The sequence below is a fragment of the Falsiroseomonas bella genome, from assembly GCF_003173615.1.
Lineage (GTDB): Bacteria > Pseudomonadota > Alphaproteobacteria > Acetobacterales > Acetobacteraceae > Falsiroseomonas > Falsiroseomonas bella.
Genome location: NZ_QGNA01000005.1, coordinates 1 through 112798, shown reverse-complemented (window position 1 = coordinate 112798; position 112798 = coordinate 1). Strand labels below are relative to the sequence as shown.

General features: G+C 71.9%; 104 protein-coding genes and 1 other RNA gene (1 of these 105 cut by a window edge). 49 read left to right on the top strand and 56 right to left on the bottom strand.

Translation table 11 applies throughout. From position 1 onward, the window contains the following. The 3 genes from DFH01_RS21235 to DFH01_RS28310 form a co-directional block, all read right to left on the bottom strand. A protein-coding gene (locus DFH01_RS21235) for a xanthine dehydrogenase family protein molybdopterin-binding subunit (protein ID WP_109872519.1) crosses the window boundary here: on the bottom strand, window positions 1–1272 show its 5' portion. Its footprint begins 1032 nt before the window's first position; the window shows 1272 of its 2304 coding nt (coding positions 1–1272); it begins with the start codon at window positions 1270–1272; the stop codon falls past the left edge of the window. 110 nt (window positions 1273–1382) lie between these two features. Continuing rightward, window positions 1383–2348 carry a radical SAM protein gene (locus DFH01_RS21230; protein ID WP_233256223.1) on the bottom strand — a complete coding sequence of 322 codons (966 nt, stop codon included), beginning with the start codon at window positions 2346–2348 and terminating at the stop codon, window positions 1383–1385. Between the two features lie 79 nt (window positions 2349–2427). Then, complete coding sequence (locus DFH01_RS28310; RefSeq protein WP_158287848.1) at window positions 2428–3534, bottom strand: AI-2E family transporter; 1107 nt, start codon at window positions 3532–3534, stop codon at window positions 2428–2430. 90 nt (window positions 3535–3624) lie between these two features. On the opposite strand from DFH01_RS28310, the gene DFH01_RS28305 reads away from it, so the two are divergent. From DFH01_RS28305 to DFH01_RS21210, 3 genes are read left to right on the top strand one after another with little or no spacing between them, the layout of a single operon-like run. Further along, entirely contained in the window at window positions 3625–4206 is a 582-nt protein-coding gene (locus DFH01_RS28305) for a hypothetical protein (RefSeq protein ID WP_158287847.1), read from the top strand. A gap of 16 nt (window positions 4207–4222) precedes the next feature. Further along, entirely contained in the window at window positions 4223–5161 is a 939-nt protein-coding gene (locus tag DFH01_RS21215) for a DMT family transporter (protein ID WP_109872910.1), read from the top strand. A 54-nt stretch (window positions 5162–5215) separates the two neighbouring features. Then, window positions 5216–6424, top strand: a complete 1209-nt coding sequence (locus DFH01_RS21210; RefSeq protein WP_109872515.1) for an MFS transporter — start codon at window positions 5216–5218, stop codon at window positions 6422–6424. A gap of 264 nt (window positions 6425–6688) precedes the next feature. Here DFH01_RS21210 and DFH01_RS21205 read toward each other — a convergent pair whose 3' ends face one another. Further along, window positions 6689–7264 (bottom strand): CarD family transcriptional regulator, encoded by a 576-nt coding sequence (locus DFH01_RS21205; protein ID WP_158287846.1) that lies wholly within the window; start codon window positions 7262–7264, stop codon window positions 6689–6691. A gap of 243 nt (window positions 7265–7507) precedes the next feature. Here DFH01_RS21205 and DFH01_RS21200 point away from each other — a divergent pair, with 243 nt between their 5' ends. The 16 genes from DFH01_RS21200 to DFH01_RS21125 all read left to right on the top strand — a co-directional run bounded on the left by DFH01_RS21200 (window position 7508) and on the right by DFH01_RS21125 (window position 24627). Continuing rightward, entirely contained in the window at window positions 7508–8347 is an 840-nt protein-coding gene (locus DFH01_RS21200) for a sulfurtransferase (RefSeq protein WP_109872513.1), read from the top strand. Further along, window positions 8344–9486, top strand: coding sequence for a MalY/PatB family protein (locus DFH01_RS21195; protein WP_109872512.1), 1143 nt, complete (start codon window positions 8344–8346; stop codon window positions 9484–9486). The genes DFH01_RS21200 and DFH01_RS21195 overlap by 4 nt, the downstream gene beginning before the upstream one ends. Before the next feature lie 157 nt (window positions 9487–9643). Continuing rightward, entirely contained in the window at window positions 9644–10435 is a 792-nt protein-coding gene (locus tag DFH01_RS21190) for an ABC transporter ATP-binding protein (protein WP_233256222.1), read from the top strand. Between the two features lie 43 nt (window positions 10436–10478). Next, a complete protein-coding gene (locus DFH01_RS21185; protein ID WP_199231366.1) occupies window positions 10479–11171 on the top strand; it encodes an ABC transporter ATP-binding protein in 693 nt (230 codons plus the stop codon). A 42-nt stretch (window positions 11172–11213) separates the two neighbouring features. Beyond that, the gene (locus DFH01_RS21180; RefSeq protein WP_109872509.1) at window positions 11214–12458 is read left to right on the top strand and encodes an ABC transporter substrate-binding protein; all 1245 of its coding nucleotides are present in this window, start codon (window positions 11214–11216) and stop codon (window positions 12456–12458) included. 62 nt (window positions 12459–12520) lie between these two features. Beyond that, window positions 12521–13405: a branched-chain amino acid ABC transporter permease gene (locus tag DFH01_RS21175; protein WP_109872508.1), complete on the top strand. Its 885-nt coding sequence runs from the start codon at window positions 12521–12523 to the stop codon at window positions 13403–13405. Between the two features lie 3 nt (window positions 13406–13408). Continuing rightward, window positions 13409–14401 (top strand): branched-chain amino acid ABC transporter permease, encoded by a 993-nt coding sequence (locus tag DFH01_RS21170; RefSeq protein WP_199231337.1) that lies wholly within the window; start codon window positions 13409–13411, stop codon window positions 14399–14401. Window positions 14402–14545: 144 nt separating this feature from the next. After that, entirely contained in the window at window positions 14546–15253 is a 708-nt protein-coding gene (locus DFH01_RS21165) for a DUF1028 domain-containing protein (protein WP_109872507.1), read from the top strand. Continuing rightward, complete coding sequence (locus DFH01_RS21160) at window positions 15250–16233, top strand: ABC transporter ATP-binding protein (protein WP_109872506.1); 984 nt, start codon at window positions 15250–15252, stop codon at window positions 16231–16233. The genes DFH01_RS21165 and DFH01_RS21160 overlap by 4 nt, the downstream gene beginning before the upstream one ends. Then, window positions 16230–17306 (top strand): ABC transporter ATP-binding protein, encoded by a 1077-nt coding sequence (locus tag DFH01_RS21155; protein WP_109872505.1) that lies wholly within the window; start codon window positions 16230–16232, stop codon window positions 17304–17306. The genes DFH01_RS21160 and DFH01_RS21155 overlap by 4 nt, the downstream gene beginning before the upstream one ends. Continuing rightward, the gene (locus DFH01_RS21150) at window positions 17303–18808 is read left to right on the top strand and encodes an ABC transporter substrate-binding protein (RefSeq protein ID WP_109872504.1); all 1506 of its coding nucleotides are present in this window, start codon (window positions 17303–17305) and stop codon (window positions 18806–18808) included. The genes DFH01_RS21155 and DFH01_RS21150 overlap by 4 nt, the downstream gene beginning before the upstream one ends. Window positions 18809–18995: 187 nt before the next feature. Further along, on the top strand, window positions 18996–19943 hold the full coding sequence (locus tag DFH01_RS21145) for an ABC transporter permease (RefSeq protein ID WP_109872503.1): 948 nt from the start codon (window positions 18996–18998) through the stop codon (window positions 19941–19943). Between the two features lie 175 nt (window positions 19944–20118). Further along, window positions 20119–21000, top strand: coding sequence for an ABC transporter permease (locus DFH01_RS21140; RefSeq protein ID WP_109872502.1), 882 nt, complete (start codon window positions 20119–20121; stop codon window positions 20998–21000). Between the two features lie 219 nt (window positions 21001–21219). After that, window positions 21220–22029: a hypothetical protein gene (locus tag DFH01_RS21135; protein WP_109872501.1), complete on the top strand. Its 810-nt coding sequence runs from the start codon at window positions 21220–21222 to the stop codon at window positions 22027–22029. After that, window positions 22026–23192, top strand: coding sequence for a toxic anion resistance protein (locus DFH01_RS21130; RefSeq protein WP_233256221.1), 1167 nt, complete (start codon window positions 22026–22028; stop codon window positions 23190–23192). The genes DFH01_RS21135 and DFH01_RS21130 overlap by 4 nt, the downstream gene beginning before the upstream one ends. Before the next feature lie 472 nt (window positions 23193–23664). Beyond that, on the top strand, window positions 23665–24627 hold the full coding sequence (locus DFH01_RS21125; RefSeq protein WP_199231336.1) for a tripartite tricarboxylate transporter substrate-binding protein: 963 nt from the start codon (window positions 23665–23667) through the stop codon (window positions 24625–24627). Between the two features lie 44 nt (window positions 24628–24671). Here DFH01_RS21125 and DFH01_RS29050 read toward each other — a convergent pair whose 3' ends face one another. Further along, entirely contained in the window at window positions 24672–25466 is a 795-nt protein-coding gene (locus DFH01_RS29050) for a YidB family protein (protein ID WP_199231335.1), read from the bottom strand. Between the two features lie 103 nt (window positions 25467–25569). Between DFH01_RS29050 and DFH01_RS21115 the strand changes: the two genes are divergently transcribed. The 4 genes from DFH01_RS21115 (at window position 25570) to DFH01_RS21100 (ending at window position 29664) form a co-directional block, all read left to right on the top strand. After that, window positions 25570–26637, top strand: a complete 1068-nt coding sequence (locus tag DFH01_RS21115) for an alcohol dehydrogenase (RefSeq protein ID WP_109872499.1) — start codon at window positions 25570–25572, stop codon at window positions 26635–26637. Between the two features lie 71 nt (window positions 26638–26708). Further along, window positions 26709–28094: a cytochrome P450 gene (locus DFH01_RS21110; RefSeq protein WP_233256220.1), complete on the top strand. Its 1386-nt coding sequence runs from the start codon at window positions 26709–26711 to the stop codon at window positions 28092–28094. Then, entirely contained in the window at window positions 28091–29038 is a 948-nt protein-coding gene (locus DFH01_RS21105) for a lysophospholipid acyltransferase family protein (RefSeq protein WP_109872498.1), read from the top strand. Before DFH01_RS21110 ends, DFH01_RS21105 begins: the two co-directional genes overlap by 4 nt. Window positions 29039–29220: 182 nt before the next feature. Further along, complete coding sequence (locus DFH01_RS21100; RefSeq protein WP_158287845.1) at window positions 29221–29664, top strand: hypothetical protein; 444 nt, start codon at window positions 29221–29223, stop codon at window positions 29662–29664. A 6-nt stretch (window positions 29665–29670) separates the two neighbouring features. On the opposite strand, the gene thiE is transcribed toward DFH01_RS21100, so the two are convergent. The 4 genes from thiE to DFH01_RS21080 all read right to left on the bottom strand — a co-directional run bounded on the left by thiE (window position 29671) and on the right by DFH01_RS21080 (window position 34924). After that, window positions 29671–30303 (bottom strand): thiamine phosphate synthase, encoded by a 633-nt coding sequence (gene thiE, locus DFH01_RS21095; RefSeq protein WP_109872496.1) that lies wholly within the window; start codon window positions 30301–30303, stop codon window positions 29671–29673. Window positions 30304–30322: 19 nt separating this feature from the next. Continuing rightward, entirely contained in the window at window positions 30323–31051 is a 729-nt protein-coding gene (locus DFH01_RS21090) for a sulfite exporter TauE/SafE family protein (RefSeq protein WP_199231334.1), read from the bottom strand. A gap of 204 nt (window positions 31052–31255) precedes the next feature. Then, window positions 31256–32641, bottom strand: coding sequence for a carotenoid oxygenase family protein (locus tag DFH01_RS21085; protein WP_109872494.1), 1386 nt, complete (start codon window positions 32639–32641; stop codon window positions 31256–31258). Window positions 32642–33157: 516 nt separating this feature from the next. Further along, window positions 33158–34924: a sulfatase family protein gene (locus tag DFH01_RS21080; protein WP_109872493.1), complete on the bottom strand. Its 1767-nt coding sequence runs from the start codon at window positions 34922–34924 to the stop codon at window positions 33158–33160. 156 nt (window positions 34925–35080) lie between these two features. On the opposite strand from DFH01_RS21080, the gene DFH01_RS21075 reads away from it, so the two are divergent. After that, window positions 35081–35728, top strand: coding sequence for a TetR/AcrR family transcriptional regulator (locus tag DFH01_RS21075; protein WP_158287844.1), 648 nt, complete (start codon window positions 35081–35083; stop codon window positions 35726–35728). 28 nt (window positions 35729–35756) lie between these two features. Here the strand turns inward: DFH01_RS21075 and DFH01_RS21070 are convergent, their stop codons facing one another. Both DFH01_RS21070 and DFH01_RS21065 read right to left on the bottom strand, forming a co-directional pair. Then, window positions 35757–36668 carry a class I fructose-bisphosphate aldolase gene (locus tag DFH01_RS21070; RefSeq protein ID WP_109872491.1) on the bottom strand — a complete coding sequence of 304 codons (912 nt, stop codon included), beginning with the start codon at window positions 36666–36668 and terminating at the stop codon, window positions 35757–35759. A 51-nt stretch (window positions 36669–36719) separates the two neighbouring features. After that, window positions 36720–37238 carry a hypothetical protein gene (locus DFH01_RS21065; protein WP_109872490.1) on the bottom strand — a complete coding sequence of 173 codons (519 nt, stop codon included), beginning with the start codon at window positions 37236–37238 and terminating at the stop codon, window positions 36720–36722. 65 nt (window positions 37239–37303) lie between these two features. On the opposite strand from DFH01_RS21065, the gene DFH01_RS21060 reads away from it, so the two are divergent. The 6 genes from DFH01_RS21060 (at window position 37304) to DFH01_RS21035 (ending at window position 40208) form a co-directional block, all read left to right on the top strand. Next, the gene (locus DFH01_RS21060) at window positions 37304–37540 is read left to right on the top strand and encodes a hypothetical protein (RefSeq protein WP_109872489.1); all 237 of its coding nucleotides are present in this window, start codon (window positions 37304–37306) and stop codon (window positions 37538–37540) included. Then, a complete protein-coding gene (gene zapA, locus DFH01_RS21055) occupies window positions 37540–37869 on the top strand; it encodes a cell division protein ZapA (RefSeq protein ID WP_109872488.1) in 330 nt (109 codons plus the stop codon). Before DFH01_RS21060 ends, zapA begins: the two co-directional genes overlap by 1 nt. Window positions 37870–37878: 9 nt before the next feature. Continuing rightward, window positions 37879–38033: non-coding RNA, 6S RNA (gene ssrS, locus DFH01_RS21050), on the top strand. Window positions 38034–38179: 146 nt separating this feature from the next. After that, window positions 38180–38752, top strand: a complete 573-nt coding sequence (locus DFH01_RS21045; protein ID WP_199231333.1) for a 5-formyltetrahydrofolate cyclo-ligase — start codon at window positions 38180–38182, stop codon at window positions 38750–38752. An 8-nt stretch (window positions 38753–38760) separates the two neighbouring features. Next, window positions 38761–39579, top strand: coding sequence for a TIGR00282 family metallophosphoesterase (locus tag DFH01_RS21040; RefSeq protein WP_109872487.1), 819 nt, complete (start codon window positions 38761–38763; stop codon window positions 39577–39579). A gap of 2 nt (window positions 39580–39581) precedes the next feature. Then, window positions 39582–40208 (top strand): HAD family hydrolase, encoded by a 627-nt coding sequence (locus DFH01_RS21035; protein ID WP_109872486.1) that lies wholly within the window; start codon window positions 39582–39584, stop codon window positions 40206–40208. 7 nt (window positions 40209–40215) lie between these two features. On the opposite strand, the gene hemN is transcribed toward DFH01_RS21035, so the two are convergent. From hemN to DFH01_RS20980, 11 genes are all read right to left on the bottom strand, one after another. Further along, a complete protein-coding gene (hemN, locus tag DFH01_RS21030) occupies window positions 40216–41562 on the bottom strand; it encodes an oxygen-independent coproporphyrinogen III oxidase (RefSeq protein ID WP_109872485.1) in 1347 nt (448 codons plus the stop codon). 62 nt (window positions 41563–41624) lie between these two features. Beyond that, window positions 41625–43763: a glycosyltransferase gene (locus DFH01_RS21025; protein WP_109872484.1), complete on the bottom strand. Its 2139-nt coding sequence runs from the start codon at window positions 43761–43763 to the stop codon at window positions 41625–41627. A gap of 26 nt (window positions 43764–43789) precedes the next feature. Further along, on the bottom strand, window positions 43790–44881 hold the full coding sequence (ugpC, locus tag DFH01_RS21020; protein WP_109872483.1) for a sn-glycerol-3-phosphate ABC transporter ATP-binding protein UgpC: 1092 nt from the start codon (window positions 44879–44881) through the stop codon (window positions 43790–43792). A 2-nt stretch (window positions 44882–44883) separates the two neighbouring features. Beyond that, a complete protein-coding gene (ugpE, locus tag DFH01_RS21015) occupies window positions 44884–45783 on the bottom strand; it encodes a sn-glycerol-3-phosphate ABC transporter permease UgpE (protein ID WP_109872905.1) in 900 nt (299 codons plus the stop codon). A gap of 160 nt (window positions 45784–45943) precedes the next feature. Beyond that, window positions 45944–46825 carry a sn-glycerol-3-phosphate ABC transporter permease UgpA gene (gene ugpA, locus DFH01_RS21010; protein ID WP_109872482.1) on the bottom strand — a complete coding sequence of 294 codons (882 nt, stop codon included), beginning with the start codon at window positions 46823–46825 and terminating at the stop codon, window positions 45944–45946. 72 nt (window positions 46826–46897) lie between these two features. Then, window positions 46898–48256 (bottom strand): sn-glycerol-3-phosphate ABC transporter substrate-binding protein UgpB, encoded by a 1359-nt coding sequence (ugpB, locus tag DFH01_RS21005; protein ID WP_109872481.1) that lies wholly within the window; start codon window positions 48254–48256, stop codon window positions 46898–46900. A 94-nt stretch (window positions 48257–48350) separates the two neighbouring features. Continuing rightward, window positions 48351–49553: an FAD-dependent oxidoreductase gene (locus DFH01_RS21000; protein ID WP_233256219.1), complete on the bottom strand. Its 1203-nt coding sequence runs from the start codon at window positions 49551–49553 to the stop codon at window positions 48351–48353. A gap of 5 nt (window positions 49554–49558) precedes the next feature. Further along, on the bottom strand, window positions 49559–50440 hold the full coding sequence (gene rfbA, locus DFH01_RS20995; RefSeq protein WP_199231332.1) for a glucose-1-phosphate thymidylyltransferase RfbA: 882 nt from the start codon (window positions 50438–50440) through the stop codon (window positions 49559–49561). Window positions 50441–50445: 5 nt separating this feature from the next. Continuing rightward, entirely contained in the window at window positions 50446–51339 is an 894-nt protein-coding gene (gene rfbD / locus DFH01_RS20990) for a dTDP-4-dehydrorhamnose reductase (protein ID WP_109872478.1), read from the bottom strand. Continuing rightward, window positions 51339–51929 (bottom strand): dTDP-4-dehydrorhamnose 3,5-epimerase, encoded by a 591-nt coding sequence (gene rfbC, locus DFH01_RS20985; RefSeq protein ID WP_109872477.1) that lies wholly within the window; start codon window positions 51927–51929, stop codon window positions 51339–51341. Before rfbC ends, rfbD begins: the two co-directional genes overlap by 1 nt. 159 nt (window positions 51930–52088) lie before the next feature. Continuing rightward, entirely contained in the window at window positions 52089–53396 is a 1308-nt protein-coding gene (locus tag DFH01_RS20980; protein WP_233256218.1) for a glycosyltransferase family 4 protein, read from the bottom strand. 148 nt (window positions 53397–53544) lie between these two features. On the opposite strand from DFH01_RS20980, the gene treS reads away from it, so the two are divergent. After that, on the top strand, window positions 53545–56829 hold the full coding sequence (treS, locus tag DFH01_RS20975) for a maltose alpha-D-glucosyltransferase (RefSeq protein WP_109872476.1): 3285 nt from the start codon (window positions 53545–53547) through the stop codon (window positions 56827–56829). Window positions 56830–56848: 19 nt separating this feature from the next. Here treS and DFH01_RS20970 read toward each other — a convergent pair whose 3' ends face one another. Then, window positions 56849–57130 (bottom strand): hypothetical protein, encoded by a 282-nt coding sequence (locus DFH01_RS20970; RefSeq protein WP_109872475.1) that lies wholly within the window; start codon window positions 57128–57130, stop codon window positions 56849–56851. A gap of 144 nt (window positions 57131–57274) precedes the next feature. Between DFH01_RS20970 and DFH01_RS20965 the strand changes: the two genes are divergently transcribed. Genes DFH01_RS20965 through DFH01_RS20930 form a run of 8 tightly spaced genes read left to right on the top strand, consistent with a single transcriptional unit; the run spans window position 57275 to window position 66515 of the window. Further along, window positions 57275–58681: a xanthine dehydrogenase small subunit gene (locus tag DFH01_RS20965; RefSeq protein ID WP_109872474.1), complete on the top strand. Its 1407-nt coding sequence runs from the start codon at window positions 57275–57277 to the stop codon at window positions 58679–58681. Next, window positions 58681–60972: a xanthine dehydrogenase molybdopterin binding subunit gene (xdhB, locus tag DFH01_RS20960; RefSeq protein ID WP_109872473.1), complete on the top strand. Its 2292-nt coding sequence runs from the start codon at window positions 58681–58683 to the stop codon at window positions 60970–60972. The genes DFH01_RS20965 and xdhB overlap by 1 nt, the downstream gene beginning before the upstream one ends. Before the next feature lie 53 nt (window positions 60973–61025). Then, the gene (locus DFH01_RS20955) at window positions 61026–61946 is read left to right on the top strand and encodes an MBL fold metallo-hydrolase (RefSeq protein WP_109872472.1); all 921 of its coding nucleotides are present in this window, start codon (window positions 61026–61028) and stop codon (window positions 61944–61946) included. A gap of 51 nt (window positions 61947–61997) precedes the next feature. Further along, window positions 61998–62948: a phosphogluconate dehydrogenase (NAD(+)-dependent, decarboxylating) gene (gene gnd, locus DFH01_RS20950; RefSeq protein ID WP_109872471.1), complete on the top strand. Its 951-nt coding sequence runs from the start codon at window positions 61998–62000 to the stop codon at window positions 62946–62948. Next, on the top strand, window positions 62945–63448 hold the full coding sequence (locus DFH01_RS20945) for a gluconokinase (RefSeq protein ID WP_109872470.1): 504 nt from the start codon (window positions 62945–62947) through the stop codon (window positions 63446–63448). Before gnd ends, DFH01_RS20945 begins: the two co-directional genes overlap by 4 nt. Continuing rightward, on the top strand, window positions 63445–64359 hold the full coding sequence (locus DFH01_RS20940) for a dihydrodipicolinate synthase family protein (RefSeq protein ID WP_109872469.1): 915 nt from the start codon (window positions 63445–63447) through the stop codon (window positions 64357–64359). Before DFH01_RS20945 ends, DFH01_RS20940 begins: the two co-directional genes overlap by 4 nt. A 3-nt stretch (window positions 64360–64362) precedes the next feature. Continuing rightward, the gene (locus tag DFH01_RS20935) at window positions 64363–65103 is read left to right on the top strand and encodes a metallophosphoesterase family protein (RefSeq protein WP_109872468.1); all 741 of its coding nucleotides are present in this window, start codon (window positions 64363–64365) and stop codon (window positions 65101–65103) included. Window positions 65104–65105: 2 nt separating this feature from the next. After that, window positions 65106–66515: a bifunctional serine/threonine-protein kinase/universal stress protein gene (locus DFH01_RS20930; protein ID WP_109872467.1), complete on the top strand. Its 1410-nt coding sequence runs from the start codon at window positions 65106–65108 to the stop codon at window positions 66513–66515. A gap of 7 nt (window positions 66516–66522) precedes the next feature. Here the strand turns inward: DFH01_RS20930 and DFH01_RS20925 are convergent, their stop codons facing one another. Genes DFH01_RS20925 through DFH01_RS20910 form a run of 4 tightly spaced genes read right to left on the bottom strand, consistent with a single transcriptional unit; the run spans window position 66523 to window position 71264 of the window. Further along, window positions 66523–67929 (bottom strand): M20/M25/M40 family metallo-hydrolase, encoded by a 1407-nt coding sequence (locus DFH01_RS20925; protein ID WP_109872466.1) that lies wholly within the window; start codon window positions 67927–67929, stop codon window positions 66523–66525. Further along, window positions 67926–68945 carry a ketopantoate reductase family protein gene (locus DFH01_RS20920; protein WP_109872465.1) on the bottom strand — a complete coding sequence of 340 codons (1020 nt, stop codon included), beginning with the start codon at window positions 68943–68945 and terminating at the stop codon, window positions 67926–67928. The genes DFH01_RS20925 and DFH01_RS20920 overlap by 4 nt, the downstream gene beginning before the upstream one ends. Beyond that, entirely contained in the window at window positions 68930–69637 is a 708-nt protein-coding gene (locus tag DFH01_RS20915) for a creatininase family protein (protein WP_109872464.1), read from the bottom strand. The genes DFH01_RS20920 and DFH01_RS20915 overlap by 16 nt, the downstream gene beginning before the upstream one ends. 46 nt (window positions 69638–69683) lie before the next feature. Beyond that, window positions 69684–71264 (bottom strand): ABC transporter substrate-binding protein, encoded by a 1581-nt coding sequence (locus tag DFH01_RS20910; RefSeq protein ID WP_109872463.1) that lies wholly within the window; start codon window positions 71262–71264, stop codon window positions 69684–69686. A gap of 83 nt (window positions 71265–71347) precedes the next feature. Here DFH01_RS20910 and DFH01_RS20905 point away from each other — a divergent pair, with 83 nt between their 5' ends. From DFH01_RS20905 to DFH01_RS20890, 4 genes are read left to right on the top strand one after another with little or no spacing between them, the layout of a single operon-like run. Then, on the top strand, window positions 71348–72325 hold the full coding sequence (locus DFH01_RS20905; protein ID WP_109872462.1) for an ABC transporter permease: 978 nt from the start codon (window positions 71348–71350) through the stop codon (window positions 72323–72325). Further along, on the top strand, window positions 72322–73194 hold the full coding sequence (locus DFH01_RS20900) for an ABC transporter permease (RefSeq protein WP_109872461.1): 873 nt from the start codon (window positions 72322–72324) through the stop codon (window positions 73192–73194). Before DFH01_RS20905 ends, DFH01_RS20900 begins: the two co-directional genes overlap by 4 nt. Next, on the top strand, window positions 73191–74162 hold the full coding sequence (locus tag DFH01_RS20895; protein ID WP_109872460.1) for an ABC transporter ATP-binding protein: 972 nt from the start codon (window positions 73191–73193) through the stop codon (window positions 74160–74162). Before DFH01_RS20900 ends, DFH01_RS20895 begins: the two co-directional genes overlap by 4 nt. Then, complete coding sequence (locus tag DFH01_RS20890; protein WP_109872459.1) at window positions 74159–75142, top strand: ABC transporter ATP-binding protein; 984 nt, start codon at window positions 74159–74161, stop codon at window positions 75140–75142. Before DFH01_RS20895 ends, DFH01_RS20890 begins: the two co-directional genes overlap by 4 nt. A 1-nt stretch (window position 75143) precedes the next feature. On the opposite strand, the gene DFH01_RS20885 is transcribed toward DFH01_RS20890, so the two are convergent. The 20 genes from DFH01_RS20885 to DFH01_RS20795 form a co-directional block, all read right to left on the bottom strand. Beyond that, window positions 75144–76754, bottom strand: coding sequence for an FAD-dependent oxidoreductase (locus DFH01_RS20885; protein WP_109872458.1), 1611 nt, complete (start codon window positions 76752–76754; stop codon window positions 75144–75146). 13 nt (window positions 76755–76767) lie between these two features. Next, window positions 76768–77703, bottom strand: a complete 936-nt coding sequence (kce, locus tag DFH01_RS20880) for a 3,5-dioxohexanoate:acetyl-CoA acetone transferase (protein ID WP_109872457.1) — start codon at window positions 77701–77703, stop codon at window positions 76768–76770. Window positions 77704–77750: 47 nt separating this feature from the next. Beyond that, window positions 77751–79103 (bottom strand): 8-oxoguanine deaminase, encoded by a 1353-nt coding sequence (locus DFH01_RS20875; protein ID WP_109872456.1) that lies wholly within the window; start codon window positions 79101–79103, stop codon window positions 77751–77753. Window positions 79104–79127: 24 nt separating this feature from the next. Next, on the bottom strand, window positions 79128–79838 hold the full coding sequence (locus DFH01_RS20870; RefSeq protein ID WP_233256217.1) for an ABC transporter permease: 711 nt from the start codon (window positions 79836–79838) through the stop codon (window positions 79128–79130). After that, window positions 79835–80755 (bottom strand): ATP-binding cassette domain-containing protein, encoded by a 921-nt coding sequence (locus tag DFH01_RS20865; protein ID WP_109872455.1) that lies wholly within the window; start codon window positions 80753–80755, stop codon window positions 79835–79837. The genes DFH01_RS20870 and DFH01_RS20865 overlap by 4 nt, the downstream gene beginning before the upstream one ends. Beyond that, window positions 80752–81873: an ABC transporter permease subunit gene (locus tag DFH01_RS20860; RefSeq protein WP_109872454.1), complete on the bottom strand. Its 1122-nt coding sequence runs from the start codon at window positions 81871–81873 to the stop codon at window positions 80752–80754. Before DFH01_RS20860 ends, DFH01_RS20865 begins: the two co-directional genes overlap by 4 nt. Continuing rightward, window positions 81870–82805 carry a glycine betaine ABC transporter substrate-binding protein OsmF gene (gene osmF, locus DFH01_RS20855; protein WP_199231331.1) on the bottom strand — a complete coding sequence of 312 codons (936 nt, stop codon included), beginning with the start codon at window positions 82803–82805 and terminating at the stop codon, window positions 81870–81872. Before osmF ends, DFH01_RS20860 begins: the two co-directional genes overlap by 4 nt. A 102-nt stretch (window positions 82806–82907) precedes the next feature. After that, window positions 82908–83120, bottom strand: a complete 213-nt coding sequence (locus DFH01_RS27895) for a hypothetical protein (protein WP_146217111.1) — start codon at window positions 83118–83120, stop codon at window positions 82908–82910. Between the two features lie 81 nt (window positions 83121–83201). Continuing rightward, a complete protein-coding gene (locus tag DFH01_RS20850) occupies window positions 83202–85487 on the bottom strand; it encodes a DUF3141 domain-containing protein (RefSeq protein WP_109872453.1) in 2286 nt (761 codons plus the stop codon). A gap of 128 nt (window positions 85488–85615) precedes the next feature. Then, window positions 85616–85966 carry a P-II family nitrogen regulator gene (locus tag DFH01_RS20845; protein WP_109872452.1) on the bottom strand — a complete coding sequence of 117 codons (351 nt, stop codon included), beginning with the start codon at window positions 85964–85966 and terminating at the stop codon, window positions 85616–85618. A 13-nt stretch (window positions 85967–85979) separates the two neighbouring features. Continuing rightward, window positions 85980–88337: a DUF2309 domain-containing protein gene (locus DFH01_RS20840; protein ID WP_158287843.1), complete on the bottom strand. Its 2358-nt coding sequence runs from the start codon at window positions 88335–88337 to the stop codon at window positions 85980–85982. Next, a complete protein-coding gene (locus DFH01_RS20835) occupies window positions 88330–89724 on the bottom strand; it encodes a proton-conducting transporter transmembrane domain-containing protein (RefSeq protein WP_109872450.1) in 1395 nt (464 codons plus the stop codon). The genes DFH01_RS20840 and DFH01_RS20835 overlap by 8 nt, the downstream gene beginning before the upstream one ends. 79 nt (window positions 89725–89803) lie before the next feature. Beyond that, window positions 89804–90676, bottom strand: coding sequence for a LysR family transcriptional regulator (locus tag DFH01_RS20830; RefSeq protein ID WP_109872449.1), 873 nt, complete (start codon window positions 90674–90676; stop codon window positions 89804–89806). After that, window positions 90669–92378, bottom strand: a complete 1710-nt coding sequence (locus DFH01_RS20825) for a DUF8808 domain-containing protein (protein ID WP_109872448.1) — start codon at window positions 92376–92378, stop codon at window positions 90669–90671. The genes DFH01_RS20830 and DFH01_RS20825 overlap by 8 nt, the downstream gene beginning before the upstream one ends. Then, entirely contained in the window at window positions 92378–94144 is a 1767-nt protein-coding gene (locus DFH01_RS20820) for an ABC transporter transmembrane domain-containing protein (protein WP_233256216.1), read from the bottom strand. Before DFH01_RS20820 ends, DFH01_RS20825 begins: the two co-directional genes overlap by 1 nt. A 40-nt stretch (window positions 94145–94184) precedes the next feature. After that, window positions 94185–95504, bottom strand: a complete 1320-nt coding sequence (locus tag DFH01_RS20815; RefSeq protein WP_109872447.1) for a TRAP transporter large permease — start codon at window positions 95502–95504, stop codon at window positions 94185–94187. Further along, on the bottom strand, window positions 95504–96019 hold the full coding sequence (locus tag DFH01_RS20810) for a TRAP transporter small permease (protein WP_109872446.1): 516 nt from the start codon (window positions 96017–96019) through the stop codon (window positions 95504–95506). Before DFH01_RS20810 ends, DFH01_RS20815 begins: the two co-directional genes overlap by 1 nt. Before the next feature lie 72 nt (window positions 96020–96091). After that, window positions 96092–97090 (bottom strand): TRAP transporter substrate-binding protein, encoded by a 999-nt coding sequence (locus DFH01_RS20805; RefSeq protein ID WP_109872445.1) that lies wholly within the window; start codon window positions 97088–97090, stop codon window positions 96092–96094. Between the two features lie 87 nt (window positions 97091–97177). Continuing rightward, window positions 97178–97615 (bottom strand): MaoC family dehydratase, encoded by a 438-nt coding sequence (locus DFH01_RS20800; RefSeq protein WP_109872444.1) that lies wholly within the window; start codon window positions 97613–97615, stop codon window positions 97178–97180. Beyond that, window positions 97612–99153 carry an acyl CoA:acetate/3-ketoacid CoA transferase gene (locus DFH01_RS20795; RefSeq protein ID WP_109872443.1) on the bottom strand — a complete coding sequence of 514 codons (1542 nt, stop codon included), beginning with the start codon at window positions 99151–99153 and terminating at the stop codon, window positions 97612–97614. The genes DFH01_RS20800 and DFH01_RS20795 overlap by 4 nt, the downstream gene beginning before the upstream one ends. A gap of 64 nt (window positions 99154–99217) precedes the next feature. Here DFH01_RS20795 and DFH01_RS20790 point away from each other — a divergent pair, with 64 nt between their 5' ends. Both DFH01_RS20790 and DFH01_RS20785 read left to right on the top strand, forming a co-directional pair. Continuing rightward, a complete protein-coding gene (locus tag DFH01_RS20790) occupies window positions 99218–99943 on the top strand; it encodes an enoyl-CoA hydratase/isomerase family protein (RefSeq protein ID WP_109872442.1) in 726 nt (241 codons plus the stop codon). Further along, window positions 99940–100956 carry a Gfo/Idh/MocA family protein gene (locus DFH01_RS20785; protein ID WP_109872441.1) on the top strand — a complete coding sequence of 339 codons (1017 nt, stop codon included), beginning with the start codon at window positions 99940–99942 and terminating at the stop codon, window positions 100954–100956. The genes DFH01_RS20790 and DFH01_RS20785 overlap by 4 nt, the downstream gene beginning before the upstream one ends. Window positions 100957–100960: 4 nt before the next feature. Here DFH01_RS20785 and DFH01_RS20780 read toward each other — a convergent pair whose 3' ends face one another. From DFH01_RS20780 to DFH01_RS20765, 4 genes are read right to left on the bottom strand one after another with little or no spacing between them, the layout of a single operon-like run. After that, complete coding sequence (locus DFH01_RS20780; protein WP_109872440.1) at window positions 100961–101425, bottom strand: MaoC family dehydratase; 465 nt, start codon at window positions 101423–101425, stop codon at window positions 100961–100963. Beyond that, window positions 101425–102189: a 3-ketoacyl-ACP reductase gene (locus DFH01_RS20775; RefSeq protein WP_109872439.1), complete on the bottom strand. Its 765-nt coding sequence runs from the start codon at window positions 102187–102189 to the stop codon at window positions 101425–101427. Before DFH01_RS20775 ends, DFH01_RS20780 begins: the two co-directional genes overlap by 1 nt. Then, complete coding sequence (locus tag DFH01_RS20770; protein WP_233256215.1) at window positions 102186–103319, bottom strand: acyl-CoA dehydrogenase family protein; 1134 nt, start codon at window positions 103317–103319, stop codon at window positions 102186–102188. The genes DFH01_RS20775 and DFH01_RS20770 overlap by 4 nt, the downstream gene beginning before the upstream one ends. Window positions 103320–103362: 43 nt before the next feature. Then, on the bottom strand, window positions 103363–104655 hold the full coding sequence (locus DFH01_RS20765; protein ID WP_109872437.1) for an MATE family efflux transporter: 1293 nt from the start codon (window positions 104653–104655) through the stop codon (window positions 103363–103365). Window positions 104656–104774: 119 nt separating this feature from the next. Between DFH01_RS20765 and DFH01_RS20760 the strand changes: the two genes are divergently transcribed. Further along, complete coding sequence (locus DFH01_RS20760; protein ID WP_109872436.1) at window positions 104775–106058, top strand: ArgE/DapE family deacylase; 1284 nt, start codon at window positions 104775–104777, stop codon at window positions 106056–106058. Here DFH01_RS20760 and DFH01_RS20755 read toward each other — a convergent pair. Genes DFH01_RS20755 through DFH01_RS20740 form a run of 4 tightly spaced genes read right to left on the bottom strand, consistent with a single transcriptional unit; the run spans window position 106055 to window position 109080 of the window. Next, window positions 106055–107032, bottom strand: a complete 978-nt coding sequence (locus DFH01_RS20755; protein WP_109872435.1) for a Bug family tripartite tricarboxylate transporter substrate binding protein — start codon at window positions 107030–107032, stop codon at window positions 106055–106057. The two genes, DFH01_RS20760 and DFH01_RS20755, sit on opposite strands and share 4 nt — an antisense overlap. 45 nt (window positions 107033–107077) lie before the next feature. Next, on the bottom strand, window positions 107078–107806 hold the full coding sequence (locus tag DFH01_RS20750) for an aspartate/glutamate racemase family protein (protein ID WP_109872434.1): 729 nt from the start codon (window positions 107804–107806) through the stop codon (window positions 107078–107080). Next, on the bottom strand, window positions 107807–108706 hold the full coding sequence (locus DFH01_RS20745) for a polysaccharide deacetylase family protein (RefSeq protein WP_109872433.1): 900 nt from the start codon (window positions 108704–108706) through the stop codon (window positions 107807–107809). 14 nt (window positions 108707–108720) lie between these two features. Continuing rightward, window positions 108721–109080: a hydroxyisourate hydrolase gene (locus DFH01_RS20740; protein WP_109872432.1), complete on the bottom strand. Its 360-nt coding sequence runs from the start codon at window positions 109078–109080 to the stop codon at window positions 108721–108723. Window positions 109081–109178: 98 nt separating this feature from the next. Between DFH01_RS20740 and DFH01_RS20735 the strand changes: the two genes are divergently transcribed. Next, window positions 109179–110162 carry a Bug family tripartite tricarboxylate transporter substrate binding protein gene (locus DFH01_RS20735; protein WP_109872431.1) on the top strand — a complete coding sequence of 328 codons (984 nt, stop codon included), beginning with the start codon at window positions 109179–109181 and terminating at the stop codon, window positions 110160–110162. Continuing rightward, on the top strand, window positions 110159–111064 hold the full coding sequence (locus DFH01_RS20730; RefSeq protein ID WP_109872430.1) for a BMP family ABC transporter substrate-binding protein: 906 nt from the start codon (window positions 110159–110161) through the stop codon (window positions 111062–111064). The genes DFH01_RS20735 and DFH01_RS20730 overlap by 4 nt, the downstream gene beginning before the upstream one ends. Before the next feature lie 7 nt (window positions 111065–111071). On the opposite strand, the gene DFH01_RS20725 is transcribed toward DFH01_RS20730, so the two are convergent. Further along, window positions 111072–111749: a Fe2+-dependent dioxygenase gene (locus tag DFH01_RS20725; RefSeq protein ID WP_233256214.1), complete on the bottom strand. Its 678-nt coding sequence runs from the start codon at window positions 111747–111749 to the stop codon at window positions 111072–111074. A 26-nt stretch (window positions 111750–111775) separates the two neighbouring features. Here DFH01_RS20725 and DFH01_RS20720 point away from each other — a divergent pair, with 26 nt between their 5' ends. Next, on the top strand, window positions 111776–112624 hold the full coding sequence (locus tag DFH01_RS20720; RefSeq protein WP_109872429.1) for a hypothetical protein: 849 nt from the start codon (window positions 111776–111778) through the stop codon (window positions 112622–112624). The last annotated feature ends 174 nt before the right edge of the window (window positions 112625–112798 follow it).

Below are 112798 nucleotides of genomic sequence, written 5' to 3'. Positions count from 1 at the left end.
TTCGTAGGAAAAGCCGAGTGCGGTGCGGTAGGGGAAGGCGTCGCGCGGCACCAGGTTCAGCCGGCGCAGCGCCACGGGATCGCGCCCCGTCTCCCGCGCCGCCTGGTCCACCGCGCGTTCCAGCAGCACCAGGGCCTCCGGCTTGCCGGCGCCGCGCACCGCGTCCACGGGCGCGGTGTTGGTAAAGGCGCAGCGCATGCGGATGTGGGCGGCGGGAATGTCGTAGAGGCCGGTGATGACCTTCGCCAGGCCGCCGGTCGGGATGCTCGGCGTGACCAGCGAGACATAGGCGCCGAAATTGGCGATGGCCTCGACGCGCAGCGCGGTGAAGCGGCCCTCGGCGTCCAGCGCCAAGGAGAGCTCCGCGACCAGGTCGCGCGCATGGGTGTCCGCCAGGTGGTGTTCCGTGCGGTCCTGCACCCAGCGCACGGCGTGGCGCAGCCGGTCGGCGGCGAAGCAGACCAGCGACTGCTCGGGATAGAGCGGCAGCTTTGGCCCGAAGCCGCCGCCGACATCGGGCGTCACCACCCGCAGCCTCTCGCGCGGCCAGCGCAGCACGCTGTCGCAGAGCAGGCGATGCAGCACATGCACCCCCTGCGAGGGCGTGGTCAGCGTCACGACCCCGTCCTGCCATTCCGCCAGCGCCGCGCGCGTCTCGATGTAGCCCGCGACGATGCGGGGCGAGCGCAGCGCGACGCGCGTGACATGCGCGGCGCGGGCGAAGGCGGCCTGCACCGCGGCGGCGTCGCCCTTGTGCCAGTCGCAGACGAGGTTGCCGGGGGCTTCCTCGTGGATCGCCGGCGCGCCCTCGGCCAGCGCGTCTTCCGGCAGGACCAGGGCGGGGAGGGGATCGTAGTCCACCTCTATCGCCTCGGCCGCGTCGCGCGCCTGGGCGAGCGTGTCCGCGACGACCATCGCGACGATCTCGCCCACATGGCGCACGCGCCCCGGCGCGATGGGCAGGCGCGGCGGTTCGGCATGGCGCCGGCCGTCGGGGTCGAAGATCTCGGTCAGCGCCGGCGTGTGGCCGAGCGCCGCGGTGTCCTCCGCGGAGAACACCGCCGCGACGCCCGGCATCGCCCGCGCCGCTGCGCCGTCCACGCGCAGCACGCGCGCATGGGCGTGCGGGGAGCGGACGAAGACCGCATGCAGCGCGCCACCCGCCGGAAGATCCGCGGTGAAACGCCCGCCGCCCGTCAGCAGGCGCGGATCCTCAAGCCGGCGGAGGGGCTGGCCGAGGCCAGGAAGCGCATCGAAGGCCATGATGGCCATCTATATCGGGAGTGGCCCGTGCGGCGAAGGAGGCGTCAACGCCGTGGATCAGGTTGCGCCGCCCCCACCCCGACCCTCCCCCGCATGCGGGGGAGGGTGTGACAGGGCGCTCAGCGCGAGCAGGCGGCGCCGCCGAGCACACAGAAGCGGGCGCAATGCGGGTGGTTCAGCGCCACCGGTCGCATCGCCTCGGACAGGCTCGCGCCGAGCTCGAATTGCGGGTCGTAGGGCAGCAGCGTGCAGGCGACCACGGCAGGCCGCGCCGCGCCCTTGCGCTTCACCACCATGCGGGAGGAGGCGCACATCACGCTCTCCGGCGACTTGTGCAGGATGCCCCAGCACGCTTCCGTGATCTCCGGCACGTCGGCCGCGGCGTCCATCTCGGGGAACAGCATCAGGGCCACGGGGTCGGCTGCGTCCACCGGGATGCCGTGCTCGGCGAAGAGTCGTGCGAAGCCCGCGCGCATCGTCGCCTCGTCCTCGCCGCCGAAGGTCGCGCGGCCAGCGACATGCAGTCCGAAGCCCTCGCGCGCCAGCCAGGCCAGGCCTTCCAGCGTCTTGGCGAAGCTGCCCTCGCCGCGCTCGACATCGTGATGCGCGGCCTCGTGGTGGTCGAGGCTGACGCGCAGGGTCAGCCGGTCGGTGCCGAAGCGGTCGCGCAGCGCCAGCAGGCCCTTCGCGTAGCGCCGCATCGGCTGCATCGCGTTGGTCAGCACGATCGCGGTCAGGCCCGGCCGCGACAGCACCTCGGCGAGCATCGGCAGCAGGTCCGGGTTCATGAAGGGCTCGCCGCCGGTGAAGCCCACTTCGCGCAGCGGCTCGCCGCGCGCCTCGGCCTCATCGAGATAGGCCTTCACCTCGGCGGCGGAGATGTAGGTCAGCGCGTCGTTGCGCGGGCTGCTCTCGATGTAGCAGTTGGCGCAGGTGATGTTGCAGAGCGTGCCGGTGTTCACCCAAAGGGTGTCGAGGCCGGTCGGCGCCACGGTCGCACGGCGCTCGCCCTTGGCGGTGATGTTCGGGTCGCGAAACTTGCCGGCCGCAAGGCGGGGCGGCGTGGCCGGGGTGCGGACGGACACGGAGGCTCCTCGGACTGTTCGACGGGGCTTCGCCGCCGGCCGGGGAAAGGTTACGCGGCATCGGGCGGCCGCGGAACGGCTATTCCTCTTCCCCCGGGACCTCGACGCGCTGTCCCAGCGTCTCCCGCACATAGAGCTTGCCGACAAGAACCACCACCACCACGGTCAGCGGCGCCGCCAGCAGCACGCCGCCCAGGCCCAGCGCCGCCCCCGCCGCAACGACGGCAAAGAGCAGGAGGGCGGAGGGGATCGAGACCATCCGCTCGCCGAGCAGCGGCGTCAGGATGTTGCCCTCGATCTGCTGCACCAGGATGTAGAGAGCGGCCGTCCAGGCCAGCATCTCCCAGCCCATGTTGAAGGCCAGCAGGACGCCGGGCAGCGCGCCGATGAACGGCCCGATCAGCGGCACGATGTCCACGAGGCCGGCGAACAGCCCGAGCGCCAGCGGCGCGGGTAGCCCGATCGCCCAGGCGCCGAGGCCCGTCAGCGTCCCGACCGCCGTCATCGCCGCGAGCTGCGCCAGCAGCCACAGCCGCAGCGCCCGGCCCGTGGCGTCCAGCGCGTCCCGCGCGCGCGCCTGCTGCGCACGGGGAAGCAGCCGGGCGATGCCGCGGCGGTAAAGGCCGGGATCGGCCGCGAAGTAGATGCCTCCCACCACCACGATCACCAGCGCCGCCAGCGCATCCACCGCCAGCAGCGCCGCCGAGGCCGCCTGGCGGGCGACCGCGCCCACGGTGGAGGCGTCGGTCGAGCCCGACGGCCCGTCTCCGCCGGGCAGCGGGATGCGGATGCCGAATTCGCGCTCGATCGCCGCGGCCGCCTCCGGCAGGTTCTCGAGCAGCAGCATGACCTGCGCCTGCATCTCGGACCCGACGAGGACGGCCGCGAGCACGAGCGGCGTCCCCACCAGCAGGCAGGCGGCCAGCACCGCGATGCGCGGCGGCAGGCGCAGGCGGTCGTGCAACGGGTCGGCCACGGCGCGGACCAGCACCGCGACCAGCATGGCCGCGAAGGCCAGCAGCAGCGCCCCCCGCACGGTCCAGAGGAGCAGCAGCAGGATGACCACGCCGGCGACGATCAGGGTGCGTCGCAGGAACGCCACCTCGCCGCGCCAGCCGCCGCCCGACCATGCCCCCGCCGCCGGCCTGCCCTCGTCCCGCCGGATGCGCGCTGCGTCCTCGTCCACCGGCTGCCTGTTCCCTTCCGCTGCTGGCTGTTCCAACGTCGTGGCGCACCGGGCGTTCGGCGCCACGTCCGGGAGAAGGGGGCCGCAGCCATGACAACACCATCCGAGCAACGCCTGTTCGACGCCCTTGCCACGCTGTGCCAGGCCTGTGCCGCGGGCGAGGTGCCGCCGCCTCCCGGCGAATCGGTCGAGGCGCCGCATCCGGGCGATCCCGAGACGCGCGCCGTGCTGGGGGAGGCGGCGCTGGCGGTCGCCTTCGGGGCCTTCGCGGAACGGGGCGATCCGGGCGGGCCGATGCAGACGCTGCTGGCCGCGCTCGGGCTGCTCGCGGTGCAGGCCGGCGAGGAGCCCGACCCGCCGGCCGAGATCCTGGGCATCGCCGCCGAGGACGACCGGGTCGAGGCCGAGATCGACCGTGCCGGGGAAGCGCTGGATTCCGAGTTCGGCCGCGATGCCGATGCGAACACGCTTACCGGCGCGCTGGAGGCGCGGATCCTCGGCAGCGCGATCACGCTTGCCGGCTGCACCCTGCCGGAGGGCGTGGAGGGCCAGGCGGCGGTGCGGCTGCGGGCCGCGCGCAGCCTGGTGCGGCTCGCAGCCGGGCTGGTCGCGCTGAACGCGGTCGGTGCTGGTGCTGGCGCCGGCGCCGCCGGGGGCGAGCCGGGCGCCTGACCCCGAAGCTCCGGCGATGACGCCGAAGCCAGAGGATGCGCCGCGCGACGAGCCGATGCGCGGCATCCCGCTGCTGCTCTCGGCGATCGCGCTGTTCTCCATTTCCGACGCGCTGGCCAAGCATCTCGGCGAGACGCTGCCGCCGGTGGAGATCGCCTGGCTGCGCTACCTGGCCTTCTTCACGCTGGCCGCGATCCCTCTGCTGCGGCCGGGCGGGGCTGCGCTGCTGGTCTCGCGCGCGCCCGGCCTGCAGGTGTTGCGCGGTCTCGGCGTGGTGGGATCCGCGGTCGTGTTCATCGTCGCGTTGCGCTTCCTGCCGCTGGCGGAGGCGACGGCGATCAACTTCGTCTCGCCGGCCTTCGTCACGGTGCTGAGCGTGATCTTCCTCGGCGAGCGGGTCGGCTGGCGGCGCTGGTCGGCGATCGCGGTCGGGATGGTCGGCATGCTCATCATCGTCCGCCCGGGCGCCGAGGCCTTCCGGCCGGAGGCGCTGCTGCCCATGCTTTCCTCCGCCGCCTGGGCCTCCGCGGTCATCGTGACGCGGCGCATGGGCACGCTCGATCACCCGGCAACGACGCTGTTCTGGACCGCGGCGACGGGCTTCCTCGTGCTGACCCTGGTGCTGCCCTTCGGCGTCACAGTGCCGGATGCGCGGCAGGTGGCGATCGGGCTGTTGATCGGGGTGGTGTCCTCCGCCGCGCAATGGCTGGTGGTGCTGGCCTATCGCGCCGCGCCGGCCTCGGTGCTCGCGCCCTTCTCCTATGTGCAGCTGGTCTTCTCGGGCCTGCTCGGCCTGCTGGTCTTCGGCACGGTGCCGGACCGCTGGACGCTGATGGGCGCGGCGGTGATCGCGGCGAGCGGCCTCTACATGGCGCATCGCGAGCGGGTGCGGTCGCGCGCGGCGCGGATGACCGCGGCTGCCGATCCACTCCCCGGCGCGCAAGGAAAGCGTTAGCGTCGCGGCCGTGGCAGCTTTCCCAATATTCCTCCGACCGCGCGGCGCGACGCCTTGAGCGCCGGTCCTGCCGCACCGCCGGGCGCGCGGCGCGTGGTCCTCGCGCTCGGCACGGCGCAGACGCTGGCCTGGGCGAGCAGCTACTACCTGCCCGCGATCCTGGCGGCGCCGATGGCGCGCGACCTCGGCCTGCCGTCCTCCTGGGTGTTCGGTGCCTTCTCCGCGGCGCTGGTGCTGTCGGCGCTGCTCGGCCCGGCGGTCGGGCGCGCGATAGACCGGCGCGGCGGGCGCGGCGTGCTGGTGATGTCCAACCTCGTGCTCGCGGCCGGCCTCGTGCTGCTGGCGCTGGCGCAAGGGCCTGCGACGCTCGGCTTCGCCTGGCTGGTGATGGGGGTGGGCATCGCGCTCGGCCTCTATGACTCGGCCTTCGCGACGCTGGCGGGGCTCTATGGGCGCGCGGCGCGGGGGCCGATCACCGGCATCACGCTGATCGCGGGCTTCGCCAGCACCGTGGGCTGGCCGGTCTCGGCGCTGATGGCGGAGGCCTTCGGCTGGCGCGGCGCCTGCCTCGGCTGGGCGGCGCTGCATCTGCTGATCGGGCTGCCGCTGAACCGCTTCCTGCTGCCGCAAGCGCCGCCGCCCACGAAGCAGGCCGCCGCGACTGAGGGCGAGGAGGCGCCCGCGCCCCGCTTCGCCATGCCGCTGCTCGCCTTCGTCTTCGCCGCGACCTGGGCGGTGGCGGGCGCGCTGGCGGCGCATCTGCCCGCGATGCTGCAGGCCACGGGCGCGAGCCCCGCCGCGGCCATCGCCGCCGCTGCGCTGATCGGACCGGCGCAGGTCGCGGCGCGGCTGTTGGAGTTCGGGCTGCTCAGCCGCTTCCATCCGCTGGCTTCCGGGCGGCTGGCGACGATCGCCCATCCGCTCGGGGCTGCGGCGCTGCTGCTGTTCGGCCCGGTGGCGGCGCCGGTCTTCACGGTGCTGCACGGAATGGGCAACGGCATCATGACGATCGTGAAGGGCACGCTCCCGCTCGCGATCTTCGGGCCGGTCGGCTACGGCGCGCGGCAGGGCCTGCTCTCCGCGCCGTCGCGCTTCCTGCAGGCGCTGGCGCCGCTCGGCTTCGGGCTGGTCCTGGAGCGCGCCTCGGTGGAGGCCGCGCTGGCGCTGACCTCGGGGCTCTATCTCGCCGCCTTCATCGCGATGCTGCTGCTGCGCACGCCGCAACGGCGACCGGGCGGGGCGTCCCCGGCCCGGGGGGCGTGAGCGGCGGTATCTCGGGTGTCGGCGTTGCCGGCGGCGGCGCTTCCGCCGGCGGCGAGCCGGGGTTCACCGGCGGCAGGCCCGGCAATTCGGGCTCTGGCCCGGGCGGTGGCGTCACGGGGGGTGTCTCGACGGGCGGTTCCGGCGGCGGCGCCGGAACCTCCGGCTTCGGATCGGAGGCGTTCATCCCGCGCCAACGCGGCGCGCGCCGATCCGTTTCGGGCGGCGCGACATGCGCGCCGCCAGGGCCGCTTAAGGCAGCCGCCGTCAGGCCGCGGCGGCGACCGGGGTCGGCGCCACGGGGACGCGCTGCGCGATCTTCGCCACCGCCTCGTCGCGCGTGATGTTCTCGACCGCGGCGATCTCCACGGCCAGGCGCTCCAGCGCGGCCTCGAAGATCTGGCGCTCGGAGAAGCTGCGCTCGGGGTTGTTCACGTTGCGGCCGAGGTCGCGCAGCACCTCCGCGACCTTGCGCGGATCGCCGCTGTTCAGCTTCGCCTGCAGCTCGGCGGCGCGCCGCGCCCAGGTGATGCCGCGCACCGCGCCGCGCGGCGTGGTGGTGAGCACGTCGAGCGCCTCGTTGATCAGCGCGCCGCCGGCGAGGCGGCGGATGCCGTTCACGGTGACTTTCGCGCGCGGCACGCGCAGCAGCAGCCGGCCCTCGCCGAAGGCGAAGTGGACGAGCTCGAGCGTCTCGCCGCCGACGGTGGCGGTCGATTCGCCGGTCACGCGGCCCACGCCGTGGGCGGGATGCATCACCGCGTCGCCCACGACGAACCCCGCGAGATCCTTGGACTTCGCGGCGGGCTGCGTGGCGGTGCGGGCGGCGTCGGGCTTCGGCATAGCGGCCGGCTCCATGATCAGGGCGTGCTGGATGTCATCCAGATGACGTTGGTTGCCACGAAGATCAAGCTTTTCGCGCAGAATCGCTCATGCGCCCAGCGCACAGGTCTTTTGTGCGCAACGCGCTTCGCGCGGATACCCGCCGCGCGCTTCGCGCGCAGATGGGCCACGCCCCGCGTGCGCGGGGGCCTCGTCCGCGCATCGGGATTGCTTCAGGATGAACCGATCCGAAGGAGACAGGGCATGGATGGCGAGGACGGCCTGCGCGAGAGGGTGTTCGTCACGCCGGAGCGGGCCGCGCGGATGCAGGGCGCCGCGATCCTGGCGATCCGCAACCCGCGCGGCGACGAGCGCACGACGCCGCGCATTCCCGGCGCGGTGGATGTGGACCTGCCCAGCGAACTGGCGGCGCCCGGCGGCGGCACGCGCGGCAGCCGGCCGCTGCCGGAGATCGCCGAGTTGCAGCGCCATGCGCGTGGCTGGGGCCTGCGGCAGGGCCAGTCCGTGATCGTTTACGATCACGATCGCGGGCTGGTCGCGGGGCGCGCCTGGTGGGTGCTGCGCTGGGCGGGCATCGCCGATGTGCGGATGCTGGATGGCGGCTTTCCGGCCTGGGTCGCGGCAGGGCTTCCCGTGGTGCATCGCGCACCCGCGCCGCAGCCGGGCGACGTGGTGCTTTCCGCCGGCCATCTTCCGGTGCTGGACGAGGATGGCTCGCTGGCGATGGCGCGTTCGGGCGTGCTGCTCGATTCGCGCGTGCGGCCGAATTACATCGGCGGCGCGGTGCCGCCCGGCGCGCCGGCGCGCGGCCATATCCCCGGCGCGCTGAGCGCGCCCGCCGCCGACAACTTCACCGAGCCCGGCCCCTTCGCCGATGCCGCGACGCTGCGTCATCTCTATGCCGCGCTGGGGGCGGATGGCACGCGGCCGGTGGGCGTGTATTGCGGCGCCGGGATCTCGGCGGCGGTGAATGTCGCCGCACTCGCGTCCCTCGGCATCGAGGCGGCGATGTATCCGGGATCCTGGTCGGCCTGGAGTGCCGATCCCGCCAGGCCCGTCGTTGTAGGGGGACGCCCGGAGTGAGCCCGTTCGACACGATCATCGACCGACGCGGGAGCGGCTGCTCCAAATGGAGCCGCTTCGAGCCGGATGTGCTGCCGATGTGGGTGGCGGACATGGATTTCGCCGTGGCCGATCCGATCCTGCACGCGCTGCGCGAAAGGCTGGCGCATCCCGTGCTGGGCTACGGCGTCTCGCAGGCCGGGCTGAAGGCGCGGATCGTCGGCTGGCTCGAGGCGCAATATGGCTGGCGCGTCACGCCGGACGACATCCTGATGCTCCCGGGCGTGGTGCCGGGCTTCAACATGGCGCTGCGCACCGTCTGCGCGCCGGGCGCGGGCGTGGTGGTGCAGACGCCGGTCTATCCGCCGATGCTGAAGGCGCCGGAGAACGGCGCGCTGCGCCGGATCGACGCGCCCCTGACCGCGACGGACGAGGTGGACCGCGACGTCTTCGGCGCGGCGCTGCGACAGGCGGGGCAGGGGGCCTTCCTGCTCTGCAACCCGCACAACCCGACCGGCCGCGCCTTCGGCCGGGAGGAACTCGCCGAGATGGCGCAGGCCTGCCTCTCGGCGGGAGTGTCCATCGTCTCCGACGAGATCCATTGCGACCTGCTCTTCGACGGGCGGCGCCACATCCCGATCGCCACCCTGGCGCCGGAGGTGGCGGCGCGGACCATCACGCTGATGTCGGCCGGCAAGACCTGGAACATCGCGGGCCTCAATGCCTGCTGGGCGGTGGTGACGGATGCCGGCCTGCGCGCGCGCTTCGCGGCGACACTGTCCGGTGTCGCCGACCATGTGAACATTCTCGGCCTGATCGCGACGGAGGCCGCGCTGGCCGAGGGCGGTGCCTGGCGGGACGCGGCGCTCGCCTATCTGCAGGCGAACCGCGACTGGCTGGCCGGCGCCGTGGCCGAGCGCCTGCCCGGGGTGGCGATGCGCCTGCCGGAGGCGACCTACCTGGCCTGGCTGGACTGCCGCGGCAGCGCGGCGGCGGCCGATCCGCACCGCTTCTTCCTGGAGAAGGCGCGGGTCGGGATGAATTCCGGCACCGATTTCGGACCGCCCGGCGCCGGCTTCGTGCGGCTGAACTTCGGCTGTCCGCGCGCCATGCTCGAGGACGGGATCGGGCGCATGGCCCGCGCCCTGGCCGGGGCCTGACGCAGGGGCAGGCTTCGCCCGGCCGCCCGCCGAAGGCGCTCTTGCATCCTGTCGTGCCAGCATCCATGAAGACGGAAATTCATGGCGGGCATGCATGCAGGGCGGATCTCCACCCCGGCATGACGGCTTGCCTGGCTGGCCGGGGAGGCAGACGGGCGTGGCATCCGAGGATCCGCAAGGGACGATCCTGGAGACGGAGGGGCTGACCAAGGAATTCCGCGGCTTCGTCGCGGTCTCCGATGTCGCGCTCAAGGTCCGTCGCGGGACGATCCACGGGCTGATCGGCCCGAACGGTGCCGGCAAGACCACCTGTTTCAACCTGCTCACGAAGTTCCTGCCGCCGACGCGCGGCACCATCCGCTATGACGGGCGGGACATCACCAACATGAAGCCGGCCGAGGTGGCCCGGCTCGGCCTGGTGCGGTCCTTCCAGATCTCCGCGGTCTTCCCGCATCTGACCGTACTCGAGAATGTGCGCGTGGCGCTGCAGCGCGCCCGCGGCGGCTCCTTCGACTTCTGGCGTTCGGAGACAGCGCTGAAGGGCTTCGAGCCGCGCGCGATGGAACTGCTGGAGGATGTCGGCCTGACGGCCTATGCGCGGCACACGGCGGGCGAGCTGCCCTATGGCCGCAAGCGCGCCCTGGAGATCGCGACGACGCTGGCGCTCGAACCGCGCATGATGCTGCTGGACGAGCCGACGGCGGGCATGACGCATGAGGATGTCGGGCGGATCATGGCGCTGGTGCAGCGCGTGGCGAAGGGGCGGACGGTGCTTCTGGTGGAGCACAACCTGACGGTCGTCTCCGGCCTCTGCGACATGATCACGGTGCTGACGCGCGGGCGCGTGCTGGCCGAGGGCACCTATGCCGAGGTGAGCCGGAACGAGGAAGTGAAGGCCGCCTATCTCGGCACGGATCCCGCACTGCAGGCGGAGGCGCCGCATGGCTGAGACGATGACCGCGAACCGCGCCGCCTCCGCCGCCGGCACGCCCATGCTGCAGATCGAAAATCTCGAGGCGTGGTACGGCGAGAGCCATGTGCTGCACGGCGTCGGCCTCGAGATCCGGCAGGGCGAGGTGGTGACGCTGCTCGGCCGCAACGGCGCGGGCAAGACCTCCACGCTGCGCGCCATCATGGGGCTGGTCGGGCAGCGCAGCGGCTCGATCCGCTTCGAGGGGAAGGAGCTGATCAACGCCCGCCCCGACCTGATCGCGCGCGCCGGCATCGCCTATTGCCCGGAGGAGCGCGGGATCTTCGCCTCGCTCGACGTGACGGAGAACCTGATGCTGCCGCCGGTGATCGCGCCGGGGGGCCTCTCGCTCGACGAGATCTACGCGCTGTTCCCGAACCTGAAGGAGCGCGCGCGCAGCCAGGGCACCAAGCTCTCGGGCGGCGAGCAGCAGATGCTGGCGATCGCGCGCATCCTGCGCACCGGGGCGCGGCTACTGCTGCTCGACGAGCCGAGCGAAGGGCTCGCGCCCGTCATCGTGCAGCAGATCGGCGCCATGATCCGGGAGATCAAGCAGCGCGGCTTCACCGTGCTGCTGGTCGAGCAGAACTTCCGGTTCGCGCAGACCGTGGCGGACCGTCACTACGTCATGGAGCACGGGAAGATGGTGGACATGCTGACCAATGCGGAGCTGCCGCACAGCATGGACCGCCTGCATGACTACCTCGGCGTCTGAAGCCGCCGGGGGACAGGGAACCAGACAAGGAAGGACACGCGCATGACCGTCAATCGCCGCACGCTTCTCGGCGCCGTCGCCACCGCCCCGGTCTGGGGCGCGCTGCCGTTCCGCTCGGCGCGCGCCCAGGCCGCCAACACGATCCGCATCGGCGTGCTGAACGACCAGTCTGGCCTCTATCGCGACATCTCCGGCCCCGGCTCCACCCAGGCCGTTCGGCTGGCGGTGCAGGAGAGCGGGATCACCCAGCGCGGCGTGAACGTCGAGGTGGTCGAGGCCGACCACCAGAACCGGCCGGATGTGGGCTCCACCGTCGTGCGCCAGTGGATCGACCGCGACGGCATCGACGTCGTGGTGGACGTGCCGACCTCCTCGGTCGCGCTGGCCGTGAACACGCTGGTGCGCGAGAAGAACAAGGTCTTCATCAACTCCGGCGCCGCCACCTCGGACCTGACCGGCGCGCAGTGCTCGCCGAACACCATCCACTGGACCTACGACACCTACAACCTGGCCAAGGGCACGGGCGGCGCGATGGTGCGCGCGGGCGGCCAGACCTGGTTCTTCATCACCGCGGACTACGCCTTCGGCCACGCGCTGGAGCGTGACACGACCGCCTTCGTGACCGCCGCCGGCGGCCGCGTGCTGGGCGGCGTCCGCACGCCCTTCCCGGGCACCACGGACTTCTCCTCCTTCCTGCAGCAGGCGCAGCGCAGCCGCGCGCAGGTGATCGGCCTGGCGAATGCGGGCGGCGACACCATCAACTCGATCAAGCAGGCGGCCGAGTTCCGCATCACCCGCGGCGGCCGCACCAAGCTCGCCGGGCTGCTGGTCTTCGTCACCGACATCCACTCGCTGGGCCTTGAGGTCGCGCAGGGCCTGGTGCTGACCGAGACCTTCTACTGGGACCTCAACGACCGTACTCGGGCCTTCACGCAGCGCGTCGGCGCGATGCCGGGCAACCTGCGCCCCTCCATGGTGCAGGCCGGCTGCTACTCGGGCGTGCTGCACTACCTGAAGGCGGTGGCGGACATGGGCGTCGCCGCGGCGAAGGCCTCGGGCGCCGAGGCGGTGAACCGCATGAAGGCGATGCCGACCTCCGACGACGCCTTCGGCGAGGGCAGCATCCGCGCCGACGGCCGCAAGCTGCACCCTGCCTACCTGTTCGAGGTGAAGACCCCGGAGGAGAGCAAGGGCGCGTGGGACTACTACAAGCTGATCTCGACCATTCCCGCGAACGAGGCCTTCCGCCCGCTGAACGAGGGCGGCTGCGCGCTGGTGCGGTCCTGACGCCGGACGGGGGCGGCCTGCGCCGCCCCCGCTGATCCAGATTCCCGAAAGGCGACCGGGCGATGGAAGACCTGCTTTTCGAACTGCAACTGGCACTGCCGCAGGTCATCCTGGGCGTGATCAACGGCTCGTTCTACGCGCTGCTCTCGCTTGGCCTCGCCGTCATCTTCGGCATGCTCAACGTGATCAACTTCGCGCATGGCGCGCAGTTCATGATGGGCGCTTTCGTGGCGTGGCTGCTGCTGAGCTATCTCGGCATCGGCTACTGGCCGGCACTTATCCTCTCTCCGCTGATCGTCGGCTTCGTCGGGGTGCTGATGGAGCGATTGATGATCTCGCGGCTCTACAAGCTGGATCACCTCTACGGCCTGCTCCTGACCTTCGGCTGCGCCTTGGTGATCGAGGGGCTGTTCCGCAACACCTTCGGCTCCTCCGGCCAGCGCTACACGACGCCGCCGGAGTTCCGCGCTCTCGACCTCGAGCTCGCGGACTTCTTCCTGCCGGGCTACCGCGTCTGGGTGCTGATCGCGGCCAGCGCGGTCTGCCTCGGCACCTGGCTGGTGATCGAGAAGACCAAGATCGGCAGCTATCTCCGCGCCGCGACGGAGCGCCCGCAGCTGGTGCAGGCCTTCGGCATCAACGTGCCGCTGATGATGACCCTGACCTATGCGGCGGGCGTGGCGCTGGCCGCCTTCGCCGGGGTGCTGGCGGCGCCGATCTACTCGGTGCATCCGGCGATGGGCGCGAATTTCATCATCACCGTCTTCGCGGTGGTCGTGATCGGCGGCATGGGCTCGATCATGGGCGCGGTCGTCACCGGCTTCCTGCTGGGCTTCGTCCAGGGGATCACCGACGTGTTCTATCCGGAAGCCTCGCAGACCGTCGTCTTCGTCATCATGGCGATCGTGCTGCTGACACGACCCGCCGGCCTGTTCGGGAGGGCCTGAGCCATGGCCGAAGGCACCATCGCCACCGCCGGCGGCATCGCCGCGCGGCACGAGGAGACCGGCCTCTGGGGCTTCACGAAGCCGCAGGCCGTGGCCTTCCTGCTGATGCTGGCCTTCGTGCTGGTCAGCCCCTTCTTCCTCTACCCCGTCTTCCTGATGAAGGTGCTGTGCTTCGCGCTGTTCGCCTGCGCCTTCAACCTGCTGATCGGCTATGTCGGCCTCCTGAGCTTCGGCCATGCCGCCTATTTCGGCATGGGCGCCTACATCACCGGCTACGCCGCCAAGGCCTGGGGCGTGCCGCCCGAGCTGGCGATCCTGATGGGCGGCGCGACAGGCGCGCTGCTCGGCATTCCCTTCGGCTGGCTGGCGATCCGGCGTGCCGGCATCTACTTCGCCATGATCACCCTGGCGCTGGCGCAGATGGTCTATTTCTTCGCGCTGCAGGCGCCTTTCACAGGGGGAGAGGACGGCATCCAGGCGATCCCGCGCGGCACGCTGTTCGGCGTCTTCGACCTGACCGCGGACCTGACGATGTACTGGCTCGTGGCCGCGATCTTCCTGGCCGGCTTCCTGCTGATCCACCGCATCGTCCATTCGCCCTTCGGCCAGGTGATGAAGGCGATCCGCGACAACGAGCCGCGCGCCACCTCCCTCGGTTACCGCACCGACGACTACAAGCTGATGGCCTTCGTGCTGTCGGCCACGCTGGCGGGCATCGCGGGCGGGACCAAGGCGCTGGTGTTCAACATCGCGACGCTGACGGACGTCCACTGGGCGATGTCGGGCGAGGTGGTGCTGATGAGCCTGGTCGGCGGCCTCGGCACGATCTTCGGGCCGGTGGTGGGGGCCGCGGTCATCATAACCATGCAGAACTACCTGGCCGAGTTCGGCGCCTGGGTGCTGGTGATCCAGGGCGTGATCTTCATCGCCTGCGTGCTGGCCTTCCGGCGCGGCATCCTGGGCGAGATCGCGCATGCCCTGCGGGTGAAGCTGTAGCGGCCCCGACCATGCCGGGCGGGCGGGAGGCGCCGCCCGCTTGGGCAGACGCTGCCCATCCCGCAGGCGCGGCGCCGCCGCGGCGGCGAAAGCTTCCGCCCCGGTGGGCTTGCGCCATCCGCCGGGCGTGGCACTAAGCGGGCCATGACCTGGTCGATCCTTGCGCTGGACCGTGCCACGGGCGAACTGGGCGCCGCCGTCGCCAGCCGCTTCCTGGCCGCCGGCGCCCTTGTGCCGCGCGTCGAGGGCGGGGTTGGTGCGGCCTGCACCCAGGCGCTGGTGAACCCCTTCCACGCGCCCGACGCGCTGGCGCGTCTGCGCGCTGGCGAAGCGCCCGGCCCGGTGCTGGCCGCGCTGATCGCCGCCGATGCGGGCGAGGCGACGCGGCAGGTGCATGTGCTCTCGGCGACGGGCGCCATCGCGCAGCACACCGGCGCCGACTGCATCGGCTGGTGCGGCCATGTCGCCGGCGAGGATGTCTCGGTCGCCGGCAACATGCTGGCGGGGCCGGAGGTGGTGGCCGCGACGCGCGACGCCTTCCTCGCCACGGCCGGGCTGCCGCTGGCCGAGCGCCTGCTGGCCGCGATGGAGGCCGGCGAGGCCGCGGGCGGGGACAAGCGCGGGCGGCAATCGGCGGCGATCCAGGTGGCCTCGCGCGATCCCTATCCCGATCTCGACCTGCGGGTGGACGACCATCCGGACCCGCTGGCGGAGCTGCGCCGGCTGCACACGGTCTGGAACGGCTACCTCCGCCACTTCCGCCGCTTCCTGCCGGGGCGCGACCATCCGGGCGTGTTCGACCGCGCGGTGATCCAGGCGGCGATCGCGCAGGCGCAGGCGCAGCAGCAGTGAGCGCGCCCGTCCTCGAGCTGCGCGACGTCACGGTCACGCTGCCCACCGATCGCGGCCCGCTGCGCCCGGTGGATGGCGTCTCCTTCGCCGTGGCGCCGGGCAAGACGCTGGCCGTGGTGGGCGAGAGCGGCTGCGGCAAGTCCGTCACCGCGCTCGCCATCATGGGGCTGCTGCCGCAGGGCTCGCGCATCGGCGGTGCGATCCGCTTCGACGGGCAGGAGCTGACGGCGCTGGATGCGGAGGCGATGCGCGGCAAGCGCGGCGCCGAGCTGGCGATGATCTTCCAGGAGCCGATGACCAGCCTGAACCCGGCCTTCACCGCCGGGGAGCAGGTGGCGGAGGCGCTCCGGCTGCATCAGAACCTCTCGCCCGCGGCGGCGATGGACCGCGCGGTGGAGATGCTGGCCCGCGTCCGCATCCCGGATGCGGGCCGGCGCGCGCGGCAATATCCGCACCAGCTCTCGGGCGGGATGCGGCAGCGCGTGATGATCGCGATGGCGCTGGCCTGCCGCCCGCGCCTGCTGATCGCCGACGAGCCGACCACCGCGCTCGACGTGACGGTCCAGGCGCAGATCCTGGCGCTGATCGACGAGCTGAAGGCGGAGACCGGCACGGCGGTGCTGCTGATCACCCACGATCTCGGCGTGGTCGCCGACCATGCCGATGAGGTCGCGGTGATGTATGCCGGCCGCGTCGCCGAACGCGCGCCGGCCGCACGGCTCTTCGCCAATCCCCAGCATCCCTACACCGTCGGCCTGCTCGGCGCCGCGCCCTCGCTGGAAGGCGGGGCGGAGCGGCTGGCGAGCATCGAAGGCACGGTGCCGGACCTGCGCAACCCGCCGCCCGGCTGCCGCTTCGCGCCGCGCTGCCCCTTCGCGGTCGCGCGCTGCGCCGAGCAGCCGCCGCTGGCGCCGATGGGGGAGGGGCATCTCGCCGCCTGCTGGCGCGCGCCGCTCGACAGCCTGCTGGTGGCGGCATGACCGCGCTGCTCGAACTGCGCGACCTGGCGCGCGCCTTCCCCGTCCGCGACGCCCTCGGCCGCGCGCGCGGCGCGGTGCGCGCGGTGGATGGCGTCTCGCTCTCGGTGGCCGAAGGCGAGGTGCTGGCGATCGTCGGCGAATCCGGCTGCGGGAAATCCACCCTCGGCCGTCTCGCGCTCAGGCTGATCGAGCCCGATGCGGGCGAGATCCGCTTCATGGGCGAGGATCTGCGCACCCTGAATCCGGCCGATCTGCGTCGCCGCCGGCGCGACATGCAGCTGATCTTCCAGGACCCCTTTGCCAGCCTCGATCCGCGCATGACGGTGGAGGAGGCGGTGGGCGAGCCGCTGCGCCTGCACGGCATCGTGCCCCGCGCGCAGGAGCGGGACCGCGTGGCGGAGCTGCTGGCGCGTGTCGGCCTCAGGCCCGAGCTCGCGCGGCGCTGGCCGCATGAATTCTCGGGTGGGCAGCGCCAGCGCATCGCCATCGCGCGCGCGCTCGCCTCCCGCCCGCGGCTGATCGTCGGCGACGAGCCGGTCAGCGCGCTGGATGTCTCGGTGCAGGCGCAGGTGATCAATCTGCTGCAGGACCTGATCGCGGAGCTGCGGCTGACCTTCGTGCTGATCAGCCACGACCTCGGCGTGGTGCGCCACATCGCAGACCGCGTGGCGGTGATGTACCTCGGCCGCATCGTGGAGGAAGGCCCGACGGAAGCGGTGTTCCGCGCGCCGCGCCATCCCTACACCCGCGCGCTGCTCGCCGCGGTGCCGGGCCAAGGGGGGAGGGATGGGGCGAAGGCCGTGCCGCTGGAAGGCGACGTGCCGAGCCCGATCGACCCGCCCTCCGGCTGCCGCTTCCGCACGCGCTGCCCCTTCGCCGAGGCTGTCTGCGCGGAACGCATGCCGCTGCTGGAAGGCGGTTCCCATGCCGCGGCCTGCCACCTGCAGGACCGCCTTCCGCCGGCACGCCCGCCGGCCGAGCACGATGCCGGCGGCGAGCGCCTGCGGCGGTTGCAGGCCTTCTTCACCGATCGCAGCACTTCGCCGATCACCAAGGGAGCAACGACGACATGATCCGCAAGACCTTCGCGGCGGCCTGCATCGGCCTGGCCGCGCTCGCCGCGGCGCCGGCCGATGCACAGAACCTGCGCATCGCGCTGCGCGAGGATCCGGACATCCTCGATCCCACCCTGTCGCGCACCTATGTCGGGCGCATCGTCTACATGGGCGTCTGCGACAAGCTGTTCGACATCAACGACAAGCTCGAGGCGGTGCCGCAACTCGCCACCGGCTATCGCTGGGAAGACCCGACCACGCTGATCATCACGCTGCGCCAGGGCGTGCGCTTCCACGATGGCGAGGTGATGGACGCCGAGGCGGTGCGCTACTCGCTGAACCGCCACCTGACGATGCAGGGCAGCTTCCGCCGCGGCGAGATGGGCGACATCACCGCGATCGAGGTGGTGGATCCGCAGACCGTGCGCATCAAGCTCGGTGCGCCGAACGCCTCCTTCATCGCGGCGCTGACCGACCGCGCCGGCATGATCCTGAGCCCCAAGGCCGCCGAGGCCGCGGGCCGCAACTTCGGCACCCGCCCCGTCTGCGCCGGCCCGATGCGCTTCGTCGAGCGCGTCGCGCAGGAGCGCATCGTGCTGGAGCGCTTCCCGGAATACTGGGACGCCGGCAACATCCACCTCAACCGCGTGACGTACCTGCCGATCCCGGACAACACGGTGCGGCTGGCCAACCTGCAGTCCGGCGCCGCCGAGTTCGGCGAGCGGATGGAGCCGGACGATCTGCGCGCCATCCAGCGCAACCGCAACCTGCGCGGCGTGGCCGTGGAGGAGCTCGGCTGGCAGTCCATCCAGTTCAACGTGAACAACGGCGAGCGGTCCGCGCCGCTGCGCGATCCGCGCGTGCGCCGCGCCTTCGAGCTTTCGGTGGACCGCGCGGCGATCAACCAGGTCGTCTATGAGGGTATGTTCAGCCCGACGCGCCAGCCCATCCCGCCGGCCAGCGCCTTCCGCATCCCGAACTTCGATCCGCCGGCGCGCAACGTGAACGCGGCGCGCGCGCTGCTGCGGGAAGCGGGCGTCACCACGCCATTGCAACTGGAGTTCACCGTCCCGAACAACCCCGATCTCCGCCAGGTGGGCGAGGTGGTGCAGGCCATGGCGCGCGAGGCCGGCTTCGAGATCACCCTGCGCGCGATGGAGTTCGCCTCCTCGCTGCAAGCGGCGCAGCGCGGCGACTTCCAGCTGTATCTGGTGGGCTGGTCGGGCCGCACCGACCCGGACGGCAACATCCACTCCTTCATGCACACCCGCGGCGGGCAGAACGACGGCAAGTATTCCAACCCGGAGGTGGACCGCCTGCTGGATGCCGCGCGAGTTGAGGGCGATGTCGCGAAGCGGCGCGACCTCTATCGCCAGGCGATGGAGATCGCGATCGGGCAGGACATGGGCCGCATGTTCGTCTGGCACCGCAAGAACATCATGATCCACTCGACCCGCCTGACCGGCTACCAGCCGATCGCCGACGGCATGATCCGCCTGCAGGGCATGAGGCTGAATTGATGCCGCCGCGCGTCTCCCGTCCCGCGCAGTTCTCCCTCCCCCGCATGCGGGGGGTTCGACGCGCAGCGTCGAACGCCGGAGTGGCGGCGGGTTCCCGCCGCCTACGCAGGCTGGTCGGGGTGGGGGCCGCGCAACCGCGTCCATCGGGCCGCGTCGTCGACCTCACAGTGTGGAGGGGACGTTCGTCATGATCGCCTTCCTCCTCCGCCGCGTCGGGCAGATCATCCCGACGCTGATCATCCTCTCCTTCCTGATCTTCGGGCTGCAGCAGCTGATGCCCGGTGATCCGGCGGTCATCCTGGCTGGCGAGGAGCGTGGCGATCCGCAGGTGCTGGCGCAGATCCGCGCCGAACTGAAGCTGGATCGGCCGATCTGGGAGCAGTATCTCAACTGGGTCGGCAATGTCGTGCAGGGCGATTTCGGCTTCTCCTGGCGCATCCGCATGCCGGTCGCCGAGCTGATCCTGCAGAAGCTGCCGGTCACCGCGCAGCTCGCCACCATGGCCTTCATCATCGGCGTGGTGATCGGCGTGCCGCTCGGCATCCTCTCCGCCACGCGGCGCGACACGCCGGCCGATTTCCTGGCCAACGGCATTGCGCTGTTCGGCATCTCCACGCCGAATTTCTGGCTCGGCATCATGATGATCCTGCTGTTCAGCGTGCAGCTCGGCTGGCTGCCGCCCTCCGGCTACGTGCCGCTTTGGGAGGATCCGGTGCAGAGCCTCTCGACCACCATCATGCCGGCCTTCGTGCTCGGCACCGGCGTCGCCTCCGTGCTGATGCGCCACACCCGCGCGGCGATGCTGACGGCGCTCAGCCAGGACTATGTCCGCACCGCGCGCGCGAAGGGGCTGGCCGAGAAGGTGGTGGTCTGGAAGCACGCGCTGCGCAACGCGCTGATCCCGGTGGTCACGCTCGGCACAATCGAGTTCGGGCGCCTGCTGGCCGGCGCGGTGCTGACCGAGCAGATCTTCACGATCCCCGGCTTCGGCAAGCTGGTGGTGGATGCCGTGTTCAACCGCGACTATCCCGTCGTGCAGGGCGTGGTGCTCGCCACCGCGCTGATCTTCGTGGTGCTGAGCCTCGTCGCGGATCTCCTCTACATGGCCATCAACCCGCGCCTGAGGACCGCCTGATGGCGATCCTCAGGCGCTCCTTTTGGTGCCTCAATCGCCGGCGCCGCCATCCGGCGGCTTGGCTTGCGCGCCGCGCCGCGCAGCGCCGGGCTCCAGCGTCGGTCTGGGCGCGGTCGCGCTTCGCGCTCCCGGCCCGAGGCGCTGCCTCGGGCCGCAAGGAAGGTCCGTTGCCGGCATGAGCGCCTCCGCCATCCCCGCCGCCCTCGAGCGCGGCGAAAGCCCTGCCCGCCGCGCCCTGCGCCGCTTCTTCCGTCACAAGCTGGCGGTCGTCGGCCTCGTTGTGGTGCTGGCCTTCGTCCTGATCGCGCTGCTCGCGCCCTGGATCGCGCCCTACGACCCGATCGAGACCAGCTGGTCGCGCATCCGCAAGCCGCCCTCGGCCGAGCACTGGTTCGGCACCGACGAGAACGGCCGCGACGTGCTCTCCCGCGTGATCTGGGGCGCGCGCGCCTCGCTGATGGCGGGCGTGGTCTCGGTGCTCGGCGCGATCGCCATCGGCGTGCCGCTCGGCCTGCTCGCGGGCCTCGCCGGCGGCTGGGTGGATGCGCTGCTCTCGCGCATCGCCGATGCGATGCTGTCGGTGCCCTTCCTGATCCTGGCCATCGCGCTCGCGGCCTTCCTCGGCCCCGCGCTCGAGAATGCGATGCTCGCCATCGCCATCACCGCGAGCCCGGTCTTCGTCCGCCTCGCGCGCGGCATGGCGCTTGATGCGAAATCCACCGACTGGGTGGAGGCGGCGCGCGCGCTCGGCAACCCGCCCTGGCGCACCGCTCTCGTGCATGTGCTGCCGAACATCGTCCCGCCGCTGCTGGTGCAGGGCACGTTGGCGATTGCGGAGGCGATCATCGCGGAGGCCTCGCTCAGCTTCCTCGGCCTCGGCCAGCAGCCGCCCTCGCCCTCCTGGGGGTCCATGCTGAACTCGGCGCAGCGCTTCCTCGATCCGGCGCCCTGGCTCGCCATCGCGCCCGGCGTCGCGATCTTCGTCGTTGTGCTGGCCTTCAACCTGATGGGCGACGGGCTGCGCGACGCGCTGGACCCGCGGGCGGACCGGAAGTAGCTCACGCTTCCGTGATCAAGGCAGCGTCACGCGGCGTGGCCTTGATGCGGCCCCCCGCCGGGGCGATCTGTGGGCGGCCATGGACCGCCCCGCTTCGCCCCCGCCGGTGCCCTCGCGGCCCCTGTTGGCCTCCTTGCCCTGGCCGGCGCGCCGTGCCGCCGGAATCGGGCTGCTGACGCTCACCCTCTGGCTGGCCAGCTTCCTGGCGCTCGTCGCGGGATGAGCGACCAGCGACCGCGCCGGCCCTGGGAGCCGCCGCCGCCGCGCCCCTGGGGAAATGAGGGCCCGCTGCAGCCCTGGGACCAGGCGCGCGCGCAGGTGGAGCAGGGCTTTTCGCGCTTCCGTGCCGGCACGCGCGGGTTGCTGCTGCCGCTCTTCACCTGGCCGCTCTTCTTCGACGCGATCTGGGAGATCGGCACCGGCGACGTGCGCGGCTTGGTCGCGGCCGCGCTCGGCATCGGCCTGACCGTCGGCGCGACGGCGACGCTGCGCCGCGGCCGCAAGGGCGACACGCAGCGCGCGGCGCTGATGGTCGGCGCGGCCAGCGGTGTGGTGGCTGGCCTCGGCGCCGCGCTGAACCCGCTGATGGCGGTGCTGCTCGGCGCCGGCGGCTGGCTCGGCACGCGGCTGCTCTATGACGGCGCGGTGCAGGAAGTGGCGCCGCCCGCGCCGCCGCCCCCGCCCGGCCCGCTGGACGAGCATCGCGCCCGGCTGGCCCGCATCGCCGCGGAGCCCCGGCTGGCCGGCGTCTCCGGCGCGCTGGCGGGCGTGCTGGACGACCTCTCGGCGCGGCCGGAGCGCATCACGGAGGCGCGGCGCTTCCTCGTCGTGCATCTCGACGGGCTCGACCGCATCCGCGAGCGCCTGCAGGCCGGCGCAGAGCCGCCGGAGGGGCTGCCGAAGCTGCTGGAGGACCTGACCTCCGCGGCCGACGAGATGCGCGACCGCATCCGCGCGGAGGAGACGGCCGCGCTCGACATCCAGGTGAAGGTGCTGGCCGAGAGGCTGCGCCAGGAGGGCTACGCGTGAGCGATAACGTGCGCATCAGCTTCGGCGACGACCAGCCGGCGACGCCAGTGCAGTCCCCGCAGGCGACGACGAGCGCCGAGATCACCGCGCCGCCCCGCGCGCCCGCGGAACTGACGCCGGAGCACCAGGCTGCGATCGCGAGCCTCGCGCAGCAGATCAACCTCTCCGACCCCGGCTCCATCCTGCGCTTCGGGCAGGAGGCGCAGAACCGTGCCCAGGCCGCCGCAGACGCCATGCTGGAAGGCGCGAAGAACCAGGAGACGGGCGAGGCGGGGCGCACGCTGTCGTCGCTGCTGACCACGCTGCGCGGCTTCGACGTGACGAACCTCGATGAGAAGCCCGGCTTCTTCGCCCGCATCTTCACCAAGGCGGGCGCCGAGGTCAGCGGCATCATCACGAAATACGAGAGCGTTAAGGGCCAGATCGAGACGATCGGCGACAAGCTCGACACGCACCGCACGCGCCTGCTGGAGGATGTCGAGCGGCTGGAGCGGCTCTATGCCGCGACGCTCGAATGGTTCCACGCGCTCGGCGACCACATCGCCGCCGGCGACGCGGTGCTGCAGCGGACGAACGCGCACACGATCCCGGCGCTGGAGAAGCAGGTCGCGGAGAACACCGGCGACGACCTGGCGCCGCAGCGGCTGCGCGACCTGCGCGGCGCGCGGGACGAGCTGGAGCGGCGCGTGCACGACCTGCGCCTGACGCGCCAGGTGGCCATGCAGGCGCTGCCGTCGATCCGGCTGATCCAGGAGAACGACAAGGCGCTGTCCTCCAAGATCCATTCGGTGCTGGCCAACACCGTGCCGCTGTGGCGCCAGCAACTGGCGCAGGCGCTCGCGATCCACCGCATGCGGGAAGCCGGCGCGGCGGTGAAGGAGGCGACGGACCTGACGAACCGCCTGCTGACCGCGAATGCCGAGACGCTGCGCCGCGGCAACCAGGAGGCGCGGACCGAGCTCGAACGCGGCGTGTTCGACCTGGAAGCGGTGCAGAAGGCGAATGCCGCGCTCGTCGCGACCATCGAGGACAGCCTGAAGATCGCCGACGAGGCGCGCGGCCAGCGCGAACGCGCCGCGGAGGAACTGGCGAAGCTCGAGGAGGATATCCGCCGCGTGCTGATGCAGGCGAAGTCGAGCGCCCAGTCAAAGCCGAATGGGTAAACTTCCAACTTCTGATCTATGCCGGGCTGCGCCGCGGCTGTGGCCTCAGGATGGATTCCTCTGTGCTGTGGCCGATCGGACTTGGCCGGGTGCGGGCGCACGAGTATTGCCGGCGAACGGGTTCTGGAAAGCGCGTCTCCAACCACGGGCTTCTAGGCACAAATCTCTCGAAGAGTTTCTCCGTGCTTCGCTAGGATCGAAGCTCACCAAGCGGCCGCCAGAGTTGATCAGTTGAGGAGTGGCAGGAACTGTTGAGTTCGCTTCCCGAACACACTCATAGTGGTCGCGTGACCAATCGGCCCCGCTTGCATGCCACCAGCTGAGCTGGCGCTGCTGCGACGGTGCTGCGCACCCCGAAAGCAGGAGCGTAGCGAGAAGTACAGCTCGAGCCACTTCAGGTGCCTCTCTTTTGCCTCAAGCAAAATATGGTAGTCTGGCAGTAACAAAAAGGGGGAACATTGTAATGAAAGTGGTGAGCCGCCGCATTCTGCTATCGGTGCCCGCCTCTGCGCTGGCCGCGCCTGCCCTGGCGCAGCCCGCCTGGCCGAACGGCCCGATCCGCATCGTCGCGCCCTTTCCGCCGGGCGGGTCCACCGATGCGCTTTCTCGCATCCTGCAGCCGCATCTGTCCCAGGCCCTCGGCGTGCCGGTGGTGGTGGAGAACCGTGCCGGCGCCTCGGGCTCGATCGGCACCGCGGCCGTGGCGCGCAGCGCGCCGGACGGGAATGCCTGGGTGCTGGTCTTCGACACCCATGCGGTGAACCCGGCGCTGATCCCCAACATGGGCTTCGACACCGAGCGCGACATGACGCCGCTGCTGCTGTTCGGCACGGCGCCGATGATGCTCTGCGTCTCGCGCAACCGGCCCTGGCGGAGCTTCGCGGAGATGGCGGCGGCAGCGCGGGCGCGGCCCGACACCGTCACCTACGGCACGATCGGTAACGGCTCTCTCGCGCATCTCACCATGGCGCTGGTGGGCAAGGCGGCCGGCCTGCAGCTTGTGCATGTGCCCTATCGCGGCGGCGGGCCGCTCGCGGTTGCGGCGGCGGCCAACGAGACGGACCTCGTCATCGCGACCCGCCCGGCCATCGGCGGGCAGATCGACGCGGGTGCGATCGTGCCCATCGCGCAGACCGGCGCCATGCGCTCGCCCTCCGCCCCCGAGGTCCCGACCCTGGCCGAGGCCGGCGTCCCGGGGATCGATGCGCGCGCCTTCTGGGGTTTCCTAGGCCCGGCCAACCTGCCGTCGGCGATCAAGCAGCGGATGGAGGCCGAGATCCGCGCCGCGCTCGACAAGCCGGAGGTGCGCCAGCGCGTGCTGGGGCTCGGGATCGACCTCGATCCGCAGGGCGAGGCCGGCTTCGCGCGCTTCCTCTCGGCGCAGATCGCGACCTGGGGCCGCGTGGTGCGCGAGAACAACATCCGGCCGGACTGACCGGCTGGCCCCTCCCCGCGCCGGGGAGGGGCGTCACGCGCGGGTCAGAACTTCTTCCCGCCGCCCTGGCCCGGCCCGAACTTGCCAAAGGCGGCGCCGTCCACTCCGCCGATGTTGAAGTTGCCGAGGATGTCGCGCTCGTCGATGTCGTCCAGCTCGTCGTCGCGCTGCGGCATCTGCCCGCGGGGCGTGAGCCTGTCCACCATGCCGGGCAGACCGCGGCTCAGCTCCGAAAGCACCTCGTCGCGGCCGAGGCCGGTGTGGCGCTCGATGTCGTCCAGCGCCTGGGGCGGGATGGCGCGGGCCAGTTCCTCGGGCCGCAGGTCGCGATTGGCGCCGGGGCCGACCCAGCTGTCCACCCGGTCGCCGAGGCCGGCGCCGCGCAGCTGCTCGGTCAGCGAGGAGAGGCCCTGCGTGCCGCCCTGGCCACGCATCATGTAGGCAAGCAGCGCCATCAGGGCGAGGCCCTTCACGCCGCCGAGGCCGCTGGCCAGGCCACCCAGCCCGCCGCCGGCCGGCGGCGCGGGTGCGCGGCGCTGCGGCGCGGGCGCCTGCTGCGGGGCGCCGCCCGCCATGCCGCCGAGCAGCCCGCCCAGCAGCCCGCCCAAGCCGCCGCCGGCGCCGCCGAGCAGGTCGCCCAGCCCACCGCCGCCTTGGCCCCCCATCGGCGCGCCGCGGCCGCCCTCATAGCCGGGCACCTCGCCCCGCCGCAGCCGGGGATCGCCGAGTGGCGAGTTGCCCATCCCGCCGCCGGCGCCGTAGCCGCCGCCCTGCTGCGCACCGCCGCCCATCGCGCCGCCAAGCGCCCCGGCAAGAATCCTGGAAAGCACGTCTGACATCGTTGCGTCTCCCGTGTGCGCGGGCGGCGAAGCGGCCCGGCCGTGTTGACCGCGGATGCTGCCGGTTCTTCGATGGCCGCACAATCAAAAGGAGTGGACGCCCATGCGCGCCTGGGCCGTGGTGGAATCCCGGAAGCCGCTGCAGGAGATCGAGCTGCCCACGCCGGAGCCGACCGGCAAGCAGGTGCTGCTGGAGGTGACGCATGCCGGCGTCTGCCATTCCGACATCCACATCTGGGAAGGCGAATGGGACCTCGGCAGCCGCGGCAAGATGAAGCTGTCGGAGCGCGGGGTGAAGCTGCCGCTCGCCATGGGTCACGAGATCGTGGGCCGCGTGGTGAAGTGGGGGCCGGAGGCGGAAGGCCACGGCCTCGCCGTGGGTCAGCAGCGCATCGTGTTCCCCTGGGTCGGCTGTGGCACCTGCGCGCGCTGCCGGTCCGAGGACGACAACATGTGCGTCCAGGGCAAGGCGCTCGGCGTGTTCCAGAACGGCGGCTACGCCACGCATGTGCTGGCGCCGGAGCCGCGGCACCTGGTGGATCCGGGCGACATCGATCCCGCGCTGGCCGCGACCTATGCCTGCTCCGGCATCACGGTCTTCTCGGCGATCAACAAGGTGATGCCGATGGAGGCCGACACGCCGATCGTGCTGGTCGGCGCCGGCGGCCTCGGGCTGCAGGCGATCAGCGTGCTCAAGGCGATGGGGCACCGGCGCATCGTCTCGGTGGATGTCAGCGCGGAGAAGCTGGCGGCCGCGAAGCAGGCCGGTGCGAGCGACACGCTCGATGCCAGCCAGCCCGAGGTGGCGAAGCGGCTGATGGATCTCTGCGGCGGCGGCGTGGAGGCGATCATCGACCTGGTGAACGGCAGCGAAACCGCACGCTTCTGCTTCGACGCGCTGACCAAGGGCGGCAAGCTGGTGCAGGTCGGGCTGTTCGGCGGCGAACTGGTGCTGCCGCTGCCGGTGATGGCGATGCGCGCGCTGACCGTGCGCGGCAGCTATGTCGGCAGCCCGAAGGAATTGCGGGAACTGGTGAAGCTCGCTCAGGGCGGCCGCCTCGCGCCGATCCCGATCACCCGGGAGCCGCTGCGCAACGCCGATTCCGCGCTGAACCGCCTGCGCGAGGGCAAGGTGGTCGGGCGCATCGTGCTGACGGCGGAGGCTGCGTAGCCGGCCGGAAAGCCAGTTCTCGCTGCCCCCGGGCGGTGTGAATGACGCGCGCCTGCGCTAGACAGGGCGCGATGCCGGACGATCTCCGCGCCGCCGAGCCTTACGTGCCGCCCTTCCCGGTGCGGCACGAGAAGACGCCTTCGCTGCGCGAGATGCTCCGCATCGCGCGCCGGAACTACCTCGCCGTCTGGCCGCGCGGCGCCTTCAACCACGACGTGATGTTCCGCCGGCTGTTGTTCCGCGACCTCGTCATCTGCAACAGCCCGGAGACGGTGGCCGAGGCCTTCGTCGCGCAGCACGAGCAGTTCCAGCGCAAGAGCCCGCAGCACCGCCACGCGCTGGCGCCGCTGCTGGGCGACGGGCTCTTCGTCTCCGACGGCACGCTGTGGCGCGAGCGGCGGCGCGTCGTCGCGCCGGTCACCCATGCCACGCGCCTGGCCGAGCTCGCGCCCGCCATCACCGAGGCCGCGGCCCAGCGTGCCGCCGCCTGGCGCCGCCATCCGCCGGACCAGCCGCTCGACGTGCTGGGCGAGATGGGCCGCCTGACGGCGGAGATCATCTGCCGCACCATCTTCGGCCGCGCCCTCGGCACCGACGCGGCCGCCGAGGTGGTCGGCGCCTTCGCGGAATACCAGGACCTGGTGGACCAGACCGACCTGCTCTCGCTCGCCGGCCTGCCGGACTGGCTGCCGCGGCCGCGCGGGCGGCGCATCCGGGCGGCGGTGGCGCGCATCCATGCGGTGGTGGACCGGTTGATCGCGGAGATCCTTGATGGCGGCGGCGCGGAAGCCTCGCTGATCCGCGCCATGGCGGAGGCGAAGGTGCCGGGCACCGAAAGGCCGATGGACCGCCGCGCCTTCCGCAACGAGGCGATCGTGCTGTTCATGGCCGGGCACGAGACCACCGCCAATGTGCTCGCCTGGGCGCTGTTCATCCTGAGCCAGGATTTTCGTTCGGCGGCGCGACTGAGTGGCGAACTCGCGCAAGTGCTCGCGGGGCGTGCCGCGAAGTTCGAGGACCTGCCGGACCTGCCCTTCGCGCGCGCGGTGATCGAGGAGACGATGCGCCTCTATCCCCCGGTGCCGCTGCTTTCGCGAGAGGCGATCGCGCCCGGCACCATCGCGGGGCGAGAGGTGAAGAAGGGCACGATCGTTCTCGTCGCGCCCTGGCTGCTGCACCGCCGCCCGAAACTCTGGGACCAGCCCGACGCCTTCGTGCCGGATCGCTTCATGCCCGGCGCCCCGAAGCCCTCGCGCCGCGCCTATGTGCCCTTCAGCGTCGGGCCGCGCGTCTGCACCGGCCAGCATCTCGGCACGGCGGAGGCGGTGATCTGCCTCGCCACGCTGTTCCAGGCCGTCGAGCTGCGCCTCGCGCCGGGGGCGGAGGTGATGCCGGTGGCGCGCCTGACGCTGCGCCCCGGCGAGGCGCTACCCATGCTGCTACGGCCGCGCAGGTGAGCCTCTACGCGCCGCCGCCCTTCAGCCTCGCCGATGCCGTGGCGCGGCGGGCGCTGTGGCGATACTGGGGGCGCGATCCGCTGCGCGGACTGAAGGACGCAGTGATGCAGGCGGTGCTGCGGCCGATGCCGACGGATGCCGTCTCGGCGATCGGGGCGTGGCTCGGCGAGCGGCACGGGGCGGGAAGGCCGCAGACATCGGCCAATATCCGCCACGTGCTGGGGCGCCTGCGGCCGGAGACCGGGGCGGCGGAGCTGGCGACGATGGAGCGCGCCCTGTGGCGGCATCTCGGCCGCGTCGTCGCCGAGTTCTGCGTGCTCGACCGTCTCTGGCCGGAAGGCCGCATCGAGATCGCCGGCGCCGCCCATCTCGAGGCCGCGCTCGGCTCGGGCCGGCCGGTGATCTTCGCCGGGCTGCACGTGGGCAGCTGGGAAGCGCTGCATGCCGGCATCACGGGACGCGGCGTGACGCTGGCGGTCATCTACCAGCGCCTGCCGAGCCGTTTCGAGATGGCGATGGCGAACCGCGCCCGCCGGCGGACCTCCATCCGGCTGCTCGATCCGGTTCCGGGCAGCGCGCTGGAAGCGCGGCGCCTCCTCGCGCGCCGCGAATCGGCGGTGCTGATGTTCGTAGACGAGTATGTCGGCGGCCGGGTGCAGGCGCCCGCGCTCGGGCGCGCCCCACGGCCGGAGGGCAACATCCATCGCCTGGTACGCCTTGCCGCGCTGACGGGCGCGACGGTTCTGCCCGTGCATGCGCTGCGCTGCGGCGACGCGGCGCGGTTCCGTCTGGAGGTGCTGGCGGAGGTGCAGCTGCAACGCCTGCCGCGCGATCCGGCTGCGCTCGCGGCCGACCAGGCGGCGCTGGACGCGGCCGCGGAGGCCTTGGTGCGAGCCCATCCCGAGCAGTGGCTGATGGCCACCAGCTTCTCCTGGGAGCGGTGAGCGAAGCCACCGGGAGTGCGCAGACAGGCGCCGGCTGTTACACGAATCGGTGGAAATCGCCGCCGCGCTGGCCGACTATCCGGGCCAGTACGGATGATGAACAGTAAATTTTCTTTCTTCCGGCGAGGAAACGGGGCGGGCGTTGCGTCCGCGATGGATGGATGCGGCTGATACTTGCTCCCTTGCGCTGGGTGGTGCCGCTGGTCGGGCTGCTCGCCATCGTCATCGGTGCCCTCGATGCGCCTATGCGGGGCGAGCCGCCGCTGGGCTCGATCTTCGGCCGGGAAGAGACCGTGGTGCGCCGCGCCGCGGTGGAGCCCGCCGGCTTCGCACAGGGCCACCCGCGCTACGAGGCGATGGTGGAGGTCGTCTGGCCGCCCGGCTCCGAGGCGACTGCCCGCCTGCGCGGCCTGGCGCGCGAGACCTTCGCCGGCTCGCAGGCGCAGGCGGAGGCGATGCTCGTGGCCTATGCCCCGGGATCGCGGCTGACGGTCCGGGTCTCGGATGGCCTGCCTTGGGTCGACCGCACGGACTGGTTCGCGCTGCTCTGGACCGTCGGCGCGGTTCTGCTCGGCGGGCTGCTGCTGGTGGTGGGCCTGCAACTGGCGCGCGCGCCGCGCGACTGACGCAGCTCAGGCCGCGGCGATGGCGGCGTTCATCGCGCGCACGCCCGCGGCGGGGCCTTCCGGGTGGTTCCAGACGGCGCCGATCACCGCCAGGAAATCCGCGCCGGCGCGCACCAGCGGCGCGCAGTTCTCCGCGGTGATGCCGCCGATGGCGACGCAGGGGATTTCCATCAGCCCCGACCACCATTCCAGCAAGGCCGTGTCGGCCTGGTGGACTGTGTCCTTGGTGGAGGTCGGAAAGAAGGCACCGAAGGCGACGTAGTCGGCACCGGCCTCTCCGGCTTCCATCGCAAGATGGCGGGAGGCATGGCAGGTGACGCCGATCGTCCCCTCCGCGCCGAGCAGCCTGCGCGCCGCGACCGGATCGCCATCCTGCTGGCCGAGATGCACGCCGTCGCAGCCGGATCGCTTCGCCAGGTCCATGCGGTCGTTCATCAGCACCGCCACGCCACGCGGCTGCGCGACCTTCAGGATGCGCTCCGACGCGGCGAGGATCGCATCGTCGGAGAGGCCCTTCAGCCGGATCTGCAGCGCGGCGACGTCGCCGGCATCGAGCGCGCGGGTCAGGTCCTCGGTGGCGAAGCGCGCGGCGTCGGCCAGGGACGGGGGCGTGATGAGGTAGAGGCGGCAATCAGGCATGAAGCCGCTGTAGCCGATTTCACCCGAGCCCGCGCCATGCCAGCTGCGCGCCGAGCAGCAGCAGCGCCGCGAAGAAGATGCGGCGGAACAGCAGGGGCGGGATGCGGTGGCGCAGCAGCGAGCCCAGGCGCTGCCCCGCCAGCGCCGGGATCACCGCGAGCGCGGAGCCGAGCGCCAGCCCCGGCGAGGCGACGCCTTGCCAGGCGAGCGCCAGCGCCAGGGCCAGCGTCGAGGTCAGGAAGGTCAGGCCGAGCGCCTGCACCAGCTCCTCCCGCGCCAGGCCGAGCGCGGCGAGCCAGGGCCCGGCGGGGATGACGGACACGCCGGTCGCGCCCGTCATCAGGCCGCAGGCCAGCCCGGAGGGCAGCGCGGTGAGGCGCTCGGCGCGCAGCGGCAGCCGGAACTGCGGCGTGGCAAGGCCCCAGGCGGCATAGGCCAGCAGCGCGGCGCCGAGCGCGGGCAGCGCCGCCGCGCCCGCCGCGATGACGTAGCTGCCCGCAACGGTGCCGGGCACCACCGCCAGCAGCATCGGCGCGAATCGCCGCAGCAGCGGGCGCAGATGGGGGCCGAGGGACTGCGCGACGTTGGTCAGCACGCCCGGCAGGATGAGCAGCGTCGCGGCCTCGGCCGGCGGCATGAAGAGCGCGAGCAGGCCGATGGAAACGGTGGGCAGGCCAAGCCCGATCACGCCCTTCACAGCGCCGGCGAGCAGGAAGACGAGGGCAACGGTCGGTGCGATCGGGTCCATGCGCCGCAGCATGCACCCTGACGCCGCGGGATGCTTCGGGGCGGGCCGAACTCTTTTATGCCGCGCGCACAAAGGCTTCGCCTTTGCGCCCCTCATACGCCGGGCGCCGCGCATCCGCGCGGCTTGGCTTCGCGGCATAAGCCGCGGCGCGCATTCGCGCGCTCGGCCCTGCGGGCCGCAGGTCGGAACTTCATGCGCTCCGTACTACTGCGTCGCCGGCACCCAGTTGCCGTGGAAGCCGAAGGGCACGCGGTGGGGCAGCGGGATGCGCGCGACCGGGCCCGCACCGATGTGCTGCGTATCCAGCACCAGAAGCTCGCTGCGGCGATGCTCGGCGCGCCAGGCGACGGTGAGCAGCCAGCCATCGCCTTCCGGGGCGTCCGGGGCGCGGGGGACGAAGACGGGCTCCGAGAGGCCGTCGCCGGGCGGCAGCGCGAAGCGGTCGGCGCGCTTCGCCTGCAGGTCGCGCCAGGCCAGGCCGTCGAACACCACGCCGCCGCCGCTGCTGACGGCATAGGCGCCGAAGCGGTTGCGCAGGCCGGTGCGGCACTCGTCGAAGCGGGGGAATTCGGCCGGCGTCTCGTCCAGGATGTCGGTGGCGAAGGCGTCGGTGCCGGCATCGGGGTCGAGCGTCCAGCGCGCGAGCCGCGCCGGCGCGGTGGCGGTGCTGCCGTCGGGGCCGGGGAGAAGTGGCGGCGCGTCGAACTGCATCACGTCGGCGACGATGCGGCCATCCTCCTCGTCCCAGGCGTTCATCACGTGGAAGACGAAGCGGCTTTCCGCGCGGAACCAGCGGAGGGAGGAGACGCCCTCGGCGCGCCGCATCAAGCCGACATGCCCGCCGAGCTCCGGCTGCCAGCGGAAGGGCTGGCCGGTGGCGAGCGCGCGCCACAGGCTGCCGGTGAGCGGCATCACCGGGAACAGCACATGCCGCGCGGTGACGGCGAAGTCATGCACCATCGCGCAATAGCGCGTGCAGAAGCGCTCCAGCTTCCCGATCCGCCCGCATGGCTGCACGGTGCCCCAGTGCATCACCGGGGTGAGCGGGCCGTCGGCGGAGCAGCCGAAGAACAGCAGCTCGCCCGTCGCGGGATCGTGCTTGGGATGGGCGGTGAAGGGGCCGTCGAAGCAGCCGCGGAAGCGCTCGACGCCGCGCGTGTCGAGGGTGTGGGGATCGAGCTCGAAGGGCAGGTGCCCTTCCTCCAGCGCGAGCAGCTTGCCGGCGTGCCAGACGACATTGGTGTTGGCGACGCCGCTGTCGCGGATGCCGAGCCCGGCGAGGGAGGGTTTCGGGTAGCACGGCAGCAGCGCCCGCCCGGCGGCGCGCTCGGCCTGCCATTTGTGGGTGCGGACCCAGCGGTTGCGATAGGCGGCGCGGCCATCGCGGAGGGTGAAGGCGTGGATCATGCCGTCGCCGAAGAACCAATGGCTGTCGGCGGCTTCGGGGAATTGCGGGTTGGGGCCGTTGCCGAACAGCGTGCCGTTGAGCGCGCGCGGGAGCTCGCCGATCACCGGCAGGTCCGGGATGTCGTGCTCGCGGGCGATGGGCGCAAAATTGCCCGCGCGGTGAAACACCGTGCCGTCCGGCATGCCGTGGCCGCTCCAGGAAGGTGGGATCGTTGTCCCTCCAACGCGGCCGAAGCGCGGGCTTTCGCCGGCCGTGCCCGGCCGGCGCATCACGTTCAAAGCATGACAGATGCGGCGCGGGCGGGGTGTCAGGCCGCGAGGACGGAGGGGCGCGCGAGGGTTTCGGGTGTCAGGCCAGGGCGACGGCAGGCGGCGGGGGCGGGTGACGGGCTGGGTGCGGGGTGGCGCGGCGGTGTTTCGGACAAATTGCCAGGGCGGGGGCGTGATGCGCTTTTCGGACAAAGTGCCGGGCGGGGTGCGCGTGCGCATTTCGGACAAAGTGCCGGGGTGGCGGGTGACGGTATCGGGGTGCGTCGCCGCCGGAGGGCGGTTCGGGGGTGGGCGGCGGGTTGGGGGGAGGGGCGGGGCGGCGGCGGGCATCCGGGCAGGATAGACCTGCCGGGGCAGCATAATCCAGGAATAAATGCCTTGAATGCTGGCGCTGGTGGGTGGTCAGCGATGGGCGTCGATCAGGGCGCGCTAAAGGTCGGCGCGGTCGAGCGACCATTCCACGCGGGGAAAATCCGGCATCTCCCGCCCGTCATCAGAGCCGATCTCGGCCGTGATGGCGCGTTCCAGCCTGGCGCGCATCGCCTCCACCAGGGCCGCGTTCGCCACGCGGTCGGCGGCGAGGTTGCGCGTCTCGGCGGGGTCGGACTCCAGGTCGAACAGCTCCACGTCGTTCCAGCGGTATAGCTCGTCGAGCGTCGCGGGACGGTTACGCTGCGTGGGCGCGAAGTAGCGAGTGAAGCGGTATCGCCCGTCAAAGACGCTGCGCAGGCTGCCGCGCTTGGTCAGGTCGGACTGGAAGCCCTGGCGGCGCAGCTCCGCCTTCGGATCCTTGCCCGCGGCGCGCGCGGTCGCCACCGCCTGCCACAGCGACGCGTCGTTGGTGCTGAGCCCGCTGTACGTGAACAGCACGCCCTCCCGCAGCGTATTCGGCCCGGCCGCGCCGGGATTCGCCAGAAGCGGCGTCAGGTCCTTGCCCGGCAGCGCCCGGCCCGCGAGCTCCGCCACGCGCCCCGGCGCCACGCCGGCCATGCCCAGCAGCGTCGGCACCATGTCGATATGGCCCGACAGCGCCCGGCAATCCTGCCCGCCGCGCACATCCGGGTGCGTGACGTAGAGCGGCAGGTGCGTCGTCTCCCGGTAGGCGAAGGGACCCTTGCCGTGCAGCCCGTGCGCACCGGCCATCTCGCCATGGTCGGCCGTGAAGACCACCGCCGTGCGATCCGTGAGGCGCAGCAGGTCGAGCTCCGCCAGCAGCGCCGAGAGCGAGTTGTCCACGTTGCGGAGGCAGTTGATGTAGTAGTCGTGAAAGCGCCGCCAGCGTTCCGGCTCGGGCGGGATGTGGCCGAGGACGATGTTCCACATGCGATGGAACTCGCGATGCGCGGCGGGGCGGCCGGGCGCGTCGAAGGGCTCGGTCAGGGTGGGCGGTGTCGGCGTGTCCCAGGTGGCGCGATACAGCGCATGGTCGGGCGCGCGCTGCGGGCGCTGGATCAGCGTGCCGCTGTCCTGCACCGCCTGGCCAGGCGCATCGGTGTTGAAGAACATCACGTCATGCGGGTTCACCAGGCTGACAAAGAGGGCCCAGGGCTTGCTCTCGCCCTCCAGCACGCGCCCGTGGCGGCGCAGCCAGGTCACGGCGCTGCCGGCGATCAGGTGGTCGAACTGGTAGCCGCCGAGCGCGTGACCGATGATGTCGCCGACGCCGTTGTAGTCGGCGAAGCCGTGCTCCTCCATCTCGCGGGTGAAGAGGCGTTCGGGCTCGGCGGAATCGAAGCTGTCGTTCAGGTGCCACTTGCCCTTGTAGGCCGTGTAGTAACCGGCCTGGCGCAGCATGTGGCCGATGGTCGGGATGTCGGGCGAGAGCTTCGAGATCCACGGGACATCCGTGTTCTCGAACATGCCGTTGTCGGGCGTCTGCAGCCCGGTCAGCAGCACGGCGCGGGAGGAGGTGCACATCACCGCCGGGCAGTGATGCGCATTGAAGGTCACGCCGGCCCGCGCCAGCCTCTCATGCGCCGGCAGGGAGAGGCCGGCTGGCCAGCGTGCGGCATAGCGTTCCTGGTCGGTGAAGACGAAGAGCAGGTTCGGCGGGCGGTTGACGCCGCCGCGCAGCGCAAGTCCGGGCGCCGCGACGGGCTGCGCCCCGGCCGCGCGCGGTGCGCCGAGCCCGGCCACCGCCGCCGCCAGCAGCCCGCGGCGCGAGGGCGCCGTCACCGGGTGCGTTGTTCCGTCCATCCAGGCCAGTCTCCCTGCGGCGCGGCGCCGCCAACCGTTGGCCCAGCGGCGGGCGCGGCGCTAGGCTGACGGTAGTGTCAAATTGACGAAATCGTCAAATTGAAAAACGCTTGTCCTCCTGTCCTGATGCCGGTCGGGGCGTGGCGAGAGGGGCACATGGTTGCGACACGGGCGGAAATCGGGCAGGGCCGGCGGCAACGGACCCGGGCGGCGCTGGTGGAGGCGGCGCTGCGCGTCTTCGCGCGGATGGGCCCGGAGGCGCCCACCGTGGACGACGTCACGGCCGAGGCCCGCGTCGCGCGTGGCAGCTTCTACAATCATTTCGCCAGCTGGGACGCACTGCTGCTCGCGGTCGCCACCGCCGCGGTTGAGCAGATCGAGGCGGAACTGGCCGGCCAACGCGACCTGCCGGATGCCGCCGCCCGGGTTGGGCTGCATCTCCGCGGCTACATACGCAAGGCGGCGGCCGATCAGGTCTGGGGCTGGGCGGTGGTGCGCATGGCGCTCGTCGCCGCGCCCCTCGGGACGGCGATGCGGGCCAACCTGGCGCAGGACGTGGCCGACGGGATCGCCACGGGGCGCTTCACGGTGGCCTCGGCGCAGCTGGCGCAGGACGTCATCCTCGGCGCCGGTATGATGGGCATGCGGAGCGTGCTGCAGGGCGAGGCCGGTGCGGAGCACGCGGACGATGTGGCGGAGGCGGTGCTGCGGGCACTGGGCGTGGGCGACGCCGCGGCGGTGGCGCGCTGTGGACAAGGGGGCGCGGCGCGCGCCTCCCTTCAGCCCGACCCTCTCCCCCCTTGAGGGGGAGAGGGAGAAGCGGGCGAAGCGATCAGCCCTGGTAGATGGCGATGATGTCGGAGAGCAGCTTCAGCGCCTCGGCCTTCGGGCGCTGGAAGGCGTTGCGGCCCATGATGGAGCCATTGCCGCCGCCGGCATGGATCGCGCGGACCTCCTTCAGGATGTCCTCGGTGCCCTTCGCCTCGCCGCCGGAGAACACCACCAGGCGACGGCCGCCGAAGCAGGCCTGCACGACATGCGCGAAGCGCTTCGCGGCGTCATCCTCGACGGCGTGCTTCTCGTAGGTCTTCTTCGCGGCATCGAGGCTGATCGCGGCGGTGGGCGGCTTCACCTTGATGATGTGCGCGCCGACAAGCGCCGCCATGTGCGCGGCATAGGCGCAGATATCGAGCGCCGTCTCGCCCACCTTGTCGAGGCCGGGGCCGCGCGGATAGCTCCACACCACCACGGCGAGGCCGCAGGCCTTCGCCTCGGCGGCGAGCTCGCGCAGCTCCTCCATCATCTCGAACTGGTATTCGCTGCCCGGATAGATCGTGAAGCCGATCGCCGAGCAGCCGAGGCGCAGCGCGTCCTGCACCGTGGCCGTCACGGCCTGGTCCTTGGTGGTGGACAGGCTGTTGGAGCTGTTGACCTTCAGGATGGTCGGGATGGTGCCGGCATAGGTCGCGGCCGCGGCCTCGATCATGCCGAGCGGCGCGGCATAGGCGTTGAGGCCGGCTTCCAGCGCGAGCTCGAACATGTAGCGCGGATCGTAGCCGGCGGGGTTGGGCGCGAAGCTGCGGGCCGGGCCGTGCTCGAAGCCCTGGTCGACGGGCAGGATCACCATGCGGCCGGTGCCGCCGAGCTTGCCCTGCATGAGGATGCGGGCGAGGTTGCCCTTCGTGCCGGGGTTGTCGCTCTCGTACCAGGACAGGATTTCCTGGACCTTCGGCGTCAGGCGCATGGCGGCGTTCCTTCTCTCTTGTCCGGCTCGGCGGCGGTCTGCGGGCGCGATCTACCCTTTGGCGCCGCCGCTGTCATCGGGGGCAGGCGCGTCGGCGGCGAGCCAGGCCATCAACAGGGCACGGCCGCCGGGGCGGCGCAGGTCGAGGCCGGTGAGGTCGAGCGCCGCCGGGCGTTGCGGCAGCAGGACGGCGCCGCATTCGTTGGCCGCGGCTGCGACCGCCGCGTAGGCGGGGCAGGCGGGGTCGAGCACCAGAAGCCGGCACCCGGCGCGCAGCGCGGCCAGCGCATGGCCGGCGCCATCGCCGCAGCAGAGCGCATCCCGCGCCGTCGCCTCCGGCGCCGCGGCGCGGGCCGCCGCGACCAGGGCCAGCCAGCCGGCGGGGCCCAGGCTTGCCGCGGCGCCCGGTGCGGAGAGCAGCAGCACGGGCGTCTCGCCGGCGAGCTGCAGCGCCGCCGCCGCTTCCGCCGCGCTCCGCGCCACCAGCGCCCGTTGACCGTCCGCCCGCCCCATGCAAAGCGTGATGAAGCGCGGTGCGGGCTGCGCGGCAAGCCCTTCGGCTGGCTGCATTCCGCCCCGCTCCGCGGCTTCGGGACTGGGGACCAGGGGTGTCGGGCGCAGGCGCAACAGGTGGAGTGTCCGGCTCCGCCGGAACGGGCGGCAAGGCCGGCCCCGCGGGAACCACGCAAACCGGCCAGGCGCTTGCCCGGCTCGAAGCGGCCGTGGAGCGGCTGGCGCTTGCGGCCGCGAAGCCGCGCGCACCGGCGGCGCCGGGCGAAGGCGTCTCCCGCGCGCAGGTGCAGGCCATCGCCGACCGGCTGGACGAGACCATCGCGCGGCTGCGATCCGCGCTCGGCGAGGAGGATGCCTAGTGGGGCAGGTGACGGTGCGCGTCGGCGGCTACAGCCATCCCGTCTCCTGCGAGGACGGGCAGGAGGCGCATCTGGTCGCGCTCGCCGCCGAGGTGGACAAGCGGGTCAATTCCATCAAGGCGATGGGCGGGCAGTTCGGCGAAAGCCGGCTGCTGCTGCTGGCCTCCCTGCTGCTGGCCGACGAGGTGCATGACCTGAAGGTGGCGGTGGCGCAGGCGCGCACCGGCGGCGCGGGTGCGGCGGAGGCCGAGGATCCGCGGCTCGCGGAACGGATCGCCCGTATCGCCGATCGCATCGAGGGCATTGCGGCGAACCTCGACCGCGCCTAACTCATTCGGGCGAGGCTGCCCGGTGCGTGAGGCATTTCATCCCCCGGGGCCAATGAGCATCCTCCGGGAGCTGGCTCTGACCGGATCGTGGTCCGGTTATCCGGCGCCCACCTGCAAAGCAGGTCTCAGGAGGGCTGACCGCCAACGGCCAGGGCGGCTTCGCGCTTAGTTTTTGCCTCAGTCGCCGGCGCGCCCTTCGGGCGCTTGGCTTTCGCGCCGCAGACATGGCGCGCCGGTGGGCGCTGTCGGTCGCCGCGCGGCGGCCGCTGTGCGGCCGTTCCTGGCTCTTCTCCTGGGGGCCCGACCGACCTTGGAATCCTGCCCCGTCCTCCTCGCCGAACTGAAGGCCGAGGCCCGCGCCGTCGCTCTGGCGCGGCGCGCATCGCTCGATCCTGCGCTCGGTGCCGCCCTGGTCCGCGTGGTGCTGGATCACATGCCTCCGCCGCCAGGCGCGGTCGTCTCCGGCTTCTGGCCGATGGGGCCGGAGATCGACATCCGGCCGCTGCTGCTCGCCCTGCACGATCGGGGCCACGCCATCGCGCTGCCGGTCACGCCGAAGCGCGGCAACCCGCTGCTGTTCCGCCGCTGGCGGCCGGGCGACGAACTCGCCCGCGGGCCGCTCGGCACACGCCAGCCGGGGCCCGGGGCCGAGGCGCTGACGCCTGACTACCTGCTGGTGCCGCTGCTGGCCTTCGATCGCGCCGGGCGGCGGCTGGGCTATGGCGGCGGGTATTACGACCGGACGCTGGCCGCGCTGCCCGGCGCCACGGCGGTGGGATGCGCCTATGCGGCGCAGGAACTTGACGAAGTGCCCGCCGGGCCCGAGGACGCCCGCCTGCAGGCCATCGCCACCGAGGCGGGGCTCATCATCCCGGAAGGCTGACCGCGACCTTGCGCATCCTCTTCCTCGGCGATCTCGTCGGCCGCAGCGGGCGCGACGCGGTCACCACCGCCTTGCCGGGGCTGCGCGAGAGCCTCGCCCTCGATTGCGTCGTGGTGAATGCGGAGAATGCGTCGCACGGCTTTGGCCTGGCGCCGGACATGGCGCGCGCGCTGCTCGCCGCCGGCGCCGATGCGATCACGCTCGGCAACCATGCCTGGGACCGGCGCGAGATTATTCCGTACATTGAGCAGGAGCCGCGGCTGCTGCGGCCGATCAATTATCCCCCTGGCACGCCCGGCCGCGGCGCGCAGGCCGTTGAGCTGCGCGACGGGCGGCGCGTGCTGGTGATCAACGCGATGGGGCGGCTGTTCATGGAGCCGCTGGACGATCCCTTCCGCGCCGTGCAGCAGGCGCTGGTTCCCCACCGCATGGGCCTGGGCGGCACCATCGCCGCCGCCGTGCTGGATTTCCACGCCGAGGCGTCGAGCGAGAAGCTCGCCATGGCGCACAGCTACGATGGGAAGCTCTCGCTGGTGATCGGCACGCACACCCATGTGCCGAGCGCGGACCACCAGGTGCTGCCGGGCGGCACTGCCTACATGACCGATGCCGGGATGTGCGGCGACTACGACAGCGTGATCGGCATGGAGAAGGGCGGGGCGAGCCTGCGCTTCTGGAAGAAGGTGCCGGGCGAGCGACTGGCCCCGGCGGAAGGTGCCGCGACGATCTGCGGCCTGCTCGTCGAGACCAACGACGCCACCGGCCTTGCGACGCGGGTCGCGCCGCTGCGCATGGGCGGGCGGCTCAGCCAGGCGATGCCGCAGTGACGATGCACGACGCGGTGATCTTCGATTGCGACGGCACGCTGGTGGACAGCGAGACGCTGTCGGCCGAGCTGCTCTGCACCTTGCTGTCCGAACTCGGCCACGCGGCGGAGCCGGCGGACATCCTCGGCCGGTTCCGCGGACAGCAATTCGCCCGCAGCCTTGCCGATCTCGAGGCGCGCTACGGCGTGCTGCCCGAGAATTTCGGCGACAGTTTCCGCACGCGCTCAGTGGATCTCTACCGGGAGCGGCTGCGCGAGATCGAGGGCGCGGCGGCGCTGCTCGCGGCGATGACGCATCCGGCCTGCGTCGCCTCGAACGCGCCGCGCAACAAGATCGAGCTGTGCCTGGACGCGGCGGGGCTCGCGCCGTTCTTCCCCGCTTCGCGCGTGTTCAGCGCCTATGAGGTCGGCGCCTGGAAGCCCGACCCCGGCCTGTTCCTGCATGCGGCGGAGGCGATGCGCGCCGCGCCTTCGCGCTGCCTGGTGGTGGAGGACAGCGCGCCGGGCGTCGCCGCGGCGCTCGCCGCCGGGATGCGCGTGGTCGCGCTGCTGCATGAGGAGGCGCCGGACTGGCTGCCTCAGGGCGTGCCGGGCATACGCTCGCTGGCGGAGCTGCGCGACTTCCTTTGAGGAGCCGCTACACCGCCCGGCTGTGCCGCGCCTGGCTGGCGCCGAGGCGGGCGTCGAAGCAGGCGGCGACGTGGCGGACGAAGCGGCGGCCCGCCTCGGTCACGCTGAGGCGCCCGGCTTCCAGCCTAGCGAGCCCGTCGCGCAGCAGCGGGGCGAGGCGCGGCTCCGCGCTCTCCCACACCGGTGCGGGAACGGTCGCGAGGTCGAGCGTCAGGTCGCACATCACCTGCTCGATGATGCTGCGGCGGATGCGGTCGTCCTCGGTGAGCGCGAGGCCGCGCGCCACGGGCAGGCGGCCGCCCTCCACCGCCGCGAGCCAGCCGCGCTCGTCGGGGTTGTTCTGGGCATAGCCCTGCGGCAGCGCGCCGATGGCGCTGGCGCCGAGGCCGAGCAGCACCGGCGCGCGATCCGTCGTGTAGCCCTGGAAGTTCCGGCGCAGCACGCCGGCGCGCTGCGCGACGGCCATCGGGTCCTCCGGTCGCGCGAAGTGATCGAGGCCGATTGCGACGTAGCCGGCTTCCAGAAGCGTGCGCTCGGCGGTCTCGGCCTGCTCCATCCGCGCGAAGGTGTCGGGCAGCAGCGCCTCCTGGATCGCCTTCTGCGCCGGCTTCATCCAGGGCACATGCGCATAGCCGAAGACCGCCACGCGATCCGCACCCATCTCGGCGGCGAAACGCGCGCTGGCGGCGACATGCGCGCTGTCCTGGCCGGGCAGGCCGTACATCAGGTCGAAATTGATGGCGTGGATGCCGGCGCCGCGCAGGCGCGTCACCGCGCTCTCCACCATCTCCCGCGGCTGGATGCGGCCGGCGAGCTTCTGGACCTCCGGGTCCATGTCCTGCACGCCGAGGCTGGCGCGGTTGAAGCCGACGCGGCCGAGCAGCGCGACGACGTCATCCTCCAGCGTGCGCGGATCGAGCTCGACCGAGAGTTCGGCATCGGGGCGGAAGGCGAAGCGCGCGCGCAGCGCCTCCATCACTTCGGCGAGGCCCGGCGCGCCGATCGCGGAGGGCGTGCCGCCGCCGAAATGCAGCGACTCGACGGGAAGCTGCGCCGGCAGTGCCGCGGCGAGCAGCCCGATCTCCTTCACCAGCCCGGCCGCGTAGCGCGAGAGCCGCGCCTGGTTGCGGGTGATCGCGGTGTGGCAGCCGCAATACCAGCAGAGCTCCTTGCAGAAGGGGATGTGGAGATAGAGGGAGAGCGTGTCGCCCGGCCGGATCTCCGCAAGCCAGGCCCGGTAGGTCGCTTCCTCCAGCGGGCCGAAATGCGGCGCGGTGGGGTAGGAGGTGTAGCGGGGCAGGTTCTGGCGCGCATAGGCTTCGAGCCGGGCGCGCGGATCGGGGAGGGCGTCCATGGCGGGCAGCCTGCCGCAGAGGCAAGGTCGCCGCCTTGCGCCGGATCAAGTTTTCTGACCGCTCAGCCCTCGGCCGCCTCCAGCGCCGCCATCCGCGCCGCCAGGTCGTCCTCGGCGCAGGCCATGACGGCAACCACCCCGGCGCCGACCCGCCGCTCCGCCCGGTCGCCGAGCGGGACGCCGTCGCCGGAATCGAGCTCCACCACCACGCCATCCGGGCCGGCAACGGCCTGCAGCACCACGCCGGGGCGATCCTCCGCGGCCAGGTGCAGGCGCCGCCACGGAGTCTGCTCCGCGCCGCGCGCGCGCAGGCGCAGCGCGATTCCGCCCGGCGGGCCGCGCAGTTCCAGCAGCACGCGCACGGGCGTGCCCGCCGGCACGTCCAGCGGCAGCATCAGCGTGGCGAGACCGTCGCGGGTCCAGCAGCCCCAGGCTTCCTGCCACCACCAGCCCAGCCCTTCACGCACCGCCTCGGCCCAGGCGGTGGCGAGGCTCGGGGGTGGCGGGGCGGCGGCGAGCGACAGGCGCTCGCCGGCCGGGAAGGCGGGGCGCGGCGGCGGCGGCGGCTGCGGCGCGGCGAGGCTGGCCAGCGCCTCCGCGGCCGCAACCGGCCATTCGCGCATCGCCGCGGCGCGGTCGATGCGGGCTTCCAGCGCGGCGCGATACGCCGGATCGGTGGCGAGGCGCGCCAGCGTCTCGACCAGCGCCGGCAGGTCGCCGGGCGGGAAGAACACCGCGCCGGGCGCGCCGGATTCCAGCAGGCCGCTATGCGCCGGCACCACGCACAGCTTGCCCGCCGCCAGGCTCTCGCTGACTGGGAGGCCCCAGCCCTCGTGGAAGGAGTTGTAGACGGTGAAGAGGCAGCGCGCGGTGAGCCCCGCCAGGGCGAGGTCCGAGACGCCGGAGATCACCTGCACCTTGCGCCGCAGCTTCGCCGACCGCTCCAGCAGGCCGAGCGCGCCTTCCGCCCGCCAGCCGGGCCGGCCGACGCAGAGCAGCCGCGGCACCTGATCCGCCGGCAGGCGGCGCAGCAGCTCGAGCCAGGCCTGGAACACCATCAGGTGGTTCTTGCGGCTTTCCAGGGTGGCGACGAACAGCACGAAGGGCGCATCCGCCTCGTCGAGGTCCAGCGCGTCGGCGGCGACAAGGGCTGCCTCGCGCGGCGGCGGCGGCTCCGCGGCGAGCGGGATCACGGAGGGCGCGGTGCGCAGGCCGAGCGGCGCGCCGTGCCGCACCACGTCGCCCGCCGTCGCGCGGGAGTTGGCCAGCAGCAGGTCGGCATGCAGCGCCAGCGCGGCGAACCAGCGCGCATAGAGCCGCGCGGTCAGCTCCAGGCAGTGCTCCGGCATGGCGAGCGGCACGCAGTCATGCAGGAACGCCGCGTAGCGCAGCGGGACACGGCGGCGGAGCACCCGCAGGCCGCGGAAGTAATCCTCGATGCCCCAGGCATTGCCGAGGCTGGCGAGCGTCGCGCCGGGCAGGATCGGCGCATCGGGCGCCGCATCGGCGGCGCAGAGCATGGCGGTGGCGGCGCGCCAGGCCGGGTCCTCGGCGGCGGCGCCGATGCGCGAAAGGGCCAGCACTTGCCGGAACTGCGCGATGTCCACCTGCCACCAGCGCCAGGCGGAGGGATCATAGGCGACGAGCAGAAGCGGCGCCGGCGGCGCAGGATGTTCCAGGATGCCGCCGACGAGCCCCATCTGCACGCGCTGGATGCCGGTGGGCGTGCGCGCATCGCGCAGGTAGTCGAGCAGGTCCGTCACGTCGAAGGCGAACTGCGTCGGCGGGCCTTCGGGCGGCAACGGCAGGGCGGCGGGCGATTCGGGCGGGGCGATCCGGTGGCGCAGCAGCGCGGCGAGGCGGCGCAGCAGCGGCGCATCGGGCGCGATGGCACGGGCGCGCGCCATGGCCTCCGCGGCTTCCAGCCCGTTGCCGAGCCGGCGCAGCAGCTCGCCTTCCTGGAAGACGGGATCGAGCGCGTCCGGCGCCAGCGACGCGGCGTGGCGGTAATGGCCGAGCGCCTCCTCGTGGCGGCCCTGTTCCTTCACCGCGTGGCCGAGCTGGACGTGGATCTGCCAATGCCGCGGCCGTTCGGCGAGATAGGCGCGGTAGGCGCGCTCCGCCGCCGGCCAGTCGCGCGCCTCGCGCAGCGCGTCGCCGGCGTCGAGCAGGGTCTCGGGCGAGGCCTCGGCGGAATCCATCCCGCCGGGTCTAGCGCATCGGGCCGTCAGGCGGGAACGGCGGCGCGCGCGGGCAGGCGGACGCCCTCGGCGGAGAAGACGTGCCAGGCTTCGGGCGGCAGCCGCACGGGCAGGGTCTCGCCGATATGGCCGGCGGCGATCGGCAGGCGGGCGACGAGGCTCTCGCCGCCGGGCAGGCGGCCATGGATGACGGTCTCGGAGCCGAGCGGCTCGACCAGCTCGACGGCGAGCGGCAGCGCATCCGCGCCGTCCGGCCGGTGCTCCACATGCTCGGGGCGGATGCCGATGGTGATCGTGCTGCCGTCGGCGCCGGCGCGGGCGCCGTCGGCGAAGGGCAGGGTGGGGCCGGCCTTCAAGCTCGCTGACCGCCCAGCATCGGAGATGCTGGCCGCAAGAAAATTCATGGCAGGGGAGCCGATGAAGCCGGCGACATAGGTGTCGGCCGGGGTGCCCCAGACCTCCATGGGCGAGGCGACCTGGGCGGCGCGGCCCTGGTGCATCACGACCAGCCGGTCGCCGAGGGTCATCGCCTCCACCTGGTCATGCGTGACGAAGAGGCTGGTGACGCCAAGGCGCTTCTGCAGGCGACGGATTTCGGCCCGCATCTGCACGCGCAGCTTGGCATCGAGGTTGGACAGCGGCTCGTCGAACAGGAACAGCTTTGGCTCGCGCACCACGGCGCGGCCCATCGCGACGCGCTGGCGCTGGCCGCCGGAAAGCTGGCGCGGCTTGCGGTCGAGCAGCTGCGAGATCTCCAGCATCTCCGCCGCCTCGCCCACGCGGCGGCGGATCTCGGCGGTCGGCATGCCGCGGATGCGCAGGCCATAGGCCATGTTGTCGAAGACGGACATGTGCGGATAGAGCGCGTAGTTCTGGAAGACCATGGCGATGTCGCGGTCCGCCGGCTCGAGCCGCGTGACGTCGCGGCCGTCGATCAGCACCGCGCCGGAGCTGGGCGTTTCCAGGCCGGCGACGATGCGCAGCAGCGTGGACTTGCCGCAGCCCGAGGCGCCGACCACGACGATCATCTCGCCATCGGCGACGTCGAGGTCGATGCCGTGCAGGACCTGCGTGGCGCCGAACTGCTTCTTGACGGCGGAGAGGGTGAGGGTGGCCATGGCTACTTTTCCGTCTCCGTCAGGCCCTTCACGAACCAGCGCTGCATCAGGATCACCACCGCGACGGGCGGCAGCATCGCGAGCACCGCGGTCGCCATGATGACGTTCCACTCGTTCTGCTGGTCGCCCGAGCCGATCATCTTCGTCATGCCGACCACCACCGTCTCCAGGTCCTTGTCGGAGACAATCAGCAGCGGCCAGAGATACTGGTTCCAGCCATAGATGAAGAGGATGACGAACAGCGCCGCGATGTTCGTCACGCTCAGTGGCAGCACCACGTCCTTGAAGAAGCGCAGCGGGCCCGCGCCGTCGATCTTCGCGGCTTCCACATATTCGTCGGGAATGGTCAGGAAGAACTGGCGGAAGAGCAGGGTCGCGGTCGCGGAGGCGACGAGGGGGATCACGAGGCCGGCCATGGAGTTGGTGAGCTGGAGGTTCACCATCACCTCGAAGGTGGGGATGATCCGCACCTCGACCGGCAGCATGAGCGTGATGAAGATCAGCCAGAAGCAGACCATGCGGCCGGGGAAGGAGAAGAACACCACCGCATAGGCCGAGAGCAGCGAGATCGCGATCTTCCCGACCGCGATCAGCACGGCCATGTTCAGGCTGTTCCACAGCATGAGCCAGACCGGCACGCCGAGCGTGGTGCGCGTCTGCGCGCCGCCGGTGAGCCAGGCGGAGACGTAGTTCGCCACCGCCTCGCCGCCGAACCAGAGCGGCACGTCGCCGCGGCCGATCGTGTTCACGTCATGGGTCGAGCCGACCAGGGTGATCCAGATCGGGAAGGCGAAGACGAGCACGCCGAGGCCGAGCACGGCATGGGCGAGCCAGCGGCTGCGCGCCTGGCGCCGTTCGGTGGCGCGGGCGAGGGCGAGGTCCTCTGCGGTGGTGTCGCGCATCAGCATGGCGCCGCCCCATACAGGGAGAAATGGCGGCCCGCGTCAGCGGGCCGAGCGCGCGAATGCGCGCCGCGCACAGACCATCCGCAGGGTCCGGCTCGCCAGCCGCCTGCGCGAAAGGCAAGCCCGCGGAGCGGGCGCCCGCCGTCTGAGGGCACCATCAATAATGCACCTTCCGCTCGATGAACCGGAACTGCACGGCCGTCAGCGCGATCACGATCGCCATCAGCACGACGGATTGCGCTGCGGAGGCGCCGAAGTTCAGGTTCTGCACGCCGTCCACATAGACCTTGTAGATCAGCGTGGTCGTCGCCTGGCCCGGCCCGCCCTGCGTCAGGGCGTGGATCGTGCCGAAGGTGTCGAAGAAGGCGTAGACGATGTTGACCACCAGCAGGAAGAAGGAGGTGGGGGCAAGAAGCGGGAAGATCACGGTCCAGAAGCGCCGCGTCGGGCGCGCGCCGTCGATCGCGGCCGCTTCCAGCACGCTGCGCGGGATGGATTGCAGCCCGGCGAGGAAGAAGATGAAGTTGTAGCTCACCTGCTTCCAGGCTGCGGCGATGATCACCAGCAGCATCGCCTGGTTGCCGTTCACCTTGTAGTCCCAGGGGATGCCGATGCCGTTCAGGAAGCGGCCGAGCAGGCCGATCTGCGGATGGAACAGGAACAGCCACAGCACGGCGGCGACGGCGGGCGCGACGGCATAGGGCCAGATCAGCAACGTCTTGTAGGCGCCCGAGCCGCGGATCGCCTTGTCCGCCTGCACGGCGAGGAAGATCGCGACGCCGAGCGCCGAGAAGGCGACGGCGGAGGAGAATATCACCGTGTTCCAAACGGCGCCGAGGTAGTTCGGGTCTGAAAGAATGTCGGCAAAATTCTCGAGCCCGACGAAGTCGCGCGAGAGGCCGAAGGCGTCCTCGCGCAGGAAGGACCCGTAGATCGCCTGGCCGGCGGGCCAGAAGAAGAAGACGGCGGTGATGACGAGCTGCGGCAGCAGCAGCAGGTAGGGCAGGGCCACCCCGTTGAAGATCACCTTCTTCCGCACGCGCGGCCACTCCCCCTCGAACGCGCAAGGGGCGGGCGCAAGGCCCGCCCCTCCGTGATCAGACCTTCGGGCTCAGTTGCGGTTCTGCCGCTCGAAGTTGCGCAGCACCGCGTTGCCGCGGTTCTGCGCGTTGACCAGCGCCTGCTCGGCGGTCTGCTGGCCCTGGAAGGCGCGCTCCAGCTCCTCCTGGATGATGGTGCGGATCTCGACGAAGCCGCCGAGGCGGATGCCCATCGAGTTCTCCGTCATCTGCCCGCCGCCCCGCAGCATCTGCTGGATGGGGACGTCGGCGCCGGCATTGGCGGGCTGGTCGTAGAAGCCGGTGGCGCGCACGCGCTCGAAGGCGGCCCGCGTCACGGGCAGGAAGCCCGTGTCGGTGTGCCACTTCGCCGCGACCTCCGGCCGGGCGAGCCAGGCGAAGAACTGCGCGACGCCCTGCAGCTCCTCGGCCGAGCGCTGGCGGTTCGGGCCGCCCTGCATCGCCCAGAAGCTGGCGCCGCCGATGATGGAGTTGATCGGCGTCGTGCCCTGGTAGACCGGCAGCATCGCGACGCCCCACTGGAACTGCGCCTCGCGCTGGATGCGCGCGCGCAGGCCGGAGGAGGCGAAGATGATCGCGCACTCGCCCGAAGGGAACAGCGCATCCGCCGCGCCGTCGCGGCCGCCGTAGCGGAACAGGCCATCGCGCTGCCAGTTCACCAGGTTGGTGAAGTGGCGGGTCAGCAGCGGGTTGGCGATGCGCAGCTCGGCGTTCAGCCCGCCGAGCCCGTTCGCCTGGGTCGCGAGCGGGATGTTGTGGATGGCGCTGAACTGCTCCACCTGCGTCCAGGTCGGCCAGGCCGTGGTCATCGGGCAGGCGACGCCGGCGGCCTTCAGCGCGCGTGCCGCCTGTTCCACGCCCTCCCACGTCTCGGGGAAGGCATCAGGGTTCAGGTTGGCGCGGCGGAAGGCGTCCTTGTTGTAGAACACCACCGAGGTCGAGCTGTTGAACGGCATCGACATCATGCGGCCGTCGGGCAGGCTGTAGTAGCCGCGCACGCCCGGCAGGTAGTCGCTGAAGTCGATGTTCACGCGGGTCTCGGCCAGCAGTTCGTGCACCGGCTTGATGGCGCGACCGGCGGCCATCATGGTGCCGGTGCCGACTTCGAACATCTGCACGATGTGCGGCGCCTGGCCGGCGCGGAAGGCGGCGATCGCGGCCACCATCGTCTCCGGGTAGGAGCCGCGGAAGCTGGCGACGACGCGATAGCGGTTCTGGCTGGCGTTGAAGTCGGCGGCGATCTGCTCGAGCATGCCGCCGAGCGGCTGGGTCAGGCCGTGCCAGAACTGGAGTTCGACAGGCTGACCTTGTGTCCCTTGGGCGGAGGCCGGAACGGCGCCTCCTGCAAGGCCGAGCGCGACGGCGCTGGCCATGATCGTACGGCGGAACATGGGCTTTCCTCTCCCGTGGAAGCGTTGGCCGCGGGCTGGTATCGGCCCCGCGTTGCTGCCCTTTTACAGTTTTGTGACCACGGGATGAAGGCCCTTACGCGACGGCTGCCGCCGCCCTCAGACCGGCAATCATGGAGGAGCGCAGCAAATGTTCGCGCGCGGCGGCGGGGTCCCCGGCCACGCGTTGCAGATCGGAAAGCATCGCGGCCCGGCGGGCCGGGTCGGTCTCCCGCATGCGGGCGCGGTTGCGGTCCGCCTGGGCGATGATTTCCTTCTCCGCGATCGGGCGCCGGCGGCGGGTGTAGCGGTCGAGCAGCGCGGCCTCGGCCTCGCCGCGCCAGATCGACGCGAGGGTCGCGGCGAGTTCCATCGCGTCATGGATGCCGCCATTCATGCCCATCCCACCGGAGGGACTGTTCAGATGCGCCGCGTCGCCCGCGAGTACGAGGCGGCCGATACGGTAGGTCTCGACGATTCGCTGGTGGATCCGGTAGGGGCGCAGGTCCGGCACGTCATAGGGCGTGCCCTTGGGATGGATCGCCTGCAGCTTGCGCTCGATCGCCTCTGGCCGCAGCGCGTCCTCCACCGTTTCGCCCGGCGCGGGGTAGAGGCTTGCGCGCCATTTCCCAGGCACGCGCAACAGGGAAAACGTGCCGCTGAAGGCGGGATGCTGCGTCCAGATGTAGTTGACGTTGGAGAGGCCCTCGAAGACCTGCGCGAAGTCGAATTCCGTCGTCGCGAGGATCGTCGTCTCGGGATAGGTGTCGCCCGGGAAATCGAGGCCCATGGCGCGGCGCACGACGCTGCGGGCACCGTCGCAGCCGACGGCGTAGGGCACGCGAATCGGATCGAAGCCGGGGCCGGAGAGCGTGACGCCGTCCGCGTCCTGCGCGACGGATTCCACCGGGCAGCCGAAGCGGATCTCGACCGTGCCGGCGTGCTCCGCGCGGAGCTTCGCGAGCAGCAGCCGCGACAGCTTCCACTGCTCGGCCTGCAAGCGATACGGGTGCGCGGTGTCGTCCTTCAGCACGGAGAGGTCGAAGACGGCGCGCGCGCCATCCTCGTGCCGGCGGATCTGCCAGGTGGGCGTGACCAGGCCCTGCGCGATCAGTGCATCGGCCAGGCCGAGCTCGCCCAGCATGTCGAGCGTCGGCGGGTGGAAGGTGGAGGCGCGCAGGTCCTCGCTGATGTCGGCCTCGGCTTCGAGCACCAGGCTCGGCACGCCGAGCGTGGCGAGGCGCAGCGCCAGCACCAGCCCGACCGGGCCGGCGCCGATGATTGCGATGCGACGATCCATGCTGCTCATGCCCCTTCGCGCGCCGGCAGCGCCTCCAGGTAGGTGCCGTAGCCGCTGTTGCGCAGCGGCTTCGCCAGCGCGCGGAGCTGCGCCGTGTCGATGAAGCCCATGCGCCAGGCGACCTCCTCGGGGGCTGCAATCTTCTGGCCCGTGCGCTTCTCGATCGCGCGGACGAACTCGCCGGCCTCCAGCAGACTGTCATGCGTGCCGGTGTCGAGCCATGCGAAGCCGCGGCCAAGCTGCGTCACACGCAGCGTGCCTTCCTCGAGATAGGCGCGGTTGAGGTCGGTGATCTCCAACTCGCCGCGCGCCGACGGCTTTTGGGCGCGCGCGAAGGCGGGGGCGCGGCCGTCGTAGAAATAGAGGCCCGTCACCGCCCAGTTGGAGCGCGGCGCCTTCGGCTTCTCCTCGATGGTCAGCGCGCGGCCCTCCGCGTCGAATTCCACCACGCCGTAGCGCTCGGGATCGGCGACGCGATAGGCGAAGACCGTCGCGCCATGGCCCGATGTCGCGTCGCGCGCGGCGGCGAGCTGCTCGTCCAGCTCGTTGCCGTAGAAGAGGTTGTCGCCGAGCACGAGGGCGGAGGGCGCGCCGCCCAGGAACTCCTCGGCGAGGATCAGCGCCTGCGCGATGCCGTTCGGCTTCTCCTGCACGGCGTATTCGATGCGGATGCCCCAGCCCTCGCCGGTGCCCAGCAGGCGCTGGAACAGCGGCATGTCGTGCGGCGTGGTGATAAGCATGATCTCGCGGATGCCGGCCAGCATCAGCACGCTGAGCGGGTAGTACACCATCGGCTTGTCGTAGACCGGCAGCAGCTGCTTGGAGACGGCGAGCGTCGCCGGGTGCAGCCTGGTGCCGGCGCCGCCGGCGAGCACGATGCCCTTCATTCCTGTCATTCCTTCTCGGGGCCGAGCAGCGCATCGAGGCAGCGCGCGAGGGAGACGCGCCAGTCGGCCGGCGCGATGCCGTGGATGCGGCCGATCCTGCCGCAATCCAGCCTGCCATCGGCGGGTCGTCGGGCGCGGGTGGGATAGTCGGCGGTCGCTATGGCGGCAAGCGCCGGGCGCGGATGGCCGCGGCGCGCGGCGCCGTCCAGGATCGCGGCGGCGAAGCCGTGCCAGCTAGTGTGCGGCGCGCCGGTCAGGTGGAACAGGCCGAAGCCGGGATCGCCGGAAGGCGCGGCGACCAGGCGGGGCGCGAGGCGCGCGATGGCATCGGCCAGGTCGTGGGCGAAGCTTGGCGCGCCGAGCTGGTCTGCGACGACGCGCAATTCCGGGCGCTCGGCAGCCAGGCGCAGCATGGTCTTCACGAAATTGGCGCCATGCGGGCTGCAAACCCAGGCGGTGCGCAGGATGACGCTGCGCGGATTGGCAGCGAGTACTGCCTGCTCGCCCTCGAGCTTCGTGCGGCCGTAGATGCCGAGCGGGTTCGGCAAGTCCTCCTCCACATACGGCGCGCCCTTGGTGCCGTCGAAGACGTAGTCGGTGGAGAGATGGAGGAAGGGCAGGGCGCGCGCGGCGGCGGCCTCGGCCAGCCAGCCGGCGCCGTCGCGGTTGATCGCTGCGGCGAGGGCCGGCTCGTCCTCGGCGCGGTCCACCGCCGTGTAGGCGGCGGCGTTCACCACGAGGTCAGGCGCGGCGCGGTCCAGAGCGGCGGCGATTCTTCCGCGATCGGTGATGTCGAGCTCTGGCGGCTCCAGCGCGGTCACGGCATGGCCGTCGCGCGGCAGGCGATCCCGCAGGGCGCGGGCGACCTGGCCTTCGCGTCCGGCGACGAGCACGCGCATCAGAAGATGGGGCCGAGCTCGGCCAGGCGCGGCAGGCGGCGATCCTTGTCGGAGAGGATCGCCTGCTGCGGGCCGACGCCCCATGCGATGCCCAGCGCGGGGTCGTCCCAGGCCAGGCCCCGATCGGCTTCCGGCGCATAGGGGGCGCTGGCCTTGTAGGCGACCTCGGTGTCGGGGGCGCGCGTCGCGAAGCCATGCGCGAAGCCCACGGGGATGTAGAGCATCCGCGCATACTCTGCCGCGAGTTCGACCGCGATGTGGCGGCCGAAGGTCGGCGATGCGGCGCGCAGGTCCACCGCGACGTCCAGGATGCGACCGCGCAGCACGCGCACCAGCTTGGCCTGGGCATGCGGCGGCGCCTGGAAGTGCAGGCCGCGCACCGTGCCCGCGTGGCGCGACAGCGACTGGTTGTCCTGCACGAACTCCTCGGCGATGCCGAGCGCCCGGAAGTCGCGGCGGCTGTAGGTTTCGGCGAAAGCGCCGCGGGCGTCGGCGAAGGGGCGGAGAGTGATCAGCAGCGGGCCGGGGAGCGGGAGGGGCGTCGCCTGGAAATTGCCGGACCGCAGCGGGGTCGGCGCCTCGTCCGGCATGGTTCCTTTGTCCCTTCGCGCAACGCAACCGTGGCGGCTGCTTAACCCGGCGCGCCAGGGCCGGGAAGCGCCGCCATGTCTGTGGGGCGGGCCGATTCAGACCTGCGGTCTTTGGGGCCCTTCGGTCATCGGGCCGCGTTGTATGTGTAACGGGCCGATTCAGACCTTCGGGCCTTGCGGCCCTTCGGTCATCGGGCCGCTGGCCTCCGGCTCAAGCCCCGCCGCGAGCCGCTCGACCAGCTCCAGCTGGCGCGGCAGGCAGACGCTGCGCAGGTCGTAGCGCTCCACGATGCTCTGCCGGCCGGCGGCCGCCAGCGGCGCATGGCCGGCGGGGTCGGCCAGCACGCCGAGCACGCTCCGCGCGATCGCCTCCGGCTCGAAGAAGGGCACCAGCAGGCCGTTCTCGCCATGCGTGATGGCCTCCGCGACCGGCGGCGTGTCGGAGCCGACGACGAGCGCGCCGCACGCCATCGCCTCCAGCATCGACCAGGACAGCACGAAGGGATAGGTCAGGTAGACATGCGCCGCGGTCACGCGGAACAGCTCGTGCAGCGCTTCGTGCGGCACGCGGCCGGTGAAGTGGATGCGCGAGAGGTCGAGCTGGCCTTCCATCTCGGCCAGGATCTTCTCCTTCCAGCTTGCGGCGCCATCGGGCCTGCGGCCGTAGGAGACCTCGTTGCCGCCGACCAGCACGGCCTGCAGGTCGGGCCTCTCGCGCTGCATGATCGCCAGCGCCTGCATGAACGAAGGGAATCCGCGATAGGGCTCGAGGTTGCGCGCGACATAGGAGATGACAGGGTCGCCCTTGCGGAACTCCCGTCCCTCCGGCGTGCGGAAGACGGCGCCCGGCCGCGGCGCGCAGCGGGCGGTGTCCACGCCTTCGTGCAGGGCGGTGATGCGCTGCCGCGCCCAGTCGGGGTAGCGGCTCCATTGCCAGCGCGTCGGGCTCACGCCCCAGTCGGCGGCCTGGAGCGAGATCAGCTGCGTCGCGTTGAGGACCCGCACCCGCGCGGCGTCGTCCAGTGAGACGCCCTGGGCGGGGTCGAAGCCGAGGTCCTGGCCGAAGGCGTTGTAGTAGAATTCCCAGTAGTAGAGCGTCTTCGCCCGCGGGAAGACGTCCTTCAGGAACAGCCCCTCGCCCCAGCCGGGGTGGCAGACGATCACATCCGGCCGGAACCCGTCCTTGTCCCGAAGCTGCACCAGGCGGTTGGCCAGGTGCTGGCCGCGGCGCACCGCGGCCTCCAGCGGGCGGATGTAGCGATGCGTGTGCTCCCCGGCGCCGCGCGGCGCGCCATAGGCGATGTAGGCGACACCCGGTGCGCTGTAGCCGGGCTTCTCGCCCATGCCGACCACCTGCACCCCGGCGCGCTCCGCCAGGGCCGGGGCAAGGTGCGCATACTGGCCCGGGAAGTTCTGGTGGATGAACAGGGCGCGGAGCGGTCGGCGGGGCTGGAAATCGGGCATCATCGGTCCGGCGGTGGCATCGCGCCGAGGCTGCGGGGCCGCCCAGGCAGGGTCAAGCCGCCACCTCCCGCATCCGTGAACGGGGCGCGGGGGGCCGGGAGCGGCGCCAGTCGCTACAGCATGGGTGCAACGTTGGGAGCGGCTTCGACGCATGCAGCAGGAGGATCGGCGCAGGCGGCGCGGCGGCGGCTCGCCCCGGGAGGCTTTCTGGTGGCGGGACGCGGTGATCTACCAGCTGCACCTGAAATCCTTCATGGATTCCAACGATGACGGGATCGGCGACTTCGCCGGGCTCATGGCGCGGCTGGATCATGTCGCGGGCCTCGGCGTGGACGCGATCTGGCTGCTGCCCTTCTACCCCTCGCCGCTGAAGGACGACGGCTACGACATCAGCGACTACACATCGGTCAATCCCGACTATGGCCGGCTGGGCGATTTCCGCCGCTTCGTGGACGAGGCGCATGCGCGCGGGCTGAAGGTGATCACCGAGCTGGTCATCAACCACACCAGCAGCGATCATCCCTGGTTCCAGCGGGCGCGGAACGCGCCGCCGGGCTCGCGCGAGCGCGACTGGTACGTGTGGTCCGACGACGACAAGCGCTATTCCGGCACGCGCATCATCTTCTGCGACACCGAGACGTCGAACTGGACCTGGGACCCGGTGGCGAAGGCCTATTATTGGCATCGCTTCTACAGCCACCAGCCGGACCTGAACTTCGACAATCCGCGCGTCATCGCCGCGGTGCTGCGGGTGATGCGCTTCTGGCTCGACATGGGCGTGGACGGGCTGCGGCTGGACGCCGTGCCCTATCTGATCGAGCGCGAGGGCACGACGAACGAGAACCTGCCAGAGACCCACGCGATCCTGCGGCGCATCCGCGCCGAGCTCGACCGCCGCTACCCGAACCGCATGCTGCTGGCGGAAGCGAACATGTGGCCGGAGGACGTGCAGCAGTATTTCGGCGACGGCGACGAATGCCACATGTGCTTCCACTTCCCGCTGATGCCGCGGATGTACATGGCCGTGGCGCAGGAGGACCGCTTCCCGGTCACGGACATCCTGCGCCAGACGCCGGACATCCCCGAGGGCTGCCAATGGGCGGTGTTCCTGCGCAACCATGACGAGCTGACGCTGGAGATGGTGACCGATTCCGAGCGCGACGCGCTGTGGTCGGTCTATGCCGCGGACCGGAGGGCGCGGATCAACCTCGGCATCCGCCGGCGCCTGGCGCCGCTGATGGAGCGCGACCGGCGGCGGATCGAGCTGATGAACGGGCTGCTGCTCTCCATGCCCGGCACGCCGGTGATCTACTACGGCGACGAGATCGGCATGGGCGACAATGTCTATCTGCGCGACCGCGACGGGGTGCGCACGCCGATGCAGTGGTCGCCGGACCGCAATGGCGGCTTTTCCCGAGGCGATCCGGCCGCGCTGGTGCTGCCGCCCATCCAGGACCCGCTCTACGGGTTCCAGGCGGTGAATGTCGAAAGCCAGCTGCGCGATCCGTCCTCCCTGCTGAACTGGACGCGGCGGATGCTGGCGGTGCGCAAGCGCACGCGCGCCTTCGGGCGCGGCGGGATGCGGCTGCTCTATCCGGGCAACCGCAAGGTGCTGGCCTATCTGCGCGAGCTGGACGGGGAAGTGGTTCTCTGCGTGTTCAACCTCTCCCGCGCGGCGCAGGCGGTGGAGCTCGATCTGTCCGACATGGCAGGCCGCGTGCCGGTGGAGATGCTGGGCGGCACGCCCTTCCCGCCGGTCGCGGGAGTTCCCTATGTGCTGACGCTGCCGCCCTATGCCTTCCACTGGTTCCTGCTGGCGCAGGGCGCGGCGCTGCCCGCCTGGCACGTGCCGGCGCCGGAGCCGCTGCCGGAGTTGCGCACGCTGGTCGCAAGGCCGGGCGCGGCCTGGCTCGGCGCCGAGGCGGCCGCGCTGCTGGAGCGCGAGATCCTGCCGGAATGGCTGCGGCGCCGGCGCTGGTTCTCCGCCAAGGAGAGCGGGGCGGTCACGACGCGGATCAGCTACGCCGTGCCGCTTGCGGGCGGCGACCGGATGCTGCTGGCGGAGGTCGAGACGCAGGGGCGCTCCGGCGGGGCGCGCTGGCTGATGCCGCTGGCGCAGGTCCCGGAGGAGGAGAGCGCGAAGCCCGCCGGGCAACTCGCCATGGCACGGCTGCGCCAGGGCGCGCGGGTCGGGCTGGTGACCGATGCGGCCGCGACGGACGGCTTCGCGCGCGCCGTGCTGGCCGCCTGCCGCGAGCGCCGCAGCCTGGCGACGCCGGAGGGCCAGGTGCAGTTCCGCGCCATGCCCGCGCTGATGGAAATGGACCTGCCCGAGGCGCCGGAGGTGCGCCGGCTGGGCGGCGAGCAGAGCAACACCTCCATCATCCTGGGGGAGGCGGTGGTGCTGAAGCTGCTGCGCCGCCTGCAGCCGGGCCTGCACCCCGAGGCGGAGATGGCCCGCCACCTGACCGAGGCCGGCTATCCCGGCACGCCGGCGCTGCTCGGGGAGGTGGTGCGGGAGGCGGAGGGCGGCGCCACGACCACCCTCGCGCTGCTGCACGCCTTCGCCCGCAACCAGGGCGATGCCTGGGCCTGGACGCTGGACTGGCTGGCCCGCACCGTGGACGAGGCCGCGCTGACCGAGGCAGAGCCGGATGAGCCGCTGGCCGGCTACCTGCCGCTGGCCGAGGCGATCGGCCGAAGGCTGGCGCAGATGCATCTGGTGCTGGCGCAGCCCAGCGCCGATCCGGATTTCGCGCCGGAGCCGGCGGATGCGGCGATGCTCGGCAACTGGGTCGAGGTCGTGGTGGAGGAGGTCTCGCACGCGCTCGACCTGCTGGCGCGGCCCGGCCTGGTGCCGCCGGGCGAGGAGGAGGTGCTGGCGGCGCGGCTGCTGGAGCATCGCGGCGCCTTGATCTCCGCCATCCGCGCGGCGGCGCCGGCCGCGGCGGGCCTGCTGGCGACGCGGGTGCATGGCGATTTCCATCTCGGCCAGGTGCTGGTGGCGCCGAGCGATGCGGTGATCCTGGATTTCGAGGGCGAGCCGGCGCGCCCGCTGGCGGCGCGCCGCGCCAAGGGCAGCGCCTGGCGGGACGTGGCGGGGCTGCTGCGCAGCCTGGACTACGCCGCTGCCGTCGCCGCCGCGACGGAGGAGAGTGGCGCGGCCACCGCGGCGCCGACCGGTCGGCGGACGGAGCTGATCGGGCACTGGCGCGATGCCGCCGGTGCCGCCTTCCTTGCTGCCTACCGCGCGACCTGGGAAGCCGAGACGGGCGCGCCGCCGGCGGGCGAAGCGGCGCTGCTCGATCTCTTCGTCATGGAGAAGGCGGCCTACGAGATCGCCTATGAGGCGGCGAACCGCCCGGCCTGGCTGCCGGTGCCGCTACGGGGCCTCGCCGCGCTGGCGGAGCGGTTGCTGGGCGAGGGCGGAGACTGACTGCCCGTGCCGCGCGCTGTCAGGGACGGACGGGCGCGGCGCATTTGGTCTGCGTGAGGTGATCGCCCACGTCGATCTGGATCGAGCAGTAGACGACCGAGCCGTCCTGGCGGAGCACCCAGACGCCCGTGCGGATCCTGTTGCCGCTGACAGCCTGGCCGCCGGGCACGATGGCCACCGCACTGGTCGCCATCGCGGCGGCAGCCTCGTGCGGTGGCGCGACGAAGGTCACAGGCTCGGTCGCGCAGGCGGCGCAGAGGAGCGAGAGGCCAAGGGCAGGCAGGACGCGGAAAATGGACACGGGGCGATCCTCGGGGCGGCTTCCAGCGGAAGATGATTACGCCCGGCCGGGCCTGGTGCAACGGAACAGATCCGGCCGGCTGCACGGCGTGGCCGGCGATCCGGCCCCCTCGACCGCGGCGCGCGCTTTGCTTAACTCCGCGTCATGACCGCGACGCCCATCGCCTTCACGCTGAACGGCCGGATGCAGACGCTGCCGCCCGGAACCTCGCCGACGACCTCGCTGCTGGACTGGCTGCGCGGGGCGGCGGGGCTGACCGGGACCAAGGAAGGCTGCGCGGAGGGCGATTGCGGCGCCTGCACGGTGGTGCTGGAGGGCGCGGATGGCGCGCGCACGCCGATCAATGCCTGCCTGACGCTGCTCGGACAGGTGCATGGGCGGGCGGTGCGCACGGTGGAGGGGCTGCGCGCACCGGATGGCGCGCCGCATCCGATCCAGGTGGCGATGGCCGAGAGCGACGGCACGCAATGCGGCTTCTGCACGCCGGGCATCGTCATGTCCGCCTGGGCGCATGCCCGCATCGGCGGGGATGTGCATGAGGCGCTGGCCGGCAATCTCTGTCGCTGCACCGGCTACCGTCCCATCGTCGAGGTTTTCTCGGGCGTTTCGGACGATCGCGGCGGGGGGCCGGTGATGCAGCCGGTGGCGTCGGCGCGCTTCGAGGCGCCGGGGCAGGTGTTCTGGGCGCCCGCGACGCTGCCGGAACTGCTGGACCTGCGTAAGGCGCACCCCGAGGCCTGGCTGCTGGCGGGCGGCACCGATCTCGGCCTGCGCGTCTCCGACCATCGGGAGGTGCCGGCGGCGGTAGTCTGCCTGCTGAACGTGCCCGATCTGCACGTAGTGGAGGCTTCGGCGGAGGGGCTGAGGCTCGGCGCAGCGGTGTCCTATGCGCGGCTGCTTGATCTCTGCCGGGCGGAGGCGGGATTCGGGCCGCTGGCGTCGCTGCTCGCGCGGCTGGGGTCGCGGCAGATCCGGGGGCTCGGGACGCTGGGCGGCAATCTCGGCACTGCCTCGCCGATCGGGGATGCGCTGCCGCCGCTGGTGGCGCTGGGCGCGACGGTGACGCTGGCGTCGCTGCGCGGCGAGCGGAGGATGCCGGTGGCGGAGTTCCTCACTGGCTATCGCAGCAACGCGCTGGCGGCGGATGAGGTGATCCTGCGCGTGTTCATCCCCCGCCCGCCCGCGGAGGCGCTGCTGGCGTGCGAGAAAATCAGCAAGCGGCACGACCAGGATATCGCGACGGTCGGCGCGGCGATGCTGGTGCGCGTCGAGGGCGGCGTGGTCGCGGAGGCGCGGCTGGCCTTCGGGGGTGTCGGCGCGACGGTGATCCGTGCGGCGGGCGCGGAGGCGGCGTTGCGCGGCAATGCCTTCGACGCGGCGGCGGTGGAGGCGGCGGCCGAGGCGCTGGCGCGCGACATCGCGCCGCTGTCGGACTGGCGCGGCAGCGCGGCCTATCGCCTCGCGGTGGCGCAGGGGCTTCTGCGGCGGCTGCATCTGCGCGCGACGCGGCCCGACCTGGTGCATGACGTCACCGCGCTGGAGATCGCGTGATGGACGGGATCGCGACGAAATCCGTCGGCGCCGCGCTGCGCCATGACAGCGCGCTGAAGCACACCACCGGCGAGGCGCGCTACGCCGACGACATTCCGGAGGCGCTGGGCACGCTGCATGCGGCGCTGGTGCTTTCCGCGGTGCCGCATGGCACGCTGACCGCGCTGCGCAACGAGGCCGCGCGCGCCATGCCGGGCGTGGTGGCGATCATCGCCGCGGCCGACGTGCCCGGCGAGAACGACATCGGCCCGGCGACACAGAAGGAAAAACTCTTCGCCGATCCGGTGGTGGAATTCGCCGGCATGCCGCTGGCGATGGTCGTCGCCGCCACGCGCGACCAGGCGCTGCGCGCGGCGCAGGCCGTGCAGGCGGAGATCGCGGCGCTGGAGCCGGTGCTGACCATCGAGCGGGCGCTCGAACTCGGGCAGGATGTGGTGCCGCCGCAGGTGATCCGACGCTGCGATGCCGCCGCCGCCATCGCAGCGGCGCCGCGCAGGCTCTCGGCGGAATTCCGCGCCGGCGGGCAGGAGCATTTCTACCTGGAAGGCCAGGTGGCGCTGGCGACGCCGGGCGAGGGCGGCGACATGGCCGTGGTCTCCTCGACGCAGCATCCCTCGGAAGTGCAGCACATCGTCGCCCGCGTGCTGGGCTGCGGCTACAACCAGGTGACGGCGACCTGCCGGCGCATGGGCGGCGGCTTCGGCGGCAAGGAGAGCAACGCAAGCTGGGTGGCCGCCGCGGCGGCGATCGGGGCGCGCGTCACGGGGAAGCCGGTGAAGCTGCGCTTGCCGCGCCGCGCCGACATGATCGCTACCGGCAAGCGTCACCCCTTCCTGTATCGCTGGACCGCGGGCTTCGACGACACCGGCCGCATCATGGGTCTCGAGGCGCTGCTGGCTGCCGATGGCGGCTGGAGCCTCGACATGTCGGGCGGCGTGGTCTTCCGGGCGGTGACGCATGCGGTGAATTGCTGCGACGTGCCGGCGCTGGCGATCACCGCGCGCGCGGTGAAGACGAACACGGTGTCCAACACCGCCTTCCGCGGCTTCGGCGGACCGCAGGGCGCGCTGCTGATGGAGGATGTCGTTCATCGCGTCGCCGCGGCGCTGGGGCGCACGCCGGAAGAGGTGCGCGCGCGCAATTTCCTGGGCGTCGGCGGGAACAGCGACGAGCTGCCTTATGGCCAGCGCGTGGAAGGCGACCTCATCGCGCGCGTCTGGGCGGAAGCCAAGGCGGACTCCGAATGGGACCGTCGCCGCGCGGAAATCGCGGCCTTCAACGCATCGCATCCCACGCTGCGCCGCGGCCTTGGCAGCATGGTGCTGTGCTTCGGCATCTCCTTCGGCATCCGCCACCTGAACCAGGCGGGCGCGCTGGTGCATGTGTATTCCGACGGCTCCATCCGCCTGAACCATGGCGGCACGGAGATGGGGCAGGGGCTGTTCGTGAAGGTGGCGCAGATCGTGGCCGAGGCCTTCGGCGTCGATCTCGACCGCGTCGCCATCACCGCGACGAGCACGGCGGAGGTGCCGAACACCGCGCCGACCGCGGCCTCCACCGGATCGGACCTGAATGGCTGGGCGGCGCACAACGCCGCCGTCGCGATCCGCGGCCGTATGGCGGAGGTCGCGGCGGCGAAATGGGGCATCGCGCCGGAAGCGGTGGTCTTCGCCGATAACCGCGCTTGGGCCGAGCGCGCCGGGGCGAACCGGTGGCTGGATTTCGGGGAACTCGCGAAGCTCTGCTTCATCGAGCGCGTCAGCCTCTCCGCGACGGGTTTCTACCGCACGCCGGACATTCACTGGGACCCGAAGGCGATGAAGGGAAATCCCTTCTTCTACTTCTCCTACGGTGCGGCGGTGGCGGAGGTGGTGGTGGACACGCTGACCGGCGAGCATCGGTGCCTGCGCGCCGACCTGCTGCAGGATTGCGGGCGCAGCCTCAACCCGGCGGTGGATCTCGGCCAGATCGAGGGCGCCTTCGTGCAGGGCATGGGCTGGCTGACCTGCGAGGAGCTGTGGTGGGACGCACAAGGGCGCCTGCGCACGGTTGGGCCATCAACGTACAAGATACCCGGATCGCGGGACGTGCCGCCGGTGTTCCGCACGCGGCTGCTGGAAAGCGCGCCGGCGCGGGTGGACACCATTTTCCGGTCGAAGGCGGTGGGAGAGCCGCCATTGCTGCTGGCGACCAGCGTGTGGAATGCGCTGAAGGACGCGATCGGCACCCCGGCGCTGGATCTGCCCGCCACGCCGGAGCGGGTGCTTATGGCCTTGCGCAACAAAGGGTGACCCGATCGGGCAGGAGTACGATAGCCTCCCCGAAGCCTTGCGGGGAGGATGGCATGGCAGCGGATACCGGCCCGGCGATCCGGGCTTTCTTCGACGAGCCGACCAACACGGTCAGCTACCTGGTCTGGGATCCTGCGACGAAGCGCGGCGCGGTGATCGATCCCGTGCTGGACTGGGACAACCGCAGCGGCGAGGCCGACCTGAAATCCGCCAAGACGCTGCTCGACGCGGCGCGCGAGGAAGGCGTGACGGTCGACTGGGTGCTGGAGACGCATGTCCATGCGGACCACCTGACCGCCTCGCCCTGGATCAAGCGCGAGACCGGTGCGCGCATCGGGATCGGGGAGGGCGTGAAGCAGGTGCAGACCATCTTCCGCCCGGTCTTCAACCTGCAGGACGTAGTGCCCGAGGGCGGCGACTTCGACCACCTGTTCCGCGACGGCGAGCGTTTTCGGATCGGCAGCCTGGACGTGGAAGTCATGCACCTGCCGGGACACACGCCAGCCTGCGTCGCGTACCGCATCCTGCCGCCGCAATCGGAGCCCGACGGTGTCTCCGACGTCTTCGTCGGCGACACGATCTTCATGCATGACTACGGCACGGCGCGGGCGGATTTCCCGGGTGGCGACGCGCGCACGCTGTACCGCTCGATCCGCCGCCTGCTGTCGCTGCCGCCGGAAACGCGGCTGTGGATGTGCCACGACTACAAGGCGCCGGGGCGGGATGCCTTCGCCTGGCAGAGCACGGTGGCCGAGCAGCGCGCGCAGAACCCGCATGTGAAGGATGGCAAGACCGAGGAGGAGTTCGTGACCTTCCGCACGCAGCGGGATGCGAAGCTCTCCGCGCCGACGCTGCTGTTGCCCTCGATCCAGGTGAACATCCGCGCCGGCCGCTTCCCGGCGGCGGAGGCGAATGGCGTGCGCTACCTGAAGATTCCGGTGAAGGCCAAGGTTCCGGACAGCGCCTTGTCCTGAGGCGCGGGCGCCCGCACTCTCCAGGCCAGATCGGCGACCTTGGGAGGAAGCATGCGCCTCGGGATGATCGGCCTCGGCCGGATGGGCGCCAATCTAGTGCGGCGGCTGGCGAAGGCGGGGATCGGCGCCGTGGTGTGGGACCGCGATCCCGCGGCCGTCGCCGCGCTGGCGGCGGAGGGGGCGGAGGCGGCGACCGACGTGGCCGACTTGGTGAAGCGCCTCGCCCCGCCGCGCGCCGTCTGGGTGATGCTGCCCGCGGGCGACGCGACCGAAGGCGCGCTGGCGGAACTCGCGACGCTGCTCTCGCCGGGCGATGTCGCGATCGATGGCGGCAATGGGATGTGGAAGGACGCGGAGCGCCGCGGCGCGATGCTGCGCGGAAAAGGCGTGGACTTCCTCGACATCGGCACATCAGGCGGCGTGTGGGGGCTGGCGCGCGGCTACTGCCTGATGATCGGCGGGCCGGCGGAAGCCGTGGCGCGGCTCGATCCGATCTTCCGTGCGCTGGCGCCGGGCGAGATCGCTGCATCGCCCACTCCGGGCCGCGATGCCGGCGCGGATCCGCGACCGCCGCAGGGCTATGTGCATTGCGGGCCGAACGGCGCCGGGCACTTCACCAAGATGGTCCACAACGCCATCGAATACGGGATGATGCAGGCCATGGCGGAGGGGCTGGAACTGTTGCATGCGCATGACGCGCAGCTTCCGGTGCCGGACATCACGGAAGCCTGGCGGCGTGGTTCCGTCGTGGCGTCCTGGCTGCTCGACCTGACGGCGCAGGCACTGGCGCATGACGGGGAGCTTTCGGGCTTCACCGGCCGCGTCGGCGATTCCGGCGAGGGGCGCTGGGCCGTGCAGGCGGCGATCGAGAGCGCGGTGCCGGCGCCGGTGCTCTCGGCGGCGCTCTATGCGCGCTTCCGCTCCCGCCAGGACGGACCCTTCGCGGACCGCGCGCTGAGCGCCATGCGGAATGCCTTCGGTGGGCATCTCGAACCGAAATGAGCGCGCTGGTCGTCGTGATGGGCGTCACCGGCGCGGGCAAGAGCACGGTCGGCACGAAGCTGGCGGAGCGCCTGGGCGTGCTGTTCCGCGACGCCGACGAGTTCCATCCGCCCGCCAACATCGCGAAGATGAGCGCGGGACAGCCGCTGACCGACGACGACCGCTGGCCCTGGCTGGATGCCATCGGCGCGCATCTGGCGGCGCATTGCGGGACCGGCTGCGTCGTGACCTGCTCCGCACTGAAGCGCGCCTATCGCGACCGGCTGCGCGCCGCGGCGCCCGGCCTGCGCTTCGTCCACCTGCATGGCGACGTCGCGCTGGTCGCCGCGCGGCAGGCGGCGCGGCAGGGACACTTCATGCCGGCGAGCCTGGTGCCGAGCCAGTTCGCGACGCTCGAAACGCCGACGCCGGATGAAGGCGTGATCACGCTCGACGTCGCGGCGACGCCGGATGCGCTGGTGGACGAAGCGATCGCCGCCCTGCGGGAGGAAGCACGATGAGCACGGAGTTCCGCGGGATCTACCCGATCCTCTACGCCTTCTTCGGCGCCGATGGCCGGCTGGACGAGGCGGCGATGCGGAGGCAGGTGCGCTGCTGCCTGGCCGGCGGCGCGCATGGCCTGGCGGTGCTGGGCCTCGCGACGGAAGTGAACAAGCTCTCGCCGGCGGAGAAGCGCGACGTGGTGCGCTGGAGCGCGGAGGAGATCAACGGGCGCGTGCCGCTCGCGGTGACCGTCGCCGAGGCGACGGCGGAGGACGCGGCGCAGTTCGTCCTGGACACGGAGGCGTTGGGCGCAAGCTGGATCATCCTGCAGCCGCCCCCGGTACGCGGCCTGCCGGAAGCGGAATACGTGGCGTGGTACGGGCGCGTCGCGGAGCTGGTGGGCCGGCACAGCGCCATCCCGCTCGGCATCCAGAATGCCGCGGCCTATATCGGCGTCGGCCTCTCCACCGCGGGCATCGCCGCGCTGGCGCGCAACCATGCCAATGTGAAGCTGATCAAGGCCGAGGACAGCGCGGTGGATGTGCAGCGCCTGATCGAGGCGACGGGCGGCGCGCTGACGGTGTTCAACGGCCGCGCCGGGCTCGAGCTGCCGGACTGCCTGCGCGCGGGCTGCGCGGGCATGATCCCCGCGCCCGAATGCGCGGATGTGCAGGCGCGGGTCTACGACCTGTTCGCCGGCGGCGATGTCGCGGGCGCGGATGCCGAGTATCGCCGCATCGCGCCGATGATCGCCTTCGCAATGCAGGGCGTTGCGGTCTTCCTCTGCTACGGCAAGCGCATGACGGGCTGGCGCATGGGCCTGCCCGAGGTGATCGAGCGCCCGCCGGCGCTGGCGCCGACGCCCTTCGGCCTGGATTGCGCGCGGCGCTTCGCGGCAGAGCTCGGCCCCTATCCCGGCGCACGGTGAGCGATGCGGGTCGCGATCCTCTCCGACATCCACGCGAACCGCGAGGCCTTCGAGGCCTGCCTGGCGGATGCGGCGCGCCGCGGCGCGCAGCGGCTGGTGCTGCTGGGCGACATAGTGGGCTACGGCGCGGATCCCGTCTGGGCGGTGCAGCGCACGCGCGAACTGGCCGAGGCCGGGGCGGTCGTCATCAAGGGCAACCATGACGAGGCGGCGGTGGAGGATCGCGGCGGCATGACGTCCGACGCCGGCGCGGCCGCCGCCTGGACGCGCGCAGTGCTGGACGATGCGGCGAAGCGCTTCCTCGACACGCTGCCGATGGAGGTTGAGGAGGAGGATCGGCTCTATGTGCATGCCGACGCCCAGCATCCGACGCGCTGGCGCTACACGCGCGACGCGGAGGATGCGCGCGCCGCGCTGGAGGCGGTGCGCGCGCGCGTCGTGCTCTGCGGGCATGTGCATGTGCCGGCGCTCTACGGGCTGACCGCCACGGCGAAGATCGCGGCGCATCGGCCGATGGCGGAGGTCGCGGTGCCGCTGACGCGGCCGCGCCGCTGGCTGGCCGTGGTCGGCGCCGTGGGCCAGCCGCGCGACGGCAACCCGGCCGCGGCCTATGCGCTGCTCGACACCGAGGCGAACGAGCTCACGACCCTCCGCGTGCCGTACGACATCGAGGGTGCGGCACGAAAGATCCGCGCGGCGGGCCTGCCCGAAGGGCTGGCGGCGCGGCTGGCGCGGGGGCGCTGAGCATGGCGGTGCAGATGCTGCAGGAAGGCCAGGAGCTCGACGGCTTCCGCATCGGCGCGCGGCTGCATGTCGGCGGCATGGCGGCGCTGTTCGAGGCGACGCATCCCGCGCACGACTTCCCCCTGCTGGTGAAGGTGCCGCGCCTGGCGGAAGGCGAGGACCCGGCGGCGATCGTCTCCTTCGAGATGGAGCAGATGATCCTGCCCCGTCTCACCGGCCCGCATGTGCCGCGCTTCGCCGGCGCCGGCGGCTTCGACCGGCAGCCCTACCTGGCGATGGAGCGCATCGCCGGCCCCAGCCTGCTGCCGCTGATCGAGGCGCTGCCGCTGCCCATCGAGCGCATCGCGGAGATCGGCGCGAAGGTGGCCGATGCGCTGGATTCGCTGCACCGGCAGCATGTGGTCCATCTGGACGTGAAGCCCTCCAACATCCTGACGCGGCCGGGCGGCGAGGCGGTGCTGGTGGATTTCGGCCTCTCGCGCCACGCGCTGCTGCCCGACCTGATGGAGGAGGAGTTCCGGCTGCCCTATGGCACCGCGCCCTACATGGCGCCGGAACAGGTGATGGGCATCCGCAGCGAACCGCGCAGCGACCTCTTCGCGCTTGGCGCCATGCTGTATTTCTTCACGACGGGCGAGCGGCCCTTCGGCGATCCGCAGCGGCTGAGCGGCCTGAAGCGCCGGATCTGGCGCGATCCGCAGCCGCCGAGGCGGCTGCGCAAGGATTGTCCCGACTGGCTGCAGGAAGTGATCCTGCGCTGCCTGGAAGTGCAGCCGGAGCGTCGCCACCCGACCGCCGCGCAACTCGCCTTCGACCTGCGCCATCCCGGACAGGTGGCGCTGACGGCGCGGGCGCGGAAGGAGCGGCGCGACGGCTGGGCGCGCACCATCCAGCGCCGGTTCCACCCGGACCACCAGCCGCGCTTCGCGCGCACGCGTGCGGAGATGGAAGATGCCGGCGCGGCCGCGCCCATCGTCATCGCGGCGGTGGACCTCTCCGAGCCGGATGCGGCGCTGCAGGCGGCGCTGCGCGGCACCGTGGGGCGCATCCTCGCGACCCTGCCGGAGGCGCGGCTCGCCTGCCTCAACGTGCTGCGGCAGAACCGTATTGCGCTCGATATGACGCTGGACGAGCAGGGCAACAACAAGCATCTGCAGCGCCTGGTGGAGTTGAAGCACTGGGCGGCGCCGCTTGGCCTGCCGGAAGGCCGCGCGACCTTCCATGTGCTGGAGGCGGTGAACCCGGCCGCGGCGATCCTGGATCATGCGCGGGCGAACCGGGTGGACCACATCGTGATGGGCGCGCGCGCGCAGTCGCTGAAGCGACGCGTGCTGGGCAGCGTCTCGGCCGAGGTCGCAGCCGAGGCGCCGTGCAGCGTGACCGTGGTGCGCTCGCGGGTGGAAGGGGAGTAGGCGCCGCCTATTCCCGCCGGAACGCGGCGAAGTCCGCGCGGGATTTCCCCTCCAGCCCGCGCAGCAGCGCGACCCAGGCGGCGAAGCCCTCCTCGATCGCGGTCTCCCGCCAGTTCTCGTTCGGCGCGTGGAAATCCTCGTCCGCGGTGGCGAAGCTGAACATCACCGTGCCGATGCCGAGCACCCGCTGCACGATGTCGGTCAGCGGTAGCGTCGCGCCCATGCGCACGCGGAGCGGCGTGCGGCCGGTGGTCGCTTCTAGGGCGCCCTCCGCTGCTACCAGCAGCGGATGGTCGCCTTCCAGCAGCGTCGCGACCGTGCCGTCGCGGGTCGGCGCGATGTCCAGCGTCGCGCCCTTCGGGCAATGCGCCCGCAGATGCACCGCGAGCGCGGCGGCGACCTTCGCCGGCACCTGGCCTGGCACCAGGCGCATCGAGAGCTTGGCGTGCGCCTCGGCGGGGATCACGGTCTTGCCGCCCGCGCCGGTATAGCCTCCCCACAGCCCGTTCACGTCGAGCGTCGGGCGCAGCCAGAGCCGTTCGAGGAACTCGGCGTTGCTGCGCCCGCTCGGCGCGATGCCGATGGAAGCGTCATGCGCGGCGACGTCGTAGGGGATCGCAGCGAGCGCGGCGCGGTCGGCCTCCGTCACCAGCGCGGCACCCTCCCCGAAGCCGGCGACCAGGATGTTGCCCTCCGCGTCGTGCAGCGTCGCGAGCAGCCGCGCCATCGCATGCAGCGCGTTCGGGGCGACGCCGCCATAGCGGCCGGAATGCAGGTCCTTCGCGGCGGTGCGGAGCGTGATCTCCGTCGCCATGTTGCCCCGCGTGCCGATGGTCATCGTCGGCAGGTCGGCGCGCCAGCGGGCGCCGTCGGCGGAGAGCGCCGCATCGGCGGCGAAGCGGTCGCGGTTGCCTTGCAGCATCGTGGCGAGGGTGCGGGAGCCGATCTCCTCCTCGCCTTCCAGCAGCACGGTGACATTCACCGGCAGCTGCCCTTCCACGGCGAGATAGGCGCCCACCGCTTCGAGCGCGAGCAGCGACGGCCCCTTGTCGTCGGACACGCCGCGCGCATGCAGGCGGCCGTTGCGCGCGGTGAGGTCGAAGGGGGGCGAGGCCCAGGCCTCCACCGGATCGGGGGGCTGCACATCGTAGTGGCCGTAGACCAGCAGCGTCGGTGCATCCGGCCCCGCGCCGTGCCAACGCGCCGTGACCGCGGGGTGCCCGCCCGCGGCGATCTCGCCGACATCGCGGAAGCCCATCGCGGCAAGGCGCCGGCACCACCAGGCGCGCGCCGCCGCCATGCCCTCGGCATAGGCGGGATCGGTGGAGACGGAGCGGCAGGCGACGAGTTCCGCGAGCCGCGCGACGAAGCCGGCGCGGTCCTGCAGCAGCCGCGCGATGACGGGGTCGGTCAAGAGATCGCCTTCATCAGTTCCCCGAAGGTCTCGGCCGACTGCTCGCGCCGGCCTTCCTCGATGTCGGCGATCAGCCGCCCGACCGCGTTCAGTGCGGGCGTGGGGATACCGAGCTCGGCGGCGAGCTTCGGCACGACGTTGAGTTGTGCGCCGGCCTCGGTCTTGCGCTTGCGTACCGCGAGGTCGCGCCAGATGCCGGAATGGGTCTTGGCGTTCGGCGCGTTGAAGTCGCGCAGCCAGTCCACGGCGCGATGCGCCTCCGCCACGTCGCGGCCGGGCGCGAAGGCCATCGGATCGTATTGCCCGAAGCCGCGGGGCGTGACGCCGCGGGCGAGCGCGACCGCCACCACCTCCCGCCCGAGCGCCAGCCAGGCCGGGAAGCGGGCGGGATCGGCGAAGTTGGCGGTCATCGAATCGTGGTTCAGCGCGGTCGCGAACAGCATGGCGCCATAGGACATCTTGCCCCAGAGATAGCCCCAGATGTCCTCCGTCAGGATCGCATCCGGCTCGAAGATCCTGCAGAGCTCGTGCATCGCGCGCGTGCGGTCGCGGATCGAGCCGTCGATCTCGCCCACCACCACGGCGCTGCGCCCGCCGAACAGGATGCGGCCGGGCTCATGCCAGTCGGCGCTGAAATTCACGAAGCACCCCATAGTGCGCTCGGCGCCCACGGCTTCCGCGATCTCGATCTCGTTCAGCCCGTTCTGCGCCGAGAAGACGAAGCCGTCCGGCTTCAGATGCGGTGCCAGCATGGGCAGCGCGACCTTCGTCGCCTGCGCCTTCACCGCCAGCACGATGCGCGAATAGGTGCCGGTCAACTCCTCCGGCGTCACGGCGGGGATGACCACCGTGAATTCCTCGATGGGACCGAAGATGGTGAGGCCCTTGGTGCGGCAGGCCTCGACATGCTCCTTCACCGTGTCCACCAGCAGCACGTCATGGCCCGCACGCGCCCAGTAGGCGCCGAGCGTGCCGCCAATGGCGCCAGCGCCCCAGATGACTATCGGGTCGGCCATGGGCCCTCCAGCGCTTCGCGAGTCTCGGCGACGCCGGTGTCCCAGATCGCCTGTGTCACAACATCCGGCAGCTGCCACGGCCCGCCGAAGGAGCCGTCCTGCAGCATCTCCCGCACCTTCACGGGGGGCGAGGCCTTCATCAGCGCCGTGTTGACCTGCGGCTTGCGGCCGTCCGGAGCCGGCGCATGGGCCAGCCGCGTCCAGGGAAAATTCTCGAACCAGTTCCCGTGGCTGGCCGAGGCATCGGCCGCCATGGCCGCGGCCCAGGTACGCGGCGCGTTGTACCAGTTGTGGAACTTGATCGAGAGTTCCGGCCGCTCGGTCATCATCTGCAGCGCCAGCGCGCCGACCGGCGCATTGCCGCCATGCCCGTTGACGATGAGGATGCGCCGGAAGCCCGAGCCCGCGGCACTCTCGATCAGGTCCCGCGCCACGGCGAGCAGCGTCTCCACCCGCAGCGAGACGCTGCCGGGGAAGGAAGCAAAGTAGGGCGCGAGGCCGAAGGGCATCGCCGGATAGACCGGCACGCCCAGCGGCTCCGCCGCCTCGACCGCCACCCGCTCCGCCAGGATCGCGTCCACGCAGAGCGAGAGGCCGGCATGCTGCTCCGTGCTGCCGAAGGGCAGCACGCAGCGGTCGTCACGCGCGAGGTAGTCCTCGATGTCGCGCCAGTTCGCGTCCGCGATCCGCATCAGGGCATGCTGCCCGGATCAGTCTCGCGCACCATCGATGCCGCGCTCATCGGGAGGCCGGCAGCACGTCCCACGCATAGGTCTCCTCGTCGCTGCGGCCGACGCGCAGGCTCACGCGGTCGCGCCGCATCGCCCAGGCGGAGCCCACGGCCGCGATCGGGATCGCGATCCGCTCGGAGGTGTAGATCGCGCCGATCCGCTGCAGCAGCTCCTCGCGCTTCTTGTCGTCCAGCTCGACATTCGCGGCCTGGATGAGGGCGTCCAGCTCAGGGTTGGAGTAGCCGGTCCAGTTGAACGCGCCGAGCCGCTTCTCCCGGTCGTTCGTGTGGGCGTTGGCGGCGTAGTAGTAGTTCGCCTCGCCGGTCAGCGTGCCCCACCCGGCCATGATGTTGGAGAGCTCGCCGCGCGCGCGGGCGGGGAAGATCACCGCGGCGGGCTGGCCGGCCGCCTGCACCTCCAGCCCGATGCGCGCCAGCATCTGGGTGATTCCCGTGCCGACGCCGGCATCGCCGGGCAGGCGGTTGTTGCTGAAGTTCAGCACCATGCGGAAGCCGTTCGGATAGCCGGCCTCGGCCAGAAGCTGGCGGGCGCGCGCCACGTTCGGCGTGGGGATCTGGATATTCGGATTGTAGCCGAAGATGCCGGGCGTCACCATCTGGCTCTGCGGCGTGCCGAGGCCTTCCATCGCCACCTCGGCCAGTGCGCGGCGGTCGATGGCGAGGTCGATCGCCTCACGCACGCGCGGGTCGCGATAGGGGTTCGCCGCCAGGCGCGATCCGTCGCGTGCCGTGACCTGCGGCGTGTTCTCCCGTTGGTCGAGTGCCAGGTTGAACACATAGACTGTCTCGGCCTTCACCACGGAGATGTTGCGGTCGCGCTCCAGCGTCTGCACATCCGCGGCCGGCACGCGGACGATCATGTCCACCTGGCCGGTGCGCAGCTGCGCCACGCGCGCGGCAGGGTTGGACAGCTCGCGCCGGACCACGCGGCCCCAATGCGGGCGGTCGCCCCAGTAGGCGTCGTTGCGCTCCACCGTGAACTGCTCGCGCGGCGTCCAGGAGACGTAGCGGTATGGGCCGGTGCCGATGGTGACCCGGCCGCTGTTGAAGGCCTCGTTGGAGTTCTCCGGCGTCAGGCCGGCTGTGGCCCGCGTCGAGGTGACGAAAAGGCGGATGAAGTCGTTGGGCAGCGTGGGTGCAGGGCCGTCGGTGACGACCTGGATGGTGTGGGGATCCACGATCCGCGTCTCGCGCACGCGGCGAACATAGATGCTGGTCGGGTTGGGACCGGAGAGCGTCTGCATCCGGCGGATGGAGCTCGCCACGTCCTCCGCCGTCATGTCGGAGCCGTCATGGAACTTCACCCCGCGGCGCAGCCTGAACTCCCAGGTGGTGGGGTTCACGATTCGCCAGGATTCCGCCAGCCCGGGCTCGATCTGCAGCCGGTCGCCCGAATGGGTCAGCGTGTCGAAGACATGCTTCAGCGCCTCGGAGTGGGTCCCGGTGGCGGTGTAGTGCGGGTCCATGCTCTCCGGCCCGGCGATGACGCCCATGGTCAGGTTCTGGGCCGCGGCGCCGCCTCCGATCAGGGCAGAGGCTGCGGCGAAGGCGAGCAAGTGTCGGCGCATGGTTCCGTTCTCCCGAGGGCTTTCCGTCATCCCCATGCTAGGTATGGCTTGCGCCCGCTGTCCATGCCCCGATACTCGGGCCAATGCTCGGCTACATCATCCAGCGCCTGCTCCAGGCCGCCCTCGTCATGCTGGCGATGTCGGCGCTGGTCTTCGTCGGCGTCTACGCCATCGGCAACCCGATCGACGTGCTGATCTCGCCCGATGCCACGCAGGACATCCGCGAGGCGGCGATCCGCCACTACGGCCTGGACCTGCCGCTATGGCAGCAGTACCTGGCCTTCCTCGGGCGGTTGCTGCGGGGCGACCTCGGAACCTCTTTCGTGCTGAACATCCCGGTGACGGACCTGGTTTTCAGCCGGCTGCCCGCGACGCTCGAACTGGCGCTGGCCTCGGTGCTGATCGGCGCCTTCATCGGCATCCCGCTTGGCGTCTATGCCGGATACCGGCCGGAAAGCCCGCTGTCGCGCGGGATCATGGCGTTTTCCGTGCTGGGTTTTTCCGTGCCGACCTTCTGGATCGGGCTGATCCTGATCCTGACCTTCGCGGTGAACCTCGATTGGCTGCCCGCCGGCGACCGCGGGCCGACGGTGGAGGTGCTGGGTGTCGGCTGGTCGTTCCTGACCTGGGAAGGGCTGCAATTCCTGCTGCTGCCGGCGCTGAACCTCAGCCTGTTCAAGCTGGCGATGATGATCCGCCTCTCCCGCGCCGGCACGCGGGAGGTGATGCTGTCGGACACGGTGAAGTTCGCCCGCGCGGCGGGGCTTTCGGAACTCACCATCCTGCGCCGGCACGTCCTGCGGCTGATCTCGATTCCGCTGGTCACGGTGTTCGGGCTGGAATTCGGCTCCACGCTCGCGTTCGCCGTGGTGACGGAGACGATCTTTTCCTGGCCGGGCGTGGGCAAGCTGATCATCGATTCGATCACCTCGCTCGATCGGCCGGTGATGGTCGGCTACCTGGTGCTGGTGGCCTTCCTGTTCGTGACGATAAACTTGGTCGTGGACCTGACCTACGCGCTGCTCGATCCGCGACTCCGGCGAGGAGGACGCGCGGCATGAGCCCGGCCCTCTCGGCCTTCTGGCAGGAGTACCGCGAGAACTGGATCGCCGTCGTCGCGCTGGCCGTGGTGGCGATCATCGTCGCGGCGGCGCTGTTCGCGCCCTGGATTGCGCCGCAGGACCCCTACGACCTGGCGAATCTCGAACTGGCGAACGCAAGGCGTCCGCCCGGCTTCGTCGGCTCGGATGGCTATGTGCACTGGCTCGGGACGGATGCGCAGGGCAGGGACCTGTTCTCCGCCATCCTCTACGGGCTGCGCATCTCGCTGCAGATGGGCATCGCGGCGGGCGCGGTCGCGCTGACCATCGGCACGCTGCTCGGCGTGCTGGCCGCGCATGCCGGCGGCAAGGTCGAGGCGGGGATCATGCGCCTGGTGGACCTGCAGCTCTCCTTCCCCGCGATCCTTCTGGCGCTGGTGCTGGTGGCGGTGCTCGGGCAGGGCCGGGTGCCGCTGATCATCGCGCTTGTCACGGCGCAATACGCCTATTTCGCCCGCACGGCCTATGGCGCGGCGACGGCGGAGCGGCAGAAGGACTATGTGGAGGCCGCGCGCGCCACGCCGCTGCCCGGCCGCCGCGTGGTGTTCCGCCACATCCTGCCGAACTGCCTGCCGCCGCTGATCGTGGTCGGCACGGTGCAGGTGGCGAACGCCATCGCGCTGGAGGCGACTCTTTCGTTCCTCGGCCTCGGATTGCCGCCCACCGAACCTTCCCTGGGCATGCTGATCGCCAATGGCTTCCAATACATGATGAGCGGACGGACCTGGATCTCGGTCTATCCAGGCATCGCGCTGATCGTGCTGATCGTCGCCATCAACGTGGTCGGCGATCAGCTGCGTGACCAGTTCAACCCGAGATTGCGGCGATGAGTGCGCTCCTCGAAGTCGCTCAGCTCCGCACGCATTTCCTCACGCGCGCCGGCGTGGTGAAGGCGGTGGAGGGCGTCTCCTTCACGCTGGAACGCGGCGAGATCCTGGGGCTGGTGGGCGAATCGGGATCGGGGAAATCCGTGACGGGATTCTCGCTGATCGGGCTGGTGGACCCGCCGGGCCGCATCGTCTCCGGCTCGATCCGCTTCGACGGGCAGGAACTGGTGGGCCTGGCGCCGGATCGGATGCGTGCGCTGCGTGGGAAGCGCATCGCCATGGTCTTCCAGGATCCGGCGGCGACGCTCAATCCGGTGCTGACGATCGGGGCGCAGATGGCGCTGGCGGTGCAGGCGCATGGCGGCGGCAGCGAGCGCGCGGCGCGCGACCTGGCCGCGCGCACGCTGACCCGCGTCGGCATTCCCGATGCGGCGGCGCGGCTGGATGCCTATCCGCACGAATTCTCCGGGGGCATGCGCCAGCGCGTGGCGATCGCCACCGCCCTGCTGCACGGGCCGGAGCTGATCATCGCGGATGAGCCGACCACGGCGCTGGATGTCTCCATCCAGGCGCAGATCCTGGCGGAGATGAAGCAGCTGGCGAAGCAGTCGGGCACGGCGCTGATCTGGATCAGCCACGACCTGGCGACGGTCTCTTCGCTCGCCGACCGCGTGCTGGTGATGTATGCCGGGCGCATCGTGGAGAGCGGGCCGGTCGCTTCCGTGCTGCGCGCGCCCTTGCATCCCTATACGCGCGGCCTGCTGGACAGCCTGCCGGCCATGGCGCGGCCCGGCGAGAAGCTGAACCAGATTCCGGGCAGCACGCCATCCCTGCTGTCGCTGCCGCCGGGCTGTCCCTTCGCGCCGCGCTGCCCGCGTGCCACCGACATATGCCGCAGCGACCCGCCGGTGGTGACGCAGCCGGGGCGGATGGCGCTGTGCCACCATCCGCTGGAGATGGCGGCCGCATGAGCGCGATCCTGACCGCGGAGCACGTCACGCGCCGCTTCTCGCCCCGCGTCACGCTGGGCGACCGCATCGCCGGCCTGCTGGGTGCGAAGGTGGATCGCCGCGCCGTGCAGGCCGTGACGGATGTGTCGCTGCAGGTGCAACAGGGCGAGACGCTTGGGCTGGTGGGCGAATCGGGCTGCGGCAAGTCCACGCTCGGGCGGATGCTGGCCGGCATCCTGCCGCCGAGCGAAGGCGCGGTGCGGCTTTCCGGCGCCTCGCCGATGCGCGGCAAGCACAAGACGACCACGCGCATCCAGACGGTGTTCCAGGACCCCAACGCCTCGCTCAATCCGCGCATCCGCATCGGCGACACGATCGCGGAAGGGCCGATCTCGCACGGTCTCGTCACGCGCGCGAACGCGCCGGCGATGGTGGCGGAATGGCTTTCCCGCGTAGGCCTCGACCCCGCCTTCGCCACCCGCTTCCCGCACCAGTTCTCCGGCGGGCAGCGGCAGCGCGTGGCCATCGCGCGCGCGCTGGCGATGCAGCCGGAGGTGCTGGTCTGCGACGAGCCCGTGGCCTCGCTGGACGTGTCCATCCAGGCGCAGATCCTCAACCTGTTCCTCGACCTGCGGCAGCAGCTCGGCCTGACCTGCCTGTTCATCTCGCACGACCTGTCCGTCGTGCGGCATGTCAGCGACCGCGTGGCGGTGATGTATCTCGGCCGCATCGTGGAGATGGGCGAGGCGGCGAAGGTCTATGCCGCGCCGCGGCATCCCTACACGCAGGGGCTGCTCGATTCCGTGCCGAAGCTGATGCTGGGCGGCAATGAGGGGCTGAGCTTCAAGCCGATCAGCGGCGAATTGCCCTCGCCGCTCTCGCCGCCGCCGGGCTGCGCCTTCAACCCGCGTTGCCCGAAGGCGACCGAGCTGTGCCGGCGCGAACGCCCGCCGCTGACCGCGCGGGAGGACGGCACGCTGGTCGCGTGCCACCACGCATAGGTCAGGTGTTCCGCCGCGCGAGCGACTGGCCCGCGACATAGCCCCAGGTCATGTAGGGGCCGATCGTCGTGCCGGTGCCGACGCCGCGCGTGCCGATCGGGTTCGCGCTGGACGCGCCGGCAGCGAAGAGGCCGGGGATGACGCTGCCGTCCGGGCGCAGCACCTCCGCATTCTCGTTGGTGCGCGGGCCGCCCTTGGTGCCGAGGATCGAGCGGTTGAAGGGCATGGCCAGGAAGGGTGCCTGCGTGATCGCCTCCAGCCCGCCGCGCCGGCGCTTGTCGCCGGAGGCCGCGGCATCGGCGGCGGAGGGCCGGCCGAACGCCGCATCGCGCCCCGCCGCGCAGGCGGCGTTGTAGCGCGTGACGGTCTGTTCCAGCGCAGCGGGATCGAGGCCGATCGTCGCGGCGAGTTCCGCGATGCTGCCCGCCTGGCGCAGCCAGCCGGGATCGGCACGTGTCGCCCAACGCGCGGGCGGCAGGCGGTCCAGCAGCCGCGCATCGCTGATCACCCAGCAGGGCAGGTGCACCGGTGCGCCGGATGTGTCGCGCGCATCCATCGACTCGCCGATATTGAAGCGCAGCTCGTTCACGAAGCGCGCGGCGTGCCGGTTGACGAGGATTGCGTTCGGCTCGGTGTGGAACGGCACGGGCCGTGCCAGGATGCGGCCCCAGAGGCGCGTGGGGATGGACGGCGTGAGCGTCGCCTGGTCCATCCGGTCCAGCATGGCGCCGGCCGCTTCCGCCATGCGGTGCCCGTCGCCGGTGTTGGAGGGCGGGCTGCCGAGATAGTCCACCGGGCCTGGGAAATGCTCCGCCAGCAGTTCGGGGTCCCATTCGAACCCGCCGGTTGCGATCACCACGCCGCGCCGCGCCGTCACGCGATGCAACGCCCCGCGCTGTTCCACCAGTGCGCCGGTGACCTCGCCGCTTTCCTCCTGCGTCAGCTCCAGGGCGTGCGCGTCCGTCTCGATCCGCACGCCGGCGTCGAGGCATCCGCGCAACAGGCCGGTGACCAGCGCCGTGCCCTTGCCGCGCGTGTTGGTCAGCAGGCGCCACAGCAGCCGTGGCCAGAGTTGCGCCGCGGTGCGGCCGGGATGGTGGTAGAGATCGGTCTCCACCGCCTCGTGATAGGTGAAGAGTTCCGGGATGGTGGACTTCCGGATGCGCAGCGCGAATCGCCCCGCGCGCCAGCGGCTGAGCGGCAAGGGCGAGAGCATGCGGCCGCGCGCCTTGGCGCCGGGCAGGTCGCGCAGCGGATCGCCTTCCGGCGTCAGCGCGAAGCGCAGCGGCGTCTTCCGTTCGACGAAGCGCAGCATCTGCGGCCCGGCTTCCACCAGGCGCTGCCACAGCGCGTCCTCGCGCGCCGCCCAGCCCTCCGGCGCGGCGGCGCGGATATAGGCGAGCGCTTCCTCGGCGCTGTCGGCAATGCCGGCGGCCTCGGCATGGTGGTTGGCGGGAATCCAGGTGCCGGCACCCGACATGGCGCTGGTGCCGCCGAGCCGGTCGGTCTTCTCCAGCACTGTCACGCGGAGCCCCGCCGCGGCGGCGGTCAGCGCGGCGGTCAGACCCGCCGCGCCGGAGCCGAGGACGAGGGCATCCGTCTCATGCTGCATGAAGCAGCCCGTTTCAGAACGCGACCTTGTCCCCGCCCTTGAGGCTCAAGATCTCGCGCGCCTCATCGGGCGTGGCGACCTGCATGCCGAGCCCCTCGATGATCTGCCGCGCGAGGCGCACCTGCTCCGCGTTGCTCTCCGCGAGCTTGCCCGGCCCGGCCCAGAGGCTGTCCTCCAGCCCCACGCGGACGTTGCCGCCCATCGCCGCGGCCGTCGCCGCGACCCGCAACTGCGAGGCGCCGGCGCCGAGCACGGACCAGCGATAGGCGTCGCCGAACAGCCGGTCGGCGGTGCGCTTCATGTGCAGCACGTCCTCCGGGTGGCTGCCGATGCCGCCCTGGATGCCGAAGACCGTCTGGATGAACAGCGGCGGCTTCACCAGGCCGCGGTCGAGAAAATACTTGAGATTGTAGAGGTGCGCCGTGTCGTAGCACTCGAACTCGAAGCGGGTGTCGTTCTCGGCGCAGGTGGTCAGGATGTACTCGATGTCGGCGAAGCTGTTGCGGAAGACGATGTCCTTGTTGGCGAGGTAGTCGGCCTCCCACTGGTGCTTGAACGACTTGAAGCGGTTCAGCATGCCGAACAGGCCGAAATTCATCGAGCCCATGTTCAGCGAGGCGACCTCCGGCTTGAACTGCGCGGCGGGGGCGACGCGCTGCTGGATGGTCATGGTCGGCGCGCCGCCGGTGGTCAGGTTCACCACGCAATCCGAGCGCTGCTTGATGACGCGGAGGAAGGGCTCGAAGGCTTCCGGCGACTGGTCCGGGCGGCCGTCCTTCGGGTCGCGCGCGTGCAGGTGGACGATGGCCGCACCCGCCTCCGCCGCGCCGATCGCGGCATCCGCGATCTCCTGCGCCGTGACGGGTAGGTGCGGCGACATGGAAGGCGTGTGGATCGCGCCGGTGACAGCGCAGGTGATGATGACCTTGCGGTCCAGCTTGCCGGCCATGCGGGCCCCTCCCGAATTTCGCGGGCCGCAGGGTGGCCGGGCCGGGGCTACTCGGCAAGCCGCCTGGCGGCCTCCCGATGCGCGGCGGCATGGGCGCGCTCGTCCAGCGTCAGCAGGCGGCCTTCGCGGACCACGATGCGGCCGTTGATGACGGAGAGCGCGGCGCGGGCCGGCGTGCAGAAGACCAGCGCCGCCACGGGGTCGTGATGCGCGCCGGCATGGTCGAGCGCGCCGAGGTCGAAGGCGACGAGGTCGGCGGCCATGCCCGGCGCCAGCGCGCCGATGTCGTCGCGGCCGAGCACGCGCGCGCCGCCGAGGGTCGCGATCTCCAGCGCCTCCCGCGCGGTCATCGCCGCCGGCCCGTGGCCGACGCGTGCCAGCAGCATCGCCTGCCGCGCCTCGCCGAGCAGATGCCCGGCATCGTTGGAGGCCGATCCGTCCACGCCGAGGCCCACGAGCACGCCGGCCGCGCGCATCGCCGGAATCGGCGCGATGCCGGAAGCGAGCCGCATGTTGGAACAGGGACAATGCGCGACGCCGGTGCCGGTGCGCGCGAAGAGCGCGATGCCGGGCGCATCGAGCTTCACGCAGTGCGCGTGCCACACATCCGGCCCGACCCAGCCGAGCTCTTCCGCGTATTCCGCGGGCGTGCAGCGGAAGCGCTCGCGCGTGAAGTCGATGTCCTTGTCGTTCTCGGCCAGATGCGTGTGCAGGCGCAGGCCGCGCGCACGGGCGAAGTCGGCGGCATCGCGCATCAGCTCCCGCGTGACGGAGAAGGGCGAGCAGGGCGCGATGCCGATGCGGAGCATCGAGCGCGGCGCAGCATCGTGGAACCGCGCCGCCACCCGCTCCATATCGCGCAGGATTTCTTGTTCGTCTTCGACCACGGCATCGGGGGGAAGGCCGCCCTGCGACTGGCCGAGGCTCATCGCGCCGCGCGTGGCGTGGAAGCGCAGGCCGATGGTCGCCGCCGCCTCGATCGTGTCGTCCAGGCGGCAGCCATTCGGGAAGATGTAGTGGTGGTCAGAGGCGGTGGTGCAGCCGGACAGCATCAGCTCGGCCATCGCCGTTGTCGCGGCGATGCGCAGCGCATCGGGCGTCAGGCGCGACCAAACCGGGTAGAGCGCGGAGAGCCAGTCGAACAGCTCCGCATCCTGCGCGGCGGGCAGGGCGCGCGTCAGGCTCTGGAACATGTGGTGATGCGTGTTGACGAGGCCGGGCATCAGCACATGGCCGGTCAGGTCCAGCGTCTCCGCGGCCTTGGGCGGCGGCGTCGCGGCGTCACCGAGCGCGGCGATGGCATCGCCCACCATATGCACCCAGCCGCCGCGCAGCTCCCGCCGCGTGGCGTCCATCGTCACCACCACCTCGGCCTTGCGCAGCAGCAGCCCTGACGCCATCGCGCGACTCCTTCTCTTCGCGCGCTATGCTGCGGCGCGGCGTCCCGCGACCGCAAGCAGGAGGCCCTCCGCCGCGAAGGCGAGCGCGGCTGTCGCCGCGGCGCCCTGCACGACCAGCACCTGGTTCTGGTTCTGCAGCCCGAGGACGATCGGCGTGCCGAGCGTCGTCGCGCCGGCCAGCGCGCCCACTGCGGCGGTGGCGATGCCGAGCACCAGGGCCACGCGCAGGCCGTCCAGCACGACAGGCCAGGCGAGGGGCCATTCCACCTCGGCCAGCACGCGCGCGGGCGGCAGGCCGATGGCGATGGCGGCGGCCCGCGCATCCGGTGGCACCGATTCCAGCCCCGCCACCGTCGCGCGCAGCACCGGCATCAGGCCGTAGAGCAGCAGCGCGAAGGCTGTGGGCCATAGGCCGAAGCCGAAGGCCGGCACCGCCAGCGCCACCACCACGACTGGCGGCACCGCCTGCGCGGCCGCGGCCAGCGCGTCGGCCGCCGGACGCAAGCCTTGCCCGGCGCCCCGCGTCACGGCGATGCCGAGCCCGATGCCGAGCAGCGCCGCCGGCAGCACGCCGGCGAGCGACAGGCCCGCATGGGTCACCGCGAGGCCGATCAGACGATCGGCGGGGAAGGGCTCCGCGGTCGCGCCGAGCGCCTGCGACAGCAGCCGCGCGCCGGCGGGCGCCGCGAGCAGCGCCAGTAGCAGCGCGAGCAGCAGCGGCGGCAGGCCTCTCAACGCCCACCCCGCAGCACGGCGGCGATGGGCAGGCTGCCGGAATGGCCGGCGACGGCAAGGCAGTCGCAGCCGGTCTCCGCCATCACGGAGAGCGCATCGGCCAGGCTGGCCGCGGCCGGAAGCTCGGGCGCGCCAGGCGGCGGCGGCGCGGGCTGCAGCGCCTCGGTCGCGGGCAGCAGCGAGAGCCGCCGCAGCGCAGGCTGCCCGCCGCCGAGAAGATCGCGCGCGAAGCCGTCGCCGCCAGGGCCGATGATCGCCGCCGGCGATCCATCCGCGACGATGCGGCCTTCGCGCAGCACGACCACGTGCGTGCCGAGCTCCAGCGCTTCCTCGGGATCATGCGTGACGAGCAGGATCGTCTTGCGCGTCTCGGCGTGGATGCGCCGCAGCTCAGCGCGCAGGCCGCGCCGCGTGATCGGGTCCACGGCGCCGAAGGGCTCGTCCATCAGCAGGATGTCGGGATCGGCGGCGAGCGCGCGCGCGATGCCGACGCGCTGCGCCTGGCCACCCGACAGCGCGCGGGGAAGCCGATCCGCCAGCGCCGCATCCAGGCCGAGCAGCGCCAGCAACTCCGCGACGCGGCGGGCGATGCGCGTGCCGTCCCAGCCCAGCATGCGCGGCACCGTCGCGATGTTCTGCGCGACGGTGCGGTGCGGAAAGAGGCCCACGGACTGCATCGCATAGCCGATGGAGCGCCGCAGCGCCGGGCCGTCGGCACGGGAAATGTCCTCGCCGCGGACCAACACGCGGCCCGCATGCGGCGTGACCAGGCGGTTCACCAGGCGCAGCAGCGTCGTCTTGCCGGAGCCCGAAGGGCCGACCAGCGCGCAGAGCTCGCCGGGGCGGACCTGCAGGCTGACGTCGTCCAGCGCGGAGGTCGCGCCGAAGCGCACCGTCACCTCCTCGAAGGCGATCACGCCGGCACCGCCAGCCGCGTCTCGGCCATGCGCGCCAGCGCGTCGGCCACCAGCGCGAGCAGCACGATCGGGATGGCGCCGAGCAGCATGAGGTCGGTGGCGAATTGCGCGAGCCCTTCGAAGACCAGCGCGCCGAGCCCGCCGGCGCCCACAAGCCCGCCCAGCGTGACGAGGCCGATCGCCTGAACCAACGCCACACGCAGGCCGGCGGCGAAGACCGGCAGCGCGAGGGGCAGGCGCACCTCGCGCGTGATGCGCGCCTCGCCCATGCCGATGGCTTGCGCAGCCGCGACGGCGGCCGGATCGGCGGCGGCGAGACCGGCGGAGAGGCCGCGCCAAAGCGGCAGCGTGAGATAGGCGGCGGTGGCGATGACGGCCGGCGCCGCCCCGATGGCGGCGAGGCCGAACTCGCGCAGGACGGGCAGCGCATGCAGCAGCGCCGACAGCAGAGGGATGAGCAGCGCGAAGAGCGCGAGGCCCGGCACCACCTGCATGCCCGCAAAGGCCGCGCCGACCGGCCCGGCCAGGCGTGGGCGGCGGAACCCGGCCCAGGCGAGCGGCGCTGCCACGACCAGTGCAAGGATCAGCGCGGATGCGGCGAGCGCGAGGTGGCGCAGCAGCGCGGCCTTCACCGCCTCCGCGCGGTTGCGATACTCGACAGCGAGCGAGAGCCCGTCGAAGGCGCCCGCGGCGGCTGCCGCAGCAAGGGTGGCCAGCATGACGAAGGCGAGCAGCAGGCGATCCCGCAGCGTCGCATCGGCCAGGCGCAGCGCCGCAAGGAGCAGTCCCGAGACGAGCGCCAGCCAGAGCCCGATCCCGAGGCCGGCCCGCGCCGCGGGTGAGAGGTCCTGCAGGCGCTGCGAAGCGGCGAGGCCGGTCAGGACCAGCAGCAGCAGCACCGCCGCCATCGCCGCCGCGGCTGCCGCCAGCGGCGGAACGCGCCGGAGCGCGGCGACGCCAAACAGCAGGCAGGGCGGCAGCACCAGCCAGCCCAGCGCGCTTACCGCCGTCACCGCCTCGCCCGGCAGCAGGCGGTTCGGCGCGATGGCGAGCCAGGGCAGCGGTAGCAGCAGCGCCGCGGCCGCCAGCGCGGCGGCCAGCGCGGGCGCAGCCGTCAACGCAGGACGCCGATCGCCACCAGATGCGCGCGCGCCACGGCCGGCGCGGGCTGGCCCTCCACCGCGATCTTCGCGTTCAGCGCCTGCAGGGTTGCGAGGTCGAGCGAGGCGAAGACCGGCGCCAGCGCGGTGCGGATGGCCGGGTAGCGTTCCAGCACGGCGGCACGCACCACGGGGGCGGGCGCATAGACCGGCTGCGCGTTCTTGTCGTCGCGCATGACCACGAGGCCGAGCGCCGCGATGGCGCCGTCCGTGCCATAGACCATTGCGCTGTTCACGCCCGAAATCTGCTGCGCGGCGGCGCGGATCATCACCGCCGTGTCGCCGCCCGGCAGCACCACGATGCGATCGCGCGGGAAGGTGGCGCCATAGACGCGCTCGAAGGCGGGCAGCGCCGCCGCGCTCTCGACGAATTCGGCCGAGGCGGCGAGGCGCAGCACGCCACGTCCCGCCGCGGCGAAGAAGTCGCTCATCGTGGCGAGCTTCTCGCGCTCGGCGAGGTCCTTGCGCACGGCGATGGCCCAGGTGTTGTTGGCCGGTGCGGGCGGCAGCCAGACCAGCTTGTTCTGCGTGCGGTCGAGCTCGGCGGCGAGCGCATAGCCGCGCTCGGCATCACGCCAGACCGCATCCTCGGCGCGGTTGAAGAAGAAGGCCGCGTTGCCGGTGTATTCGGGATAGAGGTCGATCTCGCCGGCCAGCAGCGCGGTGCGCACGATCCGCGTCGGGCCGAGCGCGAGCCGCGCGGTGGTCGGCACGCCCGCCTGGCCCAGCGCCAACAGGATCAGGTTGCCGAGAAGCGCGCCTTCGGTGTCGATCTTGGAGGAGACGACGACGGGCGCCGAACTGCCCTGCGCGCGCGCGCCGCCGGCCATCATCGCGCCGCCCGCAAGCAGGGCGGCACGCCGGGTCATCGTGAAGCTGGTGGTCGACATCGGCGGTTCCTCCTCGCGCGGCAAGCGGCGAAACGCCGCAACGGAGGCAGATGTTGCCATCGGCCTCCCCTTCCGAGGAGGATGGGGCGGTGGCGCCCGGCGTCAACCGTTCGTGTGGCGTTCCTTCTCGTCGAGCGCGCGCCACAGCGTGAGCGCAAGCTGGCGCGCGGTCGCCGCATCGGCGGCGAGGCGAAGGCGGCTGCCATCGCGGGAAACCAGCTGCAACTCGCCGCCATCATCGCTGGTGAGCAGGGCGGCCACCATCTCGGCCGCCTGGATCGTCCCGGCGGGGCCGGGCGGGATAGGTGTCGTCACGGGTGCCCTCTTGTGCCTTCCGCATGCGCTGTTCGCATGCGGGCAGCTTGCGACGGCGATGTTTGCCCGAACGTAAACCGTTCAGCGGCCGCCGAGGCCGAGCACCTTGCGCAGCCGCGCGAGCATCGCCTGCGCGGGCTCGCCCAACTCCTCCTCCGGCCCAGCGACATCTTCCACCGTGGTGAGCGCGCGGCGGCGCTCGGCCTTGTCGGGAAGCAGCTTCGGCAGGGTCAGCAGCGCCTCCTCCGGGGCCATCTCCACCACCAGCGTCTGCTCGCGGATCAGGGCCTGGCGCGCGGCGGCGGTGAGCTCGGCGAAGGGCGCCTCGCCGGTCAGCACGGCCTGGCTGCGCGCGAGGCGCGAGCGCCGCACGCCGCCGCGCGCGCGCGCCAGCAGGATCATCATGCGCACCACCGCCTCGGCGTAGCTGCCCTCCGCGATGCGGGAGAGCGCGGCGCGCACTTCCGGCGCGTCGGCGAGCGCATCCGCGGTCTCGGCGGCTTCCTCCTCGGCGGTCGCTTCCGAGACGCCGAGCGCGGCGAGCGAACCGTAGACCGCGTGGAAGGCCGCTTCGGTCCAGGCGTCGCGCCAGTCGCGCCAGGCATCGAGCGAGCCCTCCACCCGATCAGCCATGGCGCGCTCGACCTTCAGGAACGGGTTGTCGGCGGCGGCCGGCGCGCGCTGCGCCCGCACGCGCTCCGCCGCGCCGGCGAAGGCCGCCATGAAGGGGTTGAGGTCGGAGACCAGCGTGCGGCGCAGGCGCAGCGGATGCATCTGGCGGCGCAGCTCCGCCGTGCGCTCCGTCGCCAGGTGCCGGATCGCGGGGCCGACGAGAAGGTCGTAGAGCGTCTGGTTGGCGGCCGCGATCTTCGCCACGGCCGGGAAGGCCTCGTTCTCCGCCTCGCCGGAGACGGCGCGGATGTCGGCGATGCTGCGTTCCACCAGCTCCACCTGGTAGCCGGTGTTGGCGCCGCTGCCCGCCGTGTCGGTGATGCGCATCTCATAGAGGCCGGGCGCCACCGCCTCGATCATCTCGAGCGTGTTGGCGATCTCCGTGTGCTCCTTGTTCGCCACCTGGCCGCTGACGAAGATGCCGAGATGGCCGATCTCGTCATGCACGAGATAGACGATGGTCTGGCCGAGCGCCTTGATCTCCTTCTCGTCGCGATAGACGTCGGCGATCCAGCGCAGCGCCTGGCCGGGCGGCGTGATGTTGTCGCCGGCGGAGGCGAAGACGACGATGGGCGACTTGATCGAGCGCATGTTGAAGGTGGCGCCGCCGCGGCTGGACGGGCCCGCGCTGATCTCGCCGCGCGCGAAGCGGTCGCCAATGAACAGGTTCTCGACGATCCAGCGGATCTCGTCGCGGTTCATCAGGAAGTAGCCGCCCCACCAGCGCTCGAACTCCAGGAAGCGGTCGGGCTCGGTGTCGGCCTTCTCGTAGAGGTTCCAGTATTTTTTGAACCAGGTGTTGCCGGGTGACAGCGCCTCGAAGTTCAGCACCAGGTTGGCGCCGTCGAAGCGGCCATTGCCGAGGTCGGCCATCATCGCCGCCGGCCAGGACCCGCCGGCGAGGCCCCCCATGTAGCGCATCGGGTTCTTGCCCTTCTCGCCCGCCCAGTAGGAGAGCGGCGCGCCGTTCAGCACCAGCGGTCCCATCAGCTCCGGGTCGGAGGCGCCAAGCATCATCACCGCCCAACCGCCCTGGCAGTTGCCGATGACGACAGGCTTGGGCGCCTTCGGGTGCAGGTCGTGCACCTTGCGCAGGAAGGCGCGCTCGGCGGCGGTGATGTCGAGGATGGTCTGGCCCGGCTCCGGGTCGCGGAAGAAGATGACGAAATAGACGGGATGGCCGCGGCGCAGCGCAACGCCCACCTGGCTGTCGGACTTGAAGCCGCCGATGCCGGCGCCGTGGCCTGCGCGGGGGTCAATGATGACGAAGGGGCGCATCGCCGGGTCCGTCGCCGGGTAGTTCGCGGGCGGCTTGATGCGGACCAGGGCGTAGTTGCAGCGCCGCGGCAGGGTGCGGCCGTCCAGCATCATCTCCCAGTCGAAGACCAGCACGGGCGGGCAGCCGGCCTTCTCGTGCTCGACGAAGTCGTTGCCGGCGCGGCGCATCGTGTCCCAGAACAGGATGGAGCGCTGCGTCGCGTCCACCGCGTATTCCATCGCCTCCTGCATCATGGTCAGCGGGTTGCGGCCGAACAGGCCGAGCGAGGCGGGTGCCTTGGGCGCCTTGGGGGCCAGGGTCTCGGCCTGGCGCGCGGCGACCTCGGCCAGGCTGCGCATCTGGTCGAAGGCGCGTGACATGGTCTCGGCGCCCCTGGCGAGGAATTCGTGGCCGGGGGTGGGGGGCACGGCGTTCACGGGCTTGCGATCCTGCGGCTGCGGGTCATGTTGCGCTGCAATATAGCGCAGGATTGCTGTCTGACAGCTTACGTCCTGCCCATCTTTTGGGCGGACGGCCCGGGACGCCCCCGGACGGGCGGCCGGGATCAGTCCGCCCCGTCGGCGCTCAGGAAATGCTCGAGCCGCACCACATGCGTGTCGGAGACGAACATCACGCCCGAGCCTTTGGCGAAAAGCGGCTTCAGGCCGGCGGCCACCTTGCGGATCACCGCCTCCGACCCGACCGCCATGAACATCACGATGCTCGCCTGGTCGTTCCAGAGCAGGCGGCCTTCATGGAAGCCGTGATGGCCCTGGCCGGCGACGTCGCGGAACAGCGTCCAGCCGGTGCAGCCGCTGCGTTCCAGCAGCTCGCGCACGAAGGCCTGCTTCTCGCCGGGCAGGATGATCTCGATCTTCTTGAGCGGGTGAAAGGCCAGTTCGTCGGCGGATTCCATGGGGTGCGCTCCGTCAGGCGGCGATCAGGGCAGGGGCGGGGGCGGCCGGCGCTTGCGTCTCGTCGCGCCAGCTGCCGTCCCGGTTGCGGCGCAGGAAGCGCCCGGTCTCGGGGTCGGCGACCAGTAGGGCGACCCAGCCATTGCCGAACAGCGTCTGCAGGATGCGGTGCTTGGCAATCAGTCCTTCCACGCGGGAGAGCGGTGCCTGCACCACCGCCATCAGCCGCAGCGGCTCGTGATAGGCGACGCCGTCGGCGGACTGCACGGATTGCGCGGGCAGGCCGGTCATCAGGTCGCTGGCATTGCCCTGCATCACGCCGAAGCCGCCCACCACGTTGTGCGTCACCTTCGATCCCGCGCCGAACACGCCGTTGTCCACGGTGGAGAAGTAGTACTGCGTGTTGATCCACTGCGCCACGACGAGCGGCGCGGTCAGGATCACCTCGAGCGCCGTGCCCTGCGTATCCGCCTGCCAGTCATAGGAGTGCAGGAAGCAGCGGCCTTCCAGGTCCAGCGCGCGGGTGAAGCCGCGATCGGCGACGATGAAGCCGGCATTCCGCGCCAGCGCCCATTCGGGTCGCGTCTCCGCCCAGTCGGTCGCGCGACGCTCGACATCGGCCAGCGCCCGCGTGGGAGCGCCGCCGGGTAGCCGCGAGAGCCGCTCGGCCGCGGCGGCGGCGCGGGCGGCGGCGAGATCCTGCTGCAGCCTTGCGAGGATCGCGCCATGCGCGGCGGCGCGGTCGGTGTCCCAGAGCGTGACCGTGTCGGTCGTGGTGTCGTGCTCGGCGGCGAGGAACACCGTCTCCACCGGGATCGCGATGCCGCGCGCGGCGAGCGCGCTGCGCACCGCGGGCTCGTTCAGGATCGCCGCCATGATGCGGGCATTCGGCCCGCCGCGGTTGCCGCCGCAGGCGCCGCAATCGAGGCCGGCGGCGAAGGGATTGTTCACCGCCTGGCCGCCATGGCCGCAGAGCACCACGATGGGCGCGAAGCCGGCGGTCAGGCCCATGATGCGCAGCGCGCCCTCGGCCGTCGCCGCCTGCTCGGCGGGGCTGAGGCCCGTCGGTGCCGCGGAGCCGTCGTCGCAGGCCAGCGCGATGCGCGGCGTCGTGCGCGCCGGCGGCGCGACTTTCTCCGCAAGGCCGCCAGCAAGACGGGCGAAGCCGCCCGGCGCGACGGTGCGCGCGACCATCCCGGCGCCGAAGGCCGCGCCCGTCGCCTCCACGAAGCCGAAGGCGCCGGCGAGGCTTTCCTTCATCGCCCGCAGCCCGGCCTTGGCGCGCTTCAGGCGGCCGAGGCCGGTGAGGCGTGCCGCGGCCGCCTGCTCTTCGCCCGGCGCGGCCACCTCGGGCACCGCATGGCGGGGCTGCAGCAGCACGGGGCAGGAGGCATAGGCCGAGGCCTCGCCGAAGGGCTGCACCGCGACGGCGGCGCCGAAGAAGCCGGCGAAGCCCAGCGTCTCCCACGGGCCGCGCCTCTCCAGGTGGCGCCGCAGGACTTCGGAGCGCACGTCGATGCAGAAGACGAGCTGCGCCTCCGGCCGCGGCGCCGGGCCGGGCGCGGTGCCGGCCAGCCGTGCGGCGAGGCCCCGTCGCCAGGTCTCCTCCCAGGCTTCCAGCCAGATCGCGGCGGCGTCCGGCGCCACCTGCGCGGGCGTCGTGGCGGGCGTCTCGTCGAACTGCCGTGCGAGGAACAGCCGCAGCGCGAGCAGGTCGGCGAGCGTCGCCGGCGCGGCTGCGGCCCAGTCATGACCGCGCGCCTGGGCACGCCACTTCACATAGCCGGACCAGCCGGCGAGTGCGACGAGATGGCGCGTGAAGAGTGCGCTGCGCTCTTCCTCCGGCACGTCGGCGACGAGCTCCGCCACGGCGCGGAACGCGTCCTCCGGCAGGGACTCCGCCTCGGCGCCGCGGGGGATCTCGGCATCGTGCCGCGCGAGCGCGCGCACCGCCGGCCAGAGGCCGCGCTCGCGGCCCGGCATGGTCCAGGCGGCCTGGCCTTCGTCGAGGAAGGCGGCGAGCCAGCGGATCAGCGCGCGGTTCACCGCGGAGGGCGCGGCGGGCCGCGTGGCGGCCTCGGGCGCGTCCAGCGCGGCGGGATCGGCGGCGGCGTGATCTCCATGCCGCGCCGCGGCCTCGGCCAGGATGGCGCGGTCGATCCGGCCATCGGCCAGCGCGGCGCGTAACATCGCGGCGGGCGGATAGGCCCGGCCGCCGAACAGGGCGCCGCCGGCGCGTGCTGCGTGCTCGAAGGGCTGGTCCTCCAGGCCCTGCAGCGGGTTGGCAGCGATGAAGCTGCGCAGCGGCCAATAGGGCGTGACGTGGCCGGCCGCGATCTCGATCTGCGCGGACAGGCGTGCGAGCTCAGGCATGGGCGGTCTCCCGGCGATCGGTGATGGCGGCGGCGGCCGGCTGCGAGAGGCCGAGCACGCGGACATAGAGCGCGGCGGAGCGGCGATGCAGCCCGGCCTGCACGGCGATCCAGGCGGCGAGGAAGGCGCCGGCTGCCAGCCAGTGCAGCGCGGTGAGCGGCTGCGGCGCGACGAGGCCCGGCGTGCCGGCCAGCAGCGCCTCCGCCCCGCGGATCAGCGCGCCGTAGAGCACGCCGCCGAGGCCGAGCAGCAGTGGCGCGGCGGCCCAGCGGACCAGCGGTGCGGCAGCGGAAGTGGCGAGGCTGGCCTGCGCGGCGGCAAGTGCGGCGAACAGCACCAGTAGCGCGCCCGTATCCGCGCCGAGCTTGCCGGAGGCGAGCGCGAAGCCGGCGCCGCCGAGCAGCGCAGCGAAAAGTGCCGGCCCGATGGCGGCGGCACCCGGCGTCCCGGTGCTGCCCGGCCGGCGCGCGGCGGCAAGGCCCGACCCGGCGCCGAGGAAGAGGCTCGCCTTGTAGAGACCGTGCAGCACCAGGTGGGTCATCGCCGCGGCATGGAAGCCGAGGCCGCACTGCATCAGCATGAAGCCCATCTGCGCCGTGGTGGAGGCGGCGAGGCCGCGCTTCACGTCGGACTGCACCAGCGCGGCGACCTGGCCGAACAGCGCGCTGGCGGCGCCGGCGGCGAAGACCAGCAGCAGGACCAGCGGCGCGGCCTCGAAGGCGGGGGCGAAGCGGGCGACGAGGATGCCGCCGGCATTGACAAGGCCCGCATGCATGAAGGCCGAGACCGGCGTCGGCGCGGTCATCGAGGAGAGCAGCCAGCGCTGGAAGGGAAACAGCCCGCACTGGATGGCCGCGGCCAGGCCGAGCGCGGCGCAGCCGAGGCCGACCAGCAGCGGGTTGGCCGCGCCGGCGGCGGCGACGATCCCGGCGATGGAGAGGCTGCCGGTCGCGGCGGCCAGCAGCAGGAGCCCCACCACCAGCGCGGCGGCGCCGCGCAGGAACCACAGCCGCGCCAGAGCAGCGGCGGCCTGGGCCTGGGGCCAGGACCGGACATGGCCGATGGCATCCGCCAGCAGCCAGCCCATCGCCACCCAGAGCCCGGCGAAGAGCAGCACCGAATCGGCCGCCAGCAGCAGCAGCACCAGCGCGGTCAGCCCAGAGAGGCGCCGGAAGAAGCTTTCGTACGCCGCATCGCCCTGCATGTGCCGCAAGGCGAAGTGGTGGACCACGGCGCTGACCAGGGTGACCGCGGCGCCCAGGAACAGCGCCAGCGAATCCAGGCGGAAGGGGCCGAAGGCCAGGGGCTCGGCGCCGGCGCGGAACGCCAGCACCAGCAGGAAAAGCCCGAAGGCCGACCACATCGCGGAGGAGAGAAGGCGCGCCATGAAACCCCGGCCCGTTGCTGGTGCGGCGGGGAAGTGGAGCAGGTCAGGCGATGCGTGAAGCGAATTTTTTGGATGTGTCTTATCGGTTTTGCCGATAAGTCGGCACCCGCTGCTCGATGAAGGCGGCGAGCGCCGTGGTCGCCGGGGAGACGCGCGGGGCGGCGAGCAGGGCGATCTCCACCTCCGGCAGGGCGGGCCAGCCCTGGCCGGCCTCCATCGCCACCAGCCCGTCCGGCACCATGGTGCGTGGCAGCACCGTGACGCCGAGCCCGGCCCGCACCGCGGCGACCGTGCCGGCGAATGAGGGGCTCGTATAGGCGATGTCCCAGGGCAGCCCCGCCTGGTCCAGCGCAGTGACGCCGCGGCGGCGATAGACGCAGGGGGCGGGGGAGAGCACGAGCGGCAGCCTGCCATCGGAAAGCTGCGGCCCGGTCCGCTCACGCCCGACGAAGACCGGGCGCTCCCGCCACAGGGGGCGGCCGCCCGGATAGGGGTCCGCCGGGTCCTGCTTCACCACGATCAGGTCCTGCTCGCCGCGGCCGAGCGATTCCACCAGCTTCAAGGTGAGGTCGCAGGTGACGTGCAGATGCACCTGCGGGTGCCGCGCGGCGAAGGCGGCGAGGATTTCCGGCAGGTATTGCGTGGCGAAATCCTCGGGGCTGGCGAAGCGGACCTCGCCCGCGATCTCCGGCGCGCGCATCCGCGCGACCATCCCATCCGACAGCGCCAGGATGCGGCGCGCATCGCCGAGCAGCGCCTCGCCTTCCGCCGTGATCTCCACGTTGCGCTTGTCGCGCAGGAACAGCGCGCAGCCCAAAATCTCCTCGAGCCGGCGGATCTGCATGGAGACGGCTGATTGGGAGCGGCCCACGCGCTCGGCGGTGCGGGAGAAGCTGCGCGTCTCCGCCAGCGCGACGAAGGCGCGGAGCAGGGCGGTGTCGAGCTCAGGCATCGGCGCGCCATTCCGGCAGCTGCGTCTCCTGCCGCAGCCGCAGGCGGCGGAAGTCGAGCGCGGCGAAGAGATCCTCGAGGTCCGGCGCGCGGTCGGGCGGCAGGGGCAAGGTGCTGCGCGCCTCCTCCGCGAAGCGGGCGCGGATCGGCTCGGCGGCTTCCTGGTAGCCGCGCCGCCACCAGTCGAGGATGCGCGGCTTCGCGGCGGCGAGGGTGGGCGCGGCGATGATCTGGCCGGCCTTGCCGAGATTGGCGCGGCGCGAGGCCGGCAGCAGGTTCCAGAGGTCGTTGCAGGCCCAGGCGGACCAGGGCAGGCAATGGTCCACGTCGAGCCCGCCGGCGCGCAGCGGCTCCCCCGTCCAGACGCAGTCCAGGCGCTCGCCGCGCGTCAGATGGTCGGCGAGCAGGCTACGGACGAAGGCCGTGTCGCGCGCCGGCTCCAGCCAGCGCAGGGCATCGAGCACGGCGTCGGTGGGCAGGACGCGCCCGGCGCGCTCGGCATAGTCGCGGGTCTGGCGCACCCATTCGGCGAGCAGCATCGGCTCGATCCAGGCTGCCATGCGGCGCAGCGCACGCCAGACATCGGCGGGGACGCGGATGCGGCCATAGGTCCAGAACAGCTCGGCGTTCAGCCCGATGGCGCCGGACTCCCGCGGCATGCGGCCATAGGAGGCGGGGAAGACCGGCGTGTCGTCGGCGAAGGTCAGGTGCCGCGCGGGCATGTCGGCGATCACCCGCGCCGCATCGGCCATGGCGCGGCGCAGCGGCACCGCCACGTCCGCGCCGAACTGCGCGCCCGGCCGGAGATCGAAGGGTGCCAGCGGGCGCAGTGCGTGAAAAGAATCCTTCACGAAGGCCATGCCGATGCCGACGGGCATCTGCGGCAGGTCGCGCTCGACCAGCGGCTTGAACATGCGCAGCCAGTAGAGCGCAACGAGGCCAAGCGGCAGTTCCACATCCGCCTCCGCCTCCCGGGCGACATTGGGCGAGGCGTCCGCGATGCGGGCGAGGCAGCGCAACAGGGCGAGCTTGTAGGTGGCCGAGCGTTCCTGGCGCAGGATCACGCCGCGCAGCAGCGGCAGCGCGCCGCCGCCGTCGTCGGGCAGGTCGAGCACCACGGTCTGCCAGCGCACATCCGCGCGGCCCTGCCGGTCCTCGATGCGCTCCGTCGCGACGCGCAGCGCGAGGCCGTGATCGAGGCCGAGACGCTCCACCTCATTGGCATCCACCGGCCACATCGGGCGATCCTGCGGGGCGGGGCCGTGGCGCAGCGTCACCACCACGCGCCCGCCCGGCTTGAGCAGCGTCGCGAGCTTGCGCATGGCGCGGGGCCGGTCCTCGGGCGTCATGTGCTGCCAGACGGCGCTGACCCAGACGAGGTCGAAGGCGAGGCCGAGGCGGTGCACGGCGGAGAGGGCGGGCAGCCGGTCATCCAGCCAGCGGATCAGCGGCGAGGGATGCAGCCGCGCGGCTTCCTCCCGTAGCTTCGGCGCGGGCTCGACGGCGATCACCTCGAAGCCGTGATCGGCGAACCAGGCGGCGTCACGGCCGCTGCCCGCGCCGACATCCAGCACCAGGCCCGGGGGCTTGGGCAGGAAGGGCATGGCCCCGGCATGGATCTCGGCGAAGCCGAAGGCCTCGTAGGCCTCTGTGAACTCGCGGAAGCCGCGGTTGTAGGCGCCGATCGTGTCCGGCCGCGCCATCAGGCGTGCTCGGTGAACTGCAGCGCGGCGAGGCGGGCATAGAGGCCGCCGTCGCGGACCAGCGCCTCATGCGTGCCGGAGGCGACGATGCGGCCTTCCTCCAGCACCAGGATCCGGTCGGCGCGGCGCACCGTGGCCAGCCGATGCGCGACGACGAGCGTGGTGCGCCCGCGCGAAAGGCGCTCCAGCGCCTGCTGCACCGCCTGCTCGCTCTCCGCGTCCAGCGCGCTCGTCGCCTCGTCCAGTAGCAGGATGGGCGCGTCCTTCAGGATGGCGCGGGCGATGGCGATGCGCTGGCGCTGCCCGCCGGAGAGCGTGACGCCGCGCGCGCCGAGATGCGTGGCGAAGCCCTGCGGCAGCGCCGTGATGAAGCCGGCCGCGGATGCGGCCTCGGCGGCGTCGCGAACCTCGGCATCCGTCGCGCCGGGCCGGCCGTAGCGGATGTTGTCGGCGGCCGTCGCGCCGAAGATCAGCGGCTCCTGCGGCACCAGGGCGATGCGCGCGCGCAGCGAAGCGGGATCGAGCGTGGCGACGTCCAGGCCATCCACCAGCACGCGGCCCGACTGCGGGTCGTAGAAGCGGAGCAGGAGCTGGAAGAGGCTGGTCTTGCCGGCGCCGGAGGGGCCAACCAGCGCCACCGTCTCGCCCGGCTGCACCGCGAGCGAGACATCGTCCAGCGCCCATTGGCCAGGGCGCGAGGGATAGGCGAAGCGCACCCGCTCCAGCGCGACGCGGCCCTGGGGCGGCTGCGGCAGCGATGCGGGCATCGCGGGCGCGGCGATGTCCGGCTGCACGGCGAGCAACTCCATCAACCGGTCGGCGGCGGCGCCGGCGCGCTGGATCTCGCCCCAGAGCTCGCTGACCGTGGCACCCGCGCTGGCCGCCAGTACGGCATAGAAGACGAAGGCCGCGAGGTCGCCGCCGCTCATCCGCCCCGCCACCACATCCTGCCCGCCGACCCATAGCGCGAAGGTGATGGCGCCGAAGCCGAGCAGGATCACCGCGAGGATCAGCGCTGCGCGCGAGGCGATGCGGCGCAGCGCGGCGGTGACGGAGGCCTCCGTGCCTTCTGCGAAGCGCGCGCGCTCCGCATCCTCCTGCGCGAAGGCCTGCACGGTCCGCAGCCCGTTCAGCGTCTCCTCGGCCCGCGCGGCGAGGTCCGCGATGCGGTCCTGCGCGACGCGCGAGAGGCGGCGTTCGCGCCGGCCGAACAGCACCAGCGGCGCGATCACCACGGGCAGCACCAGCGCCACGATACCGGCGAGCTTGAGCGAGGTGGCCGCCATCATCACCAGCGCGCCGGTGCCCGTGACGGCGTTGCGCAGCCCCATGGAGATGGCGGAGCCGACCAGCGATTGCAGCAGCGCAACGTCGGCGGTCATGCGGGAGAGGATGTCGCCGGTGCGCGCCGTCTCGAAGAAGGACGGGCTCAGGCCGACGACATGGTCGTAGACGCGCCGGCGGATGTCGGCCGCGACACGCTCGCCGAGCCAGGAGACCAGGTAGTAGCGCGCCGCCGTCGCCACCCCGAGTGCGGCGACGATCGCCGCCATCAGGCCGGCCGCGGTGTTCAGCCCCGCCGCGCTGCCCGGCCCGAGGCCGGTGTCGATCAGGGCCTTCAGCCCCTGGCCGAGCGCCAGCGTCAGCAGCGCGGCGACCAGCAGGGCGGCGCCCGCGCCGAGCGCGCGGGGCAGGTAGGGGCGGAGATGCGGCAGCAGCAGCCGGAGCGCCAGGACCGGCGCGCGGGACGGGGGAAGGGCGGTCACGCCCGCCAAGGTGGCGGCGGCGGCGCCCCGCCGCAACGGTCTACCGCAGGAAGTCGGGCTCCAGCAGGCGCGGGAGGAACAGCGACACCTCCGGCCACAGGATCACCAACGCCAGCACCCCGAGCATGGGCAGCAGCATGATGCAGGTGTCCTTGAGCACATCCACCACCCGTACGCCGGCCACCGCGCAGGAGATCAGCAGGCACAGCCCGTAGGGCGGCGTGACCAGGCCGAAGGCCAGGCTGACGATGCCGATCATCGCGAAGTGGATCGGATGCAGCCCCGCGGCATCCGCGACCGGCTGCAGGATGGTGCCGACGATGATGATCGCCGGGATCGCGTCCAGGAAGCAGCCGACGACCAGGAACACGCCGGCGACGAAGAAGCCGGTGGCGATCGGACCCATCTCCCACGCGCCGACGCCGGCGAGCAGGGCCTCCGGGATCTTGTAGAAGGCCAGCATCCAGCCGAAGGCGGAGGCCGTGCCGACCGCGAAGAGCGTCACGGCGGCGAAGCGTCCGGTTTCGCTGAAGGCCTGCCAGAGGCCACGCCCGCTCATCTCGCGGTAGACCACGATGGACAGCGCCATGGCATACAGCACGGCGATGCAGGCGGCCTCGGTCGGCGTGAACCAGCCGAAGATCTTGCCGCCGATGATGATGAAGGGCGTCATCAGCGCCGGCAGCGACACGAACAGCGCCTTGCCGAATTCGCCCCAACTCGCCTTCTCGTAGGTCGGGTAGCCGCGCGCCTTCGCGTAGGCGTGGACGGTCGCCATCTGTACGAGTCCGAGCAGCAGCCCCGGGATGACGCCGGCGAGGAAAAGGCCGCCGATCGAGACCGTCAGCACGCCGCCCCAGACGATCATCATGATTGAGGGCGGGATGATCGCCGCGAGCACGGCCGAGACCGCCGTGATTGCGACGGAGAAGGAGAGGTCGTAGCCCTCGCGCGTCTGCGCCTCGATGAAGAGCTTGCCCTGGCTTGCGGCGTCGGCGGTGGAACTGCCGGAGATGCCGGCGAAGAAGATGGAGAGGACCACATTGATCTGCGCCAGGCTGCCCGGCATGTGGCCGACCATGGCGCGAGACAGTCGGATCAGCCGCTCCGTGATGCCGCCGATCGTCATCAGGTTCGCCGCCAGCAGGAAGAAGGGCACGGCGAGCAGGATGAAGCTGTTGTAGGCGTTGAAGGTCTCCTGCACGAGGATCATCGGCCAGAGCCGGTCCTCCAGGAACAGCGGCGGCAGGCATGCGATGCCGAGGGCGACCGCAACCGGCACGCGGAGCGCGAGCATGCCGAAGAAGCCGCCGAACAGCATCCATGCGGCGGTGGTGGGGTCGATGACGTTGCCGCCCATCACGGAAGCTTCCTCTCGCCGTGCAGCAGCACCTGGACATCGTCCCACACCCGCTCGCCCTGGAACAGCAGCCAGGACACGCCGGCGATCGGCCAGGCGATGTGGATCGTCCAGAGCGGCAGCTCGGCCAGTTCGCTGATCCGGAACCAGGCGGAGTCCGTGAACTCCCACCCGTACACGATGAACACGATCGCCATGGCGAGCACGAAGATCGCCGCGAGAATATCCATTGCAGCCTTGGTGCGGCCGCGCAGGTTGTTGAACAGGTCCACCGTGAAATGCGCACCTTCGCGCACGCCGATGATGGAGCCGATCATGATCATCCAGACGAGCAGGAAGCGCGCGAGCTCCTCGGTCCAGATGTAGCGCGGCAGCCAGTCCGTGAAGCGGGCGAAGATCTGCAGCGTGACCGGCAGGATGATGACAGCGACCGTCAGGACCAGCAGCAGATCGAGCAGCCGGGCGTAGAGGAAGAGGATGCGGCGGAACATCCCGCGCGCGCCGGATTCCGGCATGCGGTGGGTCCTTCGGTCGGATTAGGGAGGAAGGCGCGGCGGGGCGGCGGAAGGCCGCCCCGCCGCCGGGGATCACGAGGTGAGCGCGTTGATCCGGTTGTGGATCTGCTCCGCGTCGATCTCCTTGGCGTAGGCGGCCATGACCGGCTGCACGGCGGCGTTCATCTGCGCCCGCTCCGTGAATTCGACCTTCTTCAGTCGGCCGGCCGAGGCCAAGGCATCCACCTTCTGCCCGTCCTCGCTGCTCTCGGTCTGCCGGCCGAAGGTGCCGGCTTCCTTGCCGGCGCGGCGGATCGCCTCCTGCAACTCGCGCGGCAGGCGCTGCATGGTCTGCACGGAGAAGCAGAGCGGGCGGATCGTGATCGCGTGCTGCGTCAGGATCAGGTTCGGCCCGACCTCGTAGAAGCGCATCTGCTCGACGCCCGCGGCCTCGTTCTCGCCGGCTTCGATGACGTTGTTCTGGATGGCGTTGTAGACCTCGTTGTAGGCGATGACCTGCGGCGCCATGCCGATCGCCTGGAAGGTGCGGCTCCAGATCGGGGCGCCCTGGACGCGGATGCGCAGGCCGCGCAGCTGCGCCATGTTGGTGGCCGGGCGGCTCGAGAAGATGTTGCGCACGCCGCCGCCGGCATAGCCGATCAGCGCGACGCGGGCGCGGCGCTCCACCTCATCCGCGACCGGCTTCAGCAGATCCGCGTCCAGCACCTTGTTCCAGTGCGCGAGGTCGCGGAACAGGAAGGGCGCGTCGATATAGGGGGCGGCGCGGCTGAAGGTGGACATGTGGGCGGGGCTGACGATGGCGAAATCCACCGCGCGGCCTGCCGACATGTACTCGAAATACTGCTTCTCCAACCCCAGCGAGCTGTTGTTGTGCATGACGAAGTTCACCGGGCGGCCGTAGTACTGCACGACCAGCTCCTGGAACTTCGTCATAGTGCGGTTGAAGACGTGCTCCGGGTTGAACTGGCTGGCGCCGTTCAGGGTGATTGGCGCTTGTGCGCGCACCACGGCGGGTGCGGCGAGAAGGCCGGTTGCGGCGCCGACGGCGCCAAGGAAAGCGCGACGTTCCATGGACTGTCTCCCCTTGCGTGTAACCGGTTTGCATCCGGCCTGCGGCAGGCAGGCTAGCCCGGCCTCCGCGGCATGGGAACCACCCAGTTACGCGGGCGCCGCAACCCATCTGAGGATGTGCCGCGCCACCAGGCAGGTCTCGTCATGCTGGTTCGTGACCGTGCAGGCGCTTTCCGCGCGGCCGGCGGTCTCGTCGGTGCGTTCCACGCGATAGGTCGCCGTGAGCCGGTCGCCTATGAAGACCGGCTGCAGGAAGCGCACGCGGTCATAGCCGAGCGAGACCGGCACACCCTCCGCGCCATTGGCGATGGCACGATGCGCGATGGTGCTGGCGGTGGAGGAGAGCAGGCCCAGCACCAGCGCGCCATGCGCGATGCGCCGGCCATAGGCGGTGCGCGCCGCATAGGCCTCGTCCACATGCAGCGGGTCGTGGTCGCCCGTGATCTCGGCGGTCAGCAGCAGGTCGCGCTCGGTGATCGTCTTCTCGAAAGTGGCGACCTCGCCGGGCGCGATGCCGAGCTTCATGTGAGCGTTGCCAGACGTGCGGACGCTGCCTTCGGCTGTTGCGCCGCGATGTGGGCGGCGAGGCCCATGCGACCGTCGAGGAACAGGCGCGCGTCCATCGGCTTCAGATCCGGTGCAACGGTCGGCCGGAAGCCCATGCGCGCGACCACCTGCTCCACCGTCAGGTCCGGCGCGATCTCCGCCAGTTCCGGGCCGCTCTCGCCCAGGCGGAACACCGCGGCGTCCGTGACATACAGTACGGGCTGCCCGCGTTCGCGCGCATAGCGGCCGGAGAAGGTGATCTGCTCCACCTGCTGCACCGCCTTCGGCTTGCCGCCGGCGGTCAGCGTGCCGCCGAAGATCACGCGCTGCGCGTTCTGGCTGATGTTGATGAAGCCGCCGGGGCCGATCAGGCGCTTCCCGAAGCGGGAGACATTCACGTTCCCCGCCGCGTCGAACTCGGCGAAGGACAGGAAGGCGAGGTCGAGCCCGCCGCCATCGTAGAAGTCGAACTGGTAGGGCTGGTCCAGCTGCGCGTCCGGGTTCATCGCCGCGCCGGCCTCGCCGCCGGAAGCCGGCGCGCCGCCGATATTGCCCTGCTCGTTGGTGAGGCAGACCGCGTCGAGGCAGCCTTCCTCGGCGGCGACATTCGCCAGCCCCGTGAAGATGCCGGAGCCGAGGTTGCACACCGCGCGCGGGAACAGCTCCAGCGCGCCGCGCCGAGCGACGATCTTTCGCGAGTCCAGCGGCAGAACCGGGATGTCCTCGAGCGGGATGCGCATCTCGCCGGAATAGGCGGGGGAATAGGGCGTCTCGAAGGTCTGCTCCTGCTCCGGCACCACGACAACGAGATCCACCAGGATGCCGGGGATCTTGACCATCTTCGGGTGGATCGAGCCGCGGCGCGCGATGCGCTTCACCTGCACCGCGACGATGCCGCCGCAGCGCTTCGTCGCCTGCGCTTCCGACAGCATCTCGAGCGTGACGGCCTCATGCTCCATGGAGACATTGCCGTCCTCATCGGCCGTCGTGCCGCGCAGGAAGGCGATGTCCACCTGGTACGGCTTGTAGAAGAGGAAATCCTCGCCGCGGAACTGCACGAGCTCCACCAGGTCCTCGCGCGCGGAGGGCGATTGGCGGCCGCCCTGCAGGCGGGGATCAACGAAGGTGTGCAGGCCGGTCTTGGTCAGCAAGCCGGGCCGGCCCGCCGCCATCTCCCGCATCAGTTGGGACAGTGCACCCTGGGGCAGGGACCACGCCTCGATCTCGTCGCGCAAGGCCATCTGGCCCACCGGTGGCGAGTTGACGTAGCTGCCGGCGATGTTGCGCTTCAGCAGGCCCTTCTGCGCCAGGTGGCCAAGGCCGCGGTTCGCGCCGTCGCCCACGCCGACCGGGTGCAGCGCCGTGATGTCGCGCGGCGCCCCACTCTCGCGGAAGCGCGCGCCAAGTGCGGCCAGCAGCGCATCCGGCACCGCATGCCCGCCGCCCGAACCGCCGATCAGCAGCGTGTCGCCATCCCGAACGAGGGAGGCGACCTGTGCCGCCGTCACCCTGCGCATGCTGCCCGTTTCCCCTTCGCCACTTGGCGCTACTCTATCCGGCAGAGGGCGCGGAGGAAACGGGATGGACGGGGCGGTCACGCTGGCGGTGACGGAGGGCGTGGCGGTGCTGACGCTCGACCGGCCCGCTAAGCACAATTCCATCACCAATGCGATGGCGGGCGAGCTCGCCGCGCATGCGCAGGCTATCAACGGCGACGACAGCCTGCGCGCGGTGCTGCTGCGTGGTGCCGGGGAGCGCGCCTTCTGCGCCGGGATGGACCTGAAGGCCATCGAGGCCTTCCGGACGGCCTGGGACTTCCGGCACCGGCCGGACTATCCGGGCGCGGTGCGCGCCATCCGCAAGCCGGTGGTCGCGGCGTTGAAGGGCTGGGCGCTGGGCGGCGGCTTTGAACTCGCCCTGGCCTGCGACATCCGCATCGCCGGGCGCAGCGCCAGGATCGGCTTTCCGGAAGTCACGCGCGGCTGGGTGGGCGGCGGCGGTGCTTCGCAGATCCTGCCGCGCGTGGCGGGGCTCGGCGTGGCGATGCGGCTGCTGCTGACGGGCGAGCAGATCGGCGCGGATGAGGCGCTGCGGCTGCGCCTGGTGGAGGAGGTCGTGGACGATGATGCCCTGGAGGAGACGGCGATGGCGCTGTGCCGGAAACTCGCCGCCCTGCCGCCCGTCGCGACCCAGGCGGTGAAGGCGGCGGTGCGGCAATCGCTGGAAGCGCCGCTGGCGGCGGGGCTCGCCTATGAGAACGAGATGAACGTGCTGTGCCTGGCGGCGCTGCGGGAGGCTGGCCGATGATGCGCATCGGGATCGTCGGGCTGGGCATGGCGGTGCAGCCGCACATGCTGGCGATCCGCGACCTGGAAGAAGCGGGCCGCGCGCGCCTTGCCGGGGGCTACGCGCCATCCGTGGCGCGGCGCGAGGCCTTCGCGGCCAAATGGGACGCGCCGGTCTTCGGCACGCTGGATGCGCTGATCGCCGAGAGCGACCTGCTGCTGGTGCTGACCCCGCCCGGCGCACATCTGCCGGTGGTCGAGACAGTGGCAGCGGCCGGGAAACACCTGATCGTGGAGAAGCCGCTGGAGATCACGGCGGCGCGGGCGAAGGCGCTGGTGGAGGTTGCCGCGCGTGCGGGCGTGACGCTCGGCGTGGTGTTCCAGCACCGCTTCCGGCCGGGCGCGTTGCGGCTGAAGCAGGCGGTTGCGGCGGGCGAACTCGGCACGCTGCTCTCCTGCTCCGCTTCCATCCGCTGGTGGCGCGATGCGGCCTATTTCGCGCAGCCGGGCAGGGGGATGAAGGCGCGGGACGGCGGCGGCGTGCTGCTGACGCAGGCGATCCATACGCTCGACCTGCTGCTGCACCTGGCCGGACCGGTGGCGCAGCTTGCCGGCTTCGCGCGCACCTCGCCGCTGCGGGCCATCGACACCGAGGACATCGTCGGCGCCGCGCTGCGCTTCGCCAATGGCGCGATCGGCGTGCTGGATGCGACCACGGTCGCCGAGCCGGGCTTCCCCGAGCGCATCGAGATCGCCGGCACGGGCGGCAGCGCCGCGCTGGTCGCGGAAAGGCTGGAACTGCATGTGAAGGGCACGCCGGTGGAGGTGCTGGACCGCGGCCTGGCCGGTGGTGGCGGCGCCGATCCGATGGCCTTCGACCACGGCCCGCATCGGGCGATGATCGCGGAAGTGCTGGACGCGATCGAGCAGGGCAGGGCGCCCTCCAACGCCGGCACGACCGGGCTTGCCGTGCAGGAGGTGATCGAGGCGGTGCTGGAGAGCGCGCGGGCGGGTGGGTTCGTGACGCTGCGCTGACGCGTCACGCCGGCGCGCCGGCGAGGGTGTGCACCATCATGTCGTTCTCGCCCTTCTGCACCACTTCGCCCTTCTGGTTCACCAGGTCGAAGCCGAGGGTGACGATCCCGCGCGCCGGGTTCTTCGTCATCCGCTTGGATAGCACGGCGATCCGCGCCGCGATGCGGTCGCCCACCAGGATCGGGCCGGTGAAGGACCAGCGCCAGTTGAGCGAGACGATCGCGGCGAAGCGGATGCTCGCGCGGTTCTTCAGCCCGTCGGTCAGCGCCAGGCCGAGCAGCCCATGCGCGACGCGGCCCGGATAGCCGAGCGCGCGCGCGTACTCGTCATCCATGTGGATGTCGTAGAAATCGCCCGTCAGGCCGGCGAAGCCCGTGATGTGGCCTTCCGTCACGGTAATGCCGCCCGTCTCGAAGGCGAGGCCGGGCTCGATCTGCTCGTAGCGCAGCAGGCCAGGATCGATCCGCATCACAGCTTCTGGATGTGCAGTCCGCCATCCACGTGGAAGGCGTCGCCGGTGGAGAAGGGGATCGCGCCACCGACCAGCGCGGCGATGGCGTTGCCGACATCCTCTGCCTCGCCCCAGCGCCGGATCGGCGAGAGCCCTTCCGCGATGCGCTGCGAATAGCGGGCGACGACGGGCGCGGTCATGTCTGTGCGGATCACGCCGGGGCGTATGTCGTAGACGGGGATGCCGTCATCGGCGAGCCGCAGCGCGAAGCAGCGCGCGAGCATCGAGACGGCCGTCTTGCTCGCCGTGTATTCCGCCCGGTCGGGGGAGGCGAGGATCGCGTTGGCCGAGGAGATGAAGACCAGCGCGCGATGGCCGCGCCGCGGCGCGCTTTCCGTCACCATGCGCCGCGCGACATGCTGCGAGACGAAGAAGGAGCCGCGCGCATTGATGTCCATGCAGCGGTCCCAGGATTCCGGCGTGACGTCCAGGATGTCGCCGCGCTGCAGCACGCCGACGCCGGCGTTGTTCACCAGCGCCTCCAGCCCGCCCCATTCGCGCCAGGCCCAGTCCACCATGGATGCGACCGCATCGAGGTCGGAGACGTCGCAGATGTGGAAGCCGAAGCGGGCGCCGAGTTCGGCGACCGCGGCCGCAGTTTCGTCAGCGCCGTCCTCGGCCACGTCGCAGCCGAGGATGTCGTAGCCCTTGGCGGCCAGCGCCGCGCAGGTGGCGCGACCGATGCCGCGGCGCGCCCCTGTCACCAATGCAACCGGCCTCATGCGCCAAGAATCTCCCGTGCCATGATGACCCTCTGGATCTGGTTGGTGCCTTCGTAGATCTGCGTGATCTTCGCGTCGCGATAGAGCCGCTCCACCGTCACGCCGCGGATGTAGCCCGTGCCGCCATGGATCTGCACCGCATCCGCGGTGCGCGCCACCGCCGCGTCGGACGCGAAGCATTTCGCCATGCTGGCTTCCAGCGTCGCGCGCTCGCCGCGGTCCATCTTCCGCGCGGCGTCCTGCACCATCAGCCGCGCGGCATGCGTGTCCTTGGCCATGTCCGCGATCATGAAGCGGATCGCCTGCTGCTCCGCGATCGGCCTGCCGAACTGCACGCGTTGCTTCGCGAAGGCGATGCTCTCCTCCAGCGCGCGCTGCAGGATGCCGAGCGCGAGCGCGCCGATGCCGATGCGCCCCTTGTCCAGCACCGACATCATCATGTGGAAGCCGCGGCCTTCCGGGCCGAGCAGCGCCGTGCCCGGCAGCTTCACATCCTCAAAGCGCAACCCGCCGACGGGGGAGGCGCGCTGGCCCATCTTGTGCTCCGCCCGCAGCCGCTCCACCCCCGGGCCGCGGAGATCCACCAGGAAGATGGACATGCCGCGATGTCCCGCGGCGGGATCGGTGCGGGCCAGCACCGCGGCGAAATCCGCGCGCGGCGCCATGTGGATCCACATCTTCTCGCCCGTCAACCGCCAGCCATCGCCGTCGCGCAGCGCGGTCGCCTTGAGGTTGGCGAGGTCGGAGCCGGCCTCGGCCTCGGTCAGCGCATAGGCGCAGCTGCGTTCGTAGCGCAGCAGCGGCGCCAGGTATTCCGCTCGCTGCGCCTCCGTCCCGTGTTCCGACAGCAGCGTGCCGAGCAGCTCCACCAGCCCGACCTGGTCTGCGACGCTGGCGTAGCCTCGGGAAAGTTCCTCCATCACGACGGCATAGGCGAGCACGCCGGCCTCGGCGCCGCCCATCGCCTCCGGCACGGTGATGCCGAGCAGGCCGAGCTTCGCCAGCGCCTGGTAGATGTCGCGCGGGAAGGCCTCGGTCTCATCGAGCTCGGCGGCGCGCGGCGCCACTGCGGTCTCGGCGAAGCGGCGCGCGGTGTCGCGCAGCGCCGCCAATGCGCCCTCATCCGTCACGGCGTCCTCCTCCAACCGGCGGCAGCATGACGCCGCCGGCGGATCAGCGCCAGACGCCCGGGCGCACCGCGGTGGCGGTGAGCACGCCATAGGCGGTGATGCCGAGGGCGACGGCAAGGAACTGTCCGTCCAGCCCCATAGGCCCGGCGAGCAGCGCGCCGCCGCCGACCGCGATGGCGAAGCGCGCCACCGCGCCGGCCATCGGCCAGCCCATGCGGCCGGCGCCCTGGGAGGCGAAATACATCGCCATGCCGGCGCCGAAGGCGGCATAGGCCGGCGCGATGACGCCGAGCGCGCGGGCGGCGATCATGACGACCTCGGCATCGTTTGTGAAGGCGCGTGCGAAGGCGTCCGGGAACAGCCACACCACCAGGCCGCAACTCCCCGCGAGCAGGAAGGCGAGGCCGCCGCCCGTCCAGGCCAGGCGCCGCGCCTCCGCCCAGTCGCCCGCACCGGCGGCGCGGCCGACCAGCGCGGTCAGCGCGGAGCCGATGCCGAAGGCCAGCGGGATCATCAGGAATTCGAGCCGCGCCGAGATGCCATAGGCCGCGACGACGGCCGGCCCCAGCGGCGCGAGCTGCGCGGTGACCATGATCGTCGTGAGGTTCGCGATGGCGGCGAGGCCGCAGGCGACGAGCCCGACCGAGAGGATGCGCTGGAACATCGCGGCGGAAGGCGCGATGCGCAGCCGCGGCGCGAAGCCGGCGCCGCCGCGCAGCACGACGAGGCCCATCGCCAGCGCCGCCACCCAGAACACCGCGGCGAAGGCGGCGCCGAGGCCGGCGAGCCCCATCCCCGCCGGCTCCACCAGCAGCCAGGCGAGCGGCGGATAGGCCGCCCAGGCGATCAGCAGCACGCGCGCGGCCAGCGCATGCCGCCCGCCGCCGCGCAGGACGGAGGCGAGCGTGTTCGCGAGCCAGGCCGGCAGCGCGCCCACACCGAACAGCCACATGGCATAGGGCGCCGCTGCCTCCGCCGCGTCCCTGCCGCCGACCAGCCCCAGCACCGCGCGTGGCGCCAGGGCGAGCGGGACGGCGAAGAGCAGCGCCGCCACGAGCGCGATCAGCGCGGCATGCAGAACCAGGGCGGCCGCTTCCTCTCGCCGGTTCCCGCCGAGGGCGCGCGCGATGGCGGCCGAGACACCGCCGCCCATCGCGCCCACCGACATCATCTGCATCAGCAGCGCGAAGGGCAGCACCACCGCCCAGCCGGCCAGCGCCGCGGTGCCCTGCCGGGCGGCGAGCCAGGTCTCGAAGAGCTGCGCGAAGACCTGCAGCACGGAGACCAATGCGGTCGGCGCGGCCAGCGCAAGGATCGCGCGAAGGCGTCGGCGCATCAGGCGGGCGGGGCGGGCATGACGCGACGATGGACCGGCGGCGTGCGGCTGCAAAGCCGGCGGCTTGACCAGCCCGGATCGGCGCGCCCTGATGCGCGGCCATCGCAGGGGATTTCGGCATGACGGACAGCGGCGCTCTGGCAAAAATCGCCGACGCGGTGGAGGCGGGCTTCGACCGCCAGGTGGCCTTCCTGGCGCAGCTGGTGCGCTTCCCCTCGCTGCGCGGGAACGAGGCGCCGCTGCAGGACTGGTTTTCCCGAGAAATGGCGGCGCGGGGCTATGCGGTGGATCGCTACACGCTGGCCGATGTGCCGCTGTCCTCGCATCCGAAGGCGGCGCCGATGGTGGATGCCGATCCGGCCTCCAGCGTCCAGGTCGTCGCCGCGCATCGCGCGCCGAACCCGACGGGCCGCAGCCTGATCCTGCAGGGCCATATCGACGTGGTGCCCGAAGGCCCGGCCGAGATGTGGACGCATCCGCCTTATGCGGCGGTGATCCGCGACGGCTGGATGTACGGCCGCGGCGCGCATGACATGAAGGCGGGCGTCGCCTGCATGGTCTTCGCGATGGATGCGATCCGCGCCGCGGGCTTCGCGCCGGCCGCTGATGTCTACATCCAGACCGTGACGGAGGAGGAGAGCACCGGCAACGGCGCGCTCTCCACCCTGATCCGCGGCTATCGCGCCGATGCCTGCCTGATCCCGGAACCCTCCGGCCATACGCTCACGCGCAGCCACACCGGGACGATCTGGTTCCGCCTGCGCGTGCGCGGCGTGCCCGTGCATGTCGCGGTCGCGCAATCCGGCACCAATGCGATCATGTCCGCCTTCCACCTGATCCAGGCGCTGCAGGCGCATGTCGCCCGGCTGAACGAGGCGGCGAAGGGGGACGCCTGGTACGGCGGCATTCCCGACCCGCTGAAGTTCAATCCGGGAATCATCCGCGGCGGCGACTGGGCAAGCTCCACGCCCGCCTGGTGCGAGGTGGATTGCCGCATCGGCCACCTGCCCGGCACGGACCCGAAGGAGGCGATGAGAGCGGTAGAGCGCGTGGTGGCGGAGGCGGCGAAGTCCGACCTGTTCCTGGCGAACAACCCGCCCGAGGTGATCTGGACGGGCTTCCAGACCGACGGCTTCGTGCAGGAACCGGGGACGGACGCCGAGCGCGTGCTGGCGGAGGCGCACCAGGCGGTGCATGGCGCGCCGATGGAGGAACGCCGCAGCACCGCCGTGAACGACACGCGCTACTACGGCATCGACTACGGCATGCCCGCGCTCTGCTACGGCCCGAAGGGGGAGGGCGCGCACGCTTTCGACGAGCGCACCTCCATTGCCGACCTGAAGCTCTGCACCCGCACCATCGCGCGCTTCATCGCGGAATGGTGCGGGCTGCGGCCGGCTTAGCTCGGCCGGAGATTGGCGGCGCGCACCACGCCGCCCCAGCGCTCGGCTTCGCGAGCCACGAAGCCGCCGATCTCCGCGGGCGGCATGTTGCCGAGCGAAACCACGCCGATGCTCTCCAGCCGTGTGACGGTCGCGGGCTCGGCCAGTGCGGCCTGGATCTCGGTGTTCAGGCGCGCAGCGATCGCGGGATCGAGGCCAGCGGGCGCGGCGAGAACGAACCAGTTGGTGGCGACGGCATCGGCAAAACCCTGCTCCTTCAGCGTCGGCACGTCCGGCAGCGCCGCGACGCGCTCGGCCGAGGAGACGGCCAGCCCCTTGATGCTGCCGGCGCGGATCGCCGCCGCGTTGGCGCCGGAGGTGTCCCAGAGCGAGGTGGTGTCGCCCGACATGACTGCGCGCTGTGCATCGGCGGCGCCGCGGAAGGGCACGTGCAGCAGCTTCACATCCGCCTGCATGGACCAGAGCACGCCTGCCAGGTGTCCCGCGGAGCCCACGCCAGAGGAGCCGAAGGAGACTTCCTCGGCGCGCCTCGCCGCCATCTCCCGGTAGTCGGCGATGCTGCGCATCGGGCTGTCGCCCTTCACGGCACAGACCAGCGGCGCACCGCCGAACATCGTCACCCAGGTGAAGGCGCGCGCTGGGTCGTAGGCGAGATTGGGGAACAGCGACGGCGCGACGGCGAGCGGGCCGGTGTTGGAGATCAGCAGCGTGTAGCCGTCCGGCGCGGCGCGCGCCGCCTCGCCGGTCGCGAGAGAACCGCCGGCGCCGGGCTTGTTCTCGATCACGAAGGGGCGGCCGAAGACGCGCTCCAGCCGCTCCGTCAGCGGGCGGATGATGAGGTCGCTGGTGCCACCCGGCGCATAGGGGTTGATGATGCGCACCGGCCGGTTCGGCCAGGCGCCCTGCGCCAGGGCGAAGTGCGGCGTGGCGAGGGTGGCGGCGGCGGCGGCGAGCAGAAGGCAGCGGCGGTTCATGCGAAGGTCTCCCGAGGTTGCGGGAGCCAAGCAAGTGACGTGCCGTCAGCCGTCGTAGAGCGAGGCGATCTCCGGCGCGAAGCCCGTGAGCGCCCGCGCGCGCCGCCGGCCTTTCGCGGCCGGCGGCGCGAGGCCGACCAGCGCCTCGGCCAGCCGCACCGCGGCGGCCGTGCCATCCACCAGCGGCACGGGCACGCGCGGGGCAAGGACGGGCGCGAGCCCGGCCAGGGGGCCGCCGGCGAGGATCACCGCCTCCGCGCCGTCCTGTTCCACCGACTGGCGGCAGAGCTCGACGAGCAGGTCGGCGCGCTCCTCGGCGACCTTGCCGGGATCGCCCGAGAAGGGCGGGCCCATGCGAAAGCCGGCGCAGCGCGGGGCGAGGCCGTGATGCGCCAGGCAATCCTCGAACATCGGGCGCAGCGCGGCGGTGAAGCTGACCACGCCGAAGCGGCGGCCGAGCATGGCGGCGGCGTGGAAGGCGGCCTCGCTGATCCCGAGCACCGGCACGTCGAGCAATTCCTTCGCGGCATCCAGGCCGGGATCGCCGAAGCAGGCGATGACCGCGGCGTCGTAGCGGCCGCGCCGCGCGGCGAGGGCGGCCAGCGTCGCGGGGCCGGCGACCAGCCAGTCGGCGCGGCTGACGATGAGCGGCAGGCCGAAGGGCGCGGTGACGGCCTCTATCTCGGTGCCGGGCGAGGCGGCCGCGCGCGCCGCCGTGCCGATGCGCGCCGTCACGCTGTCCGTCGTGTTGCTGTTGACGACCAGGATGCGCATTCAGCGGGCCTCCTGCGCCAGGACATGCGCGGCGATGTCGCGCCGGCGCGCCACCCAGATGCCAGGCGTACGGGCGACGTGTTCGAGGATCTGCTCGAGGCCCCGCATGCGCGCCGGGCGGCCGATGATGCGCAGATGCAGGCCGATGGAGAGCATCTTGGGCGCCGTCTTCCCCTCCCGCAGAAGCCAGTCGATCGCGGAGATGCAGTAGCGCGAAAAATCCTCGGGTTGGACGAAGCCGCCGCCGGGGGCGAAGCGCATGTCGTTGGTGTCGAATGCATAGGGTAGGATCACGTGCCGCCCGCCATCGGGGCGCACGATGCTGCGCGGGATGTCGTCGTCGTAGCAGTCGGAATCATAGAGGAAGCCGCCTTCCTCCAGCAGCAGCCGCCGCGTGTTGGGCGAGGACGCGCTGCGGGTGTGCCAGCCGACGGGGCGTTCGCCTGTGGCCTGCGTGATCGCCTCCACCGTCGCGGCGATCACGGCGCGCTCGGTGGCTTCCGGCATGCCGGCATGGCGTTCCCAGCGCCAGCCATGGGCGGAGATCTCATGCCCTCGTGCGGCCGGCGCCGCGGCCAATGCGGGCGTCGCCGCCACGGCGCGGCCGCAGGAGGAAAAGGTCGCCTTCACGCCATAGGCGTCGAGAAGCGACAGAATCCGCCAGATGCCGGCGCGGCTGCCATAGGCGAAATGGCTTTCCATGCAGGGATCGGGGTGGCCCACCACCTCTTCGCGCGCCTCGTAGACGCTCTCGTTGCGCTCGTCGCCGCTGGTGAGCGACAGCTCCGCGCCTTCCTCGACATTGACGACGAAGGAGAGCGCGAGCCGCGCATCCTCCGGCCAGGCGATGCGCGGCGGGGTCGGGCCGAATCCCGCAAGGTCGCGCGACGCCGGCGGCATGCGTCCCGGTATCATCACGCGCCCCGGTACAGCGAATAGCCGTAGGGCGTGAACTTGATCGGCAGGTGGTAGTGCTGCGCGACGTCGAAAACGCGGAAGCGGAAGGGCACCACGTCGAGGAAGGGCGGCGCCTCGCAGCCCGTGGCGCGGTGGAAGTCGCCGATGCCGAGCAGCACCTCGTGCTCGCCCTCCTGCACGCCCTCGCCTTGCGCCACGGGGTGGTGCAGCGCGCCGTCGGGGCCGATCCGGCCTTCGGCGATGGTCACGCGCGCGCCGTCCGGCGCGATGCGGTCGATCCGAACCGCCAGCCCCTCCGCCACGCGCCCGCGCGCCACGTCCACCGCATGCACCGAGATGCCGCCCGCCTTGCCCATGCGCGCCATCCTGCCCCGGCGCGGCGCGTCCGGCCAGGGCCGCATGACCGCGGCACAATGATTGCGGGGCGAAGGAGAGACCTCACCGGAGAACCTGCATGCGTCGTCGTCATCTGCCGCTTCTCGCGGCAACCGCCGCCTTCGGACTGAGCAGGGCGGCGCAGGCGCAGAATGGCTGGCCGAGCCGCACCGTGCGCATCGTGGTCACTTTCCCGCCGGGCGGGTCCTCCGACATCGTGGCGCGCGTGCTGTCCGACATCTGGTCGCAGCGCCTGCCGCAGCGGGTGGTGGTGGACAACCGGCCCGGCGCGGGCGGCACGCTCGGCGCCGGGCATGTCGCGACGCAGCCGGCCGATGGCTACACGCTGCTGCTGTCCAACACCGCGCCCATCGTGACCTCGCCGCCGATCTACCCGAACGCCGGCTACGACCCCGTGACCTCCTTCACCCACATCGCCTATCTCGGCGCGACGCCGCTGGTGATCATGGTGAACCCGCGCCGCGTGCCGGCCAGCGTGACGGACCTCGCCGGCCTCATCGCCTGGGCGAAGGCGGAGAGCGCGCCGCCCGCCTATGGCAGCTCCGGCGCCGGGTCGGTGCACCACATCTTCGGCGAGCAGCTGATGGCACGCACCGGCGTGCGACTGACCCATGTGCCCTATCGCGGTTCCTCGCCCATGCTGGCGGACCTGCTGGGCGGCGCGATCCCCATCGGCTTCGACACGCTGCCGCAGAACATCGAGAACATCCGCTCCGGCCGGCTGCGCGCGATCGCCGTCACCTCGCCGCAGCGCCAGGCCATGGCGCCCGAGGTGCCGACCACGGCCGATGCCGGTTTCCCGGGCCTGCTCGCGGAGAACTGGCTTGGCCTCTCCGCGCCGGCCGGGCTGCCCGCGCCGATCGTCGCGAAGCTGCATGCCGAGGTCACGGCGGCGCTTGCGATGCCGCCGGTCGCGAAGCGATGGGAGGAGCTCGGCATCGCCGTGCGGCCGATGACGCAGCCGGAATTCGCCGCCTATGTCGCGGAGGAGGTGAAGACGGTGGGCGGGGCGGTGAAGGCGCTCGGCATCACCGCGTCATGAGTGCGTCGCCGCGCGTCGCCGCGGTCTTCTTCGGCCGGCCCGGCGCCGGCGGCTTCAACCAGGCGGGCGTCGCCGGGCTGGCGCGCGCGGCGGCGTCGCACGGGCTCTCGCCCGAGACCGTGTGGGAGCCGGAGCCCGCGCGGCGCGCGGAGACGCTGGCAGCGGTCGCGGCGCGCGCGGACCTGGTGATCGCGCATGGCGGGCAGGGCGAGGCCGGCGTGGCGGAGGTCGCGCCGGGCTTCCCGCGCGTCGCCTTCGCGGTCACGCAGGGCCGCATCGCCGGGCCGAACATCGCCTGCTTCGAGGTGCTGCAGGAACAGTCCGCCTTCCTCGCCGGCGCCTTGGCCGGCTGGTGGATGCCGGGCCGCATCGCCGCGCATCTCTCGGGCGAGCCCGTGCCGCCCGGTCTGCGCGGCCGCGCGGGCTTCGCCGCGGGGCTGCGCCATGCGCGGCCCGATGCGCAATTGCTGACGGGCTTCTGCGGCAACCAGCACGATCCGCCGCTCGCCGAGGCCTGGACCCGCGCGCAGGCGGCGGCCGGTGCCGCGGTGCAGTTCGCCATGCTGGATGGCGGGCGCAGCGGCGCCATCGCGGCCTGCAAGGAAACCGGCATGCGCGCCATCGGCAATGTGCGCGACTGGACGGAGGAGGATCCGGTCTTCCTCGCCTCCGCCATCGCCGAGAACGGCGTGACGATCGAGGCGGCAATCGCCGCCTTCCTCGCCGGCCGCTTCGCCGATGCGCGGATCGGGCTGGAACGGCCGGAGGCGGTGCGCCTCGCCCTCGCGCGGGAGGTCTCGCCCGCGCTGGCGGAGCGGCTGGAGGCGCTGCGATCCGAGATCATCGCCGGCGCGGTCGTGGTGCCGGAGCACTATGGCGGCGCGGAGTGGCGTCCAGAGTGAGCCCGCGTCAGGGCTCCATCCACTGCCGCAGCAGGTTGGCGTGGCTTTTCGCAAGCAGGTCGAAGGCCTCGCCCTTGCCCTGCTGCGCGAAGACCTGCCGCTTCGCCGTCTCCAGGTCGAACAGGATCTCGCGCCGCGCGGGATCGCGCACCAGGCTCTGCACCCAGGTGACCGCGACCAGGCGCTCGCCGGAGGTGACCTCCGCAACCCGGTGCAGCGTGGTGGCGGGATAGGCGATGGCGTCGCCGGCGCCGAGCTTGAAGGCCTGCTCGCCGGCGCCGTCCTCGATCGCCAATTCGCCGCCGCCATAGCTGTCCGGCGCGGCGAGGAAGACCGTCACGGCGACATCGGTGCGCAGCGGGCCGTCGGGCCCGGCCATCAGCGCATCATCCACATGCGTCCCATAGGCCTCGCCGACGCCGTAGCGGGCCAGCAGCGGCGTGCGGAGATGGCGCGGACGGACCGCGGCGGCGAACACCGCGTTGCCGCGCAGCGCCGCCGCGACGAGGGCCGCCGCCTCGCGCGTCGCGGGATCATGCCGCTCCGCCTGATGATTGGCCTTGACCGTCCTGGCATGCCAGCCGGCGCTGGCGCGGCCATCCTCGAAGCGGGCGGCCTCGGCGAGGGCTTGGACCTTCCCGAGCGTGGGAGTATCCAGGAGCTGGGAAATGCAAGTGATCATCATTTGCATCTTATGACGGAGCGCCCTCCATGACCAGCGCCGAAGATACCGACCCGCCGATCCCCCGCCGCCGGCTGAAGCTTTGGGTCGGCCTGGGCGCTGCCGTCCTGGTGGGCGCGCAGGGCGCGACTGCCGCGGCGCAGCCGGCCCCGGCGCGCGACATGTCCGCCGGCGGCGAGGGCGGCGAGGGCGGCGAGGGCGGGGAAGGGGGCGAAGGCGGGGAAGGGGGCGTGGATGCCGGCCGCGCGCGCACCGATCCCGTGGCGTTCCTGGTCGCGCTGGATGTGATGGCCGCCCATTACATCGCCGGCCGCGACATGCATCGGGCGGGCCGGCACGCCCCGGCCGCCGAGATGTTCGCCCATGGCATGTCCGAGGTGTATGTCGAGATCGAGGACGTTCTCGCCGCCCGCGGCGTGCCGCCCTTCGGCGCGGCGATGGAGCGCGCCGTCGCCTTGGTGCTCGACAATGCGCCGCCGGGCGAGGTGACGGCGGCGGCGGACGCCGTGCTGGCAGCGCTCGACGCCGCGGAGGCGAAGGCGCCGCCGCCCGGCCCGGCGCTGGATGTGCGGCTGCGGGTGGCGGCGGAGATGGCCGACCGCGCGGCGTTGCAATTCGCCGCCGCCATCCGCCAGCCCGACGCGGACGAACCCTATCTGGACGGCTACGGATTCAGCCGCGTCGTTACGGGGCGCGCGCAGCGCCTGCTGCCGGAACTCGCCGCCGCCGGCCGCACGGAGGAGGCTGCGCTGCTCCGCCGCATGCTGCCCTTGCTGGAAGCGGCCTTCCCCGCACCGCTGCGCCCTTCGCCGATGCCGGCGGTGGAGCCCGGTGCGTTGCTCGGCGCCGCGTCGCGGCTCAAGCTGGCGGCGAGCTGACGCGGACCGGCGGCAGGGCGGGCGGGATTCTGCCCGCCCGCTGCCCGGACTAGGTCCTGAACCCAAAGTCCTTGCTGCGACGCGACGCGATCTGATTCACCGTCGGAGTTGACGGGGGATAGGGGCATGTCGCGGTTCGATTTGAGCGAGGCGGAGTGGCGGATCATCGAGCCG

Coding starts and splice junctions, on each gene's coding strand:
- DFH01_RS20895 (WP_109872460.1), top strand. CDS start 73,191: ATGAGTGCGCTCCTCGAAGTCGCTCAGCTCCGCACGCATTTCCTCACG.
- hemN (WP_109872485.1), bottom strand. CDS start 41,562: ATGGACGCCCTCCCCGATCCGCGCGCCCGGCTCGAAGCCTATGCGCGC.
- DFH01_RS20955 (WP_109872472.1), top strand. CDS start 61,026: ATGGCAGCGGATACCGGCCCGGCGATCCGGGCTTTCTTCGACGAGCCG.
- DFH01_RS21150 (WP_109872504.1), top strand. CDS start 17,303: ATGATCCGCAAGACCTTCGCGGCGGCCTGCATCGGCCTGGCCGCGCTC.
- DFH01_RS21185 (WP_199231366.1), top strand. CDS start 10,479: ATGCTGCAGATCGAAAATCTCGAGGCGTGGTACGGCGAGAGCCATGTG.
- DFH01_RS20755 (WP_109872435.1), bottom strand. CDS start 107,032: ATGAACCGCCGCTGCCTTCTGCTCGCCGCCGCCGCCGCCACCCTCGCC.
- DFH01_RS21070 (WP_109872491.1), bottom strand. CDS start 36,668: ATGCGCCTGACGCCGAAGGTCCAGGAAATCCTGTCCTGGTACGAGAGC.
- DFH01_RS20965 (WP_109872474.1), top strand. CDS start 57,275: ATGACCGCGACGCCCATCGCCTTCACGCTGAACGGCCGGATGCAGACG.
- DFH01_RS20875 (WP_109872456.1), bottom strand. CDS start 79,103: ATGGCGTCAGGGCTGCTGCTGCGCAAGGCCGAGGTGGTGGTGACGATG.
- DFH01_RS21090 (WP_199231334.1), bottom strand. CDS start 31,051: ATGGACCCGATCGCACCGACCGTTGCCCTCGTCTTCCTGCTCGCCGGC.
- ugpE (WP_109872905.1), bottom strand. CDS start 45,783: ATGCGCGACACCACCGCAGAGGACCTCGCCCTCGCCCGCGCCACCGAA.
- DFH01_RS20780 (WP_109872440.1), bottom strand. CDS start 101,425: ATGCGGATCGATCCTGGCCTGCTGCGCTACGAGCAGATCGAGCCCGGC.
- DFH01_RS21155 (WP_109872505.1), top strand. CDS start 16,230: ATGACCGCGCTGCTCGAACTGCGCGACCTGGCGCGCGCCTTCCCCGTC.
- DFH01_RS21145 (WP_109872503.1), top strand. CDS start 18,996: ATGATCGCCTTCCTCCTCCGCCGCGTCGGGCAGATCATCCCGACGCTG.
- DFH01_RS20725 (WP_233256214.1), bottom strand. CDS start 111,749: ATGATGATCACTTGCATTTCCCAGCTCCTGGATACTCCCACGCTCGGG.
- DFH01_RS20890 (WP_109872459.1), top strand. CDS start 74,159: ATGAGCGCGATCCTGACCGCGGAGCACGTCACGCGCCGCTTCTCGCCC.
- DFH01_RS21140 (WP_109872502.1), top strand. CDS start 20,119: ATGAGCGCCTCCGCCATCCCCGCCGCCCTCGAGCGCGGCGAAAGCCCT.
- DFH01_RS21000 (WP_233256219.1), bottom strand. CDS start 49,553: ATGGATCGTCGCATCGCAATCATCGGCGCCGGCCCGGTCGGGCTGGTG.
- DFH01_RS29050 (WP_199231335.1), bottom strand. CDS start 25,466: ATGTCAGACGTGCTTTCCAGGATTCTTGCCGGGGCGCTTGGCGGCGCG.
- DFH01_RS20735 (WP_109872431.1), top strand. CDS start 109,179: ATGCGTCGTCGTCATCTGCCGCTTCTCGCGGCAACCGCCGCCTTCGGA.
- DFH01_RS20980 (WP_233256218.1), bottom strand. CDS start 53,396: ATGATGCCCGATTTCCAGCCCCGCCGACCGCTCCGCGCCCTGTTCATC.
- DFH01_RS28305 (WP_158287847.1), top strand. CDS start 3,625: ATGACAACACCATCCGAGCAACGCCTGTTCGACGCCCTTGCCACGCTG.
- DFH01_RS20940 (WP_109872469.1), top strand. CDS start 63,445: ATGAGCACGGAGTTCCGCGGGATCTACCCGATCCTCTACGCCTTCTTC.
- DFH01_RS20815 (WP_109872447.1), bottom strand. CDS start 95,504: ATGGGCGGCAACGTCATCGACCCCACCACCGCCGCATGGATGCTGTTC.
- DFH01_RS21135 (WP_109872501.1), top strand. CDS start 21,220: ATGAGCGACCAGCGACCGCGCCGGCCCTGGGAGCCGCCGCCGCCGCGC.
- DFH01_RS20745 (WP_109872433.1), bottom strand. CDS start 108,706: ATGCCGCCGGCGTCGCGCGACCTTGCGGGATTCGGCCCGACCCCGCCG.
- osmF (WP_199231331.1), bottom strand. CDS start 82,805: ATGTCGACCACCAGCTTCACGATGACCCGGCGTGCCGCCCTGCTTGCG.
- DFH01_RS20805 (WP_109872445.1), bottom strand. CDS start 97,090: ATGGAACGTCGCGCTTTCCTTGGCGCCGTCGGCGCCGCAACCGGCCTT.
- rfbC (WP_109872477.1), bottom strand. CDS start 51,929: ATGCCGGACGAGGCGCCGACCCCGCTGCGGTCCGGCAATTTCCAGGCG.
- DFH01_RS21165 (WP_109872507.1), top strand. CDS start 14,546: ATGACCTGGTCGATCCTTGCGCTGGACCGTGCCACGGGCGAACTGGGC.
- DFH01_RS21110 (WP_233256220.1), top strand. CDS start 26,709: ATGCCGGACGATCTCCGCGCCGCCGAGCCTTACGTGCCGCCCTTCCCG.
- DFH01_RS21180 (WP_109872509.1), top strand. CDS start 11,214: ATGACCGTCAATCGCCGCACGCTTCTCGGCGCCGTCGCCACCGCCCCG.
- DFH01_RS20795 (WP_109872443.1), bottom strand. CDS start 99,153: ATGCGCAGGGTGACGGCGGCACAGGTCGCCTCCCTCGTTCGGGATGGC.
- DFH01_RS20800 (WP_109872444.1), bottom strand. CDS start 97,615: ATGAAGCTCGGCATCGCGCCCGGCGAGGTCGCCACTTTCGAGAAGACG.
- DFH01_RS20835 (WP_109872450.1), bottom strand. CDS start 89,724: ATGGCGCGCCTTCTCTCCTCCGCGATGTGGTCGGCCTTCGGGCTTTTC.
- rfbD (WP_109872478.1), bottom strand. CDS start 51,339: ATGCGCGTGCTCGTCGCCGGACGCGAAGGCCAGGTCGCCCGCGCCCTG.
- gnd (WP_109872471.1), top strand. CDS start 61,998: ATGCGCCTCGGGATGATCGGCCTCGGCCGGATGGGCGCCAATCTAGTG.
- DFH01_RS20810 (WP_109872446.1), bottom strand. CDS start 96,019: ATGCCGGAATCCGGCGCGCGCGGGATGTTCCGCCGCATCCTCTTCCTC.
- xdhB (WP_109872473.1), top strand. CDS start 58,681: ATGGACGGGATCGCGACGAAATCCGTCGGCGCCGCGCTGCGCCATGAC.
- kce (WP_109872457.1), bottom strand. CDS start 77,703: ATGGCCGGCAAGCTGGACCGCAAGGTCATCATCACCTGCGCTGTCACC.
- DFH01_RS20730 (WP_109872430.1), top strand. CDS start 110,159: ATGAGTGCGTCGCCGCGCGTCGCCGCGGTCTTCTTCGGCCGGCCCGGC.
- DFH01_RS21205 (WP_158287846.1), bottom strand. CDS start 7,264: ATGCCGAAGCCCGACGCCGCCCGCACCGCCACGCAGCCCGCCGCGAAG.
- DFH01_RS20935 (WP_109872468.1), top strand. CDS start 64,363: ATGCGGGTCGCGATCCTCTCCGACATCCACGCGAACCGCGAGGCCTTC.
- DFH01_RS21065 (WP_109872490.1), bottom strand. CDS start 37,238: ATGCAGCCAGCCGAAGGGCTTGCCGCGCAGCCCGCACCGCGCTTCATC.
- DFH01_RS21075 (WP_158287844.1), top strand. CDS start 35,081: ATGGTTGCGACACGGGCGGAAATCGGGCAGGGCCGGCGGCAACGGACC.
- DFH01_RS21035 (WP_109872486.1), top strand. CDS start 39,582: ATGCACGACGCGGTGATCTTCGATTGCGACGGCACGCTGGTGGACAGC.
- DFH01_RS20825 (WP_109872448.1), bottom strand. CDS start 92,378: ATGGCGCGGCCGGACACGATCGGCGCCTACAACCGCGGCTTCCGCGAG.
- DFH01_RS20945 (WP_109872470.1), top strand. CDS start 62,945: ATGAGCGCGCTGGTCGTCGTGATGGGCGTCACCGGCGCGGGCAAGAGC.
- DFH01_RS20790 (WP_109872442.1), top strand. CDS start 99,218: ATGGACGGGGCGGTCACGCTGGCGGTGACGGAGGGCGTGGCGGTGCTG.
- DFH01_RS20845 (WP_109872452.1), bottom strand. CDS start 85,966: ATGGAATCCGCCGACGAACTGGCCTTTCACCCGCTCAAGAAGATCGAG.
- DFH01_RS21115 (WP_109872499.1), top strand. CDS start 25,570: ATGCGCGCCTGGGCCGTGGTGGAATCCCGGAAGCCGCTGCAGGAGATC.
- rfbA (WP_199231332.1), bottom strand. CDS start 50,440: ATGAAGGGCATCGTGCTCGCCGGCGGCGCCGGCACCAGGCTGCACCCG.
- DFH01_RS20885 (WP_109872458.1), bottom strand. CDS start 76,754: ATGCAGCATGAGACGGATGCCCTCGTCCTCGGCTCCGGCGCGGCGGGT.
- treS (WP_109872476.1), top strand. CDS start 53,545: ATGCAGCAGGAGGATCGGCGCAGGCGGCGCGGCGGCGGCTCGCCCCGG.
- DFH01_RS20830 (WP_109872449.1), bottom strand. CDS start 90,676: ATGCCTGAGCTCGACACCGCCCTGCTCCGCGCCTTCGTCGCGCTGGCG.
- DFH01_RS20720 (WP_109872429.1), top strand. CDS start 111,776: ATGACCAGCGCCGAAGATACCGACCCGCCGATCCCCCGCCGCCGGCTG.
- DFH01_RS21200 (WP_109872513.1), top strand. CDS start 7,508: ATGGATGGCGAGGACGGCCTGCGCGAGAGGGTGTTCGTCACGCCGGAG.
- DFH01_RS20760 (WP_109872436.1), top strand. CDS start 104,775: ATGACGGACAGCGGCGCTCTGGCAAAAATCGCCGACGCGGTGGAGGCG.
- DFH01_RS21025 (WP_109872484.1), bottom strand. CDS start 43,763: ATGGATTCCGCCGAGGCCTCGCCCGAGACCCTGCTCGACGCCGGCGAC.
- DFH01_RS21175 (WP_109872508.1), top strand. CDS start 12,521: ATGGAAGACCTGCTTTTCGAACTGCAACTGGCACTGCCGCAGGTCATC.
- DFH01_RS20785 (WP_109872441.1), top strand. CDS start 99,940: ATGATGCGCATCGGGATCGTCGGGCTGGGCATGGCGGTGCAGCCGCAC.
- DFH01_RS20775 (WP_109872439.1), bottom strand. CDS start 102,189: ATGAGGCCGGTTGCATTGGTGACAGGGGCGCGCCGCGGCATCGGTCGC.
- DFH01_RS21080 (WP_109872493.1), bottom strand. CDS start 34,924: ATGGACGGAACAACGCACCCGGTGACGGCGCCCTCGCGCCGCGGGCTG.
- DFH01_RS21215 (WP_109872910.1), top strand. CDS start 4,223: ATGACGCCGAAGCCAGAGGATGCGCCGCGCGACGAGCCGATGCGCGGC.
- DFH01_RS20765 (WP_109872437.1), bottom strand. CDS start 104,655: ATGCGCCGACGCCTTCGCGCGATCCTTGCGCTGGCCGCGCCGACCGCA.
- DFH01_RS20920 (WP_109872465.1), bottom strand. CDS start 68,945: ATGGCCGACCCGATAGTCATCTGGGGCGCTGGCGCCATTGGCGGCACG.
- DFH01_RS20740 (WP_109872432.1), bottom strand. CDS start 109,080: ATGGGCAAGGCGGGCGGCATCTCGGTGCATGCGGTGGACGTGGCGCGC.
- DFH01_RS20930 (WP_109872467.1), top strand. CDS start 65,106: ATGGCGGTGCAGATGCTGCAGGAAGGCCAGGAGCTCGACGGCTTCCGC.
- ugpB (WP_109872481.1), bottom strand. CDS start 48,256: ATGTTCCGCCGTACGATCATGGCCAGCGCCGTCGCGCTCGGCCTTGCA.
- DFH01_RS21170 (WP_199231337.1), top strand. CDS start 13,409: ATGGCCGAAGGCACCATCGCCACCGCCGGCGGCATCGCCGCGCGGCAC.
- DFH01_RS20750 (WP_109872434.1), bottom strand. CDS start 107,806: ATGCGCATCCTGGTCGTCAACAGCAACACGACGGACAGCGTGACGGCG.
- DFH01_RS20900 (WP_109872461.1), top strand. CDS start 72,322: ATGAGCCCGGCCCTCTCGGCCTTCTGGCAGGAGTACCGCGAGAACTGG.
- DFH01_RS20915 (WP_109872464.1), bottom strand. CDS start 69,637: ATGCGGATCGCGGACGCGAACTGGCGCGACATCGAGGACTACCTCGCG.
- DFH01_RS20840 (WP_158287843.1), bottom strand. CDS start 88,337: ATGCCTGAGCTCGCACGCCTGTCCGCGCAGATCGAGATCGCGGCCGGC.
- DFH01_RS20910 (WP_109872463.1), bottom strand. CDS start 71,264: ATGCGCCGACACTTGCTCGCCTTCGCCGCAGCCTCTGCCCTGATCGGA.
- DFH01_RS21085 (WP_109872494.1), bottom strand. CDS start 32,641: ATGCCGGACGGCACGGTGTTTCACCGCGCGGGCAATTTTGCGCCCATC.
- thiE (WP_109872496.1), bottom strand. CDS start 30,303: ATGCCTGATTGCCGCCTCTACCTCATCACGCCCCCGTCCCTGGCCGAC.
- ugpC (WP_109872483.1), bottom strand. CDS start 44,881: ATGGCCACCCTCACCCTCTCCGCCGTCAAGAAGCAGTTCGGCGCCACG.
- DFH01_RS20905 (WP_109872462.1), top strand. CDS start 71,348: ATGCTCGGCTACATCATCCAGCGCCTGCTCCAGGCCGCCCTCGTCATG.